This window comes from Spiroplasma endosymbiont of Labia minor (genome assembly GCF_964019845.1).
GTDB lineage: Bacteria > Bacillota_I > Bacilli_A > Mycoplasmatales > Mycoplasmataceae.
The window spans coordinates 634,387-749,729 of sequence record NZ_OZ026465.1 but is presented as its reverse complement, the minus strand read 5'-3'; the positions used below and the strand labels follow the sequence as shown (position 1 = coordinate 749,729).

Below are 115,343 nucleotides of genomic sequence, written 5' to 3'. Positions count from 1 at the left end.
AGATTTACATCTGTTCCAAATGTTGTTTGTAAATCAGCTGATGTTACATCTGTTTTAATTGTATCGTCTGCTTTAATTCTTGCAGAATTTAGCAAAGTTAATGCTTTTTCCTTACTTGTTTCAACAAATTTATCAAATGTTTCATTATCTTTGTAACTATTTTTCATTGCAGTTAATTCAGATGCTTGAATTTGCGCAATAGTTCTTCAAGTAATGTTTTGTTGATAACGAGACAATAAATTATTTTGTAAAACTTGTAGTGAATTGTTATCTGTTCCGTCAATAAATTTTTCTTGTCAGTATTTTCTATCCAAAGTGTTATGGTCATCTATTCCTGGATATTTATTTTTTAACATTTCATATCATTTATCGCTTCATTTTTTACCATTATCTTCTTTGTATTGGTCTTTTTCATTTTGAATTTCATAATCAATGTCAGATTTTAATTGATCTAAATCGTCTTTTAGATTTTGTTTTCAATTTGAATTAATATATCCGTTTTCTTCTGGCACATTTTCATTATCTATATTTAAGAGAAAACTAGCTGCCATTAATTTTAAAAATTGCAACATTAGTTTATTTCTGTTTTCTGGCCCCGAACTATTAATCATTTCTTTTAATGCATCTGTTGATGTTATTGACACAGTTGAACCATCTATAGTGACATTTGCCAAAATTGAAGAACCATCATCTGCATGTTTATCATAACTAGTTCCACAAGCTACAACACTAGTAGCTGATGATCCTAAAGTAAAAGCAGCTAGTACACTTAACAATTTTTTCATATAAACACTCCTTAAAATTAGTACTTTAACTCATTTATTATACTAGTAAAAGAAATAAAAAAGATATAAAACTAAAAAAATTTGAATTTAATATTGTACATTTATATTTATTTATAGATAGCACTAATTTTTGACATATAATAAATCTTAGAAGAGGTTGATAATAATGGCACATAAATTAGAAATAATAGATTTGTTTGTTTCAATTGATGATCAACAAATTTTAAATGGAATTTCTTTGACAGTGAATAGTGGTGAAACACATGCTTTAATGGGACCGAATGGTAATGGAAAATCAACATTGTTAATGACAATTATGGGTCATCCAAAATACACAATAAATAAGGGCAAAATTTTACTAGATGGACAAAATATTATCGAAATGAGTGTTGATGAAAGATCAAGAGCGGGTATTTTTTTGGCATTGCAAAATCCACAAATAATTCAAGGAGTATCAAATTTTGAATTTTTAAGATATGTTGTTGATGCTCATTCTAAAACTAAATTAAAATTAAATGAAATTTTTGCAAAAGTAAAAGATTCAGCTAAAGAATTAAATTTTGATTCATCAATTTTAAAAAGAAATGTTAATGATGGCTTCTCTGGCGGCGAAAAGAAAAAAAATGAAATTCTGCAATTAAAATTATTGCAACCGAAATTTGCACTAATAGATGAAATTGATTCTGGTTTAGATGTTGACGCTTTAAAAATTACATCGACAAATATTAATAAAATGCAAAATGAACAAAGAGGAATGATTTTGGTATCACATTATGATCGATTTTTTAATTATGTTAAACCTACTCATACGCATGTTTTGATTAAAGGTAAAATAGTTAAATCTGGTGGACCAGAATTAGTTACTAAAATTAATAATGAAGGTTATGAGTGAATTACAAATGGATAAATTAATTAATAATCACAATGTCACAATTTTAAAACATAATTCAAAACTAGAAATTTCATTGATTGATCAAGAAAAATATTTGGTTTTAATTAATGACAAATCCAAAGAAAAATATGATTTAGATTTTACGGTAAATAATAAATTTACTAAATTATTTATTGCAGATATTTCTTCATTAAATTTAAATTGTAATATTAAATTTAACTTTCTAAATGAATCTGCAAAAATTTATTTATATATGGCTTCTTTAACTGAACAAAAATTTTCAAAAAATTTTAAAATTCATGCATATCATGATAAAAAACAGACAATTTCAGATTTACATATTTATGGAGTTGCAAAAGATGAATCATCTATAAACGTGATTTGTAAATCAGAAATAAAAGAAGGTTCTATTGATTCAGAAACACACCAAGAAATAAGATTAACCATTTTGGATAAAACTTCAAAAGCATCATCTGATCCTATTTTAATAATTGATGAAAATGAAATTATGGCAAGTCATGCAAATGCAATTGGTATGCTAGATAGAGAACAGATATTTTATTTACAATCAAGAGGTTTATCGTATGATAACGCAAAAAATTTAATTATTAACGGTTTTTTTAAACCAATAATAGATGAGTTTAATAATTATAATGTACAAGAAAATATAATGACGAAATTAGAAAGAGTGTAGTGTTTTTGTATGGATTTAATTAAAAAACAATTTCCTTTCTTTGAAAATAATAAAGATGTAATATATCTTGATACAGCAGCAACTGCATTAAAACCAATGACAGTAATTAAATCAATGAACGATTTTTATTCTAATAATTCTGCTAATCCTCATTCACAAGATTATGGTAATGCTAGCTTAGCTAGTCAAAAAATATTGAATGTTAGAAAACAAGCGGCTAATTTATTAAATGCAAATAGTGAAAATGAAATTATTTTTACAGAAGGTACAACCTATTCTTTAAATCAAGTAGCGTTCGGGCTAATGCATTTGATAGATATAGATGATGAAATAATTATTACCAACGTGGAACATTCATCTAATTTTGCGCCTTGAGTAACAATTGCAGCCCAAAAACAAGCGAAATTAGTTTTTGCTCCAATAAATAATTATGGACAAATTATTATTGAAGATTTATCAAAAATTATTACATCTAAAACAAAAATTATTGTTTTTAATCATATGTCAAACGTTTTGGGTGCTACAAATGATATAAAATTAATTTCAACAATTGTAAAAAAGATAAATAAAAACATAATTATTTCAGTAGATGCAGCTCAATCTATCGCACATGAACAAATTGATGTTCAAAGTTATGATATAGATTTTCTATCATTTAGCGCACATAAATTTTATGGACCATTTGGTTGTGGCATTTTGTGAGGTAAATCCCAATTACTTAAAATATTAAAACCATTAAAAGTTGGTGGAGGTTCAATATATGGCTATGTTGAAAAAAACAACTTATGGGAAAATAATTTTTTAGATTTACCATTTAAATTGGAAGCTGGCACACCTAATATACCATCAATAATAGGTTTTGGAGAGGCTATTAATTTTGTCAATAACATTGGTATTAATAAAATAAAACAACATGAATTAGAATTAAAACAATATGCGCGTTTATTATTTAAAAATTTAAATAATAAAAAAATTAAATTTTTAAATTTAGAATTAGATTCACCAATTATAGATTTTTATGTTGAAGGAATAAATTCACAAGATATAGGAATATATTTGTGAAATGATTACAAAATTTGTGTTAGAACTGGTAAACATTGTGCAAAAATGCTGTCACAATTAATTAAAATTGAATCAACAATAAGAGTATCTTTTGGTGTTTATAATTCAAAAGCAGAAATAGATATTTTGAAAGAGGCATTAGAAAATTGTGAAAATTTTATAAATAGTATTTTAGTTTAAAATCAATTTAATGGAGGGGAAAATATTTTGATGATAGATAAAGATAATAAACCATATCTTAGGCAAATAATTATGGATCATTACACAAATCCAAATAATAAAGGGTTAATAGATGATGATAATTCAAAAATAGAAATTCAAAAATCAACAACATGTGCAGATGAAATCACTATTCAAATAAATGCAAATGAAAACAAAATTAAATTAATTAGATTTGAAGGTACTGCGTGTGCTGTTGCAACTTCAAGTTGTGATATTTTAATGGATCAATTAAAAGACAAATCGATTTTAGAGGCATTACACATTTTAGAAAATTATTATAATTTGATTACAAACAATAGTACTGTAAATGAAGAAATTTTAGATGAATTAATTGCTTTTAATGCTATATACAAGCAAGCAAACAGAATTAATTGTGCATTGCTAGCTGTCAATGGTATAAAAAATATATTAAAAACCTTTAATTAATTTTTTTAAGTCTGGAGTATATTTATGGCAAAAAAACTAAAACAAGAAAAAGATATTAATAAAATTTCAGAGTACAAATATGGTTTTAATGATGGCGAAATGTCAAATTGAATTATTCCTAAAGGATTAAATTCAGAAGTTGTAGACATTCTTTCAAAACATAAGAATGAGCCAGAATGAATGAAGAAGTTTAGGACAAAATCGTTAGCTAATTTTTTAGCTTTTTCGCAGCCTAAATTTGGACCAAACTTGGCAGACATAGATTTTCAAGATATTTTTTACTATACAGAGCCGTCAAATAAAATTGCAAATTCATGAGATGATGTCCCAGAAAACATCAAAAACACTTTTAATAAATTAGGATTACCACAAGCGGAAAAAGAATTTTTGTCTGGCGTAAATGCACAATGGGATTCAGTACCTATTTATGAACAAATGAAGCAAGAATTAACAGATCAGGGCGTTATTTTTACAGATTGCGATACAGCGCTAAAAAAATATCCTGAATTATTTAGTAAATATTTTTCAACTTTAGTTTCTAATAATGATAATAAATATGCTGCTCTAAATTCAGCAGTTTGATCTGGTGGTACGTTTATATATGTACCAAAAAATACAAAATTAGATCGACCATTGCAAGCTTATTTCAGAATTAATTATCAACAAGCTGGTCAATTTGAAAGAACTTTAATTATTTGTGATGATGATGCAGAATTACATTATATTGAGGGATGTACAGCACCAGTTTATTCAAAAAATAATTTGCATGCAGCAGTTGTTGAGATTTTTGTGGGTAAAAGAAGTAAAGTTCGTTATACGACTGTGCAAAATTGATCTGATAATGTAATTAATTTAGTAACCAAAAGAGCATTAGTTGATGATGATGGTTTAATGGAATGAATTGATGGCAATATTGGTTCAAAAATAAATATGAAATATCCATCTTGTATTTTAAAGGGTAAAAATAGTCAAGGAAATACAATATCTATAGCTGTAGCTAAAAAAGGTGTTTATCAAGACGCTGGTGCCAAAATGATTCACCTTGGTGAAAATTCCAAATCAAAAATAGTTTCAAAATCAATTACCTTGCAAGGCGGTACAGCAAATTATCGTGGTTTTGTTAAAATAGGTGAAAATGCAATAGATTCAAAAGCAAGAGTTGAATGTGATACATTAATTTTAGATAGACAATCTCATTCCGATACAATTCCAAAAAATGTTGTTTTAAATAACCAATCACAAATTGAACATGAAGCTACGGTTTCAAAAATATCAGATGAACAATTATTTTATTTGCAATCACGTGGTTTGACTCAACAACAAGCGCAAGAAATAATTGTTATGGGTTTTATTCAACCGTTTACAAAAGAAATACCACTAGAATATGCAATAGAGCTAAATCAACTTATCAAAATGGATATGGAAGGCTCTGTTGGTTAATTTATTTAATTTAAAGGAGGTTTTTTATGTTAAATAAACAATTTATTAGAAAACAATTTTTAAATAAAAGAAATGAATTATCGCCTGCTATGAGAAATGAATTATCAAATGTTATTGCCAAAAAAATTATCACAATGATAGATGATAATGATTTTGAAAATATAGGCATTTATAAAACAATTACATCTGAAGTGAATACCGAGGAAATAATTAATTGATGTAACGAAAATAAATTCAATTTATTTTTTCCTGTGATAAATGAAAATACAGATACAATTGAATTTAAATCGCAAAATGATGAATTGAAAGTTAATTTAGATTTAATAATTGTTCCTTTAGTTAGTTTTGATAAAGAACTTAACAGATTAGGAAGAGGCAAAGGCCATTTTGATAAATTTATAAATACTTTAAATTACAAAACGTTTTTAGTTGGTATTGCATATGATATACAAAAATATGAACATACTTTACCAATTGAAAAACATGATCAAAAATTGAATTTAATTATTACTGAATTAAACGATTATTATAAAACTGTTTAATTTTATATCAAAAATTACATGATGACTTCAATTCCGTTAATTTCATCTGGGAATTCTTCTAATAAGGCTTGTTCAATACCTTCTTTAAATGAAATATCAATTAGTCCACAATTGATACAATTACCTAATAATCTAATATAGACTATTTTTTCTTTAATACCAAGTGGTTCCATATCGCCACCGTCCATTTTTATTATGATACGCATTTCGTCTAGGAATGCTTTTATTTTTTTTGGAATTAAATCTAAAGCCAAAATTATTCACCATTCATTTCAAGTGTTAATATTCTAGCATAAATTAAATGCTTGATTTTTTTATTGTTTCAACAAAAAATTATTTTAATCATACCTTGACTTTTTTATTTTTTAAAATATTATTAATTGAAATAGGGGAATAAAATATGAGAAGATTATTAAACATTTTAGCAACAGTTTCTTTGGTTTCTGCTTCAGCTAGTATGGTTGTTACTTGTGGTAAAAATAACACTGTAGATGACGAGCAATCATTTATTAATTCATTAAGCAAGCCAGAACAAGACGCATATATTGCAACAAGTGATGTATCAAAAACACTTTTATTGCAAAGAGCTGAAAATTTGAATCTAAATACTACAGATTCGTTATCATCAACAACTGATGGTCCAAATGTTTTAGAACAATTTTTAAATAGTTCACAAGCATCAAAACATGAGTCGCAACAAGAAATGGCAAGTGATATGCCATCATGAACAGCTGAATTCAAATCAAAATTTGAAGAAAATAAATTGGACGATACAAAAACAGTTTTAGATTTTATAGATGATTCTAAAATTGGTTTTAAAGAATCAAAAAACGAAAATGGTAAAGTTGTAATACAAGATGCAAACGACGATACTAGCTTAAATTGAGCAGTTCCAGATAGTTTAACTTCAAAAGCAACATCTTTAGATGGAACTAGTTTTTGAGGTCCACAATTAAATAGAAAAACGCAAAAAAAATCAGACTTAAATAAAGATGATCTTACATTTTCTGAGCAGTTAAATTCATATATTAATGTAATGAAATCAAATACTTATCAAATTGGTTCAATTATTGAAGGAACTATTGATTTACAAAAAACTAAATTAATTTTAAGTATTATGTCTAATATATTCCCTGTACAAAAAACTTCTGGAATGATTAATCCAAGCGATCCTTCAAAAGGAGTAGGTGCTTTACAAAATTTTTGAGTAAAACCTAATATGTTTACAAAAGGTAAAACAGTTCTGGGTGATGAAGTTGGACTTGGAACGCAAATATATGAAAGAGCATGACAATATATTTGTAATAACTATGAAGAATTTTTACAACTAATGGGTCAAGATGCTATGGATTATTTGGTTGGAACAAAATCAGAAATAGAAAATGCTAAAACAGAAAATAATGAATATTATTTAATTAACAAAAGAACACAAGAACAATTAAATTTCAATGGGGAAGGTGTCGGATCGCCAAGTGATCCGCAAGGTACATATTTTACAAGTTCAATGTCAACTGGTCTTTATGGTAAACTAATTAATCAAATTGGTGCTTTATTGAGGGATGATAAACCAAATATAAAAAATGGATTTGTTGATTTAGGTGCTGGTCAAGAACATACTAATGGTGGTTATTTTAGAGCAATTGACCCAAAAGTGGTTCAAGTTTTACAGACAACACATGCAATGTATGATTTATCAAAAACATTAATGAAAGATAAATGAAATGATTTAAATAATGATGTTGTTATTCCTAGTTTAACTGGTTTATTTAATTTAGCTATTGCTGTTGGATTAAATAAAGATAAATCAGCTGAAATTTTAGATTTGAGTAATGAATTTTTAGGATGATATTTAAATTATGAAAATTCAGATGCATTAACAGATAACCCAACCAAATCAGAACTAAATGATAAATATAATGATGATCAATACAAACACACAATGGTAAATGATTTATTAACTGCAGAATCAAAAAATGATTTATGATTTGATGATGCAAATGAAGATTATCGAAATCAAGTTTATAAGGCTTTTGGATTTGATGGAAATAATATGATTGAAGGCGGATTTTTTTGAAAACTTTCTAAGGCTTTAGCTTTAGAAAAATATCAAGGAATTTTTGTAAATAGTTATTCAACAATTCCAGAAGATTGATTATATGGTCAATACTATGGAGACATTATGGGTAAAAATTGATATCCTAAAAATTGAAAAATAGAATATGAAAATGGTACAACAAAAATAAAAAGTGTTTCATATGAGCTTGTATATAGTGGCTTTGGTGATGATACTGTTACTAGATTCAGAGCAAGCGACGATGTAAACAATATGTCACAAAATGATGTCTGAACAAAATTAAACGCCAACTTATTAAGTGGAGATACTACTTTTAAAGATAATTATAACGGTTTAGGATTATTCAATCAATTAACAAATGTAGAACATTCATATAAAATTACATGAATAAATAAAGGTAATGCTTTCAATAATGACTTTTATTTAACTGATATTTCAGATGCGAAAGCATTAATTGACGGTAGTTTTAAAAACTTTAAATTATAAAAATGGTATTTTTTGATGAAACTATCTGTTTTGACTAAAAATTATTTAATTGGTATTTTTAAAGAAAAATTAAGATTATGAATAATTATAATCTTAATTTTTTTGAGCTTTTTAATTTCTCTAACTGGAGTTGCAATTACCAAAAATATTGATAATTCAAATAGTCGACTTGTCAATCAACAAATAAATTATGATTATCAATTTGATTATTCTGCAAGAACATCTGATAACAGTAAAAATAAAAAATCAATTACTCCGTGATTTTTGTTCGATAGCAAAACTCAATCAATTAAACTTGATGAAAATAATAGTTATCATTTGTCAACTATTTCTATGGGTGATTTAGAAGATGACGTTTTTTATACACTAGATAAAAGCGATTTTGAAATAATAAATAATACTTTTAAATTTAATTCAATATACGGAATTTATTCAAATATTAATTGAAATTCAGCTTATGTTAAAAATACGACACTAGAAAAATTAAAAACTCTAGCAGATATTGGAGATACAAAAGCAAGCAATTATTTAAGTTATTATTTAACTTTACTTTCTCAATTATCTTTTGAAAAATATATAGATAATTATTTTAATGAGTTAACTCATTATTGGCGAGATAAGGGATTATCTGGTGATGATTTAAAAAATAAAATCATAAATTTATCTACAAATAATGATTCAAATTATTCAAATCAAATTGATGCAACAAATATTTCTGGAAATGTTGATTATAATTTACCGTTAGTAAAAGTTACAATCAATAATGATGAAAAAATAGTAGATTATAATGACTTGTATGAAAATGGTTTAAAAGGTAATTTTGGGCAATTAGCTTTAATTGAAACATTAACTGATTCTGGCACAGCAACTTATGATATAGGTTATCTTTTGGGCAACCATTATGAAATTTTAACTGGCATTAATATGAGTGATATTTCACCTACAGCAGGTATAAGTTATAGTATAGATTCGTTATATAGTTCTAGTTGATTGTCTTCAGAATATGCAATTAATTTAACTTTATTTTCTACATATTATGAAATTATTGCTTATGTTAATAATTTTAATATGACATATAGAAATGAAATAATTTTTTTTGATTCACATAATAATGAAAAAGCAAAGTTTGTAGATAAAACTAAGATTAATACATTAGACGAAAATAATTTTGAAAATAATTCTGCCAACTTAATTTTTTATAAAAAGAGTTCAACATATTCAGAATACGATCAAAATAGTATTGTAATTGGATCATCCTATGCATATAAAAATCATTTAAGTGTAAATGATAATATAAACTTTCAAACAACGACAACACAAGTTAGTTGAAATATAAACGCAATTGGTACTGATGTTAATGATGTTTATCCATTAATATATGACTCTGATTATTTAACAAGTAGTAAAAATGAACTAATCATATATGCGACATATACTTTATTTTCAAATAAAACAATTATTGCAGACAATGATGTTAAGGAAAATTCAAGAGTATTATTAAATTATTTACCTCAAAATAAAAATGAAATGCAATCGGATTTAAATAATTTTAAAGAAAGTACCGCAACAGATTTTTTGCAAATAAATCAACCAATTAATGCCTGAAGAAATAATTTTTCTATAAATGAATACAATAATTCTCATATTTTGTTAGTTAGAAATTCATTAAATGAAGTTTCAAATTTATTTTCTTTAATTTTTTTAACTATGTTTATAATATTTTTTGTATTAGTTTTTGTTTCGTTATGAATATTATTGAGTTATGAAATAAAAAAAGATGCACAAAGAATTGGTATTTTAAAGGCAATGGGTTATAGGAACACCACTATGTCACTTTGTTATAGTTTGTATGTTTTGGCACCAACTTTAATTGCTGCAATTTTTGCATACCCATTAATGCTTGGCTTGCAAAAAATTTTAATTTATTTTGTTTCAACGTTTTTTAGCATACCTGCAGATATAATTTTTCTGCCGTGGCAAACGTTATTCTTAATTATTTCTATAATAATTTTCTTATTTGCAGAATCATTCTTTATGGTACTTTTTAAATTGAAAATTTCAGTACTTAATTTAATTTATAGTATTGAAAAAGATAAAGAAACTCGTATTGCCAAATTTGCAGATAAAGTTAATATTAAAAAATTTACAAGTAGATTAACTTTAAAATTATTTTTAATGTCTGCAAGTAAAATAATAGGTTTGAATATTTCTTTAACCATTGCTGCTTTAATTGGTACCTTAATTGTATTGATTCCATCAAGTGTTAACAAAATTAAAAATGATTATTGAAGCTCAAGTAATTATTCAAGTAGAATAAACTATCAAGAACCAATTTATAATCTACCATTTTCAAAATATAATATTTATGAATCAAATGGATTAATAAATAACAATAATGACTTAAACGAAGGCTATCCTCATCAAGGTGAATCGTTACTTCCGCAGTATTATTCAATTCATACCAATGATAATTCAATTGCCGAAATTAAAAATACTGCAGATGTAAATTTGAATGAAGTAGTTGATAAAGAACTTTATGGAAATACAACATATAATACAGCAATTGCAAATTTATTTGGTTTTAATTTCTTATCAATTTATAATAAATCTTTTAATATAGGAATGTTTCAAAATATTGTCAACACATTTACGGATTCATCAGGAGAAGATCATTCTGATTTAACAGCACTTGTAACAAATTTTTCGTGTCAAGTATTACCATCAACATTTAATGTTGAAATATTAGCAACAGATTGAAGGCAATGCGTGGTTGACACAGTAAGATCGCAATTACCAGCATCAATGATAAAATCATGAACAGATGTAAATACTCAAACTCAATTCTCTTTTGATTTCAATAGAACAAGTTATAATCAAAAAACAGATGAATTATTCACTAAATTTAAGTCAAATATTGGTCATTCAACTCAAATAGATACTTTTGGTATAAAAAATGATTCTAAAATGATAAAGGTTGATACAAAAAAATTATCATCAACTAACACAAATATTGTTAATGTTGCAATAACTCAAAAATTAGCTAAATTATTAAATCTTTCTTTGAATGATAATTTTAATGCAGAAATTGCAAATAAAGAAATGAGATATGTTACTAAGGGCACAAATGAAAATCAAAGTGATATTACAAGGCCTATAAAATCTGAGTGATGATTTTATAAAGAAAAAACAGATAGTGATGATTATAAATTAGTACCACTTGATGAAGTTGATTTAGCACATTTAACATACGGCAATATAGATCAAAATTATGGTCAATTGGATGGTTGATATAAAACAAGTACTGGTGAATATAAAAAATATAATTTAATACAAAATGTTAGATTATTATTACCAGGTGATAACAATAGCAATGAGGATGTAGATCCAAACAAATTTGCAAATTTTAACAATGGAGATCGAAATTTATTTAGTGATAATAATGTAGTTGAAGCACCTAAAACATATAGTTTTTTAAATGATGGTTTAAAATACTATGAAATAAGTCCATTTGATTGATGATATCAAATAGGTTCTGGTATTGAAAGTATTTATGATATTTTTTCATATGGAGGCACACCAAATTCTTGATACGATTCAGCTTTTAATCATGGCTTATTTAAAATAGAAAATTTAATCAAAAACGTTGATTATACTGTAAAACAAATTGTAGATATTTACGATGAAAATTTAATTCTTATGAATCAAGAAAATGCAAATTCAATTATGAATTATTCATATAAAGAAAATGAAATAAATAAATCGTGATTTAATGGAAAATTTTCTCAAGATACAGATGACCCAGATGTATTTGGAAGAATAGGGTTAAGTTCAACAAACGGTAGTTATAATTTGTCTAATTTTAATAATAATGTTATAAATCAATCTGCTAATTATTACTTACTTGGTGCACAAAAAAATTTGTTTAATGAAATATTTTATATTTCATTAATTATTTGTTTAATATTTTTAATTATTATTATTTTGGCTTCTGTTGTTTCAATATCGATGATTTCTAATTTGTTTATTTTGCAATATAGAAAAATGATTTCATTAATGAGAGTTATTGGCTACTCAGACAGAGAAATTAATCAAATTATTTTAAGATTATTATTGCCCAATGTTGGTATTTCGATATTTATTGGTGCTATTATTCCATCTATATTATTATTTATTGTTGAAAAAATATTATGAAATCTAAATATTATGTTACCAATAAGTTTTAGTTGATTTATACCGCTATTAATTGTAATAATAGGTATGTCAATTTTCTTTATAACTTATATTTTGGTGTATAAATTTACAGCAAAAATACCAATTCAAGAAGAAATTTTACTTCAATAAATAAAAATCACATTCTATAAGATAAATGTGATTTTTATTTATTTTGATATTTTTCAATCATTTGTTAAAATATGAAATAGAATTTTCAAAAAAGAAGGAATAATTGATGAAAAAATCAGCCTTAACATTTTTAATGGCAAATAAAAGCGATAATAAATTATTGGAAGTAATTTATGGTTTTTTTAATGATAATAAATCTCTTGATATAAAAAGAATTTCTGAATACTCTTATATGTCTGTATCATCAATTACAAGATTTTTTAAAAAAAATGGTTTTAGTGGTTTTAGTGAATTTAAAACAATTCTATTAAATGAAGATAATGTTCATGATAATCAGTTAAAAATTAGGGAATCATTAGAAAATGAGATAATGCTGCAACCAATTAAAGATACAGCAATTTTAAATCCAGATGAAGTATATAAAACGGTTTATAATTGTCTAATAAAATCAAAAGAAATTATTATAATATCACTTGGCGGAAATAATTCCGTTGGAATGGAATTAGAAACCAGACTTGAAAGAATGGGCTTTAAAACAAATTTCAAAACGGATATTCATACGTTGTGAATAAAATTAAATAATGTTGAGGATAATTCTATTTTATTTGCAATTTCATACTCTGGAGAATCACCAGAAATTATCAAATTTGCTAAAAAAGCAAAAGAAAAAAATATGACCATTATTGCTTTAACAAGAAATACAGAAAATAAACTTTCAAATATGGCTGATATCAAATTTATAGTAGATTCTTCAGAAAATTTAGTGAGAATTAATTCATTAAAATCAAGAATGAGCATGTTTTATATTGTTTTGAAATTAGCAATTTATATCTATTCAAAAGATCCTGAAAAATATAATAATAAATTTTTGGAAAATTTATATGTTTAATCAAATAGAAATAAAATCTATTTATGAAAATATTTTCATATTTTCATATTTTATTGAAAATATTTCCTAAGATTTAGATAATAACAATGTAGGAGGATAGAAATGTCAAAACAACATGACGTAGCGATTGCTATTAGAGATGTAATTGGTGAACAAAATATTATTTCGTATACCAATTGTATGACTAGGCTTAGAATAAAAGCTAAACCAAATTTTGATACAGCTGAATTGAAAAAAATTCCTGGTGTATTGGGTTTAGTTAGCGTAGATGATGAATTTCAAATTGTTCTTGGACCTGGTTTTGTTAATAAGGTGGCTTTAGAATTTTCAAAAATTGTTTCAGCAGAAAAAACAGAATTTGATGAAAAAAAAATGAAACTTGGGACAAAATCTTTAGCAGATATTGCGAAAGATGAAAAATCAAAAGTACGAGGAAAAAATAAATTTCAGTCTGTATTAACTAAAATATCAAAAGTATTTATGCCTTTAATACCAGCCTTTATTGGTGCAGGTTTATTATCTGGAATAGCAGGTATTATGGCTTCAACAGTTGATAATAATTTTTTAGGACATGAAACATTACAATCATGAAACAACATACTTACAATCATGCTTACAGTATTATCAAATGTATTTGTAATAGCTGTTGGTTGAGGATTAGGAAAAGAATTTGGGGGTAACCCAGGGATATCTGCTTTGATGGCAGCAATTTATTGTTCTTTTTTTGGATCAATAATAATAGGTATTTTTATTCCATTAGATGATGGAACATTTAGTCTATTAGGTATACATATAAAAAATATTAAAACAAATTGATTAACGGTGGGATTTGTCAATTTAGATAATGCTGGAGTTGCGAAACTCGGAGCACCACATGCAGGTTTAATTGGGGGAATTATATCTGCTGTAATAACAATTCAAATAGAAAAATTATTTAGAAGATTTATGCCAGGTGCAATAGATACTATTATTACACCAATTATCGTTATATTTATAATGATCTTTTTAAATTTACTTTTAATCATTCCAATTGCAGGATATATATTTACTGGAGTGACTTGATTATTTGTTCACGTGTATCAAAATCCATTTGGAGCAGCATTACTAGCTGGAATATTCTTGATAGCATTAGTATTCGGTGTGCATCAAGGTTTCTTACCAGTTTATTATGCATTAATTGATCAAACAGGAGTGAACGGACTGTTTCCAATTATGTGTATGGGTGGAGTTGCACAAGTTGGTGTGTCAATTATGCTGTGAATTTTAGCAGGTAAAGGTTCTATTCTTAGAAAACAAATTTCTGGTGCAATAATTCCTGGCTTTTTAGGAATTGGTGAACCATTAGTGTATGGAATTTCTCTACCGAGAATTAAACCATTTGTAGCTGCATGTTTTGCAGGTGCAATTGGTGGATTCTATATTGGAGCGATGAATGCTTGAGGACATATTGGTTTAGGGATGAATTCACCAACAGGTCCTGGAGGATTGACAGCAGCTATTATGATGACAACTATTGACGGCAATGTTGTAGCTGGAGTTTTAACTTACTTGTCTGCTGTATTGATAACTTATGTTGTAGGCGCTTTACTTTGTTGATTTGCCTATTCAAAAATTGCTTTGAATGGTTCAAAAGAAACTGTAAGAATTTATAAAGAAGAAAATTATTGTTCAATTGGACAAAAAATAGGTTATACATTATGTTTTATAACTGTCATAGGTTTATATATTTTCTGAATAGCAAAATATTATTCTTTATCAAAAGAACAAAAACATGAATTAAAAGCTTATAGAATTGAGTAATTAAAATATGGAAAGAATTAAATTAGCAAATATTTTAACAGAACAAAGAAATTCAAATTCAAGACATTTAGAACAAAAAACTGTTGAAGAAATATTAACAATTATCAACAATGATGACGCAACACTTGCTACTGCAATAAAAAAAGAGATACCAAAAATTTCAAAAGCCATAGAATTGATAGTTCCAAAAATTTTAAATCAAAACGGTCGCTTAATTTATCTTGGCGCTGGTTCTTCAGGCAGAATGGGTGTTTTAGATGCAAGTGAAATGCTACCAACATATGGTGTAAAAGATAAAATTATTGGTTTAATAGCTGGTGGGGACCAAGCTCTTAGACTGCCAATTGAAGGTGCAGAAGATAAAAAAGAATTTGCAATAGTAGATTTGAAAACTATTAATTTGAATCAAAATGATGTAGTTTTAGTTATTGGTGCATCAGGAAGAACACCATATTGTATTGGAGCTTTAGAATATGCAAAAGTAATTGGTGCATTGCCACTTGCTTTATGTATGACAAATAATGCAGAATTTGAAAAATATGCAGATATTACATTAAATGTTATTTCTGGACCAGAAATAGTTACAGGTTCAACTAGAATGAAAGCTGGTACTGCAACAAAAATGGTTTTAAATATGATTTCAACAACGATTATGATAAAAATGGGTAAAGTTTATGATAATTTAATGATTGATGTTAGAGCTTCAAACGAAAAATTAATATCAAGATGCGTAAACATTGTAAGTGAATTAGTAACAACAACAGATGAACAAAAAATAATAGATGCGCTAAAAAAAGCAGATTATAATTGTAAACTAGCAATTGTAATGCTTGAAAAAAATATTGATGTAAATCAAGCAAAAGATTTATTATTAAAAAATAATGATAATCTTGGAGAAACTTTAAAATAATGTGATCTGACTTAAGTAAGGCTCAAAAATTTACAATTTTGGCCTTACTTTTAGTGTCTTTATTGATATTTACAATTGGAGCAGCATTATTTTTTGTAGTAAAACCTCAATTAGTAGGTATAATTTTAATGATAATAGGTGCAGTCGGTGCTTTATCTGGAACAATTGTGTGAATTATTTTTAAAAATTTCTTTAAAAATAATAAAAAGGGAGATGCAGAAAAATGGGATTAGCAGCAATAATTCCTATTTTAATATTTGCATCTATATTAATATCATTTTTTGGATCTATAGCTGGAGTTGGAGGAGGAGTATTATTTATTCCTCTTTTATTGATGATTTTTCCAGAAAAATCATTTGAAGAATTAAAATTTGTATCTACTTTGTTAGTTTTTATTTCAGCGTTTATAAATGTATTAATAGAAATAATTAAAAAAAGAATCAATTGATGGTTAATGTTGGTTATTTTGATATTTTCTGTGCCATCAATATTATTTGGTAATTGACTAGCAACTTTGTTTGATCAAAATATAGCAAAATTAATTATTGCAGTATTATTATTTTTAGTGACTGTATTATTAATTATTGCTGAATACGTTATCAAACCCTTGCAATTGAAAAAAAGCGAAAATATAGATCAAACACAAACAGATAATGTAAATGCATCAAATTTAATTGAACAAAAAAAAAATAGTTGATTTATGTTAAAAATAAATGCAGATACAAAAGTTAATTTATTTTGGATAATTTTAATAACAATAGTTGGTGGAATAGTTACGTCTGTTACAGGTATGGGTGGTGGACCGATATTAATGCCAATGCTTTTATTAATTTGTTTATTATCAATGAAAGAGGCAGCTCCGATTTCACATATCATAATTGGTATCACATCAGCAGTTTCGTTAATTTTTCAATACAATATGTTTGACAATAAAGAATTAAATTTACATTTATCTCTACCTATGATTATGGGAGTTATTGCGGGAACAATAGCATGTATGTATGCAAAAAAATATATTACAAAAGAAATTTATATAAAATGAATATTAATTGTGTTAATTTGAGTATCAATAGGTAAAATTATTTTTGATTTGGCCTCAAATTGATAAAAAGTGCAAATAAATACAAAATTTTGTTAATATTTATACAAAATTTGTTAAAAAATAACTAAATTTGTATTAAAACTGTACTTTTTGTAAAATTAATTATATAATGTTTTTGTACATAACCAGAATTGGAGACACTAACATGTATAAACAAGGTGATAAAGTTAAAGTTAAAATTACGAGTACTGTTACATATGGAGCTTTTTGTGAAGTAGTTGACAGCGACCCGTTAGTAAGAGGATTAATTCATATTTCAGAAATTTCTTCATTGTATGTTAGCAATATTGAAGACTATTTTAAAGTTGGCGATGTTGTAGAATGTGAAGTTATATCATTTTTACCAGAAAAAAATCAATTGAATCTTTCATACAAAAAAATTCATGATGGAAAAAATGAAGCATCAACAAATGCACTGCCAGAAACTGGTACAGGTTTTAAAAATTTGAAAAAATCAACAGTTGACAAAGTTAAAAAAAATTAACTATAAAATTTTTACTTAAACTATTCTTGAATTCCGTTAAGCTTTAACAACTTAACGGTTTTTTTATTGTCTATAAATAGATTTATTCGTAGTATTTTTGAATTAAATTGGTTATAATTCTATTTGAAATGATTAATAATATAAATTTATATTAATTATTTATAAATAGGGGTGTTTTTTTATGATTAAAGTATTATTGGATTATGCTAAATTAAATAATTTAGCAACTTATATTAGTGATAAGGAAATAAAACAAATCGGGGAAATGATTTACAAAAAAACTGGCTTAGGTTCGGATTTTTTAGGTTGATTAGATTGAGCTGAAAATTATTTAAATGATAAAGAATATACGGAATTAAAATTAAAAGCAGAGCAAATTAAAAAACAAGTAGAAGTATGTTTAGTTATAGGAATTGGAGGTTCTTATTTGGGGGCAAGAGCTGCAGATAATATGATAAATGGTTTGCATAATAAAAATAATGTAGAAATGATATATATCGGTAATACGATGTCAGCAACTTATTTAGCGCAAATAAAAGATTATGTTAAAGATAAAAAATTTTCAATTATTAATATTTCAAAATCAGGAACTACAGTTGAACCTTCAATTTCATTTAGAATTTTTGAAGAACTGTTAATTAATCAAATTGGGCAAGAAAATGCAAAAGAATTGATTATTGCAATTACAGATAAATCAAAAGGAGCTTTATTCACATTGGCAAAATCAAAAGGTTATAAATCTTTTGTTATACCAGATAATATAGGTGGAAGATTTTCTGTTTTGACACCAGTTGGTTTATTGCCATTAGCAATTTCTGGTGTAAATACAGATCAAGTTTTGCTGGGAGCTATAAAAGCACAAAAAAAATTAGCAGATATCTCATTAAATAATGAGGCAATTAAATATGCAGTTGCAAGATACTTATTACATACTAAATATAATTTTAAAGTTGAAGCATTAGTTTCTTATGAAATGCAAATGCAATTAATGTGTGAATGATGAAAGCAATTATTTGGCGAATCAGAGGGTAAAGAAAATAAAGGATTATTACCATTTTCAATGATTTTTTCTACAGATTTACATTCTCTTGGACAATTTGTTCAAGAAGGAACAAAAAATATTTTGTTTGAAACAATTATAGATATTAAAAAACCAACATTAGATTTATTGATACCAAAAACTGTAGACAATTTAGATAATTTAAATTATTTGACAGATAAAACTATTAATGAAATCAACCATGTTGCATTAAAAGGCGTTTTACAAGCACATGCAGATTCCGCAAACATCCCAAATATCATTTTAGAATTTGAAAGTATGAATGATTTACAATTTGGTTATGCAGTATATTTTTTTGAATTAGCAGTGGCATATTCTGGATATTTACTTGGCATTAACCCATTCAACCAACCAGGTGTTGAAATTTACAAAAAAAATATGTTTAAACTTTTGGGTAAACCACAATAATTTTAAAGAAGGGCTGTTGAAAATGATAATTGATATTGAAAAATTAATTTATTTAAGCGAACAACAAAAAAAATTGGACAATTATATTGAAAATGATTTAAATATTGATAAAACACTTTTGCAAACAAAAAGACAAATTGCATTATTTGTAGAATTTGGTGAATTTTTAAATGAAGTTAGATCATTCAAATTTTGATCAAAAAAATTGCCATCTGAAAAAAATATTCAATTAGAAGAATATATTGATGGATTGCATTTTATTGTTTCTATTGGTAACAACATTCATTTTAATTTTTCAAATTTTAAATATGTAGAAATGACTTTTGAAGACAATTTTGATACAGCAACTTTAAAATTTTTAGAAATTTTTGTTTTGTTTACAAAGGATAATTCATTAACAAATTATCAAAATTTATTGAATTATTTCTTTGCTTTTGCAAATATATTGAAATATTCATGAAAAGAAATAATGAATGCATATGAATTAAAAAATCAAATAAATTATGAGCGTAAAAATAATAATTATTAATAGTTATAGTCAGTAAAAAAGAGAGAGGAAAATTTGTTTTGGGCAAAATGAATGATTATTTAAAAACAAAAGATGAATCATCAACGAATTCTTTCAAAGAAAGAATTCGAGAACTGAAAAAATTAATTAATGATCAAAAAGATGATGCTTCTGTGACAGATGAAAAAAATGAAGATCCAAATTTTGATCCAAAAAGGCCGATTTTAAAATTATATGATGATCCTCCAGAAACTGATGACAATACAAAAAATAAAGAGGATGAATATACTTCATCAAGTAAACTTGTTATGCCAGATAGAGATTCACCGTTTGCTTTGGGCAGAAGAACAGACATATTAAATCGTGCAAACATGATGAAAAGCAATTTCCATGAATTAGCAAATACTCAAAAAGTACGACGTTCTGATGAAATGATTAACGGCATATTAGATCCGATATTAATCAAAAAAATAGAAAAAGAGTTTAAATTTTTAATTGTTAAAAAAACAAATAAAGAGATTATTTTAAAATTTGAAAAATATGGATTTGAATTTATGCATAATATTATAGATGGTAGATATTGAGTTAATGCATTAAAATTTATAGAACCGTATGATACAAAACCAAACAAAATGAATTATCAACATGTTTGAATAGGACAATCATTTATCGCTTATGGTTTTCCAACTGCTCAACAAACTATAGAAAAAATGTATTCCATGATGACATCTGGTCAAACTGGACCATCGTTATTTAGAGATTTTTTAATAGGATATGATTTTAAGGCAAATAGAATTATTTCAGGGAAAAAAGCATATTTAATGGAACATGATGAATATATTAAATTTCAGAAATGATTTACAAAAAATAAAATTCACATTATGGTGAAAACAGATGGTGTTTATGATCAAGAAGATTTCCAACAAGAATATCGTGATCTTAAAGCTATTGGTAAATCGATGACTGCTTTGCAAATTATGAAGGGTAAAATGTTGCCGTTACCAAGAAAAGCATCTTTAATTGTGACAATACCCGTAAAAAACCCAAAATATAAGGGTAAAGATTGAGAAGATCCAACAAGTAAACTTTATAAAATAGGATTTTTATTCACTTAAGAAATGTGAGATTTTAAATGATTGAAAATAAAATATTATCTTCATTAAAAAATGAACAAGTAAAATACTGAACTTCATTAAAACAGATGAAAAATATTAAAAAATTTAAACAATTTATTATTGAAACAAATCATCTTGTAGATATTGCTTTAAAAAAAGGAATTGTTAAAACATTAATTGGTTCAAAAAGTGAACTAGAAAAATATAGTTTTCAAAATAAAATAGAAGTTTCTCAATCAATTATTGAAAAGATTTCTAATGTAAAAACTAGTCAATCTATTTTTGCAATATGTGATTTAATTACAGAAGTATTCGATCCACAAATTGAAAAAATTTTAATGATAGATGACATTCAAGACCCAGGAAATCTTGGAACATTGTTTAGAACTGCAAAAGCATTTGGATTTAATCAAATCGTGATGTCACCGAATACTGTGTCTGTTTATAATGATAAACTATTGCGCTCAACACAAGGGATAATTTTTGCATTAAATTTTTGTTATAGAGATATAGAATTAACAATTAATCAATTAATAGCATCTGGGTTTCAAATTTTATCAACATTTTTAGACGAACAAAGCATAAATTATTTGGAGTTTACACCAAATAAAAAGTTTTGTTTATTATTAGGAAATGAAGGCAATGGATTATCAGATGAATTACGTAAATTAACTGATATAAATGTAACCATAAAAACAAATGACGTTGAATCGCTAAATGTTGCAATAGCAGGTGCTATTTTAATGGCTAGATTTAATTAATTCATTTGTAATAACAAGTAGAAAAAAGGAAGAAAAAATATGGAAAAAATAAAAGCATATATTAATGGTAATTTTATAGATAATGGTTCTTGACTTGATATTGAAAATCCAAGTACACTTTCTATAGCTGGTCAAGTGACTGCGTTAACTCCAACAGATATCGATTTGGCCTTTGAATCCGCCAAAAAAGCACAAATAAATTGAGCAAAAACTCCAATTTTAAAAAGAATAAACGTTTTAAAAAGATTTAGAGATTTATTATTAAAAAACAAAGAATTTATTGCAGATTTGTTGGCTGCAGAAGTTGCAAAAAGTTATAAAGATGGTTTAACAGAAGTTGAAAGAACAGTAGAATTAATAGATTATACGTTCGAAGAAGCAAAAAGATTGTTTCCGCTTGCTCAAACTGGTGAAGAAATGGGGTTTGAAAATAAATTAGGCGTTTTTTATCGAATTCCAAAGGGTGTTGGTTTGGCTATTTCACCGTTTAATTATCCGATTAATTTAGCAGTTGCCAAAATAATTCCTGCATTAGTTAGTGGTAATGGACTTGTATTTAAACCAGCAACACAAGGTTCATTGGTAGGCGCATATATGGGTGTATTAATGCATGAAACTGAATTGCCAAAGGGCTTATTCAATGTTGTAACAGGTAGAGGTCGAGAAATTGGAGATTACTTAACAGCGCATAAATCAATAGATTTTATTTCATTTACAGGATCTGTTGCAGTTGGTAAAAAATTACAAAAAAACGCTTCTACTTCGGATTTGATTTTAGAATTGGGTGGCAAAGACCCAGCAATTGTCTTAGATGATTTAGATTTAGAAAATTATGCAAATCACATTGTAAGTGGAGCGTTCAATTATTCTGGTCAAAGATGTACGGCAATAAAACGCGTAATTACTACAAATAAAATTGCAGATAAATTAATTCCACTTTTAAAAGATAAAGTATCTAAATTATCTGTTGGTATACCTATGGAATCACCTATTATTACACCAATAATTGATTTAAAATCAACAGAATTTGTTCAATCATTAATTGATGATGCAAAAAATTTGGGTGCAACAATTGTTTGCGGAGATAAACGTGAAAAAAATTTGATGCAGCCAACTTTAATTGACAATGTAACAACAAAAATGAAATTAGCATGAGAAGAACCATTTGGACCAGTTTTGCCTGTTATTCGAATAGATGATTTAAAAGAGCAAATAAAAATTGCAAATGAATCAGAATTTGGTTTACAAGCTGCAGTTTTCGGACAAAATTTGTCAGAAACTTTACGTGTTGCAAAACAACTTGAAGCAGGTACAGTAAACATAAATAATAAAACTCAAAGAGGGCCAGATTCTTTTCCTTTTTTAGGAATAAAAAATTCTGGTGTTGGTGTTCAAGGTATTAGAGAATCTCTATTATCAATGACAAGATATCAAGGAATTATAATAAATTATTAATATTTTTTGCATTTTATAAGTTTTGTTGTTATTATATTGTTGTTTAAAGGGTAAATAAATTTAATATAAGGGTTGGTGTTTTAATGCGTAGTTTAAGAATTGTGGGTGGTGTTTTTTCACTGTTTGCAGGTATAATTACTATTTTATCTGTAATTATAATTGTAAAAACTGCTTTAGTTTTTCCTTCTGCTGAACTTTTGGATTCTTTTGTATTAAATAAATTTACAAACGCTGGTTTGTTGTATAAGATTATTAATATTTTAATGCTTATCTTTGCTTCAATTTTAATTATATTTTCTTTTGTTATGTACACAAAAAAATATAAATTAAGTTTGATTGTAATTTCAATGATTATTATTGTTTTAATTTTTGCTGTCAATATTTTAATGTATTTTGTTTATGATATGAGAAGTTATTATGTTGGTAGTGATGCTTATGAAAATTCTTTAATTTTACGTTCATTATCTATTTCTCTTGCATTTGTAACATTTGTGCTTTATTTATTAACAATAATTCTTGAAAATAACAAAAATAAAAATAATGTCAAAGAAAACACGCCAAATCAAATTCAATATGTTCAAACTTCAAATCATAATTTATTAAGAGAAAATGAAGACTCAGTTGATTTACATTCAAAATTAAATAGATTGAGAAGTTCATTAAATAAAAAAGCCAATGAATTTACAGATGATTCGGCAGAAATTTCTAGTGAATCTTCATCTTTAGAAGACTCTGAAAATATAAATTCTTCATCACAAGCAGAAACTATTGTTGTTGATAATGAAAAACAAGCTGTAAATGCTAATTCAAATATTGTAAAAGTGGTTGAAAAACCTCAATTTGATAATTCAATAAAAGACCCATATAAACAAACTATAATTCCGAGACGTTCAGGTGTATCAAATCATTTTGATCGCCCAATTGGTAATACCAAACAAACACAACCAAAAAAAGCCGAACACAAACGCCCAGAATTAATTGATTCTTATAAAAATAAAGTTTTTATTGAAGATTCAGATAGGATTTGAGATGCTTTAAAGCAACAAGAACGTCCAGGAATTAATGTTCCTTTACCTGATGCACAAGTTAACAATATTAATGATTCTGATGAATATAAACGTAATCAAGCAGAACAATTAAATGAAAATACAAATACAAATAATACTTCTATATCACCTAATAATAATGAAACACCTAATAATAATGAAAATACTGATTCGGAAGACTCTCAATTTTCAATTGATTGGGGAGAAGATTAATACTTTAAATAAAAAATAATTTTATTTAAGGTGAACCCCACTTTTGGGGTTCACCTTATTTAAATGTTCATTTTTTAATTGAATAAAATAAGATAATGCATATGTCAATAATAATGGGGTTGAATAAAATTTATAAAAAAATAAAATAGTTTAATTTTTTATATTTTATAGTATATAATGAAAGTGTCATTTTATAAAATATGAAATGGCATAATAAATATGCATAGCAAGTATTTTTTATTTTTTAACGTTGATAATTTTAAAAAGTTATAAGTTTTTGACAAGTCCAGAAGTGTTTGTATTATGCAAAGGAATTTGCTAATATTTAGAAAATTATTAAATTAAGTTTATTCTGATTATCTTGAACTGTTTTCAATAAAAATTTAATGTAAATAATAAAATTTATGTATTAATATTTATAAAAATGAATAAATGTAGTTATGAATTATACGTCATATTAAAAAAATGTTGTTTTAAATATTTTTTTAATATGAACCGTTCTTTTGGTAAATTATTTAAAGCAATTTAATGTTCCATACAAAAGAATGCATAGAAAATTTATAACAAAAAATTAGTTGAATACTTATAAAAATCATCAATTTTATTTTTGATATGTTATTTAAAAAATATAAAAAAGCAATCTAGTCTTTGTCTGTTTTTCTTGTTGTGTTTTAAATGCTGAGTTAATAAAATTCGGATCATTTAAATTAAAAATCTAAAGTTTATGCTTTAGATTTTTTAATTTTGTCTTTAAATATTTGCCTAAATGTTTGCATTTTTAGAATAATTAATCACATTTAAATGTAATTAGTATATTTTTTATAAATAATGTAAAAATAGTTGACAAATAGTAAGTTACTTGTTATTATCTCTAAGTCGCACTTTGAGCACGATGAATATTAGATTTTATTAAGTTATATAAATTTTTAAAAAAGCTTAAATTTTCTATTAAAACGCTTGTATTTATACTTCAAACAGTGTATATTCATTTGTGGCGCTCAAGTTGGCGTAACGATCTTTGAAAACTAAATAGAACAAACAACCAAAATCTTATCAATTTAACATAAAGTTAATTTTTGAGTTTAGGACAATAAAAAAGGAAATAGTCAGTATTAAATCATCATTAAATTTTAATGAGAGTTTGATCCTGGCTCAGGATGAACGCTGGCGGCATGCCTAATACATGCAAGTCGAACGGGGTGCTTTTGCACCCAGTGGCGAACGGGTGAGTAACACGTATCTAATCTACCTTCTTGAGGGGAATAACAGTTGGAAACGACTGCTAATACCGCATAACACTGCATTATGGCATCAGAAGCAGTTGAAAGGTGCGTTTGCACCGCAAGAAGATGAGGATGCGGCGCATTAGCTAGTAGGTAGGGTAAAAGCCTACCTAGGCAATGATGCGTAGCCGAACTGAGAGGTTGATCGGCCACATTGGGACTGAGATACGGCCCAGACTCCTACGGGAGGCAGCAGTAGGGAATTTTTCACAATGGACGAAAGTCTGATGAAGCAATGCCGCGTGAGTGATGACAGTCTTCGGATTGTAAAGCTCTGTTGTCAGGGAAGAATTACTAGAGGAGGAAATGCCTTTAGAGTGACGGTACCTGACCAGAAAGTCACGGCTAACTATGTGCCAGCAGCCGCGGTAATACATAGGTGACAAGCGTTATCCGGATTTATTGGGCGTATAGGGTGCGTAGGCGGCTAGGCAAGTTTGAGGTTAAAGACCGGGGCTCAACTCCGGTTCGCCTTGAAAACTGTTTAGCTAGAGTTCGGGAGAGGTAGATGGAATTCCATGTGTAGCGGTGAAATGCGTAGATATATGGAGGAACACCAGTGGCGTAGGCGATCTACTGGCACGATACTGACGCTGAGGCACGAAAGCGTGGGGAGCAAATAGGATTAGATACCCTAGTAGTCCACGCCGTAAACGTTGAGTACTAAGTGTCGCAATATAACGCGGTGCTGCAGCTAACGCATTAAGTACTCCGCCTGAGTAGTATGCTCGCAAGAGTGAAACTCAAAGGAATTGACGGGGACCCGCACAAGTGGTGGAGCATGTGGTTTAATTCGAAGCAACGCGAAGAACCTTACCAAGACTTGACATCCAGTGCAATGCTACAGAAATGTAGCGGAGGTTAACATTGAGACAGGTGGTGCATGGTTGTCGTCAGCTCGTGCCGTGAGGTGTTGGGTTAAGTCCCGCAACGAGCGCAACCCTTATCATTAGTTACTAACATTTAGTTGAGCACTCTAATGAGACTGCTAGTGTAAGCTAGAGGAAGGTGGGGATGACGTCAAATCATCATGCCCCTTATGTCTTGGGCTACACACGTGCTACAATGGCCGGTACAAACTGTTGCTATCCCGCGAGGGGGAGCTAATCAGAAAAAGCCGGTCTCAGTTCGGATTGAAGGCTGCAACTCGCCTTCATGAAGCCGGAATCACTAGTAATCGCGAATCAGCAATGTCGCGGTGAATACGTTCTCGGGTCTTGTACACACCGCCCGTCACACCATGAGAGTTGGTAATGCCAGAAGTGGGTTGTCTAACCGCAAGGGGGACGCTTACTAAGGTAGGATTAGCGATTAGGGTGAAGTCGTAACAAGGTATCCGTACGGGAACGTGCGGATGGATCACCTCCTTTCTATGGAGAAAGACAATAGCTGTTTTAATGATTTACAGCTAGACTATTTTCGTTCTATTTAGTTTTCAGAGATTGTTAGATTTAACAATCTCTGAAAAAAACTTGTTCTTTGAAAACTGAATATCTAGATGAAAATATAGGAAATAAATGTAAATTTATTTCCAACAATTCTTAATTTTTTAAATTATAGAATGACATCAATTTTGTTATTTCAATATTAATATAAAAAACTAAAATTGTCATCAAATTGCAAATTAGGTTTTTCTCTAAAAAGTATAGTAAGGGCATATAGTGAATGCCTTGGAAAATGGAGCCGAAGAAGGACGTGACTACCTGCGAAAAGCATCGGGGAGCTGGAAGTAAGCTTTGATCCGGTGATGTCCGAATGGGGAAACCCACTACGATTCATCTCGTAGTATCCACAATTGAATTCATAGATTGTGAGAAGGGAACCTTGGGAACTGAAACATCTTAGTACCAAGAGGAAAAGAAAACGAATGTGATTCTGTCAGTAGCGGCGAGCGAAAGCGGAACAGGCCAAACCGGTCTACGGGCCGGGGTTGTAGGACTCTTGTTAGAGTTACAAAGTTTGTGTGTAGCAGAATGTGTTGGGAAGCACAAGCATAGAGGGTGATACTCCCGTATGCGAAACATACAAACCTCGAAAGAGTATCCTGAGTACGGCGGGGCACGAGAAACCCTGTTGGAATCTACCCAGACCACTGGGTAAGCCTAAATACTACCATTTTACCGATAGTGAACCAGTACCGTGAGGGAAAGGTGAAAAGTACCCCGTGAGGGGAGTGAAATAGTTCCTGAAACTATATGCTTACAAGAAGTCAGAGCCCGTTAAGGGGTGATGGCGTGCTTTTTGTAGAAAGAGCCGGCGAGTTGCAATATCATGCAAGGTTAAGTGGAATACACGGAGCCGCAGTGAAAGCGAGCCTTAATAGGGCGTTTAGTATGGTGTTGCAGACACGAAACCGGGTGATCTAGCCATGAGCAGGTTGAAGTAGGGGTAAAACTCTATGGAGGACCGAACCAACGTTCGTTGAAAAGACCGTGGATGACTTGTGGCTAGCGGTGAAATTCCAATCGAACCCGGAGATAGCTAGTTCTCCCCGATATAGCTTTAAGGCTAGCGTCGAGGTTGAGTATTATGAATGTAGAGCACTGAATGTCTGATGGCCCCACCTAGGGGTACTGAATACAATTAAACTCCGAATGTCATAAATATATACTCGGCAGTCAGAACATGGGTGATAAGGTCCATGCTCGTGAGGGAAACAGCCCAGATCGTCAGTTAAGGTCCCTAAGTGTATACTAAGTGTGTAAGGATGTGGAATTGCACAGACAGCTAGGATGTTGGCTCAGAAGCAGCCATCATTTAAAGAGTGCGTAACAGCTCACTAGTCGAGTGATTCTGCGCCGAAAATGTACCGGGGCTTAAGTATACCACCGAAACTACGGATTGTACTTTTTGTACAGTGGTAGGGGAGCGTTCTAAGGGCAATGAAGTCAGACCGTAAGGACTGGTGGAGCGCTTAGAAGTGATTATGCCGGCATGAGTAACGTTTGGGAGTGAGAATCTCCCATGCCGTTTGACCAAGGTTTCCTGGGCAAGGTTCGTCCACCCAGGGTTAGTCGGGACCTAAGGCGAGGCCGAAAGGCGTAGTCGATGGACAACAGGTTGATATTCCTGTACCGATTATAGTGTGATGGAGTGACGGAGAAGGGTAGTGTGTGCCGGCTGTTGGATATGCCGGTCTAAGCATCGAGGCGGTAGTATTGGCAAATCCGTACTGCAACGCTAGAGTGTGATGGGGAGTGAACGGTTCGCCTAGTAACGAAGCGCATGATCTCATGCTTCCAAGAAAAGCTTCTAACTTAATCTATAATCGCCCGTACCTAGAACGAACACACGTGGTCAAGGAGAGAATCCTAAGGCAAGCGAGAAAACTATAGCTAAGGAACTCTGCAAAATAACCCCGTAAGTTCGCGAGAAGGGGCGCTCATTTCGGTGAGCCGCAGTGAAGAGGGAGGGGCAACTGTTTAGCAAAAACACAGCTCTCTGCAAAGTCGTAAGACGAAGTATAGGGGGTGACGCCTGCCCAGTGCTGGAAGGTTAAGAGGAGATGTTAGCTTCGGTGAAGCATTGAATTGAAGCCCCAGTGAACGGCGGCCGTAACTATAACGGTCCTAAGGTAGCGAAATTCCTTGTCAGGTAAGTTCTGACCCGCACGAAAGGCGTAATGATCCCTTCGCTGTCTCGGCTGTAGACTCGGTGAAATTTTAGTACCAGTGAAGATGCTGGTTACCCGCAACTAGACGGAAAGACCCCGTGGAGCTTTACTATAACTTGATATTGAATTTTGGTGTAACGTGTAGAGGATAGGTGGGAGACTATGAAGTGAGAACGCTAGTTCTTGTGGAGTCATCCTTGGAATACCACCCTCGTTACATTGAAGTTCTAACCTAGACCCGTTATCCGGGTCAGGGACAGTGTCTGGTGGGTAGTTTGACTGGGGCGGTCGCCTCCTAAAATGTAACGGAGGCGTTCAAAGGTACCCTCAGCATGGTTGGAAATCATGCAAAGAGCGCAAAGGTAGAAGGGTGCTTAACTGCGAGACTTACAAGTCGAACAGATGCGAAAGCAGGACTTAGTGATCCGGCGGTCCCGTGTGGAAGGGCCGTCGCTCAACGGATAAAAGTTACCCCGGGGATAACAGGCTGATCTCCCCCAAGAGTTCACATCGACGGGGAGGTTTGGCACCTCGATGTCGGCTCATCGCATCCTGGAGCTGAAGTTGGTTCCAAGGGTTGGGCTGTTCGCCCATTAAAGCGGTACGCGAGCTGGGTTCAGAACGTCGTGAGACAGTTTGGTCCCTATCTGTTGTGGGCGTAGGAAAATTGAGAAGAGCTGTTCCTAGTACGAGAGGACCGGAATGGACGCACCCCTGGTGCTCCTGTTGTCACGCCAGTGGCATAGCAGGGTAGCTATGTGCGGAAAGGATAATCGCTGAAGGCATCTAAGCGAGAAGCCTCCTTCAAGATGAGTTTTCCCATTCGAAAGAAGTAAGATCCCATGTAGACCACATGGTTGATAGGATGGGTGTGTAAGCACGGTGACGTGTTCAGCTAACCATTACTAATAGATCGAGAGTCTTTTTAGGCAAGAAAAACCTAAAACATAATTTGCAGTTTGTCTAATATTCAGTTTTCAGAGGATAAGAAACAATAAAGATGATTTATTGATTGTTATGTTCTGTGAAACATAATCTGGTGCTAATAGCATAGTGGTCACACCTGTTCCCATGCCGAACACAGAAGTTAAGCACTATTACGGTGAAAATACTCCTTTGGGGGAAGATAGCGCGGTGCCAGTTTAAAAAAAATAACCTTAGGGTTATTTTTTTTGTTTAAGTTAATATTGTAATTATTTTTATGGATAAATTTTTGTATATTAAATATATTTTTTATTTTAAATATTTATATAAATTCATTTTTTTAAATTAATTAGTATAGAATATTTTTGGATAACTTATATATTAAGAATAATTTTCCAATTTATAAATAAATTATTAAAGCAAAGTATTAATTGATATTTAGACTTTCTTTAAATTAGTAATAATTGATTAACTTAGAATATGCAATTTTTTATTATGATATTTTAATTAAACATTGACAGTATTACAAGTACATTAATTTTATTGTTAAAGTATGTATAAATGAATCTCAATAGTTATAGTAGAGGAAAAAATATGATTTTAATTGTTAACTCTGGAAGTAGTTCAATTAAATTTAAAATGTACGAAAACAAAAACGAACATTTAAATATTTTAGTTGAAGGAATAGCAGAAAGAATAAACGTAGACGGGATATTAAAAATTAAATTTAATAATCAAATATATGAATATAAAGATAAATTAAATGATCACTTATCAGCAGTAGATAGTATTTTGACAAAATTCGAAGAACTAAACATTATTGAAAACATTGATAATATTAAAGGTATCGGTTTTAGAATTGTTCATGGTGGAGAAAAAATCATCAAACCATGCATAATTACTAAAGAAGTTATTGAAATAATTAAAAGAAATATTAAATTAGCTCCATTGCATAACCCTGGTGCTTTAGCTGCAATCACTGCATTTAAACAAACAGTGCCAAAAGCTAAATTAATAGGATGTTTTGATACATCATTTCATACAACAATGCCAAAACATAATTTTCTATATGCAATACCTTATGAGTATTATGAAAAACTTGGTGCAAGAAAATATGGATTCCATGGTATAAGCTATGATTATATAACGTCAAAAGTTGCAAAAATTTTAGATAGAAATGAAAATAATTTAAATTTAATTATTTGCCATTTGGGTAATGGTGCAAGTATAGCGTGCGTAAAAAACGGAAAATCTTATGATACATCAATGGGATTAACTCCTTTAGCTGGATTAGTGATGGGAACAAGATGTGGCGATATTGATTCATCAATAATTGATTTTTTAATAAAAAATACTGAACAAACATTGGATGATGTTTTTAACGTTTTAAATAAAAAATCAGGCTTATTGGGTATAAGTGGTATTTCAAGTGACATGCGAGATATTTGTCAAGCAAAAAATGAAGGTAATGAAAGGGCAATTTTAGCTTTTAATATTTATGCACAAAAAATTGCAGATTATATAGTAAAATATGCAAATTTATTAGAAGGTGAAATTGATGCAATTATTTTTACAGCTGGTATTGGAGAAAATGCAGCAGATGTTAGAAAAGCTGTAATTGATTATATAAAAATTATGAAATTAGATATGGATGATAATTTAAATAATAAAAATTACTATGATTATCTAAAAATAAATAACGATGATTCTGAATATAAAATTTTTAAAATACGCACGGATGAAGAATTAATGATTTGCCAAGAAGTTCAAAAATTCATTACAAATGAGTAGAATCATTATTCTTACATTTTTCTAATAAACATCTCTTTTTAAATAAAATTATCATTTTTTTAAAAAAAATATAAAAATAGGAATAAAATGTTAGCGGAGGTGAAATCTATTGAATAAAAAACAATGAGATGATTTTGAAACTGGAATTTGAACAGAAGAAGTTGATGTTAGAAACTTCATTCAATTAAACTATAAGCCATATGATGGCAATGATTCATTCCTTTCAAAACCTACAGATGCTACAAATAAACTTTGAGAGCAAATTATGAATTTAACAAAAAAAGAAAGAGCTGCGGGTGGAGTATTAGACGTTGACTCGGATATACCATCAACTATAACTTCACACGGTGCGGCTTATATAGATAAAAATTTAGAAAAAGTTGTTGGTTTGCAAACTGATAAGCCATTTAAAAGAGCGCTTATGCCATGAGGTGGCATAACTATGGCTGTTCAAGCTAATGAATCTTATGGATTTACAGTATCAGAACGTGTAAAAAATATTTTTACAGATTATAGAAAATCGCATAACCAGGGAGTGTTTGATGCATATACAACAGATATGCGAAAAATTCGTCGCAGTCACATAGTTACTGGTTTACCAGATACTTATGGTCGTGGACGTATTATAGGTGACTATCGTCGATTGGCTTTGTATGGAACTAATTTTTTAATCACAGAAAAACAAAATGATGCCGCTTTAGTAGATGGAGAAATGACAGAAGCCAAAATTCGTTTACGAGAAGAAATTTCAGAGCAAATAAAAGCATTAAAACAAATTGAAAAAATGGCTGCCAGTTATGGCTTTGATGTAACAGAACCTGCCGCTAATGCACATGAGGCGTTCAATTTTACATATTTAGCTTATTTAGCTGCAATTAAACAAAATAATGGGGCTGCAGAATCTTTTGGGAGAACAGCTACATTTTTAGATATTTATATTGAGCGCGATATTAAAAAAGGAATATTAACAGAAGAACAAGCACAAGAATTGGTTGATCATTTAGTTATGAAACTAAGGATTGTTAAATTTGCTAGAACGCCTGCGTATAATGAAGTTTTTTCTGGTGATCCAGTATGAGCTACAGAATCGATTGGTGGAATGGGTCTTGATGGGCGCACACTTGTAACTAAAAATTGTTTTAGATATATACATACTTTAGCAAATATGGGTCCTTCACCTGAACCAAATTTAACAATTCTTTGATCTAAACAATTACCAGAATCATTTAAAGAATTTTGTTCTAAATATTCAATTTTATATTCATCAATGCAATATGAAAACGATGATATAATGCGTATAACTCATGGCGATGATTATGCTATTGCTTGTTGTGTTTCGCCAATGAAAGTTGGAAAACAAATGCAATTTTTCGGTGCAAGAACAAATTTAGCAAAAACATTGTTATATGCAATTAATGGTGGAATTGACGAATTATCTGGTGAACAGATATCGCCAAGATTTGAACCAGTAACTACAAAAGATGATGAACCATTGGATTTTGATGAAGTATATGCAAAATTTGATAATATGATGACTTGGGTTGCAGATAAATACGTTAACACGTTAAATGTCATTCATTACATGCATGATAAATATTATTATGAAAGTGCAGAAATGTGTTTTTATGACACTAATTTGCATAGATTTTTTGCAACTGGAATTGCTGGTTTATCTGTTGTTGCAGATTCATTATCTGCAATTAAATATGCAAAAGTTTATCCAATTAGAGATAAAAGAGGAATTATTACAAGTTATAAAACAGAAGGTGATTTTCCAAAATATGGAAATGATGATAACCGTGTTGATGATATAGCAAAAACATTAGTTAAAACATTTATGAACAAAATACGTAGTCATGAAACCTATCGAAATTCAGAAGCAACAATGTCTGTGTTAACAATTACATCAAATGTAGTTTATGGTAAATCAACTGGAGATACGCCAGATGGTAGAAAATATCCAGAAGCATTTGCACCAGGTGCCAATCCAATGCATGGACGTGACTGTTCTGGTGCAGTTGCATCATTAGCATCAGTATCAAAAATACCATTTAGGCATGCAGCAGATGGAATATCAAATACATTTTCAATTATTCCGAATGCCCTAGGAAAAGACGATAACTTAGTAATTTTAGGTGACTTTAAAGTTTCTGGAGAAATACCAGAAGAAGCAAAAATTAAAGAACATAAATAAAAGGAGGCATAATAATATGTCACAAGATGTTTCAAAACAACAAATTAATAATTTAAAAAATATGTTAGATGGATACATGAAAAATGGTGGACACCATTTAAATGTGAATGTTTTAAATAGAGAAACTTTGTTAGATGCACAAAAAAATCCAGATAATTATCCTCAATTAACTATTAGAGTTTCTGGATACGCTGTTAATTTTGTTAAATTAACAAAAGATCAACAAGATGAAGTTATTTCTAGAACTTTTCATTCATGTATGTAGTAAAAATAGAGTACTAATAATCAAAAGATTATTAGTTCTTTTATTTTTTTAAACAGTAATTATGAACGCATATTACAATAGTATTGAAACTTTTGGTGCTGTTGATGGTCCAGGAATTAGATTAGTTATATTTTTACAAGGTTGCTTTTTGCGATGTAAATATTGTCATAATCCGGAAACAATTGCATTTACGAAAGAAAAACAAATTTCGGTAAATGAAGTAATAAAATTATATGAAAAAAATAAAAATTTCTATGAAAGTGGTGGAATTACACTTTCTGGTGGTGAGCCAACTGCTCAAATTGAATTTTGCATTTCTTTATTTAAAAAATGCAAAGAGTTAAATATTAATACTTGTTTAGATACAGCTTTTAGTACATTTCATAATATTGATAAAGTAAAAGAGAAATGAATTGAACTTTTGAAATATACAGATATTGTTTTAGCTGATATAAAACATATTGATAATAAAAAACATCTGGACTTAACTGGTAAGCCAAATGAAGAAATACTAATGGCTGTAAAATTTTTAGATGAAAATGGAACAAAAATGTGAATAAGGCATGTTTTGGTTCCCGGTTATACAGATGATAAAGAAGATTTAATTCGATTAGGTCAATTTATTGGTACATTGAAAAATATGGAAAGATTTGAGATTTTACCATATCATAATATGATGATTCCAAAATATAGAAGATTAAATATGAAATTTTATTTAGATGGTGTTATACCACCAACAAAAGAGTATGCTAGTAAATGTAAAGATATTGTAGACTCTGGAATGAAAAGTGTATTGAAAATAATGAATTAAAATTATTATGTCTTTATTGAAATGAAAGGAAAAAAATGGAAAATACGGAAAAAATATTTGAGTTAGCTAGAGAAGCATATCAAGAATTTTTAACTTTAGATCAAAAAATGGTTAATAAAATTTTTAAAGCCGCAGCTTTAGCCGCAAATGAAAATAGAATAGAACTGGCAAAAATGGCTATTGTAGAAACTCATATGGGAATAGTTGAAGATAAAATTTTAAAAAACCATTTTGCAAGTGAATTTATTTATAACAAATATAAAGATTTGCAAACTGTAGGAACTTTTTATAAAAATGAAGCGTTGGGAATTCAAAAAATATACGAACCAATTGGAATAATTGGCGCCGTAATACCGACAACAAATCCAACATCAACAGCAATTTTTAAATGTTTGTTGGCTTTAAAAACAAGAAATGCAATAATTATTTCACCACATCCTGGTGCAAAAAATTGTACAATTGCTGCTGCAAAAATTGTTTTGGATGCTGCTGTTAAAGCAGGAGCACCAAAAAATATTATTGCTTGAGTTGAGGAACCTTCACTTGATGCAACAAATTATGTAATGAAGAATGCAGATATTATTTTGGCCACGGGTGGTCCTGGTATGGTCAAAGCTGCGTATTCATCTGGAGTTCCAGCAATTGGAGTTGGTGCTGGTAATGCACCAGCAATAATTGATGACTCAGCTAATTTAGACATTGCTACATCATCTATTATTCAATCAAATACATTTGATAATGGTGTTGTGTGTGCAACAGAAAATTCAGTTATAATTTTAGAGTCTGTCTATGACAAAACAATTAAATTATTTGAATCAAAAAATGCATATGTTGTCAAAAATGAAGAAGAAAAAAATAAATTTAGAAAAAAAATGTTTAAGGAAGGCAAATATGGTTTATTAGATCCTCAACTTGTAGGTCAAACTGCATTAAGAATTGCCGAACTTGTTGGTATAGAAATTCCAAAAACAACTAATTTTATTTTAGTTGAAACTGAAAAAACAACATACGATGAACCGTTGGCACATGAGAAATTATCAACATATGTAGCTGTGTATAAAGCAAAAGATTTTGATCATGCTATTTCCATGTCAAGAGATTTACTAAAAATGGGACCAGGTCATACTGCCTCACTATGAGTAAATCCAGATAAAGAAAAACAAAAAATAGAAAAATTTAAATCATTAAATCCTGGTAGATTAGTTGTTAATTCGCCAAGTTCACTTGGTGCAATTGGTGATATGTATAATTTTGGTTTGGAACCAAGTCTTACTTTAGGTTGTGGAACATATGGCGGAAATTCATTTTCGCAAAATGTAGGTCCATTAAACTTATTAAATATAAAAACTTTAGTAGAAAGAAGGGAAAATATGCAGTGATTACGTCTACCAGAAAGAATTTATCATAAATATGGTTCATTGGAATTTGCATTTGATGATTTAAAAGAGTGAGAAATAAAAAAAGCTGTTATTGTAACAGACAAAGTAATTAATCAATTATATGGTAAAAGAATTACAGATCAATTAGATAGATTGAAAATTGAATATATGCTATTTGATGGTGTTGAACCAAATCCAATGTTATCAACAACTGAAAAAGGTGCGGAAGAAATCAAAAAATATAAGCCTGATTTAGTTATTGGCTTTGGTGGTGGTTCATCAATGGATGCTGCCAAATTAATGTGATTGATGTATGAAAATGGTGAAGAAAAACTAGATTTTAAAGATTTAGCAGTAACATTTGCAGATATTAGAAAAAGAATTGTTAAATATCCAGCAACAGGCAGAAAAGCAAAAATGATTGCTATTCCAACAACATCAGGTACTGGATCTGAGGTAACACCATTTTCTGTAATTACAGATGATGAAACTCATACAAAATATCCATTAGCAGATTATTCTCTAACACCAAATATGGCTATTATAGATCCAGAATTAACGATGTCAGTTCCAAAAATGGCTACCAATGCACCAGCATTAGATGCACTTACACATTGTTTTGAAGCTTATGTTTCTGTAATGTCTACAGAGTATACAGATGGTTATGCAGTTCAGGGTGCAAAAAATATTTTACATTATTTACCTGCAGCATATCATAATGGAAAAGAAGATAAAGAAGCTAGAAGTAAAGTTATGAACGGAGCCACATTTGCAGGTATGGCATTTGCTAATGCATTTTTAGGTATTGTTCATTCGTTATCACACAAAGTTGGTGGACATCATGGTGTAGTTCATGGAGCTGCCAATGCCATAATTTTACCTTATGTTATTAGATATAATGCGGCATGTGTTATTGAAGGTGGAAAACAAGCTTATTTCTCACAATATACAACGCAAAATTCAATGGAAAAATATGCTAATATGGCAAAAGAATTAGGTTTAAAAGGTAAAAATAACGAAGAACTTGTTGATTCATTAATTGAAGCAGTCCAAAAATTAACAAGTGAAGTTGAACTACATCCTTCATTTAAATCGTATGGTGTTGATGAAAAAAAATTCTTTGACAGTTTAGATAAAATGTCAGAAGAGGCTTTCGATGACCAATGTACTGGTGCAAATCCACGTTATCCATTAATTGAGGATATTAAAGAAATTTATACAAATGCTTATTTTGGAAAACCAATTGAAAAATTTGCAAAATAATATCTAGTGTATAAATATAAAAATATCATTAATTTGTTTTATGTTAAATATATATAAATAACTTTAATATAAAATTCATAAATGTAAATAGGCAAAAAATAAAGAGCATATCAAGTAATGATATGCTCTTTATTTTTGACATGTAAATTATTTACAAATTATAAATTTAAAGTAGACAAACTTATTTAAAAAATAAATTCAAGACATAAAAATATAAATAATTGCTGAATTTTAGTGTATTTTTAAAATATATAGTAAAATCAATTGAGAATTAATATTATTTATAGTTGGAGAAAATATACCTATATTTGTTTATTTTATTATTTTTATATAACAGTATTATTAAATGATATCAAAGATTTTGATGAAGTAAATAAATAGTATGAATTATTTTTTGAAAAAACAAAACCTATCCGTACAACATTTCAAGTTGCAGCTTTACCAAAATAAGCACAAATTGAAATAGAGGCTATTGCAAGTATTTAAAAATTAAAATGACATTTAAAGTAATAGTTATTATTTTTTATGTCATTTCTATTTTCAAATATTATATAAAAATATATTTTTTAATTTATATATTGTAATAGTTTATTGGCATAAAAAATTAATATAATAAAAAATATTTTTTTGACATATTATTGTAAATTAGTAAAATAAATTTATAATAATACAAGATGTCATGCCTATTATGTAAGCGATTTTATTAAGGGGGACAATGTTATGAGTAAAAATAAATATATTGATTTCATGGAGCCACCCAGAGATTGAAAGGATGATGGGAATATTCATTCATTTTTTGCTTTTTTTAATGATAGAAAGATAAAAAATGAGATTTTAATTCCTGTTTTTCAAAGAAATTATTCTTGAAATGATGAAGAGGTTTCAGATTTTACTATACCATTTAAGAAATATTTTGATGCCTTCTTTAAGAGACAAAGTAGAGATATATCATATATTAATAAAAAACGATATGATTTTTTAATTCCTATAAATAATGAAAATACTTTTTTGGGATCTATGTATATTGCACCTAATTTAGATAATGATTAAACTTTATTAATAGATGGTCAGCAAAGAATTACTACTTTTTTTATTTTTTTGTTGTTTCAATGAAAAAAATTTTCAATGAAAAAGCATGAAATTGAATTAGCGATAAAATCAATTTCTGATGAGAGTTATAAAGAAAATTTATTAGAGTTATTTGATTTTTATAATATAAATATCAAAACTTTAATTTTTAAGGACAGAAATCAAACTAACCTGATAGTAGAAAATATTCGTTTTAAAACAGAAAACATTAACGATTATAAGATTTGAGAGTGATTATTAAAAATACTAAACAAAAAATCTATTGATGGTCTAGAACTAGATGATTCAATGAATTTTGTAGATTCAATCAAAAAATTAAAAATTTTAGTAAAAAGTGGAAAGTCAACTCTAAAATTGTAAACATTGGACTCAAATTTATTTAAATGTTTTAAAAATGCAGAGTTTTTCTTTAATGAAATTATAGATGAGATAGAAAATAATAATTGATATAATATAGAATATCTGAAAAAAATTAAAAATTCTGATATAACATTTTTGATTTGTTCTTTTTTGTTCGTTTTTGATTTTTCAAGAAGAATGAATTTTGGTATTTTTCAAATAGATGATATCAAATACATTGTAGAAACCTTTCAAAATATCAATTCAAGAGGTAAGCAATTATCTGCGTTTGACTACTTAAAAAATGAAATATATCAATTAATAAAAGATGATGAAAGTTGCAAATCAAAATTTTCAGTATTGATTGAAGAGATAGAAAATTTAATTGTAAAAACATATGGAAGCGTTGAATCTGCCGATTATTTGTTAGATATATTCAAAAGTATGTATTTAAATACGCTTGAAATTGGTAATGTTAAGGAAGTCAATAAAAGTAACGTTGTAAAATATTATATACACAACTTGTTAAAGAAAAAGTTTTTAAATAATCCAATTACTTTATTAGAACATATTAAAAAGTACTTAGAAAATTATTTAGAAATTTTTCCAAAATCTTATTTTTCTGAATCTGTTTCCAAATTAGATAATGATTATTTAGAAACATTAAATGTATACAAAATGATTAAATCTGCAAATATATCAATTTTAAAAGTAATGCTTGTTGGAATGAAAACTTGTATAGATATTAAAAATGATGGTAAAAATGTTATGGAAATTAATCAACTATCTTTGTTTATTAAAAGATTATCGTATGTTTATATTATTAATTTGAATTTATATAATAAGAGACCAAATTGACATGATAACAAATTGAGAGAAATAATGCATTCTTTTTCTTCGAAATTAAAAATAGATAAAATTAGAATAGAGATAGAAAAAAATCATTTAAATTTAAGTGATGATTATAAAGATTTTTTAGATGTTCTTTTTGAGAAAAAACATTTCAACAAGTTTATAAATAAATTTGTTGAAGTAATTTTAAAACATGTTGATAATGACGAGGAAGAAATACTATTTTTTTCAGATAACTGTATTTCTAAATTTATACTGCAAGATTTCTATTTTTCACAATTGAATGAGGAAAGAGACACATTTCTTAATACAGAATATAATTTAGAGCATTTAATCCCACAAAAAAATAAAGATACAACATTGGAAGAAAAATATAATAAATATGAATTGAAAAAAATCATTTATAGTATTGGCAACATGATTTTACTACCACCAAAATCAAATACTAAAATTAGTAATAAAAATATTAAAGAAAAATTAAAAATTATTTTTGGAGATAAATATAATGTTTCTGTTTTAACAAGTATAGAAGAAAAAGTGTTTGCTAATCAATCAATAAAAGAACTATACAATAAAATTCTAATTAATGAAAATAATAATGATTTAAGCGATTTATCATTTGACAAAAATGAAGTAGATAAACGTGAAAAAATTATTTTAGGAAAATTAATATCATATTCCAAATTCTGAAGTTAAGATTTCTCATTTTATATATTAATGACAAATTAGTAATGTTTATTAATAAAAAAATACATTAATTAGTAAAATTTATAATTAATGTATTTTTTTGGTTAGAGTCATATTTTTCTACTAATAAAAATTTATTAACATATTTTATAATCTCTTTCCCAAGTATTTCAATAATTTTAACAATCAATGCATTACCCATTACAAAATATCGCATTCTTTCTAATTTTATAGATTTTGTTCAATTGTCGGGGAAATAATTTAATCTTTCTGCTTCAACTGGTGTAATAAAACGATAGTTATTATTTTTTATAATGTGACTTGATCTATTTATAGTTCCTTCACTTGTTAACATAGTCCTTGAAGCCTTATTTTTTAAATCAAATAAATTCATTTTTCCTTCAGAATAGTAGTATAGTTCGCCATTTGGTTTATGACGCTCAATTTTTTTAGGTCCTTTTAAATATTCAAATTTATTTTTTTGTTCTTTGGTTAATTTGTATTTTATATCTGGATTTATTTCTAGAATGTCCTCCAAACATTCAAAACCACCGTTATAAGTGGCAATAAAATTAGTTTGATATACTACTCCATTTAGCATGTATCCTCTATTTTTAAATTTGCCTTTATTATAATTTTTTGTAATATCGTATTCATCTTTAAAATATTTAGATAATTCAATTGTATCATTGTCGTTTGTGTTTTCAATTGGGAATGCTTCAGTAAATATTGATTGTTTGAAATTGAAATTTTTTAGATTAACTTCAGTGTTTGCATTATTAAATTCTGTACGTTTTGTTGCAAAAATGAAGACTCTTTTTCGTCGCTGAACCATGCCATAATCCGCACCATTAATAACTTGCCATTCAACATCATAACCAAGTTTATGTAAATTTAATAAAATTATAGCAAAATCTCTGCCTCTTTGATTTGAAGGTGATTTTAATAGTCTATCTACATTTTCAAGCAATATCATTTTAGGTTTTTTATGTTTTAAAATTCAGCTTATTTCTCATCATAATACACCTTTTTTTCCTTCAATTCCCTTAGCGTTTGTTGACGCAACAGAATAGTCTTGACATGGAAATCCACCTACAAGTAAATCTGCATTTTTTGGTACTTCATTTTTAGCTTGAGCAATATCATAATTTGTAGTATTTTCTGAACCGAAATTATTAATGTAACAATCAAATGCATATTGACTTTTTTTGTTTGGTTCTCATTGATTAACAAATATTGTCTTAAAAATTTTTTTATTTGCTCTTTCTAATCCAAGTCTAAAACCACCAACTCCTGCAAATAGTTCAACAATATTAATTTCTTTCATTTTTATTCCTCCATAGCATTTATAATATTAACATAGGTATTTTAAGATATGAAGAAATTAGAAGTTATTGCAAAATTATTAGAAATGGGAAAGAAATCAATTGATAAAAAAATTATTGATTTCTTGCCTAATGAATCTACTATTGATTTGATGAATAAAAAGAATAAAGGATTAATTGGTAATTCAATTCAGGAACATGTTTTTGGTGTAGAAGTTAATAATAAATCGGAAGCCGATTTTTTAGATAAATATGGTGTAAAGGTTGAATTAAAGGTTGTCCCATTAAGAAAAAATATGCATGATAAATTTTTAGTAAAAGAACGAATGGTTTTAAACAAGATTAACTATAACGATTTGGTTAAGGAGGATTTTAAAACAAGTAAGTTTCTAGATAAAAACTCATTAATATTGGTAGTTCATTATTTTCATGATCCTAATTTAGAATGATTTAATAATAAAATTATTGATTGTTATTTAATAGATCTAGTAAATATTCCAGAATCTGTAATAATAGAAGGCGATTGAAAATTAATTAAAAATAAAGTAGTTAATGGGAATGCGCACCTAATTTCTGAAGCAGATACAAATATTTTAGCGGCTTGTGTTAAGGGAGCAAAATCAGTCGAAACATCAATTCAACCGTTCAATGATAAAAAAGCCAAGCCAAGAGCATTTTCATTTAAGCAAGCGTTTATCCAGCGACTATTTAATAATAGTTATAATATAAAAAAATCTAAAAAACATAAACTTAACTCTTGTTCACATAACCCATATTCATCATTTAGTTTTAATCAAGTAACAAAAATTTTATACAACTACGTTGGTTTAAATTTGAGTGCATTTAATAAAAATAATTCTTTTGCTAAAAATAAATATAAGATTGCGTTTAATACATTTTTATCACAAAATAATGAATCCTTATTTTGCTTTTTAAAAACAGCAGACATTAAAATTGTAGTAAAAACATTAACTGAAAAGGGAAATATTAAAGAAGAAATAAATACAAATATAGATTTAATTTTTGAAGATATTATTGAAAATGATTTTGAGGATAGTATTGTGTATCAAGAATTAATTTTAAAAAAAATTATCGTTATTGGAGTAAATAGAAATTATGATATTAAGAAAATTTATTGATTTAAATTTTCGGATAGAACAATTAAAAATGCGATGACAGTTTATCGTGATACTTCAGATAAATTACAACTTTATTTATTGAAAAATAAATTTGATGAAAAGATAAAATTTATTTCATCTTCAAAACAAGATTTGACAATTCATATTAGGCCACATGCAAAGAATAGTAACTATACAGCTAAGTTGTACGACAAGAAAACAAATATTACGAAACAAGAATTTTGAATAAATAAAAAAGAAATGAATGAATTCATAAATGATGACAATATTTTTTTGGATTAGTATTTTATACATTAGATAGCATATATAATTTAAGAAAGCGATTAAAATTAACTTATCAATCTATATTTTTTGCTAATAAAATTATATAATATAGATAGAACTAGTAATGTGGTGTTTAAATTATGCTAAAAGTGTTAAAGAGTTATGCGAAAACATTTATTAAGTCATGAGTTGAAACATTAGGAATACTAATCTTTGTAATTACGTTGTCTGCTATAGTAATTGGTATGATGGCGACACCCTATCAGTTATCTTCAAAATCTAAAGTATATGAAAGAAATTCGTATAATCCAGAAACATATATTCAAGGAACAACAAAAAGACTTGAAGAAGATTTTGTTTTTAATTATTTTTTTGCAGGCGAAGATTATAAGGGAATAGTAAAATCAGATGATAATTGTGATGCAGGAAATAGTAATCAGTGTTATGAGGTTTTAGATCAACCAGAAGCATTAAAGGGTAGTAATGTAGGCTTTGATGTGTGGCTTTCTAAAACTACACAAGCATATATTGCAAAAACAGTTTTTGGTAAAACAGATGGTATCTTACCTGATATAAATTCTTCTGTATATACAAATGAAACTAAAGCTTCAATATATTCTATAGTTTTGAATATGTTAAAAGCTTATAGAAATGGGGCAGCAATTAATTCAGGTATTGCAGATAGTCAAGGACATGCAGTTGGTGCTAAAAAAGCTTTCTCGGATAATGTAAACACATATTTTGATAATGATGAAATACTAGTAAAATATGAACATGATATTTTATTTTGAATAATTGAAAATGTAGCTGCAAATAAAAATAATCATTTTTATTATGGTAAAAACAATGCTGCTCAATATTCTATTACGTATAACGATTCTTTATCTGTATCTAAATCTGATTCTTCTTCTTTAACACCATCATTGACAATGGATTTGAGTCAAGCATTACAAAATGAAGACAACACATCAATTGATGGTAAATGAGTAAACCCTTTAACAATTATTGAGGGTAAAAATGTAGCATCAGGTTCTGATGCTCAAATAGTTTTATCAACAAAGTATGGAAAAGATAATAATTTAAAGTTAAATGACACGATAGATTTGCCAATAGCTTTAAATCAAGCAACTAATACTGTTATTTCAAAAACTTTTACAATTGTTGGTTTTGGATCAAGATATGATACATTAACACCATCATCAAATTTTACTTTTACAATGGATATTAAAAACTATGCTTATGGTTTTGTTGATAAAAAAGTCATGCAAGATGCTAGAGAAATTTTTTGAAACAATTCGCAAACAAACGTTTATTTTACGCACGACATTTACGTTAATAAAACTAAAAATTATCAATCGGGTTCCATTAAAGATATGTTTGGTATAGATTATTCAAGATCACGTTCAATATTTAAAGAAGGAAACCATATTTTTGTATCATTTGGAGAATTATATTCAAATTCCACTTTATCACAAATTAAAGTGCAAGTTATTATTTTTACTGTTTTAGGTATTGTTATCTTAGTTTTGGCTTTTGTTTTTATTAACTTTGTTATTAAAAAAGAACTGAATGAAACTAGAAACCAACTTGGTATTTTTAAAGCTTTTGGTTATACAATTGGTGAATTATCATGAATCTTTGCTTTGAAAACTTTTATAACTATTTTAATCGGATTAATTTTGGGCTATTTTGCATCAGTTCCAATGCAATTATATGTTGCAAAAACTTTTGAAATGCAAGTGACATTTAGTTATGATGCTATTTATTTAAATTGAATATTTATGTCTATAATTTTAATTATTATTCCAATAATATTTTTACTCGTATCTTATGGATTAACTTTATTATATTTAAAAGAACCAGCTTTGAGTTTAATTTATCAAACAACAAAAGCATTAAAGCGTATACCAAAACAGGGTTTTATCTCAAGATCATTATCGAAAAAAAATAAAGGTTTTTCATATCGCCTATTACAAGCATTTACTGCAAGATCAAAAGGCAAATTTGCAATGGTAATATCTTTATTTATTTTTTCATCGCTATTATTTTTAGTACAGTTATCTGCACAAACGTTGTTGCAAAATACAGCAAACCAAGGTTTTCAAATTTTTGCAAAAAATCTAGATCATATTTATGAATGGAATAATCTACCAAATGTTGATTTTAGATTAAAAGAAAATTCTCAAGATGTAAATGATTCTGAATTGTACATTAAAGAACAAAGTAAATGAGATACAAGGCAAATTGGTGCACCAATTGACTATTCAAATTCTACATCGTATGAAAATGCAATTGATAAAAATGGTAGTTCTAAAGTTAGATATGTTATTCATAATTCACTAAAAGCAATTGCAGAAGGAGCGTTTGAACATCCAGAAGCATATATTGCTTGAGATGCAATAAATAATAAACCAAGTACTGAAATGTTGCCTGCATATTCTGTTTTGTTTTATTCAATGGGACTGCAGGCAAATACATTAGATGATGATAAATTTTTTAATCCAGATAAGTTGGATTTTTCAAAGTCAACAGATTTACCAAATTGGGCTGCAGCAATATTTGGTAATTCAAATACAACAAATATAAAACCAGCAGTACCATTATCATCAGATCCTAATTTAAATGATAATATAAGTGTTTTTAATCTAACAGATGAAATTACAAATTCGTTAAATGGAATTGATGGTAAAACAACACTATATATTACAGATTTTGCGAGAATTTTAGCTTTGCAAATGATTCAACAACGTGTACAGAACTATGTTACAAATTTATATAATGAAAATAATAATATAGCTATTGAACAAATTATAAGTAATGTAGAATCACATAAAAATGATTTATTCAATTACAATGCAAATGATGCAAAAAATTGACGTATGGATTCTGATTTATTTAATTTCAGTAGTCAAAATAATATGTTATTAAAAGATAACTTTAGACAAACATTTGGTTTGTCTTTTGACTCTATGCCACAAAGTGCAATGCAAATCATTACAACAGCAATGATGGTTGATGATAATGCAAATCCAATAATTACTTCAAATCAATTATATTATGATTCAAGGCAAGAAACATATGCATATCAAGTTGACTTATTACCTGCAGACAATAGAGTAACTGAAGCTTTGGACTTGCAATTATTTGACCAAACCAAATTTGGTAACATAAATAAAGGAATCAATTTTTCTGGTATTTCCCAAAAAACAATTGATGATTTACACATAAAAAATACAGATAACAGTTTAAATGTTATTGTATCTTATCGTACAGCAAAACAAAATAATTTAGCTTTAAATTCCGAATTTGTAATGAAATCTGATGCAACCATAAAAAGACCAATGCTATTTAAAGTTACTGCAATTAATTATAATGATACTTTTACAAACAATATTTTTGGTGATTATTCAGCATATATGACACAAGTTGCCTCAACTGAATTAAATGATTATATGAAAATAGAAGCTAATGTAGACAAACAAGGTTTGAATGTTTATGATGCACCTTTATTTAATAAAATTTTTTCACAACGTACATTATATAAAGGCGATATTAATTTGGATAAAATTACAGAATCATTAATGAACTTAAGATTTGTAGATAATTCCGTTTCGTTAACTATTAATCATGAACATTACATTTTTGGTTCCATTTTTAATGGTTTAATTCCGGGATTGATTATTGATCCAAATAAAGTAGATAAATCATTTGCACTATTGACAAATCCATCATTATCATCGCTTGGTGGGCAAACTTCTGTTTCACCAATGAATATGTTGTCTGTGGTTGCAAATAATGCCATGTCAAGAATCACAACAACAATGATTATATTTATGATTTTGGATGCATTTTTATTATTGGTAATTCTAGTTGTGGTCATGAATATAATTGTTGATGAGGCATCGCGTATTATTTTAACAATGAAAGCTTTAGGTTATCGTGATGCCCAAATAAACTGAATTGTGATGGGAAATTATATAATATGATCGATTGTTGGCTTCTTTATTGCATACTTTTTATCATTAATAGTATGGAAGGTATTAATAGATTTTATTTGAACTAAATGAAGCATATTATTAACTTTACCTATTGATGCAAAAACACCAATAATTTCTTTCATTGTACTAGCTATAATTATGGTTATTGGTTGATTGGCTGCAAACAGGCAAGTTCGCTCAAAACCACTAACTCAAATTACTAATTTTTAGTATAATTGTTTAAGTTAAAGAGGTGATTTTTGATTATGTATATTTCAAAGAAGTGATTGGATCATCATTTTCTTTCAAATGGTTTTACAATAAAACAATATGAAGATGCTTTTGATAAATTAGGTTGAAAAATTGTTGATAAATATGATCAAACCTCTATGTTCAATAATTTATTTATTGGTAAAATTGGAAATGTCTCAAAAATTGATAATTCAGATGATAGTTTTGTTTTTGTCGATTTAGGTGATGAGTTAGTTGATCCATTTGTTTCAAATTACAAAAATTGAATTGATGGTGGTTTTGTTTTAGTTGCCAAAGATAAAGCAGTTTTACCAACTGGTGAAATTGTTAAAAATCAAATAATAGATAATAGGGCATCTGTTGGAAAAATTTTGTCTTTAAAGGATTTAAATTTTAAAAATTTAACTGAGTTAGAAAAAGAAAATGTCTTTAATATATTTTCACATGAATATTTAGTTGAAAAAATTGGTTTACCAAATGGTGTAAGTGAATTATGATTAGATGATTTAATCTGAAATTTGGCAATTCCGCATAATCGCGATGATTTAACAATAGGGTTTAATGTCTTAAAAACGATTGCAAAAGTTCTTGAAGAAAAAAATGGAATTGATCTGAAAAATTTAAGAGCAAAGCAATTAGTTAATAATCATTCTGTTGGTTTAAAATTAAGAAATACAGCAATTACAGGTTTGGATTTATTGGGTTATAATTTTGTTGAAGCTAAAAGTTATGTTGTTTATGATGATTCTGATTTAAATCTAAATTTATTTTCCAAACAAGAAATTTTGTTGAGATATTTAAATTTTAAAATAGAAGATAACATTTTTGCAAATTTAAGCAATCTTATTTTTTATGAAACAGGTGTAAAAACTGTCTTCATTGATGAAGATTTTTTGCAAAATGGTGTCAATATTTCAACAACAAGTGAAGAAATCATTATCTCAAAACATAATGAGGATGTCGTTTTTTCTTCTATTGATGGCTATAATTCAAATTATAAACCATCACATCGAACTAAAAATTATGTCGTCATATATTATGTCCAAGCTACAACTAAAAATAAAAATTATAAAAAGTATGAAGCAGTAAAACAAAATTCAGATTTAATTAATCAAGCTTTTGAACGTGTTGTTTTTTGATTAGATCACTATGGTATTTTGGCAACTACCAATAAACCTGAAATCATGGTAAATAATTTATTTAAAATTGAATTAAAAACTTCATCTGCTAAATTAAATGATAAATTTGGTAAGTATTTAAAAGCCAAAGATTTAAATAATTTATTATCTGATTTAGGTTTTGATTTTAATCAAAATAGTGAAGAAATAGATGTTAAAATTTCTGAATACAGACAAGATATTAAAACTGAAAAAGATTTAATAAATGAAATTCGAGATTGATTATCATTAAAAAATAAGAAAAATTAGGAGTATTAAAAAATGACAGAAAACTATTTCAAGAAAAATCCAAAAAATAAATTTAATGAAAATTTTATTTTCAATGATGAACAAAAACAGAATTTAATTGATAAAAATCCTTTGATTAATGATGTTATAAAAGTTAATTTTAATGGTCAAATAAATTATAATGAACAATTGGAAACAATAAGTGTAATTGGTGTGCTTGATTTTGAATTATTAGCTATTGATGCTATGAATGGAGCAGGATTTGTTTACAAAGATTCAATTGACTGAGAAAACACTTATACTTTTTCAGAAGATATAGCAGTATCTATGGATGCAGATATAATATTGAGCAACGATTTTGATTTGGCATTTTATGCATTAGAAGAAATTCAATTATCATTGCCAATTAGCATTTTCTCTAAAGCACAAGATAAACCAATAACAAATTTTGGAAATGATTGAAAATTATATTCAGAAGAAGAATATGAGAAAGAAAAAGATAATACAAATGATCAAAGATGAGATAAATTACAAAAATTAAAATAATTCCTAAAAAAGTGTTTTTTATAGTTTTAGTATGCTATAATCTCAGAGTTGACACGAATTTTATGTACGTGTAATTTATATTATAAGTTAATGTAGGGGGTGTAGAAAATGGCAGTTCCATTTCGTAAGACTAGTAAAGCAGTAAAAAGAAAACGACGTAGTCATTTAGCACTAGTTGCGGGTGCGCTAGTTGCTTGTCAAAACTGTGGTACAATGATAAAATCACACAGAGTATGTAGAGAATGTGGTTATTATAAAAACAAAGAAGTAGTAAAAGTTGAAGATTAGTATTTTAAGTTTCATGTAGTTTATGTATGGAACTTTTTTTTATAAATATGAATAATTTATTTTTTAGTATGAGTATAACTTTTTATTTTATGTGTTTTAAAAATAAAATAAAATTTTAATAATTTTAACTATAATGTATAGTTTATGATAATATTTTTTGGAGTTGATAAAATTATAGCTCTTTTTATATGAAAGAAAGGAATATTATGAGAAAATTATTAACAACATTAGCGACAATGATAATAGCAGTTTCATCTTTAAGTGAAGTTGTATCTTGTTACAATTCAAATAACGTAGAACAAAAAAAACCAATTACAGAAGAAAATTTAGCAAACTTTTTTAAACAAAATAATACTTATGAATATACAGGTGAATATTTTTTTAAAGATCAATCAGAACAAAGTAAAAAAGAAAATTCAAACTTTTCTTCTATCTCTAATTTTTATTTTGATAAATTAATTAGTAATTCATTTTCTACAAAATTTAATAATAAATTTAATTATAATTTGCATGATTATAATTTTTCCATATGAGAAGGTGATCCTAGCTGACTTATTGAAGGAATACAAATAAATACTTTAAGTAAATTTATATTTAATTTATCTATATACAATACTTTAACAAAAAAATTAATATTTGAAGCTAAAAATTTAATTTTTAATTTTTTAGAAACATCTCAATATAATGATTATGATTGATTTATGAATAACATAGATTTTTGAAAAGGTGATGGACGAGTTATATTTTCTAATTCAATTGCCTATTTTTCAGGATATAATCATATGATAATTGAACCTGTTGCAATTTATGATACAAATGAAGAAAAAAATAAATATTTACAGAATAATGATTTATTTGTACTAGATGACATTTCTAGGCAATACACAGATTTTTTTTCATCTGATAATGATTGATATTGATTATATGAAGATAAAAAAATGAATATTTCCGCAACAAAATATGAATATTTAGGTGATATACCAGATAAAGACGCAGAATATGGTGTTAGATCAAAAACTTCATTAAAATTTATTTCATTAAGTGATAGTACACTTTCAACTGAAGAATCAGTTGATTTGTGAATGAAATATTAACAGATGAATATTTTTAAAACCAAAAAGCAATATCTATTTTTTGCGTTGTTTGCACTTTAGGGGTTGGAATTTTTGTTGCATCAATTTCTAGTGTCATTGTACAAGCAAAATCACATGAAAATTTATATTATCAATTTGATGGACAAAAATTTTCATCAAATGAAGAATTAATGGAGTATGTCAAAAACAATATAACAACCAAAGCATATAAAAATCAGTATGATTATTTTTTATACAATAAAAATACGTATGATGTTAAAAATTCATATAGTACAATAACAAAAGATATGTTATCTTCAACACCAATTTTACAATATCAAACATACAGAAATCCCTATGATTATATAATTGATAGTTCAAATCAAGTATCAAGTCAAGTTTTAACTGGCAAAAATGATGTTTTAAAAACAGTTTATCAAGGAAAAGACAATAATGCTTATCTTGATAAAACAGCTGCTATCAAATCATATGAAGATTATAAAAAAGTTTATAAACTAGGAAATATAATTGATGATTCATCAGATTCAGTTGAATTTAACAATAAATTTGAAGTAACACAATATTTAGAAAATGTGATAGGTAAAAATTTAAGTGATAAAAACACAACAACATGTTACTAAATGGCTGGTACTTGTTTAACAAAAGATCAAATCAAAGATTGAATCAAATCAACCTCAGACACGAAATATGTTTATAATGGTTATCATTGATCAAAAATTGGTAAAGTTGATAATATCTCAGATATGCAACTATTGCAAAAAGATGAAAACTAAAATATAATAAAATATAAACCAGCCAAAAATGCTTATTGACTAAATTATGATTCAAAAGGATTGATAGAATAACCTTTTTTTGAACACATTTTCAACACTAATTTTATCAATGCTAAAATTAGTAATGTGTATGAAAGAAGTTTATCCTATAATAATTTTTTATTATGTTTATTTTGAAATAAAATAAAATTTTAATAATTTAAAATTTAAATACATAATTTATGATAATATTTTTTTGGAGTTGATAAAATTATTGCTCCTTTGTATGAGAAAGGAATATTATGAAAAAATTATTGACAATATTAACGACAATGACAACAGCAATTTCGCCTATTAGTGAAGTTGTGTCATGCTACAATTCTAATAGTGAAGAACAAAAAAAACCAATTACAGAAGAAAATTTAGAGAGTTTTTTTAAGCAAAATAATACCTATGAATACACAGGTGAATATTTTTTTAAAGATGAATCAAAGCAAAGTAAAAAAGAAAATTCAAATTTTTTGGATACATCTGAGTTTTATTTTGATAAATTAATTAGTAATTCATTTTTTACAAAATTTAATCAAGAATTTAATTATATTTTACATAATTATAGTTTTATTATACGAGAAGGTAATCCTAGTTGACTTATTGAAGGAATTCAATTAAATACTTTAAGTAAATTTATTTTTGATATATCCATATATAGTATCTCAACAAAGAAATTGGTATTTACAGCCAAAAATTTAATTTTTAATTTTTTGGAAACATCTCAATATAATGATTATGATTGATTTATAAATAACATAGATTTTTGAAAAGGTGATGGAAGAACTGTATTTTCTGATAAACCAAATTATTCTGAAGACTATAAACATATGATGCTTGAACCATTAGCACTTTATAAAACAGACGAAGAAAAAAATAAATATACGCAAAATGACAACCCGTTTGTATTAGATGACATTTCAAAAAGCTATACAAAATATTTTTCATTTGATAGTGAACCATATTGATTATATGAAGATAAAAAAATGAATATTACTGCAACAAAATATGAATATTTAGGTGATAGACCAGATATGGATGCAGAACACGGTTTGAGATCGAAAACTTCATTAAAATTTACTTCATTAAGTGACAGCGCACTTTCAACTGAAGAATCAGTTGATTTGTGGATGGAATATTTTCAAACAAATTAATAATGAATATTTTTAAAACCAAAAAAGCAATATCTATTTTTTGTGTTGTTTGTACTTTAGGGGTTGGGATTTCTGTTGCAGCAATTTCTAGTGTCATTGTACAAGCAAAATCACATGAAAATTTATATTATCAATTTGATGGGCAAAAATTTTCATCAAATGAAGAATTAATGGAGTATGTAAAAAACAATATAACAACCAAAGCATATAAAAATCAGTATGATTATTTTTTATACAATAAAAATACATATGATGTTAAAAATTCATATAGTGCAATAACAAAAGATATGTTATCTTCAACACCGATTGTGCAATATCAAACATACAGAAATCCATATGATTATCTAATAGATAGTTCCAATCAAGTATCAAATCAAGTTTTAACTGGCAAAAATGATGTTTTAAAAACAGTTTATCAAGGAAAAGACAATAATGCTTATCTTGATAAAACAGCTGCTATCAAATCATATGAAGATTATAAAAAAGTTTATAAACTAGGAAATATAATTGATGATTCATCAGATTCAGTTGAATTTAACAATAAATTTGAAGTAACACAATATTTAGAAAATGTGATAGGTAAAAATTTAACAGATAAAAACACAACAACATGTTACCAAATGGCTGGTACTTGTTTAACAAAAGATCAAATCAAAGATTGAATCAAATCAACCTCAGACACAGAATATGATTATAATGGTTATCGTTGATCAAAAATTGGTAAAGTTGATAATATTTCAGATATGCAACTTTTACAAAAAGATGAAAATGAAAATATAATAAAATATAAGCCGGCCAAAAATGCTTATTGACTTAATTATGATTCAAAAGGATTGATTGGTACTTTTTCTGGTACACAATATTTAGAAACAGATTTTGCACCCGATGCATTAATGAATAAATTGCGAAATGAAGGTGATGATGGATGAAAAAAAGTATCATCAGATTCAATGAATTTATTACTCAGCAAACTTGTAATTGTATCAAGTATGATTAATTATATTTTAAATCAACAAACTTCAGTTGAAGATAAAAGCTGAAATATAGAAACAGATTTTTTTGATCCAGAATCTAATGATGAGAAAAGTTTTGAAGATAAATTTAAATTAGCAAATGATTGATTGTATAAAAAAGCACAAGGCTTAAATTACGAAAATTTAAGCATTAAATTAAACTCAATCTCAGGTATGAGTAAATGAAATAAATCTTTAGTGTTTGCTCAAGCGGTATATAACTATACTTTGACTTGTAATCATTCAGGTAATGAATCAGCTGCATTAGATCTTTTAGACTTTTTAAAAGAATTAATTCGTAATTTAATAGTTAAAAATTCGGGAATGTTTACAGATCAAATTAATGCTATATTTGATAGAACTAAACCAACTCTTGTTGAGAGTGAAGATGTTTTATCATTAACAGATATTATCCATTTATTTTTAAATCCATCTAAATTCTTATATGAATCGCCTTCAAAAGCCAATGGACTAACAGATATTATAGAATCAATTCAAAAAATGGGTGATACTATTTTTGATAACTGAAATAAAATAGCTGAATTGTTTAAACAAGGTGGTGATGTTAAAGATAAAGCTATCAAACTAGCTTTAACATCATATGAAACTTTTTTAGTTGATGGCGAAACTAAATATTTAATTAATGGTCAAATGGTTGATGCAAATACTGCCTATAAAAAAATAGAAAAATATATTAAACAAAATCTAACTTTTTCAGCTGATGGTTCTAGTGCAGAATTAGCAGAAAACGTAAAACCTGTTGGAGATGTTGCATCATTTGCAACTAAATTTATTGCTGGATTTCAACTGGCAAAATCAATTTGAGATTTAGGTAATACATTATCATTTTTATCATTTACAACTTATGAAAATGATTTTGGTAACGGCCAAAAAATAACTTACCGAACTACAGAGGCTAAATTACCTATTTTTAATACACCTTTATGAAATGAAAAATTTGAAGATAGAATTAATGCAATTAAAGTTATAGACAATACAACAACAACGAGTGATGCAAGTCAAACAGATGATATGTGAATTGTCTTGGGCAGCTTATTTAATGGTAAAGAAGCAGCTCAAAAATATCTAAAAGAATATATTGTAGCTCATCCAACAGATTTTGTATCTACAAGAGCATATTATATAAATGTTATGGGAACAAATGAGCATGAAGAATTACCAATTAATAAGGAAGAACCATTTGATGCAATTAGAAAAATGGATGAATTTATTGAATATATTTTTGATAAGTATTTTTTAACAAACACAATCCAACTTTACTTTGATGGTATTAATGAATTTTTTGAAAGTCCTATTGATGCAAAACAAAGTATGGAAACAAAAATTACTAATAATGAATTTGTTATTAAATATAAACTAATTGATAATGAAGGCATTGTTAAATATTTTGATTCAGCACAAGATGCAATTGATGCTGATGATAATTATATTGAAAATAACATCCTACAATCAAAAGTAATTTTGTCGTCAGATTTAATTAAAACTATTCGTTACGATGATTTAAAAGAGCAATTAGGTGTTAAAAATTCAGTATATGGAGTTTTATTTAATGGTTTACAGCATTATTTTATAACTTATGCGGATGCACTATATTATGTTTATCGTAATTCAGATGTAACATTCCATTCAGATACAATAGTTTCTTATTATGTTTATTTTCATAATCACATATTTAATAGTGAGAGTGATTTTTATAAATGAGTAAAAGAAAATACTATTACAGTAAATAGTAAAGGTGAAGAGGTAGTGAACTAATGGCTTTTAAAACAATTTTATTGTCTTTTGGATTATTGTCTGCAACTGCAAATTCAGGAACTGCTATTTTAGATGCTAATATTGCAGATAACTCAATGCGGAACGTTTTATTTGATTCTATTAAAAATTCATCATCTATAGTTGAACAAAAAACTCAATGAACCTATGATGGTCAAGAATTTTATTCAAATAATGATTTAGATAACTATATTGCATCAACAAGTAAAATAGAAACACTTGAAACTTCTTCAAATCCTGGAAAGATAATTTCTGACTATCAATATCATATTTTAGATAATGATAAAATTTACGATACTAATATGCAAAATTATCAGTTAATTTATCGTGATGCTTTTGGTAATGTGTCATTAACAAAGCAATCTGCTTTAGATACGTATACTAATGCGGGTTTAGTTAAACCACAATACAGTTATGATTCTGTCAATTGATGAGATTCACCACAAGAAGCTAAAGACGGTTTCATTTATAAAGGTGGTTTAAGAAAATCATTATACTATTATATTAATGGAAAATATTACAACGTTTTTTCTAAAACGGATCAAGCCAATTTGTTGTCAACTTTAACACAAGGTTATTATATTGATGCTAATGTATTTTCTGCAAATACAGAAATTTATGGTACAAAAGATAGTTTACGTCAAAAAATTCAAGCAAACTTTGAAAATACTTGAACAAGTGCTAATACAGAAAATAAGCTAAATTACGCTAACTTTTTGAAATATGAAACTGATCATAAAGTTTATTTAACTCCAGCTAACAAAAAATTAATTAAAGTAAGAAATTTGACAGATAATACAGAGGTTGTTTATGATTCAAGCCAAACTGTAATTTTGGATGATGTAGATAATTCATATAATATTGCAGAATTTTCAAAAGAAAATACTGGTTGAGAAAAAAATAAGCAGTGTGATGATCCTGCATGTACAATATCAAAATTTTATTACACAAAAAATTTTAAAATAAATAAAAAAGACTATCAATTAGTTTATTTGCCAAAGGGTGATTCTTTTTTTGGTAATGATTCAGATTTTGATTGAGTCAATTTAACTGCCAATGAAACTTTTAATTCTACTTTATCATTGTATGATAACCCATTAGATCAAGAAAATAAAATTCAAATTTACAAATGAGAAGATATACCTTTAAATATTTCAGGTCCAGCTGAAATTCCAACTCAATATGTTAGAGAGGCATATAATATTTGATTTAATATTTTTTATGATCAAAAATTTACTAATTTAGATAAAGTTGATGAAAATAATATCAAATGCAATGATTATGGCGTTCATGAAGACATTTTATACGATGTAAATGGTTCACAAGGATACACATATTCAACAAGCGAAAGCAAAAAATATTATGATGGCACTTTAAAAAGCCAAATTTTAAGTGGAGAAACAAGTAAAAACGAAAATGGTGAAGTAACATATAAATTGCGTGAAGATTTTTATGCAACAAAAGAGGAACTAGACAATTATTTATATTTGGAAGGAATTGTAGACACAAGATTAATGTATACCTATCTTGATGTGCAAGATATTTCATCGGTTGATGGTCTAGCTTTAGCACCAACAGAAGCAGAGGCCAGACAAAAAGAATTTGAATATGAATCGGGTATTTTAAAAAAACAATTCTTTGCATATGATGTTTTTGGTCATAAGATAATTTCTGGTGAAAGTGCTGAGGATGCCGTTAATCAATTACAAAAAACTATTAATTTATCTGGAAAATACATTAATAAAAGAGAAATTGAATCATGACATAATGCTAGTCATTCTTATGATGATTTAATTGAAGACGGTATTTATAATGTTTATCGTATTTTCAGTGAAACAAAAGCAGAACAAGGTTTAGACCCTTATATTTATTTTGATAGTTATTATTATGCTTTAGAAGCATTGAAATCAGATATTGGTAATTTGTCTGCAATTCAAAAAAATACAGTTGATGTTCATACATATGTATATGTAAGTAAAAATAAAACTCGTACTTATTCGTTTATTGATGATAAAGATATTTGAAAAATTGTAGATGATATTTTAAATAATGAATAATAGTTTTGATGATGTAAAAAAACCAAAAACATTAATTGCAATTAGATTTTTGTCATTTTTACTAATAACAATATCTATATTAATGGGGTCTATATTTATAAATAGAAAAAATATATCAATAAATTTAAACTTATTATTTATTCTTGCGATTTTTGCATTTTTTATAATACTCTATTATGCATATAAATTAATTGTAAAAAAGAAATTAAATGTAGAAAGTGATTTACCGATTTTTATTAACAAAATAATTAAAGTATTTTTAATGACTGTGTTTACCATTTTATTTATTAAATCTTTTGGCACAGCTGGGTTTTGAATCTTGATGTTTAGCTTTTTAAAACCAAGTATTACGGTTGGATTAGTATTTATTTTTGCAATACTGATTCAATTTATTATTCAAGATACACTTATATCAACTATTTTTGCAGTTCCAATTTTATTATTTTCATTTAATTTTTTTGAAAATAATGTAGTTTATATTGATTTAGGTAGTATTGTAAGTGGATTAATTATTGGTAACATTTTAGTTAAATGTTCAAATATTAATAATCAAATAAAGTATAAAGATTTTGCAATATTTAAAAGAACCCTATTTGATACTCTAAAAATTATATTGCTTGCAATAATCATCGGATTAGTTTTATATTTTATTTTAGGTAAAAATGATGATGCCTTTTTAGATAATACATTGGATATTTCAAACACTAAATTATTTATCAATTTAATACCTTTATTAATTTTTATTCTGATGTTTATTTTTCAGATAAACTCATTGATAATTTTACCAATTGTTATTTTCATACAGTCTATTACGGGATTAACTCAAAATTTGTTTTTAGCAGAAAATAATTATAATATTTTTTCTTTATTATTATTTAATCAATTTAGACTTGATGATGATTTATGAATGAATTATTTTAATAGTATTTGCCAATCATTTGAATGCTTTTTTGTTCTTTTAATTATTGTATGGTTCAAAAAAGTTTATCAAAACATAATTTCTAATGTACAACTAAATAATTCGTGAAGTGAATTTTCAACTCAACATGACTATAAATACAAACGTTATTTTATGATGAATTTATTATCTGATCTGATAAATTATAAAAATTCATTTAAAAAAATTTTGTCATCTGAATCTTATTTAAATAAAGAATTAGTTGACACAATAAGTGTTTTTAATTGTTTTTATTTAGTTATTTCATTTTTTCTAACTTTTAGTTTTGAAAATATTTGAATAGTGCAATGAGTAAATAATGGTGTCTTATCTTCATCAACAATTAGTATCTATTTTATGCTAATTAAGGGAACATGATGTGGATGATCAACAATTTTTATATGCTTAATTTTAATTATATTTCCAATAATTCAAGACTTTTATTTTGGAAATTGATTTGGTAAATTATTTAATAATTTTAAAATATTTCAAAAAAATTCTAGGTTATTATTTAAAAAAACAAAGAAAACAAAGAAAAAACATTATAAATAAAAACAATTTATAAGTAATTTAATAAAAGAATTAAAAATTGATATTTATTTAAAAAAACACACATAAAAAAGTCAAGAAAATATATCTATTACTAGATATATTTATTTTGACTTTTTTGTTTTATTTTGTAATTGAAAATAATGCATTATTTTCGGGGGCAAAATGGGAAAATATTTTTTTAGGCAAATTATTCTTTGATTTTATTTGCTAAAATAATAATCAAAATTATTGATATTTCATATAAACGGTGTATAATGTTTATTAGTGGGAGAAAGTGGGTGAAAATGATTATGTCAATAAGATTTATGGGAACTTATAAACATAATTTAGATGATAAATTAAGATTAACTGTGCCATCTAAATTTCGAGCTAAATTAGCTGAGACTGTAATCATTAACGCCAGTTACTCAAATCACCTAGAATTAAGAACTGATGAAAGTTTTGATTATTGATTAGGCGAGCTTGAAAATTATTCAAAATTTGATGGCAAAATAAATGACTTAATCTCTTCAATTGGTGCTTCATCATTAGATTTAGAGATAGATTCTGCAGGAAGAATTAAGCTTTCACAAGAACAACTAGATAAAGTCAATATTAAAAAAGAAGTTGTCTTTATTGGTGCGTTTGACCATATTGAACTTTGAGATCCTCAAATTCGTTTAGAATATGAAAAAAATATTATCTCAATTGAAAATGCACGTCAGGCATTGGATAGTGCAAAAAGCAAATAGAATCATGAAATTTTATGATTTCATATTAGAAAAGGACAAATAAATATGAATGAACATTTCTCGGTTCTATTGCAAGAAAGTATTAACTCATTAAATATTAAAGCAGATGGAATTTATGTTGATACCACATTGGGCCGTGGTGGACATTCATCTGAGATATTAAAAAAAATATCAAATGGCATGCTTTATGCAATTGACCAAGATGAACAAGCAATTAAACTCTCAAGAGCAAAATTAAATAAAATTAATTCAAATTATAAATTAATTTGAGGTAATTTTAGACAATTAAAATTTCTATTAGCATTGGAAGGAATTTTCAAAGTAGATGGTATTTTAATGGATTTAGGAATTTCATCTCCACAATTGGATCAAGCAAATCGAGGCTTTTCATATCGTTTTGATGGGCCATTAGATATGCGCATGGATCAAAAACAAACTCTAACAGCTAGTATAATTGTTAATACATATCCTGTTGATAAAATTATAAGAATTTTTCGACAATATGGAGAAGAAAAATTTTCTTTACAAATTGCAAGACAAATTGAAAAATATAGAAAAACTAATGAAATTAATACAACATTAAAATTAGTGGAAATTATCAAAAAATCGCTTCCACAAAAAATATTAAAACAATCAAAACATCCTGCCAAAAAAATTTTTCAGGCTTTAAGAATTTATGTCAATGATGAATTATCGGCATTAAAAGATGGTCTTCAACAGGCTGCAGAACTTTTAAATACAAACGGTAGGTTAGTTGTAATAACTTTTCATTCATTGGAAGAAAAAATTGTTAAAGATTTTTTTCGTTCACTGACAATTTCTGAATTAGACAAAATCGAACGTAATTTACCAATAAGATTAAATGTAAAACATGATTTCAAGTTAATCACAAAACGTGGAATCTTACCAACAAATGAGGAAGTACAAAAAAATAATCGTTCGCATAGTGCGAAATTATGAATTTTAGAAAGGACTTAGTAATTTATGCGTACAGAAAAATATGCATCTTTAGAAATAACAAAAACTGAAATACGTTTTGAAGTAGTTAAATATCGTTATTTAAATATCGTAAACGGGCAATCCAAAAAAACTATAAAAGTTATTTATAAATATAGAGAAAAAGGTCTTTTCTTGACAGATGATGGTGTAGTTGCCGATCCAAAGTTAATAGGTAGACATCTTCGTAATGCAATTGATAAATACGAAAGAGAACACTCAACAAAAATTGAAAATGTTGCGCTTGTGTTGCCAACAAATAAAATTAAAATTTTAGAATCATCATTATCTAGAATACTTACATTACCCGGTTCAAATTCGCCTGTTAAAATAACACAAAATTTAATAAATGAAATTAATAATGATTTTTCAAAATCAAATTTTAATAAAAATGAATCAGTTGTATTAATTAGACCGACTAGATTTGTTATAGATGATAATATTATCAAAGGTGTTAAGCCTTTAAATAAATTTGCACATAAATTAACCATCAATGCCAATGTTTATTTTCTTCCAACAGAATTAGTAAATTCACATTATTCGGTACTGAAATTAGCAAAAGTTAATTTATTAAATATGATAATTAGTCCATTTGCACTTGCAAATGTCGCTATTCAACATAGTGATTTTAAAAATAGTGTAAATGTTTTAGTCAATTGGGATTATGATTGTGTTTCATTATCTTTCTTTGCAAGAGAGACATTGACTTATTATCGTCAATTAAAAATAGGCTTAAATAAAATGATTACTAATATTGCAAAAAAAATGAATGCGAAACCTCAAGTGATAGAGGGATATTTATTTAATTTAACAGATTTTAAATATGACGATATGGATAATTCATTAATTTATAGAAAATATGATAAGATTTCCAAACAAACAAAAGAATATTCTGTCGAGCAAATTAAAGCAATAATTTTAGAAGAAATAAATGAAATTATTGATAAAATGGATTTCTATATAGAAAATGATTTAAAGACAAAAACAAATTCAGAAATCACAATTTATCATGTAGGTAAAATTACAAATATTTCAGGATTTACATCGTTATTGAGAAGATCGAATATATCTAAGCAAAAAGTTTATTTTTCACAAATTATTGGAGCAAATGAGATTTGAACAATTGCATTAACTGGAGCGGCTATAATAAATCACAAAATTAATAAGGGATTAGCTAATCCTAAATATTCAGAATGAGATAGTAATATTTTAGAGTCAAATGTTAATCAACAAAATGCAATGAATAATAACAACGGAATGCAACAACAAAGAATGCCGGAACACAAAATTAATCAAATGCAACCAAATTATCAACAACAACAAATGATGATACAAAATCAAAATTCGCAACCGGAATTTATGCCTTCAAATGGAAGTATTAGACCGGGTGCACACCATAACAATTTAAAAGGATTAGATCCAAACAAGCCAATTTATCAACAATTACATAATCAACAAAACAAAAAATTTTAATTTAGCAAATGCACAAAAGTATTCAAAAATATATTATGTGTGTATAATATTAAAGAATAATTTGTGTTTTTTATTTTAAATACAAAATGAATTAAGGAAGGAATATATTATGGCTCAATATGACAATAAATTTTCACAAACAGCAAGAATCAAAGTTATTGGTATTGGTGGCGGGGGATGTAATGCTGTAAATAGAATGGTTCAAGAATCTGTTCAAGGTGTTGAATTTATTATCGCAAATACAGATGCACAAGTTTTAGCTGCATCTCCTGTATCAAATAAAATAATTTTAGGTGAGCAAGTATCAAAAGGTTTAGGAGCTGGTGCTAACCCAGAAATTGGTAGACAAGCTGCAATTGAAAGTGAACCATCAATTAAAGATCATTTAAAAGATAGTGATTTAATATTTATTGCAGCTGGAATGGGTGGAGGAACCGGAACTGGAGCCGCACCAGAAATTGCAAGAATTGCACAAGAAACAGGAGCTTTAGTTGTCGCTATAGTAACTAAACCATTTAGATTTGAAGGTAGAATGAGAAATTCTTATGCAATTCAGGGAGTGGCTGAGTTAAAAAAACACGTTGACTCTTTGATTGTCATTTCAAATGACCGCTTATTGGAAATTATTGGAAATATTCCAATTCAAGATTCATTTAAAGAGGCAGATAACGTTTTAAAACAAGGTGTTCAAACAATTACAGATTTAATTGCTGTACCTGCATTAGTTAATTTAGATTTTGCAGATGTTAGAACTGTTTTAAAAGGAAGAGGAAATGCTTTGTTTGGAATCGGAATCGGTTCTGGACCAGATAAAGCAATTGAAGCTGCAAACAAAGCTATTACATCATCATTATTGGAAACATCAATTCGTGGCGCAAAATCAGCTATTGTTAACGTTACAGGTGGATTAAATATGTCATTAAATGATGCACATGATGCTGTAGATATAATAGAACAAGCAGCAGGAGATGAATTGAATGTTATCTTTGGTGCAGCTGTTAATGAACATTTAAATGATGAATTAATTGTCACAGTTATTGCAACTGGTTTTGATGATGCAGTTGTGGATGATGATTATCAACCAGAACAATCAATTCAATATGAAGAACCAAATAATACCGAGCCAGAATATTCATATTCTTCACGTAGAATGCAACCACAACAACCATCACGTTATGATAATCAAAATGACAATAATGAAATGAAAGTTGTTAAACCAACTGCCAATGTACAAGAACAACAAGATGATGACGATGATGGAGATTTTCCAACATTTTTAAGAAAAACGTGATAAAATGGGACTTTTTAGTAAAAAGAAATCTTTTGTAGTACCTGTTACTACACATTTAGAAAATGAAGCTGAAAAAACACAAGAATTTACAATTGGATCTGCAGATACTTTTGATGCATCATCGCATAAAACACATTTTTTACCTGAAAATTTCAAAGGTCTTCAAGAAATTGCAGATACTTTAATTAGATTTAGAAAAATTACTGTTAATTTGGAATCATTAGAACTTGGAGAAAGAAAATCACTTATTCTATTTCTTTCTGGAGTCATGTATGCCCATGGTGGTACTTATAGTAAATTAAAAAAAGATATGTATCAATTTAATATTCCAGTGAAATTTTATTAATTGAACATTATAAATAAAGTTATAACATAAATTATTTAATGGTTGTAATTTTATTTATAATGTTTTTTTAGTGACAAATTATGCTAATTTTATAATTTTTTTAGATATTATATTATTGAAATAGTTGTAGAAATGAGTGATTTTATGATTAATGTAATTGTCAAAATGATGATTAAACAATTTCAAAAACATTTTACAACTAGTATTAAAATAGCTGATAATTCTTTTTTAGCTGTTAATTGAATTCAAACTTTTAATGAAATGATTAATTTTCAAACAGGTCATAATAAAATTTCAGTTCCAGAAGATTTAGTTTTAGAAAATGTCACTTTCAAAACTAGTGATAATTTAAATTTGGTTGGAATAATTTATGTTGCAAATCAAAATGTTAAAAAATGGATAATAACAACACACGGTTATTCTTCATCAAAATTACCAGCATTTTATCATGCTTACTTTCTTGCGGAACTGGGTTACAACATTTTGGCATTTGATTTTAGAAATCATGGAGATTCTGATGGTTTAATTACTAGTTTTGGTTTTTCAGAGGTGAATGATTTAATAAGTGCCAGTGAATTTTTAATTTCGCAATACAATGCAATTGAAATTAATTATATTGGCTCATCTATGGGTGCATTCACAATTAATTATTTAAATGCAACTTCTTTTGAATTATTGAAAAACTATAATACTAAATGAATTATTTCTGATTCATCATACAATTCTGCAATATCGGTGATAGAAAATTTAATACTCAATAGATTTTCTAAAATTAATACCACACTTTTAGAAACGATTATGAATGAAATCATTTCAGTGTTTAAAAATGATTATAATGTAGATTTATTTAAATTAAATTTTACAAATGAATATAAAAACAAATCAGTGCCAACATTATTTATTCATGCAAAAGATGATGCAGTTGTGAGTTTTCAGGATTGTGTAAATATGTATGAACATAAAGAAAAAATAGATCAATTAAATATAAACGAAATAAAACTTTTTGAACAAGCAGGACATGTAAGATCGCAAATAGTACATTATGATGAATTTGTTTTGTGCGTTAAAAATTTTATAAGTAAATACAACAATTAGCAATATAAGTTTAAATATAAAGTATAATACAAGAGGAGTGATAAGAATATGGATTATGGAACTAAAATCAAAGACGATTTATTTGATGATTCAAATATTATTTTAGAACAAGCAAAAAATTTGAGTGAAGAAAAAGAAACAGAACTAACAAAAGATGAAGAAATTTCAATTAAAAGAGATGTCAAAATTTTAGAATTAGAAGAAGAAATTGTTCATTTAAAAGCTGAGCTTAAATTATTTGAAGGTCAAAAGAATTATTTAAGTGAAGGTGTTCAAAAAACAAAAGAAGCATTTGAAGTTGCAAGACATAACGCAGAAAAAATTGTAATGAAAGCAGTAGATTTTTCTTTTTTAATGAGAAACAAAATTGTTACATTATTAAAAGAAATTGAAAATGCAAAAACAAAAAATCAAACAATTTTAACTTTAATTGAAGATTTTATTCAAAAAAATTCAAAAATATTTCGTTTCACCGATGATGAACAAGCAAAAGTTGCAGAATTGATCACAAATCAAATTGTTAAAGCAATAAAATAAGCAACTCTATAATGAAGTTATTCTTTATAAATAAATTAAATATAATGTAGATAAAAAATACGCAAAAGTTGCGTATTTTTTAAGGAGAAAATATAATGGCAGATTACAAAGAGACCTTATTAATTGGTAAAACAGATTTTGAAATGAGAGCAGGTTTGAGCGAAAAAGAACCTAAAATTGAACAATTTTGAATTGAAAAAGATATTTATAATAAAAAGCAAAAATTAAATGATGGCAAACCACTATTTATTTTACACGATGGACCACCATATGCAAATGGTTCAATTCATGTTGGCCATGCTTTAAATAAAACATTGAAAGATTTTATAATTAGATACAAAAATTCAACTGGTTATAAAGCGCCATTTATTTTAGGGTGAGATACTCACGGCTTGCCAATTGAAAATGCAATTGTAAAATCAGGAGTTGACAGAAAAACAACAAATAAAGTTGAATTTAGAAAATTAGCTGAAAAATATGCACTTGAACAAATTGAGATTCAAACCAAAGGTTTTACAAGATTAGGTGTATTTACAGATTATAATAAAAAATATGTGACTCTAACAAAAGATTATGTAATAAATGAAATGAAATTATTTGCAAAAATGTTTGAGAAAAAATTAGTTTATCGAGATTTAAAACCAATTTATTGATCGCCATCATCAGAATCAGCTTTAGCTGAAGCTGAAATTGAATATAAAGATGTCATGACAACATCAATATATGTAAAAATGGAAATTGTTGAAGATTATAACACGGTAAAAAAAGGTGATTTTGCAGTTGTTTGAACAACAACTCCATGAACTATTCCTGCAAATCAATTAATAGCTGTTGGAGAAAATATTAATTATTTACGTGTTAAAAATAATGAGAATAATGAAGTATATATTATCGCTGAAAATTTATTAAATGATGTTTTTGACAAAATAAATGTTAATAATTATCAAATACTTGCAACTTTTAAAGGAAAAGATATTACATCTGCTTTATATAAACATCCATTGTATGAAAATATTTCAAAAATCGTCTTAGGTCATCACGTTAGAGATGATGGTGGAACTGGATTAGTTCACACCGCAACAGGTTTTGGAGAAGATGACTATATTATTGGTAAAAATAATAATATTAATGTCTTTGCACCATTAAATGATCGTGGTATTTTTACAGAGGAAATAAATGACCCGGATTTAATTGGTCAGTTTTATGAAAAAACTAATGATATTGTTATAAAAAAATTGGAAGATAAAAATAACTTATTATTTAAATATTCTTTTAGCCATTCATATCCGCATGATTGAAGAACTAAAAAACCTGTTATTTATCGCGCAACAAAGCAATGATTTGTTAATATTGAAAAAGTAAAAACACAAATATTTGATGAATTACAAAAAATATCGACAAATCCAAAATGAGGTAAACAAAGAATTACTCAATCTTTGACAGATAGAAAAGAATGAGTAATCTCACGTCAACGATTATGAGGAGTACCAATTATTGCTTTTTATGATGAAAATAAAGAATTAATTTTATCAAATGAATTAATGAATCATGCTATTGAAATTCTTGCAAAAGATGACTCTAATTCATGATTTGAAAATGATGCTGATTATTTTTTACCACCAGAATTCAAAAACAAAAAAATAACAAAAGAAAAAGATATTTTAGATGTGTGATTTGATTCTGGATCATCAGCTATCTATATGGAAGAAACTTATCCTGAATTTAAAAGACCGTTTGATTTATATCTTGAGGGAAATGATCAATATCGAGGTTGATTTAATTCAAGTATGATTAATTCTGTAATTTTTGATGGTAAAAGTCCTTATAAAAAATTAATTGTAGCTGGAATGACAAATGATGCAACAGGTAAAAAAATGTCAAAATCTCTCGGAAACGGTATTGACCCACTAAAAATTGCAGACGAATTAGGAAGCGATATTTTACGCTTATGAGTTGCATCGGTAGATTATACAGATGATCAACGTATTGGTGGTGAAATCCTAAAACAAATAGCTGAAACATATAGAAAAATCAGAAACACCATGAGATTCATATTAGCAAATTTAGATGATTTTGATTGTGAAAATGATTATCAAAGTAATTTGCAAGATGTTGACAAGTTTGTTTTACACAATTTATCTGATGTAAAAAATAAAGTAATGAATTCATATGATTCATACAATTTCAATAATGTTTTTAATTTAATTAACAACTATGTAATTGTAGATTTGTCATCATTTTATTTAGACTTTATCAAAGATATTTTATATGTTGATGCAAAAGATGATGTAAGAAGAAGACAAGTTCAAAGCGTGTTATTTGAAATTTTATGAGGTTTAATTGATATGTTAAGACCTATTTTAGTACATACAACAGAAGAAGTTTATTCAAGTTTGAAAATGAACCATAAAGTTGAATCAATTCATTTATTGGATACAAAAAAACAAGATTTCCTTCAAAATGAACAATTTGTTCTTAAATGAGAGAAATTAATTAAATTAAGAAATGACATTAATTTTGCAATAGAACAAGCACGTAACGAAAAAATAGTTAAAAAATCATTTGAAGTTGAAATAGACATTAACTTAAAAAAAGATTATGAATTTTTAGAAAATATAAATGATTTAGCACAAATAGCTATTGTATCAAAAATAAATTTTGAAAAAACAATTGAAAATGGAATTGAGAGAGAAACTTCAATTTTAAAAGTAAAACATCGTGAAGGATTAAAATGCGAACGTTGTTGAGGAATTTTTGACACACTTGCAACAGATGATTTATGTCAAAGATGTAATAAAGTAGTAAATAAAATATAAGGCAGGTAAAAAATAAATGAAGCAGCAATTTAAATTAATATGTGATAAAGTATTGTTTTTTTTAAGAAATTATAATTTTGATTGAAAATTTAAATTGATTTGCTGTTTGCCATTATTTATTTTTTTAGTTGCTTTTGATTGAATTACAAAATCTGTTATTCAAACATCAATGTCTTATGGAGAAACAAAAGATTTTATTCCTGGATTTTTAAATTTAAAATATATTCTAAATCCGGGTTCAGCATACGGAATGAATTCAGATAATCCGGCGTTGGCAATATCTTTAGCTTCTGTAATTACATTTCTTTTAATTTTTGTTTTAATTTTCGTTAATTCTAAAACATGAATTATAGGAATAACATTTTTATTTGCAGGCTCATTTGCAAACTTATTGGCTAGAGCTTGAGCACCATCAACTCCTGATGGAATACATGGTGGTGTTGTTGATTTTTTAGTTTGAGATATAAAATGATTTGGTTCTGTTCCAAACTATATTTTTAATATCGCAGATGTATGGGTTAATATCGCAATAGCTTATTTGATAATTCGCTTGATTGTGACATTGATTTTACTTTTAATTAACTTTATAAAAATTAAAAAGGGATTATTGATTCAAGATGAAGATGGCAAATGAATATCATCAAATAAGGATAAAAAAATACCAAATAATGATTCTAAAATAAATGATTCAAATAAAAAATCGGAGAACAAAGAAAATGAATAACAAAATAATTGTTTTAACAGTTATTGAAAATGGCAGAGCGGATAAAATTATTTCGGAATTAATAAAGCCATTTTATGATGCTTCAAGAACACAAATTCAAAAATGAATTAGCAAAAAAGCAATCAAAATTAATAATGAGATTTTACAAAACAATAAAATGAAATTAAAAATAGATGATGAAATTCAAATAGAAATTTTAGAACCAACAGAATATGAAATAACACCAGAAAAATTGAATATTGAAATCATTTATGAAGATCAACATTTATTAATTTTAAATAAACCAAATAATTTGGTTGTACATCCTGGAGCTGGAAATTGAGAACATACATTAGTACATGGATTGATGCATCAAATTAAGGATTTATCACAAATTGGTGATAAAATTAGACCTGGAATTGTCCATAGATTGGACAAACAAACTGAAGGCTTAATGATTGTGGCTAAAACAGAAGCTGCACATAAAAAATTAGTAACAATGTTTGCAAATAATGAAGTTCATAAAGATTATTATGCTTTAGTTCATGGAGTAATTTACGAAAATGAAGGTATTATAAATGCACCGATTGGTAGACATTCTGGTGACAGAAAAAAAATGACTGTTACTGATAAAAATTCAAAAAGGGCTGTTACAAATTTTCATGTTTTAGAAAGATTTGAAGATGCAACATTAATTAGTTGCAATATTGAAACCGGACGCACTCATCAAATTAGAGTACATATGAAATTCATAAATCATCCAGTAATTGGTGATCCACTCTACGGTTTTATCTCTGATCGCAAAGACAAAAATGGTCAATGTTTGCAAGCTTATAAATTAGAATTCAATCATCCAATAACAAATGAACGTTTATTATTTGAAATTAAATTAAGTACTAAAATAAGTGATAGAATAAATATGTTAAAAGTAAAGGTGAAATAATATGCAATTAGAATATGAGCAAATTCGTTTAAGTTTAGTGAATTACTTTGTTAAACATGAACATTTTAAAGCTTATTCAAATCATAAAACGCACGAAACATCATATTTATTATCACGAAATAGTATGACATTTAATGCAATATATATTGGTCGTTATGATGCGGATTTTTCTGTAGATAATGAATTTGATGAATTATTAAAAAGTTTAAAAAAAACACCAAGAGAAAAAATTAAATGTTTATACATTTTCATTACAGATGAAATTATTAATTCAGACAAAAATGAAGATAATATTAAATATATTTATGGTAATAATTTAAACTTGATAGAACAGTTAGAAACTTATTTTCCAAAAGCAAATAGTATAATTTTTGAACCAGAAGAATTTAAAAATAAAAAAGATTCTCTATCAACAGGAATTGATGCTTCAATAACAGAAATCAATGATGATAATATTGAACAATTACAAGAAGAATTAAATAATCCAGATTCTAAAGTTGTCAAAGATTTGGATAATTTTGTAAAAAATTTAAAACAAAAAACATCAGTTATGGGTGTTTTGATGATAATACTTTTTGCGGGCCTTCCAATTGCAACTATTTTTTTGGCACAATTTAGATTTACTTTTTTAGATTCTAGTTATGTTAGTTCAACTACTTTTCAAGTATTTTTTGGTGCATTAAATGGTCCATTGATGAGAAATGCAAATCAATGATGACGAATTTTTACATGAGGTTTTGTTGCAATCAATAATGATATAATTTTTGGCATAGTTTTAATGGCTGCGTTAGGTTGATTAATATTTTTAACAGCAAGAATGTATGCAACAACCACTTCTTGATGAAATGTTTTAATTACTGTTTTTGGTTCTTATATTATCGGTGGATTTTTTACAGGTGTTGTTTTTCCAGAAACAACCTTCACAGCTTCACCATTAATAATTGCGACAATAACTTCGGCTTTATTTTTTGGTACATCAAAGAAAACCATTATTAATATTTATGCAAGAAAAGCTGCGGGTTGACCATTTTTTATCTTGCTTGTATGACCAATATTTTCTGGCAATATGTCTGTTTATTTTATAATATTTTTAGGTTTTGTATCAGGATATGTCTTTACGTTAATATTGAGTGCTATTTCAACAAAAGATAAAGATTGATTTATCGCTTTTCCATCTGTAATGCTTGGGGCATTTGTTATAACACCGGTTGTTTTAATTTTTATTCCAACTTTTACAATTGCAATGTCAACTGATGTTTTACAATCTTTAGGCTTTTATGCGTATTATAATTTAATGTCTGTAGATCAGGCAACTCACATTGCAAATGAATTATTGAAGTGAAATGTTATATTTGATATTATCCCTGGTGATCATTTAAATATTATTACTATGTAGGTATAAAAGTATGCAAAAAAGAAAAAATTATATTTCATGAGAAACCTATTTTATGGCCATTGCCGAACTAAATGCAATGCGTTCAAAAGACCCAAATACTCAAGTTGGCTGTGTTGTTGTTAATGATTTAAATCAAATTTTATCATCAGGATATAATGGCTTACCAAGAGGACTAGATGATGATGAATATCCATGAGGCAATAATTCAGAAAACTGAATGGAAACTAAATATCCATATGTTGTCCATGCAGAATTAAATGCAATTGTTTCTTCAAGAACAAATTTAAATAATACAACGATATATACAACTTTATTTCCTTGCAACGAGTGTACAAAAGCAATTATTCAAGCTGGTATTAAAAAAATAGTTTATGCATGTGATAAATATGCAACAACAGAAAATACTATGGCATCAAAAAAAATGTTTGGTGATGTCAATATTGAATATGTTAAAGTTGAACCTGTAAATATTAAATTGTCATAAATTTTAATTGTAAAGTGTAAAATAGATTTGGAGGTGACATAAATATGGCATTAGATAAAAATAATTATGTGGAAGTATTAAATTGAGATCTTGACTATATTAGAGAACAATTAGATAATGGAAAAACTATTTTAGCAGCAGTTGAAGCCGGTCCAATTGTCCAAGAATCTTTAAAAAATGGTTATTCAAATTATATAAAAGCAAAAATTGAATTAAAAGAAATGAATGAAAATTTGAAAGCAGTTTGCGCATGTGACAATCCTGCAAATGCATTAATTTGACTTTGAAGAGATTAATTAAATAGGTTATAAATGAAATTAAGCACATCCAAAAAAGGTGTGCTTAATTTTTTATTATATTTTAAAATGTATTTTTATGAATTGTTCTTGAATATTTACTGGGAATTGTAACTTATATTTTTTAACTAACTGTTTTACATTATTATTTGCGCCAAATGGAAGAGTGATATTAAATTCTGCTTCTAATTTTTGCATTTGATTTAATAATTCGGCTCTAGCCAATATTGATGCAACAGCAACAGCTATTACTTTAACTTCTGCTTTTGGTAAGAAAAACGTATTTTTGATAGGATCTGCATGAGCATTTCGTAAAAATTTATAATAATTACCTTTAGAAGTGAATTCATCAATAACTATTTTTTTATCTATTAAATTTGGGTAATTATGAAGAAATTTTTGCAGACATTTATTATGTATTAGCGCTTTTAATGCATGAGCATTTTTATAAAGCACTTGCAATTCATTATAAATCAGATTTTGCATAACTTGAATTCTAAAAGGGATTATTTCTCTTAGTTTTTCTGCTAAAACAACAACCGTAACATCTGATAATTTTTTTGAATCTGTAACTTCAGCGAAAAGATTTGGATAATCTGCAATATGTTCACTTGAAACATATGCGCAAGCTGAAACCAATGGACCAAAATAATCGCCAACTCCAGTTTCATCACATCCGATTACATCTGTTGTTGGTATTTTTTCAACTTCAAAATCAAAATATTTTATCAAAAATCATTCAATATTTGAACCTTGTATTAAAACGGTATTGTTTTTATATAATGTCACTTTTCCACCATTAAAATTAAAACTCATAATATTGTCATTAATATTAAAATCTTTACGAATGTTATTAATTATTTTTTTATCTACATTTTTAAATGACTGAGAAACCATAGGATATTTAAATTCCTTTCTAAAATGTTTCCATTTATATGATTATTTTATTATAATTATTACGAAATGGGGCAAAAACAAATGTTAATTAATATCGGACCATGATGAATATTTGACACAATTGCTTTGTTAATAATAATTATTTTTATGATTATTGGTATGTCAAAAGGTACATATGTTGTTATGTATTTTTTAGGCATTAATTTAGTTGTTTTTTTGTTTAATTTGTTTATGGTTCCGTTTGTCGTTCAGGCAATATCAACACCAGTGATGAAAATTATTAATGATAATTTTGATATTGACAATTTAACAAAAACGTTTAGTAGTTACATGTCTGGTTTTTTAAATCAATTGATGTCAATATTATTTCCAACAGAAGCACCAAATATTTCAATAGATGCTCCATCATTTAGTCATAAAATAGTTTCAGTGCTTGTTTCTTCAATAATTTCTTTGTCTTTACAAATAGTGTTATTGTTTATTTTTAATATTGTGGGAATAATTATTTATTTTACATTTTTGAAAAGAAAATTAAGTAAAGCTCGTATTAATAGACATACAGATGTACTATTTGGTGCTATTTTAGGTTTTATTTGAGGCATAATGTGAACTTTTGGTATGTCATCTGTTGTTGCCTTACCGGTTTTTAAAACAGATACCCAAGATATAGTTAATCAAGATTTGGGTTCTGTAGATTTTAGTGATCCAGAATCTGTTAATCGTTTTAGAGATATTATTTTATATGGTAATAGATATAAACAAAAAGCTGTAACTGGTAAGATGTCTAAAATAGTACCTAAAATGGGTCTAAATTATACTGCTGAATGTTTTTCAAAATATTTATTATTGCCAATGGCGGCGATGCCAGCAGAAGGTTGAACTGGTGATGTATCAAAAATACCCCAAGAAATTTTAACAACTTTAAATAATACAATTTTAAAAGGATACACTTCAAATAATTATTTTGATATTTCTGCAAGATCATGCGCAGACTATGGTATGTCAGATACACAGTCATTACAAAGAGCAATATTAGAATCAATAATTTTAATGGGTGGTTTAAATATTTCAGATTCAAGTTTTTCAAATGGAATAGCTCCAACAAAATCACTTCAAGGTGTCGGTTCATTTACGATATTAAAAGAACAATTAGATAATTATAGACAAAACAAAAGAATGGGCAAAAAAGATTTTGAAGGTTTTTATGCAGCAAATAATAGCATAGACAATAATGAATTTTTAAGAGCTGCAAATATTTTAGAAAATTCTGATGAAGAAACTTTAAATCAAAATTATATAATTGATATATTAAAAAATCCTGATTTATTATATAACTGAATGAAAAATATATATTATTTGAATCAATATGATTTAATTAATGGAACATTGTCTTTTTTACCAGATATGTATAGTTCGTTAGTTTTAATTTCGGGATGAGAAATTGTTCCTGGAGCAAATGTCTCTATTTATACAAGTACAGATAGAACTGATGGTCAAAACAATGTTGTATTACATTATTTCAATGATAATTGACAGCAAATGGTTGATTATACAGTTTAATAGAATAGGTAAAATATATATGATTGGTATAGATATTGTAAAAATAAAAAGAATTAGCTTAAAAGAATCATTTTTGATAAAATTTTTATCTCAAAATGAACTTCAAATATTGAATGATTTTTCTTCAAAACAAAGAAAAATGCAATTTGTAGCAGGCAGATGAGCTGCAAAAGAAGCGATAATTAAAGTAATAGATATACCAACAAATTTTAATAAAATAGATATTGGTTATGAAAATGAACGTCCAGTAATTTTAACTTCTGAATATAAAAATATAGAAATTAGTATAAGTCACGATAAAGAATACGCAATTGCAGTTGCGATGATGAGGTAAGAATATGAAGCAGTATTTAGAGTTATTAAAATATGTTTCTGAAAATGGAATCAAACGAGATGATAGAACAAAAACAGGTACTATTTCTGTTTTTGGTACACAAACAAGATATGATTTAAAAAATGGTTTTCCACTTGTTACGACAAAAAAAATTTATTGAAAAGGAATAGTTCATGAATTATTATGATTTATTGCGGGTGATACAAATATTAAATATTTAGTTGATAATAAAGTTAATATTTGAAATGAATGGCCATATGAAACTTTTAAAAAATCATCATCATATAATGGAGAAACATTAGAACAATTCATAGAAAAAATTCAGTTAGATGATGCTTTTGCAGCAAAATTTGGTGAATTAGGGCCTGTCTATGGTAAACAATGACGTAATTTTGATGGTGTTGATCAATTTATGGAATTATTAAATCAAATTAAAACAAACCCAAATTCAAGAAGATTAATATTGTCGGCTTGAAATCCAAAAGAAATTCCCAAAATGGCTTTACCACCTTGTCATACTTTATTTCAATTTTATGTGCAAAATGATTATTTAAATTTGCAATTATATCAAAGATCTGGAGATCTATTTTTAGGTGTACCATTTAATATTGCCTCATATTCTTTGCTATTGGAATTAGTTGCAAAAGAATGTAATTTAAAAGCAGGAGAATTTATTCATGCAATTGGCGATGCACATATTTATTTGAACCACCTAGAACAAGTTAAATTGCAATTGACAAGAACGCCACATAAATTACCACAAGTCAAAATTAATAATTTTAAATCTATTTTTGAAGTTAAAGCAAGTGATGTTGAATTAATAGATTATGAGCATGATCCATTAATCAAAGGTTTGGTATCTGTATAATTATGGTTAATTTAATATGAGCTCAAACAAAAAGTGGTGTCATTGGTAAAAACAATAATTTGCCATGAAAAATAAAAGCAGAAATGAATCATTTTAGAGAAACTACAATGTACAATGATATCTTAATGGGTTCAAAAACATTTGACTCAATAAAAAAACCACTTTTAAATAGACAAAATTATGTTTTGACAAGAAATACAAATAAATATGAAAATTATCAATTTGATAATTTGCACTTTATTAATAATTTGAATACTTTTTTAAAGCCATACTTTAATAATGTGAATAAAAATATTTATGTTATAGGTGGTAAAGCAATTTTTGATTTAGCAATAAAATTTGCAGATAAATTAATAATTAGTATAATAAATAAAGATTATGATGGTGATATATATATATCACCAATTAATTTGGAAAAATTTAAATTGATTAAAACAAATAAGTATGAAGATTTTTTAGTTAATTATTATGAAAGGATTTAAATAATATGTTAGAAAAAGAAAACCAAACTAATATTACCAATGACAGCGATTCAGCAGAAGAAAAAAATGTTGTAGAAATAACTGTAAATGATAATAATGCGGAAAAATTTGTTGAAGCAAAAGAAAAAACTAAATTGAATGGATGAAGAGTTTTTTGAACTTGACCTAGATTATTGTTTGCGTTAAGAAAAGCCAAGAAAATGTCAAAAAAAATGACTGTTGATCCAAATTTTTATTCAGAAGAATATAGATATAATTGAATAAAAAAAATTGCCAAATATTGTCTATTTTTAACAAATATCAAAATAGAAGTCATAGATATTGAAAATTGATTAGATAGAGGAGTTGTTCTTGCACCAAATCATGAATCAAATTTTGACCCAGTTTTTTTATTTGCCATAAATAATTTTCAAAAACAACAACCATTAGCTTTTATTGCAAAACAAGAATTATGAAAATCAAAACTATTTTCACGATTTATTAAATTAGTTGATGCTATTCCATTAGATAGAGAATCATCAAGATCTGCACTGGATGCTTTCAAAGCAGGTAAGGAATTAATCACTGAATATAAACGCAGTTTAGTAGTTTTTCCATCTGGTACTAGAACAGGTTCAAATGAACTTGGTGAATGACAAGGGGCTGCTTTGAAAGTTGCTCAAATGGCGTATGCACCAGTAATACCAGTGACAATTATAGACTCGTATAAAACTTTTAGTCATAAAGGTAGATTAACTGTTCGAGTTATCTTTGGAAAACCATTTATGCCAGAAAAACATATGTCAATTAAAGCTGATATGTTAACACAAAATGTTAAAAAAGAAGTTCAAAAAAATATGGATAAATATCTAAATATGGACCCAAAAACTGTTAAAAAAGTGGTTGAAAAACCTAAACCAAAAAAGAAGAAAGGTTTAATATATTAATCTAAGTCAAATAACGAATGAGGAAAATGATGAATTTTTTAGAAATAATTGAAAAGAAAAAACATAATAAACCATTAACTAAACAAGAAATAGATTGAATAATTGAAAATTTTACATCAGGTAAATTGATGGATTATCAAATGTCTGCTTTGACAATGGCAATTTATTTTAATGGTATGAATGATGAGGAAATTGCAAATTTAACAGGTAGTATGCTAAAATCAGGGAAGACCTTTGATGTATCGAATATAAATGGTTTTAAAGTTGACAAACATTCTACCGGTGGTGTTGGTGATAAAACATCACTAATTTTTGCACCACTAGTGGCTTCGTTTGGTTTAAAAGTTGCTAAAATGTCTGGACGCGGACTTGGTCAAACAGGTGGTACAATAGACAAATTAGAATCTTTTCCTGCATGAAAATCAGAAATATCAGAAGAACAATTTGACCAAATTGTTGATAAAGTTGGTATTTCTATAATTGGACAATCAGATGAAATTGTACCTGCAGATAAAAAGCTTTACGCTTTAAGAGATGTTACAGGAACAGTTGATTCATTACCATTAATTGTCTCATCTATAATGTCAAAAAAATTAGCTATCAATGACGATGGTATTGTTTTAGACATTAAAGTGGGTTCTGGTGCTTTTATAAAAAACGTTGAAGATGCTAGAAAATTAGCAAGAACAATGATTTCAATCGGAAAAGCTCATAATCGTAAAGTTTCAGCCATGTTAACAGATATGAACAAACCATTAGGTAAAGCCATTGGTAATGCATTAGAAATAAAAGAAGTCATAGATACATTAAATGGTCATGGACCAAATGATTTAGTAGAATTATGCACCACAGCAGCTGGTGAATCACTTGTTCAGGCAGGATTATTTAATTCAATTGCAGAAGCCAAAAAAGAAGTACTAAAAAAATTGGATGGATCGACATTAATATATTTGAAAAATTTCGTTGAAGCACAAAATGGTGATTGATCTGTTTTTGATGATTATGAGGAAAATTTTTCATGCAAAAATAAAATAGAAATCAAAGCCCAAAAAAATGGTTATTTGGAATTTAAAAATACAGATAAATTGGGTTATTTAGCTATGTATTTAGGTGCAGGTAGGGAAGTAAAAACAGACTTAATTGATCATGCTGCAGGAATTTATCTTGAAAAACAAGCAGGAGATGAAATTGTTGTTGATGATTTAATTATGACTTTATATACAAACAAAAATATTGAAGAAAAGTGAACAGAAATGGCGCATGAAACATTTTCTGTAACGGATAAAAAAAATAATGAACCTATTATAATAGATTTGTTAAATTAATTGGCTAAAATTTTTGTAAAACTGTAAAAAGGAGATTTACTTTATGGCATTAAAATCAATTGATGATATAATTTTGTTTTTAAATGATACTAAGCCTGAAATAAATTCTTCTTTTGTAAAAGGAACTATAGGTTTACAAGAAACAAAAACAATTAAAGACAAATATGATTATATTAAAAGAAATTATAATAAAAGTGATTATGACAAAGTAACCTTAGAATGATGAGAAAAATTTACGCAAGAAAAAATTCCAACAGCAGATGATGTTGAAATTGCAATATATACAAAAAAAGGTAAGTTTGATAAAAAATGAATAATTTTATTTCACGATTTTAAAAAATCACATGTTGATTCTTATTTTGATGCTTTAAAATTTATTCTACTAGGTTATTCAGTAGCATTAGTTGACTTTAGAAATCATGGTGAATCACAATCAACGCCTGTTACTTTAGGATGACTTGAAATTTTTGATGTGATTTCAGTTATTGATTATGTTTCTGCAGTTTTTGAAGCAGAAGAAATTGGACTATTTGGTAAGGGACTTGGTGGATTTATAGTTTGCAGAACTATAGATGTTTATGGTGATCAATTAATAAAACAAGGATTAAAATGAACAATTATTGAATCTGCACCGTCATCAAGTAATACAATTGTTTTTCCATTATTGCATTCTGTTTTTAGTGAAAAAAGATTTATTACCTATAGCTATGAATTACAAAACTTATATATGAGAAAATATAATGCGCAAATTTTAAATATTCAAGCTTTTACAAAATCTTGTAAAATACCAACAATGTTTTTAACTGTGAAAAATGATAGTGTTATAAATAGTCATGAATCACAGTATCTTTACAATCAAAAAGGTAATCTCAATGTAGATAAAAATGTTTTATACACAGAAGGTAGTCATGAGTTTAATTGGCTTGATAATTGAACTAAATATTGAAATCAAATTATTGAATGACTTCAATATTTGAAATTATACTAATAAAAATAATTTTAATACATAAATTTATGTATTAAATATAGATAGGAAAAATATGAAATTAACAGATGAATTAATATTAATTAAAGATAAACCAGCAAGAAACAGAATTGTTATGCCACCAATGGATACATTAATGGCATCAGATGGATTTGCAAATGATTTTCATATTCAACATTATGGTGCGAGAGCATATGGTGGTGTTGGGACAATTATTGTAGAATCAACAGCAGTTTCAAAAGAAGGGCGTATTCGTGAAAATGATTTAGGAATTTGAAAAGATGAACATATAGAAAATCTAACTAAAGTTGCCAAAATAATTAAAAAAGGTGGCGCAATTGCTGGTATACAATTAAACCATGCTGGTTCGAAAGCAGATTTAGACACGGAAACAATTGGACTTACTAAATATTTTGATTATATGAATCAAGATAAATTAAAAATTGCAAGTATACAAGATTTAAAAATAATAAAAGATAAATTTATAGCAGCAGCTTTTAGAGCAAAACAGGCCAATTTTGATTTTGTTGAAATACACGCAGCGCATGGTTATTTATTATCAGAATTAATTTCTCCAAAATTAAATGATGTTATAGTTAGTGATGATATTTTAGTTAGAACACAACTAATTATTGATATAATTGATGAAATTAATGAGAAAGTAAAAATTCCAGTAGGAATAAGAGTTTCATTTACAGATCACACACCTGGTGGGATGGAATTAACAGCATATAAACCATTTGTTAAGACTTTAGAAAATAAATTAATTTATTTTCACGTATCTAGTGGTGAAACACTTGCGCGTGTCAGAATGTCAGATATAATTGCAGATTTAGGCCATAAATTATTTCGCTTACCAATTGCAACTGAAGTTAAAAAATGAACAAAAACACCACTTATAACTGTTGGTAATTTTGGTTCATTAGATGATGTCAACAAGGCGATGAATGCAAACATTGATGCAGTAGCTATGGGAAGAGTATTAATATACAATCCGAATCATGTAGTTAATAATTTATTAACAGTAGATGAGTTAGATAAAACTAAATATCATTGAAATGATAATTTATGATTTAGTTATCAACATTATAAAGCAATAATTACTAAAAAATAAAAGGAGTATTTATATGAAATTAGATGAAAAACAAATAAAAGAAACGGGACTTTTTGATCTAGGACAAAATGTGAAAACCACAAGTCTTAATGAAAATTTTAATGATGATGTCTGATTAAATATGATACTTGCAGATAAACAACCATTAGATACACAAATTGTAAATGTCACATTTGCAAATAAATCAAGAAGCAACTGACATTATCATTCATCTGCACAAATTTTGATTGCCGTTGCAGGCGAAGGCTTATATTGTGAAGAAAATAAAAAACCTCAAATTCTTCAAAAAGAAATGGTAATTAATATTCCACCAAAACAAAACATTGACATGGAGCTGTTGATGACAGCTATTTTACGCAATTAGTATTAACACCAGGTGAGACATTTTGATTAAACTCTGTTTCAGATGATGAATATAATTCATTTAAATTAAAATAAATAATTTTAGTCAGTGTATTTATCAAAATACACTGATTTTTATTTATTCATAAATAGTCAATTGGTGAATATATTCATGTTAAAATTAATTTGCTAGTATTTTTTAGCTATTTGAAAGGTATTTTTACTAAAAAAATATTGCATATTTTTTTAGTAATTTTTTTACTGTTACCAACAATTTTCAAACAAATTTATTGCAGATAAATTTAATTTTTTATATTAATAAAAATATTAAAAATGAATTAATATTAAAATCAGCAATTGAAAAATCACTATTTTTTAAAAATAATAAAGTGTACATAAATATAAATCGATTAAAACAGTATAACTTAAATGATGATATTTTTTCTATACTTAAATCAGATTATTTCAAAAATAAATTAAATGAAATATTTAATTTAAACTTAATAACATTTAGTAATAATATTTTTTATATAGTTAAACCTAATGAATTTAATTCTTTTTCTGAAAAAAATTCGTTTGGTAATTTTTGAAAAGTGGAACATTGATATTGATTTGGTTGATGAAGGTTACATTTTGATGAACAGGCAACCAAAAATATTGCAAGCATTTTAGATTTTTCATCAAATTCTACCGATGTTGGGCAAGCAATTGGAAATATGTTTCCTAAAATAGGAATTACTTTAACAATTTTTGGTATTTTTTGTGTTGCAAACTCTTTCATATTCAGTTTAGTCGATAAAGGAAATGGAGTTTGAATTGGTTTCTGAACATTAATTCCAGATGTAGGATGAGGTGCAAATTAATGAAAGAAAGAACCAAAATTAACAGAATTTTGTTTACAATAATGATTACATTAAATTTTCATTTATTTTTTATTATATTTTTAAGTTCCATATTTTCATTTCTCAACAAATTTGATGATACATCTACACTTATCAAATTAATTGGTATTGTTGTTTCGCTGTTGTTATTAATTGCATCAATATGTAATATAATAGAAATTAAATATAATGATATTAATAAATTTTTTATATTTTTCGGTTATTGATTTTTACCACTATCAATTCCGTATTTGATTACAAGTAAAATTATTGATGAAAATTATCAACAGGTAGAAAAAAATAATTATACATTTCTAGTAATAATTTCAATTATTAATTTAGTTTTTTCATCTATAGGTATTATGGTTTTGTTTTCGATGTTATTTTTAAAAACAAATGAATTAGATGTTGACGTAGATATGTTTCTATTTTTTTAGTATTTCCATTATTGATAATTATAGGAACAATTACAAATTTAATTAATTATAAAAAACAAATTAAGGTTTTAAATATTTTTGCCTGAATTGGTTTAACTTTAAATTGATCCTATTTATTTTGAAATATAATAAATAAAAAATAATTTTAGTATACTTAAAATTGGTTATATAGGTTAAAGGAGAAAAATAATTTATGGGAAAAATAATTATTAATGAAGATTTTGAAATTTATTTCCTGATGTAGAAATAGGAATTATCATAGCAAAAGAAATAAATAATCAAAAAACAGATGAAATTAAATATCAAAATATGTTGAATTTGGCACAAAAAAATGCACTAAAATTTTTAGCAGATGAAGAATTTACAAGTAATGAAATTATTAAAACTTGAAGGGAAGCTTTCACAAAATTTAAGACAAAAAAAGTGCTAGATTGTCAATTGAAGCATTATTAAAAAGAGCAAAAAACAATCATCAATTAACACCAATAAATCCATTGGTTGATATATATAATTACATTTCTTTGAATTTTGGTTTTCCATGTGGAGGAGAAGATATAGATCAAATAAGTGGCGATATGCTATTGATAAAAGCAACTGGATTTGAAGATTTTATTACATATGGATCAGATATTTCAGAACCACCATATGAAGGAGAACTTGTTTACAAAGATAATTTAGGAGTTATTTGTCATTGCTTAAATTGAAGAGAAGGGAAAAGAACAATTTTAACAGAAAAAACAACTAGTGCAATTCTTTGCATTGAAAACATTCAAACAGATTGTAAAAATGATTTATTAATTGCTATTGAAACTTTAGCAAATCAAATTAAAAATGAACTTGGTGGTGAAGTTTCTTTTAAAATATTAAATAAGACAAATTTTGAAGCATTTTTTTAGTAAAATATAAAAAGAATATATATTCTTAAGATGAAATTAAATTTTCTGAGGTTTGCATATGAAAAATAAAACCAAAACTTGTAAAATACTGTTTACATCAATTATTACGTTAAATTTGCATTTTCTTTTAATGCTTGTTTTAGCTTTATTTATTGCACTTTTTAATAGTTACTATTTAAAAAATGTTCTAATTTGATGAATTGGTTTTGCAATTGCAATAATTTTATTGTTGGCAGTTATTTCTAATATTTTAGAAATAACTCAAAATAAGATTAAAAAAATATTTGTGTTTATTGGTTATTGATTTTTTCCATTATCAATACCATATTTAGTTTTGGATAAAGATGATGAAAATAATGATTAAATAAAAAATGAACAAGTAGATAATGAAAAATCAAATTATGCTTTTTTATTATCAATTTTAATTATAAATTTATTGTTTGCTTGTTTTGGTTTATTTGTGTTATTCACTCTTTCTGCTTTGGGGCTTTTTGGATTTAGCTTTGGTTTAAATACTGTTGTATATTTTTTGTTACTGCCGATATTACTAATTATTGGTACAATTTCAAATTTAATAAGTTATAAAAATCCAAATAGAACTTCTAAATTTTTAGCATGATTTGGTTTAACTTTAAATTGAGCGTATTTATTATGAAAAATAATTGAATAATTTTTTGAGTTAATTAATACCGATTGTGAGATTTTTATTTGAATAAAACTAATTGTCATAACATATGTTTTCTGTAAAAAACGAATATAAAATTAGTTTCGATTTTATAAGTTTTCTTAAAAAATAGAGAAAACCAACAACCATGAATAATGGTCAATGTTTATGGGCATTAGTTTAATTAGCCGATATATGTTATAATAATAATGTAGTAAAATGAAGTGATACTACATTATTTTGTAAAGGAATATATTTATAATGAAAAAATTATTGAATTTAATGGCAATTTTTGGATTGACTAATTTTGGTGTTTCTTCAGTTATGTCTTGTGGTGTTGTGGGTATTACAGATATTACAGGAACGGTTGAAAAAATTATTGAATCAAATTTAGGAGTTTCAATTTTAGTTATTGATGAACTTAAAAACAAAACTATAATTGCCGGTTCATCAGATAACTCAATTTACAAATTAACAGATGAAGGTAAAATTGACACATCTGTTGGTACAGATGGAAATGGTAAAATAGAAGATCAAACTTTTGATGGAGCTATTGAAACAATTACACAACTTGCAAGTGGAATTATTTTAGCCGGAACTAGCAAAGGTTCAATTTATCAATTAACAGATGAAGGTAAAATTGATATATCTGTTGGTGATGGAACTGGTAAGTTAGAAAATAAAACATTACACGGCTATATAGAAGCAATTATACAATTAGATAACGGAATTGTTTTGGCTGGTACAAATTTTGGTCAAAGTGGCTCAATTTATCAACTAACAGCTGAAGGTAAAATTGATACATCTGTTGGTGATGGAACTGGCATTATTGAAACAAACTTTGATAAATCTGGTTTAGAATCAATTGCTGAACTTTCAAATGGTATTGTTTTAGCTGGTACAAATGATAGATCAATTTATAAACTAACAGCTGAGGGTAAAATTGACACATCAGTTGGTAATGGCACAGGCAAATTAGATGATCAGTCATTCATTGGTTGAATTAATATAATAACTGAAGTTTCAAATGGTGCAATACTTGCTGGAACAAATGATGGTAGTTCAATTTACAGACTAAACAGAGATGGTACTGTTAATAAATCATTTGGCGATGGTACAGGTAGAATTGTTGACGGTACTTTAGATGGCAATGCTGCTTGAATTACACAACTTTCAAATCAAACAATTCTTTTAGGTACAAATGAAGGTTCAATTTATAAATTATACAATTAACAATTATCTAGTTTTATATAATAAATGTGATCTATTAGATCACATTTTTATTTTTGCGAGATAATAATTAATTTTGTAATCATATGTTATAAAATATACGCGTACTTTAGTTATAAAAAGTGACTATAATGAACAAATCAAAGGAGAAATATATTCTATATGTTATATGGTATTTTCGCAGTAGTTACAGTACTTGTTATTTTAGCTATTGTTATATTAATTTTACAATTAAAAAAGAAAGCAGATAACTCAACAGATACAACTACTAAATCTGATTTAAATTCGCTAAAAATGGAATTAACCCAAAACAGTTCCAATGTCAAAAATGATGTAATTAATCAGTTATTAACTTTAAGAACGGAAAGTAATGAAAAAATAAATTCGGTTGAAACTCAAGTAAAAGATTATATTACAACACAGTTAAATGATACACAAAATAAATTTAACCTATCATCAAATGAAATTAGAAATAAAATAGACGATGTATCACAAAAAACAGTATTTATTGATAACATTAAGCATAAATTAGATAAATTAGATAATTTATTGTCACAAAATAATAAAGCTGGAAAAGCAGGAGAATATACTTTAGAAAGAATGATGGCAAATATTGCTGGTAATTTTAAAGGTAAAAATTTATTGTTTGAAACGCAATACACAATGCAAAAAACAATAGATAGCAAATCATTGCGACCAGATTTATTTATTAAAGGTAATGGTGATAAATTTATCAATATTCCAATTGATGCTAAAATGCCATTTAAGGAATATTTAAAATTAATAGAAATCAATGAAGAAAATAATCCAGATGATTATAAAAATCATAAAAAAGCCTTTGAAACTGATGTAAAAAAACGAATAGATGAAACAGCAAAATATGTTAGTGCAGAAGATAATGTTGTGTATTCAATTATGTTTGTTCCATCAGAAAGCATTTTTTCTTTCATCATTGGACAAACAGATTTAATAGATATGGCTTTTAAAAAGAAAGTTATTATTGCGGGACCAACTACATTAATTACAATAATAGAATCAATCGATAAATACATGTCATTGTTTGATAATATCAATAATTATGAAAAAAAAGTTGAAATTTTAGATAAAACCATTAAATATTTAGATAATTTTAATGTGGAATTATTTAATTTAGAAACTAAATTTATTGCTTTATATAATCAATTTAAAGAAATCAATACAAAAGAAAAAAGCTTAAAAAAACAATACGATAAATTATTAAAAGAAAATGAGGATTAATTTTATAATAACGAAATTTAAATTATTTGTGTTAAACACTGTAAAAATGAGTAATTTTATAGTATACTTATAGTATCTGAATGAGATAATTAGTAAATAGCCCCATTTAAATTTGTTTAGCCCTATCAAATAAATGATTTTATTTATTTTAATTCTTAGATAATATTTTACTTGTTCAGATCCATGCGAAAGAACCCTGCCCGGGTTCTTTTTATATGTAAATATGTTGTAAAATAAACATTGAAAGTGAGAGAGCAATAAAATGAAATATAATAATTTAACAAATCATATCAATATAGATGCTAATAATCATTACTATATTGCTCAATTTGATAAACATAAAATACCACAATCAATTGATAATAAAATAAGTGAATATATAGATAAAAACAATATTATCATGCTTCCAACTGTGACAACAATTTTAGATCTTGATTCACCGTATTTTAAAAATTATGTGCCAAAGAAAAATTTGGAAATTGCAATAAATAGGGGAATACAAGTACATGAATTAGTGGATGAAGCCATAAAAAAACGTAATGGTCCAAAAATTAATACTCCAAATAATGAAGATGTTGATAAATTTCATATGCAATTGGTGAAGAGAATAATATCTGAATTAAATGCTATTTTATATACCTATAAAATATCTGAAATCTATTCAGAACAATCATATTTTTACTCAACACATATTGGTACGTATTTAGGAACAACAGATATATTATTAAAAACACAAACAGATGGATGAATTCTTATTGATTTAAAAACTTCTAGAACTAATCATATTGAAAGATATACAAAACAATTAAATTTGTATAAAACAATGATAGAAGAGGCAAATTCAAATATTAAAATTACAAAATTAATGGTAATAAATCCAAGAACTGAAATTACGATAATAAATATTAATATTATGAATCAAAAACAAATTAATCAATTAATTAGTTTATCAAATCGGATAATTGATAATTAATTTATTTCAAATAAAAAAAAGCATTAGAATTCAATGCCTTTTCTTGCTAAAAGTTTTTTTGTATTATAATAATGTTTTTCTGCACTAACTATTGAAATTAAATCAGCATATTTAAAAAATTCATAATCTATACTATGTCCAGAAAACATCAATTCAGTATTTTTGTGATCTAATTGTAATAATTTAATTAGCTTATTTTTTGATATTAATTTTGCATCATAGCAACCAAATAATTCATCTATGAGAATTAAATCATATTGATTTGATGAAATTAAATTTATTAATACATTGATACCGTTTTCCACTTCTTTTTTTAGCGTTTTTAATTCTTCTTCATTAATTTGATTTGTGAATTTTGTTGATGAATTGTAAAAATCAAATAAATCAATTTCTGATTTAAATTTATTTTTGATAATATTTATTTCACCTGTTGGTCAATTTTTTAGAAATCTTACATAGGCAACTTTTAAATTATTACCAACTGCTCTCAATAATGAACCATTTAAGATTGAAGTTTTCCCTCTACCATCACCAAGATAAAAATGAGTTTGTGCGTTTATCATTTTTTTATGCAACTAGTTTTTAATGTACGTTAAAACTTCATCAATATGTTTTACAGGTTCAACATTTCTGAATTCTTTAACAACATTTCCACTATTATCAATAATAAAAGTAGATCTAATCGTTGCATTTTCTATATTTTCACCATTTGAATCTGTTCTAGTTCCTAAAACATTAAATTCTTTATGAATTTTATCGTTTTTATCTGATAAAAGAGGGTATTTTAATTCATATTCACATGAAAAATCATAATTTTTTGTAATTTCATCTCTTGAAATTCCTGCAACTGTATAATTTAAAGTATTAAATTCATTGATATGTTTATTGTATGCTGCAACTTCTAGAGAACATCCAGATGTAAAAGCTTTTGGATAAAAAAATAATACTAAACCTTTTTTGTTTTTTAATAATTCAGCTCAAGAAATAGTTTCATTTCTGTCTGTTTTAAATGTTTCATTTAAATTAATTTTCATATTTTCACCTCGTAATTATTATATTATTTTTTGTATTTTAAATAAAATATTAATGAAATATCTTAGAACAAATTTTTAGGTAATAATTAAAATAGGTTGTATTTTATTTTTAAATGTGTTTAAATAAGTATACAGGGAAGTGATTTTTTACTGTGTATAAATTGTAATGATTTTAAAATAAGAATATAAGACAAAATAAGAAAGGAAAACTAAACACATTTTTAATGTGTTTAGTTTAATTTGTGCATGTTATGCGAAAAATCTTATTACTACTATTTTCAACAAGTTTTAGTGCAACAAGTGTGCCAATAGTTACAGATGCAATACAACAATATAAAATTGATAATGGACATATTGTTGATGATAAATATAGTTTAAATTCTTTTCATTTAGAAAAATTTAATTCGATATTGTCAAAAAGTATGTCAGAGGATGAAAAAATTCAAAAAATTGTTCATGATGGAATTAACGGCTTGTATGATCCAGAATTTCAATCAGATTATGGTTATTTTGTAACTTCTCTGAATGAATTACCAGATACATTTGATATTAAACACAATACTTGTGATTTATCAGATAATAAAGCACAGGATTGTTCATTATCTGTCTATGCAAAATCAACAAATCCAATGTTTTCTGGTTTTGTAGATTTAAATGTAGATATTAAATATGAAATGAATGTTGATTGAACTGCCATTGATAATTTAGTTCTTCCTTTATCAATTAGTATTGATAAAGAAGATCCATCAATTAGTGATATCAAAAATAACGAATCAACAATTTATAAAGAAATTATCTCGCAAATAGAAATAATCAAAGATGATAATGTTTTAATTGATGCATTTAATGCCTTAAGTTGACAAATTACATATCCAGATCGCATTATTTCTGATGGTAATGGTATTTATAAAGTTAACAGCGTTGCTTTTAAAGCAAAAGGGAATGAAGAATATAAAGATGCAGCTTTTAATGTTAATGTAGTTGTGTATGTAAATAGAAATAATGTTGAATATGATTTTGACTACGATACAATGTTAACTTCTGCATCTAACTGATCAACACCAAACGAAGAAACTTCTACAAGTGGTTTTAAAAAAATAGCAGATATTTCTAAATTGACAGAAAATCATGCAAATAGTTCTATTTATGATATCTTTAGCAAATTAAAAATAAATTTTAAACAAGATAATAAATTAAAATTTTGAAATTTTGATGGTGTGTTAAATTATGAAATAGATTCTAAAATTTTAGAAATGACAGATGTTAAAAAATCAATTGATGGTAATGAAAAAGTGATAATAAATATTGCATCTGGATCTGGTCGTTCAGGTTTAGCATATTGAGAAACACAAGTATCTGTAATTTTTAAAGTTGAAAATAATGTATTATACGCAAATCTAGAAAATAGGGTCAAAATTAAAATAATTAGTAGTAAATCACATTCAGCAAAATTAGAGTATGGGATATTAAATTTTGAGTTTGTAAGATAAAATTTAATTGAAAAAGGAACTATTTTATTAGTTCTTTTTTATTGGTATAATTATAAAAATAAGAAAAGAGGACTGATTAAATGTACACATCAAAATAGTTATTTTGTGAATAATTAATTTTGCTATCTTCAAAAAGAGGAGATGGTTATGTGATACAAATCAGTAATTTAAAACTTTCTTATGCTGATCAATTTATTTTTGAAATTAAAAATTTGAATATAATGAATGAGAAAACAGTTATAGGAATTATTGGCAATAATGGAACTGGTAAAACTAGTTTTGCCAAAATAATAGCAGGTTTAGAAAATTCATATACAGGTATTTTTAAAAATACCTTTACAACATTTTATCTAGAACAAAATTATTTTAGAAGTAATGATGTTAAATTAAGTGGTGGTGAATTTTGCAAACAACAAATAATAGAAATTTTTCAAAAGCAATGCGAATTATTAATTTTAGATGAAGTAACAGTTCATTTAGATTATGATAATAGAAAATTTTTAATGAATTCAATAAGAAAATTTAAGGGAATTATATTATTAATTTCACATGATCCAAATTTAATTGAAGAAACTGCAACTGAAATATTAGAAATAGAAGACAACAAAATTAATTTATTCAAAATGAACTACAATGCATATTTATTTGAAAATGAAAATTTAACTAAGCAAAAACAGCTTTCACTTTTTCATTACAAACAGCAAAAAGAAAAATTAGAAATGAATATAAAAATGCAAAAAATTAACTCACAGAATTCAGATCGAAAACCAACTAGAATGAGTGAATCAGATGCAAGATTAATTAGTAGTTATAATTATCAAGGTAAAAAAAATGTTGACAAAAATTTGAAATCATTAAAAACAAAATTAAATAAACTAGTAACTGAAAAACCTATTTATGAATTCAACAAAAAAATATCTTTTACATATGGTCCCATTTTAAAACAAAAAAATATTATTTATTTAGAAGAATATAATTTTAAGATTTCAAATAATGATAAAGTATTTATCTGTGGCAATAATGGTATAGGGAAAACCACTTTATTGAATAAAATATATCAAAAATTAGAAAAAGAATATAAAACAGATATTTCTATAGGTTATTTAAAACAAAATATGGATGATTTTTATTTAAACTATACTGTAGTTGAGTATTTAAAAGAAATGTCAACAGATAATATAAGCAATATAAGAGGTTTGCTTTCGCAATTTAAGTATTCAGAAACAACATTTCATAAAAAACTAGTAAATTTATCAGAAGGTGAAAAAATTCAATTGCATATATGTATTTTACTTACCAAAAAAACAAATGTTTTGTTATTGGATGAACCGACAAATTATTTGGATATCAAAAGTATTGAAATGTTTGAAGAAGCAATTAAGCAATATGATGGAACAACTATAATTATTAGTCATGATCAGAATTTTATAAAAAAAATAGGTGGTAAAATTCTGTATTTAAAAGAGCCAAATTAATGGTTCTTTTTTGTTTAAAATATTTAAATTTATTGATTAAATTCTTATTTTTTATTAAATATACTATATAATATTTAAGGTTTTCAGTAGTAAATTATTGAAATAATATAGTTTATTAAATAACGTATAAATTATATTTGCTGACTTAGCTCAGTTGGTAGAGCAATTGACTAGTAATCAATAGGTCGGGAGTTCGAGTCTCTTAGTCAGCACCATTTATTAATATATTATTTTATAATGGTGGGGTAGCGAAGTGGCTAAACGCGACCGGCTGTAACCCGGTTCCTAACGGTTCGGGGGTTCGAATCCCTCCCCCACCACCATTTGAATATAAAAAATTCCAAACAAATGTTTGGAATTTTTTATAAATTAATATATTTTAAAAAAATAATTCTATTTTTAATTTTCAAATGTAAAGAGTGAAAATTATTTTGTTTGTAGTTGTCTGATATTATTAATCTGTTGTTGCAATATGTCATAAATAACACAAATAATTGAATTTGGACTCATATTTTAAAAAAGTGATTTATTTAAAAATAATCATTTATAAATAAATTATTAAATATTGAAAAAAGAAACACTAAATTTATCAAATCAATAGATACATTTAATTACAAAAAAATTATCAATATCGTTTAAATTTAACAATTTCTGAAATTTTTAATAATATTGTTATGTAATTGTATGGTTTTGATTTTCAAGAGCAAATAAGATTAAAGAAATGTTCTGATGAATTAATAAAAAGGGATGTAAATGTAATAATTAGTAATAATGATACAAATGAAATAAGAAAATTATATAGTAACGATGATAATTACTTAATTTTAGAAGCGAAAGTTCTAAAATTAATAGTGGTAAAGGTTGCGTCAAGAATAAAAACTAATGAAGTTATAATAATTAGTAAAAAACATGTATCTGACTTAAATATAATATATGCACCTAAAACACCAATTCAGGCAGATGCAATTGACAGTACAATTACTAAAATACTTACTGATTTGATAGAAGAAAAGATAATTAGCATGTCTGAACTAAAAAAAGATTATTTGAAGAATTATGATGATAGACAAGTTGATTATTATATAAATGCTTTAAGATTACTAGATTTAATTGACGTTTACAAAAAACTGATATAAATGAAAGAAGTATAAAAGCAAGTAAGTAATATATAGAATTACAGAAAAAAATAAATTTAATAAAGTAAAATTTAAAAAACATGTATATGAAGTATTTGAAATTTTTGGCTTTATTCAGAGAGATACAGAAAAAATTATTGAATTATTGCAGGCCTTTGGATTTTCAACTTCCACAAGTGAAAGACGAGTTAAATCAATACATAAATGACTAGAAACAATAGATCAATATTAATAAGAATATTTTATTAATTCATAATAATAGTTTTACCTCTACAAAAGTTAACAAAATATTTAATAGTAAACATAAAAAATAAATTGATTTTTATTCACGCAATTTGATTAAAAACAGTAAGTGTAAGATTTGACATCAATAATTTGATTATTTATCTTGAAAATGATAGTTGATATATTTAAATCAATTTTTATTTAATTATTATATGTAAAATAAAAATATTTTAATGATTCATTAATTCACAAATTTATTTTATGATTTATCAATTTAATATAATTTGTTCAAATTAATAAAAAAACAAAAATAATTTATTTAAGACTAATGTTACAAATTATATATAAAATAAAATTAATGTATAAAATTTATTTATTTATATTGCAAAATTAAACAAAAAATACTAGAAATCTAATAAAATTCATGTTAATATTGTCTAGGTCATATTTGACACAATATTAATAAATTGGGCTATAGCCAAGCGGTAAGGCAAGGGACTTTGACTCCCTCATGCGCCGGTTCGAATCCTGCTAGCCCAGCCATATTGTCTCGTTAGCTCAGCCGGTAGAGCAACTGGCTTTTAACCAGTGGGTCGCAAGTTCGAATCTTGCACGGGACACCATTTTTTATATTGGATTTTTTATCCCCAGGTGGCGGAATCGGTAGACGCACTGGACTTAAAATCCAGCGGGCTTTATCGCCCGTGCCGGTTCAAGTCCGGCTCTGGGGACCATTTTAAAATTTAATTAATCTTTAAAAAACGCTTTAAAAAGCGTTTTTTTGTTATATCAAGATAAAGTAAATATTTTGCCATGAAATAAAAAAATTTAATTATTGATAATTGCATTTAAAATAAAAGAAAAGAGATAAAATTATTCTAATTAAGAAGGCGATATTTTGAAAGATAAAAGAAGAACTGAAATTTTACAAATTGTAAATAAAAAAGGTTTTGTAAAAAGTATAGATTTAGCTAGACAATTTAAAACAACAATTCAAACAATTATTAATGATATTAATTCATTAGAAATAGATAATTTAGTTGTTAAAGTGTATGGTGGTGTTAAATCAAAGAAAATCATTAATAATGAATTAACAAATGAAGAAAAAATGACAATTAATGTTGAAGCTAAAAAAACAATTGCAAAATTAGCTGCAAATAAAATAGTTGATGGCGATCTAATTTTTATCGATACCGGAACAACAACACTAAAATTGTGTCAATATTTAATAGATAAAGATGTGACTATTGTAACAAATGGTTATTTGATTGCTAGAGAATTAATTGAAATGGGTAAAAACTTCATAATTTTAGGTGGTGAAATTAGACCGGGTACAGGTGCAATTATAGGTTCAATAAGTATAGAAATGTTGGAAAAATTTAAATTTGATAAATCCTTTATTGGAATTAATGCTTATGATAGTGAAAAAATTTATACCACAAATTTGGACGAGGCAATATTTAAACAACATGTAATAAATAATTCAAAAAAGAATTATGTTCTTGCAGACTCATCTAAAAAAGATAATGTTTCTTATGTTGTAATAGATAAATTAACTAAAGTTGAAATTATTAGTGAAAATTAATTTTTAAACTTATTTAAACTTTTTTAAAAATACTTAAATGTTTTAAATTTTTTGAGTTATCATAAATACAAGTGAACGACTTTTCTAGTTGTTTCACGTTATTTATAATTTTAGAAAAATTTAGTTTTTTAAAATTTTTAGAAAGGTAAAAATGTCAAAAAATTTAAGAGAATTAAAACAAGATAAATTTATTGATCAAATTTTAATTCAAATTGGCGGAATTATGAACATTAAAGATGTTTATCATTGTGCTACGCGTATGCGCTTAACTTTAAATAACAATAATCTTATAAATATAAATGACTTAAAAAAAATAATTGGCATTCAAGGTGCACTTTGATCTAATGGTGAATTGCAAATAATCGTTGGCGCACAAGTTTCAACAATAACAGAATTGTTAAAAGAAAGAATGTCAGAATCACATAATAACAGTGAAATTATCAATGCAAATACAGATGAATTAATATCATTTGCAATTAATGCAGATAAAAATCAAATTGATAAAAAAATACCATTATGAAAACGATTTTTTAAAACAATATCTGCAATATTTGGGCCAATGATTCCATTTTTAATTGGTGTTGGTTTAATTATGGCATTACAACAAATCTTAATCCAAATTGGCTTAATTGTTGATGCAACAGATACTGTGAAAAATTCAAATCCAGATATTTTTTCTCAAGTAGTTTCTGTCATATCATCAACTGGTTTTAAATTTATGGGTGTAATTGCTATGTGATCAACTGTCAGATATTTAGGTGGTAAACAACAAATTGCACTTGCATTAGGATTGATTATGATTGCGCCATCAATAATTTTACAAATTCCAGCTGATGGAATTAAAATGTTTAATATTGGTTCAATAGAAATTCGTTTTAAACCTTTTTATTCAACAATTCTAGTTTTTATTGTGATTGGTATTATTTTAGTTCATGCACAAAAACTTATGGATAAACATTTTAATAGTGTGGCTAACTTTTTATTAAATCCATTTTTGTCTTTATTTTTAGGAGGATTACTAGCTTTCTTTATTTTAGGACCAATTATGGGTATTTTAGAAAATTGAATATTAAGTGCCTTTAATTGATTTATGAAAATTCCTTTTGGAATAGGAACTTTAATTGTTGGTTTATCTTGACAACCTTTAGTTGTTTTTGGAATTCATAATATTCTATTTTTAGCCGCTACCATGGATTTATCGGTAAATAATAATCCATCCTTATTTTTAGCTGCAGCATTTGCAGCTGCATGAGGACAATTAGGTGCTTCAATTGGAGTTGCCTTACGAAGTAAAAAAATAGTAGATAGATCTGCTGCAACTGCTGCAGCATTGCCTGGTATTATTTCAGGACCTACAGAATCTGTAATTTATGGAATTACATTACCAAGAATGGTTCCATTTATTACAGGCATTATTGCTGGCGCAATTGGTGGATGAATGGTTGGTTTAATGGACTTACGTTTAGACACACTTGCAGCTTTGGGTGGGGCAATTGGATTTATCGCATATCATGGTGATCACTTATGAAAAGCACTTGTCATTGATTTGGCAACATTTGCTTTGGGTATTATAATTACTTATTTCTTTTATAAAGAAACAAAAACAGAACAAGAATTAGCAAAAAAATCATTAAAATCATTAAATAATCAAGAATTTTTAAAATTAGATATCGATTTTGAAGCTCAGGGTTTATTAAAATTAATCAATAAATCAAAAATTAAATTCTGAGATAAAAATATTAAAAAAGAAATTAAAAATTATATTTTAAAACATAAAGATAGTTTAATTACTTTAAATGAAAAATTAAAAGATAAATTTGATAGTGAAAAATTTGAGTTGAATATTATAGCTTCACAATTGAAAGAAATTAAAACACCAAGACAAGAACAAATAAAATTAATTTATATTGAATTGCAAAAACAAATTAATGAATTAAAATCTATTTCATCAAAAACTAATTTGTTTTTGAAAAATAAAGTTAGACTAGAAAATATTCAATTTAAATTGGATAAAATAGATGAGAAACGAAATGATAAGCAAATGATGTTAGTTCAAAAAGCTCAAAAATTAATTAATAGCGGCAATGATAGAAACATTGCAAAGGGAAATGAATTAATTTTGAAATCGAAATTAGTAAGTCAAAAAACACTTAATAAAATTCATGAATTAAATGAAAAACTCAAAAAATATAGTGCAGAGGTCGATTTGGAAAATTCAAAATTGACACAAATACTTGAAGTTTTTTATCAACAAATTGCAAAATCAATAGATGAGATTGCAAGCATAAAAAATGAAGATTTAAGTGGAGTGAAAAAAATGTTTGAAGATGATATTTTTCATACAGTTATTAGAGAAAAACAACAAATTAATATTTAATAAAAATAAATAGTAAAAGGGGAATGACTATTTTTTGATAGTCAAATAAATAATGACAAAAAAAATCTATGTACTGACTCTTTCACCAGCTTTAGATTATATTTTAAAATTTGACGATTTTAAAAAGGGAAAAACGAACAGACCAATTACAACAGATATATATGCAGCAGGTAAGGGGATTCATGTTTCAATGATGCTAAATGTACTAAATCAAGACAATGAATCGATAATTTTTATAAATGGTTTAATGGAATCATTTTTCTTGAATGATTTAAATAAAAGCAAAATAAATTATAAAAAATTTAATTCGGCTCAAAATATAAGAATTAATTTAAAAATTATTGATGATTCTCAAACAGAAGCTAGTGCGAAAGCTCCAGCAATAATTAGTACAGAAATTGATAAATTAAAATGATATTTAGATGAAGTTTTAACAAAAAATGATGTCTTAATAATTAGTGGAAGTTCACCAGATAATTTAGGAAATTATATTTATAAAGAACTTGGTGCAATTGCAAATAAAAATACTGCTTTATTAGTTATAGATTCATTTGGAGTATTATTATTAAATAGTTTAACTGAAAAGCCTTTTTTGATTAAGCCAAATCTTGAAGAGTTAGAAACTACTTTAAATGTAAAGATTAATAATGATGAAGACTTAATTTCAGCTGCAAATAAACTAATTCAACTTGGTACACAAAATGTCTTAGTTTCAAAAGGAAATAAAGGAGCAATTTTAATTACTAAGGATAAAGTTTTTTCAGCTTCAATTCCAAAAACGATCTTTAAATTGAATAACGCTGCTGGTGCTGGTGATAGCATGCTTGCTGGTTTTATTCAAAAATTTATTGAAACAAATGATTTTGAAAAATCATTTAAAACTTCAATTTTGTGTGGTAGTGCAACTGCTTATTCAGAAAGAATTGCTGATGCAAAAATGATTGAAATGATTAATAAATTTGAAAATACAATTAATATTAAGATAATTGATAAATAGACATAATGATAATAAAATTTGATAAATACTATGAATTACAAAATAAAATGGCACATTGAACAAGCGCCATTTTATTTTGTAAAATTATTTTTATTAAGATGTACTTTTTTTGTTATCTTCTCTTGGGTTTCAATCATCATGAACAAACATATTTGAAATAGTTGTAAATCAATCGTCTATTAATTGATCATCATTATTTCCTGTTGTTGATTCATCTTCCATTCCGTTTGTAACACCAGCAAGTTTTCCATTTCGAATAATAACAAATAATGGTGTAGATTCAATAGCTGATTTAAAATCTAAAGAATCATAAAAACTATCATTATCGCCATATCTAAAATCATCTATTATTTTTTGTCTAGCTATCATTCCATCAACTAGTCAATCAACTAAGTTGCTAGCTCATTTTTCACTTCAAATAGTTGAATAATTATCTGATTGAAAATAATGAAACAATAAATTACCTTTTAATTCTTGACTGTAATTTGAATTATAATCATCACTAATTGTTTTGCTTTCTGCAAGTTCTTCATAATCTTGTTGAGTATTATATCATTGGCTAATTATTGTGTTTGAATTTGCATCAATTCTTGTATTTATATTTTTTTCAAATTGATCTAAATCACGATTGGCAAAAACTTTATCAAATACTTGACAATGAGGGCAATCTTTTGCACCAACATAAAGTATAAATGATTGCTCTTGATTAATTCATTTTTCAAAATCTTTGAAATTAGTATTTGATGAACAAGAGACAACACTAACAGTTGTTGGTGTTGTTAAAGTTATTGTTGCAAGTAAAGTTAGCATTTTTTTCATTTAAGTAAAAATCCTCCTTGAAATTCAATTAATCTTAATTATTTTACACAAAAAAATGAAAAAATAGGAGATATTTATAATATTTTTGATATTATAAATATGCGTGTTTTGGTTGAAAAATACTAAAAGTCTATACAAAACATAAAGGAGTTTGAGAGAGTTATGCCAAGAGAAGGTGTCATTTTACGTTGTACAATTTGTAAAAATGAAAACTATATTGCAAAAAATGATAAACGTAAAGAAAAAATTGAAGTAAATAAATATTGTAAAAAATGTAATGATCACACATTACATAAACAAAAAAAATAATTCATTTTTTAAATAAACCACAAACAAATTGCTTGTTTATGGTTTTTTATTTTCAAATTCAAAATCTGCCATTATAAATTGTGTTATATTATAAAAGTACGAAAGAGAGAATATGATTTTTATGTCTAGAAAAGAACAAATGCAAGAAATTTTGTCAAATAATAACATCGATGCTATGTTATTGTATTCAACAGAAAATAGATATTGATATTCACGTTTTCCATCTAGTTTAGGTTATTTATTAATAACTAAAGAAAAAACTTATTTGTTTTTGGATGGTAGGTATATAACAGCTGCCAGAACATTGGTTGATTTGCAAAATGTGGATGAATTAATTGAATTTGGCAGTGGAGATAAATCATTATGAAAACAATTCAATGAAAAATTGCAAAAACATAATGTCAAATCATTAGGTTATGAATCAGATTGACTAGTTGTTAATCATGTTGAACAATTAAAAAAACAAATTATGGCTAATTTAATTGCTATTAATTTAGAGACAATTAGAATGATTAAAGATGATTGAGAAATTGCAAATATTAAAAAAGCTTGTGATATTACAAATGAAGTGTTTAAAGAGGTTTTATTATGAATAAAGCCTGGTATTGATGAAAAAGAATTGGCGAGATTTGTTTCAGATTCTTTTTTAAAACATGGAGCGCAGAAATTATCGTTTGATACAATTGTAGCATCAGGTGAAAATGGAGCAAAACCACATGCAGTGCCAACAGATAAAAAAATAGTTGCTGGTGAATTAATTACTTTAGATATGGGTTGTTTTTATAAAGGATATGCATCTGATCAAACAAGAACCTTTGCCATTTTAAACGTTAACAATCAAAAATTGCTGGAAATTTACGACATAGTTTATCAAGCTCAACAAAAAGGTATAGATGCAATTAAACCGGGAATTGCTGGAAAAGAAATACATCAAATTTGCGTTGATTATATTGCAAAACAAGGTTATGGTGAATATTTCACACATGGTACAGGCCACGGTTTAGGTTTACAAATTCATGAAGAACCATACAATAATAGTGTTGATACTAAGTTGTTGCAAACTGGTATGGTTGTTACTGTAGAACCTGGTATATATATTCCTGGTATTGGCGGAGTTAGAATTGAAGATGATATTTTGGTTACAAAAACAGGCCATGAATTCTTAACAACAGCTATAAGAACTTTGCAAATTGTTAAATAAAAATTTTATAAGGAAGATTTAAATGGAAATTCCAAATCATATAGCAATTATTTTAGATGGCAATGGTAGATGGGCTAAAAAACAAAATAAAGCAAGAACTTATGGTCACAAAATCGGAATGCAAAATATTGATGAAATTGCCAAAGAAGCCTCTAATCAAGGTATTAAATATCTAAGTGTATTTACATTTTCAACCGAAAATTGAAATCGATCAAGTGATGAAATTAATTTTTTAATGACTATGCCAGAAATTATGTTTAATGAAAATCGTATTGAGTTTTACAAAAGAAATAATATTAAAATTATTTGAATTGGCAGAAAAAATATAATGCCAAGAGAAACAATTTCATTTTTAGAAAAGGCAATGTTTGAAACTAAAAATTGTGATGGCATGATTTTGACAATACTTATGGATTATGGTAGTCAATGAGAAATAGACACGGCTTTAAAAGTAAATAGCATAAAATCTTATGAAGAATTACGAGCTAAAATGTCAACCAATTTTTTACCAAATGTAGATTTATTAATAAGAACTGGTCAAGAAAAAAGATTATCAAATTTTTTGTTGCTGCAATCATCTTATGCAGAATTATTATTTTTAGATGTGTTTTGACCTGAATTTACTAACCAGAATTTAATTGATTCAATAGAAGACTATAGTAAACGCAATAGAAGGTTTGGAGGTGTTATTAATGAAAAAAACTAAAAATGATTCATTACAAACAAATGAAAATGAAGATTTCAATAATAATATTCAAAATACTCTTGAAAATAATGATTCTGACTCCAATGTTGGTAGAAATAGATTTAAAATAAAAGAAGTTCAACACACATTAAAAGTTAGAACATTATCAGCTGTGGTTTTATTGATTTTATTATTTTCGTATGTTGCATCTGGCGCAATTTATACAGATGGTATTGTCCAAAATTTAAAAACACCGTTATTAGAAATTGCTGCATATGTATCAATTGTTATGTCAATGTTTTTAGTTTCAATATCAACATATGAATTAAATCATAGTTTTGATTTTAGAAAACCTTGAATTCAAGTATTATCTATTGTTATTGCAAATATTTGATTTTTATTCCCAACTTCTTTAGCTATGTCTAGTTATCATCCTTATAATTATCTTGAATTAGATAAATGATTTCAATGATGAATGCCAGTAATTTTAGCAATTGTAATTTTAGCGATTTATTTATTAATTGCATGATATGTTAATAAACAAAAAATTATTGATGGATTTTTTTTAGTTGTCTTAGTTTTTGTCATTGTCTTTGCTTATAAAGGATTTTCAAACACTGAACTGGAACTTGTCATACCAAATAATAGTTCTAGTCCATATGATGCAAGACATTGAAAATATGGATTTAATACAATTTTATGAGCATGATTAATAATAATTTTTACAGATACATTTGCTTATTTTGGAGGAATGACTTTTGGTAAACATAAAATGGCTCCGGTTGTTTCACCTAAAAAAACTTGAGAGGGAACAATAATTGGTGTTACCACATCAACTATTGCTGGATCATTATTTGCAATTCTACTTTTAGTATTTCCGTTACCAAACGATGCACTTTCTCATACTCCGTGATCAGTACCAATAAAAGCTTTTAGATCAAATTCTGGTGTTGTTGCAACTTGTTTAATTTATGTTGTATTCTCACAAATTTTTGCAGTCGTAGGAGTTTTGGGTGATTTATTATTTTCTTTAATTAAACGTTATAAAAAACTTAAAGATTATTCTAATTTAATTCCTGGACATGGAGGAGTTTTAGATAGAATGGATTCCTTTACATTAGTTTTTTTTGCAATGTTTTTTATTGAACTGGTAATTAAATAATGAAAAAAAAGGTGATCATTTTTGGTGCATCAGGTTCTATTGGAACGCAATGTATTGAAATATTAAATCAATTTGAAACTGAATTTGAAATTATTGCTGTCAGTGTTTTTGAAAATCAAGAATTTTTAAAAAACTTTTTGGACACTAATAATGATATTAAATTTGCTTTTACAAATAAAAATTTTGTCTATGAAAATAATTTTTCAAATATAAAATTTTGAAATGAAAACATTATTAAAAATATTCCACAAGAAATAGAATTTGATTTGGCTATTAATGCAATTTCTGGTTTTGCCGGTTTTGAAATTAGTCTATGAATTTTAAATAAAAATAAAACTTTATTGCTTGCAAATAAAGAATCACTTGTTGTGGGTGGACATTTAATAAAAGAACTTTTAAAACAAAATAAAGAAGCAAGATTATATCCAATTGACTCGGAGCATGCAGCAATTTGACAATGTTTAGATAAAGAAAATAAAATTGAAAAAATTCTTTTAACAGCTTCTGGTGGAAATTTTATTGACAAAACAATTGATCAATTAAATGAAATAAATTATGAGGATGCATTTAAACATCCGAATTGAAAAATGGGCGCAGAAATTACAATAAATTCTTCAACTATGTTTAATAAGGCATTAGAAATTATAGAAGCATATCATTTGTTTAACACAACAGATATAGATGTTTTAATTCATAAGCAATCTATTATTCATTCAATGGTCCAATTTTCTGATAAATCAATAATAGCTCAATTATCAAAACCGGATATGAAACAAGTTATAAATTATTTTTTACATTATCCAAAACGTAAAAATTATAATCAAGCTAGTCAATTGGATTTTGACAAATTAATTAATCTTACATTACAAAATATAGATGTTAAAAGATTTAAACCAATTTCATTTGCAAAACAATGTCTAACTGAAAATAATTCTTCTGCAATTAGTTTGAATGCAGCGAACGAAATAGCTGTTCAAGCATTTATTGACAAAAAAATTTTATTTAAAGATATTACAAATATTGTTGAAAAAATTTTTTTATTAACAAAACCAAAAAAAATTACAGACTTTAAATCAATTTTAGAATTTGATTTATTGATAAGAGAGCAAACAAAGAAAATAATTATTGATAAGGAGTGATAATTTTATGAGTGCTGGAATGATTGTTTTAGCTTTTTTTATTGGAGTTATTTTACTTTTTATTTTAATCACATTACATGAACTTGGACATTTCGTTATTGCAAAAATTTCTAAAGCATATGTTTATGAATTTGCAATTGGATTTGGCCCTAGAATAATTACTTGAAAAGGAAAGGAAACTTGAGTTTCAATTAGAATTTTTCCATTAGGTGGTTTTTGTTCTATCGCATCAGATAAAGTTGATCCTCCATTAGGACGAGAAGAGGAAGATGAAAAAATTCCAAGTGAAAGAAAAATGGATTACATTGCAAGATGAAAAAAAACATTTTTTATAATTGGTGGACCTTTAATTAATTTTTTTGTAGCTTTATTTTTAATCACAACTATTTTTTCAATTACAAAACACAAAACTGATGACATGTCATTTTTTGGTGCAACATATGGGCAAAATCAAATTGTTTACAATTTGATTGATGATACAATTAAAAATTCAAACCCAAATTCAACAGACCAAATTAATCAACAATACGTTATTTGAGGTTGAGAAGTAATTCAAACAATTTATAACAGTCAAGCGACAAAAGATGAACAACAAAGTAATGCAAATAAAATTGATAGGGGGGGTGTTCGTCAAGACAGCGAAAAAGTTTTATGAAATAATATTGAAACAAATAATGAAGATGTTTTTGCCTTGAATGATAATTTCGAAATGATTAATAAAATTTCATCAACTAAAGCAGCAACTTATGAAAAAACTGTTTACAATTTTATAAATAATTTAGGTTTTAAATTAGAAGAACAAGATTCAAATATTTATAATACTCAAATAAGATTTATGATTAAACATATAAATAAATACGATGGTATTGTCGATAGTGAATATGATTATCAAAATAAAAAAAGAGACTTCTTCATTACAGAATGATCTTCATATTATGATCCAAATGAAGTACAAACAAATTATAAAACAGAATTTAGAGAAAACAATTCTGTTGGAATAGCTGCGCCAACAAGATATTTTAGTTCCTCACTAAATGCATATGGTTATGGCTGAAAAGATACTTTCATGCAATCTGTTTCAATTTTGAAATCTTTTGGATTAGTTTTCACTGGAAAATTTAATATGCTTGCAGGACCAGTTGGAGTTGCCTCTCAAACAGCAATGAAAATTCAATCTGCAGAAAAATTCTTTTTATATGTAGCTGAAATTTCAGCAAATTTATTTATTCTTAATATGATTTTTATTCCACCACTAGATGGCTACAGATTTATTGAAAATATTATTGAAATGATAATAAGAAAAGAATTACCACATAAAGTTAAAATTGTTTTATATTCTGCTGGTGCAATATTGTTTGCATTAGTCTTTATTGGTGTAACAATTAAAGATTTATTTTTATAAGGAGAGAAATTAATGGATGAATTATTGAAAGTAGTATTTAAAAATTATGATCTATCGCTTACACCTGATGAAGAAAAATATTTTCATTTTGCAACAATTGCAGAACCTTATTTTTCTAAAACAAAAAATAAACTTGTCTTTATATTTAATGTTAAAAATTTTTTGCCAATTGAATTAATTGGAAAATTGGAAAATTCATTTAAATCAAATTCAAAAATTCCAGCTTCAATAAAAATTAATGTTGAAAATAACAATAATCTAACTGAAGATATCTTATGAAATTTTATGATTTATATTAAAGAAAAAAAAGCTGAAGTTAAAGATGGTTTTGTACAATTATTAAATAGAAATTCTTTTGTATATGATGAAAATAATAAATTAATATTAATTAGTACAAAAAATAAAACCGTTAATGATTTTTTAGAAAAACATAGAGAATATTATTCAAAAAAATTTATTAAATATGGTTTTAAAGATTTGCATATGAAAATTATTTTGAATGATCATAATTCAAATGATTTGTTGGAAAATTATATAGAAGATTTAAAAGAACTTGAAAAGAAAAATTCGAATCTTATGAAAAATAAATCTTTTACAATTGAAAAAAAAGATAGCAATTCACAGGCAGCATTTTCTAGACCACAAAAAAAAAGTAATTTAGGATTCAAAAAAAAATTAGAAACAGAACCACCAACTTATAAAAATTTAGATGATTTAGAAAATAACGTTCCAAACATTATTATCCATGCGCAAGTATTAAAAAAAGAAGCAAAAATTTCAAAAGCAGGAAGATATTATGTTAATTTAGTTTTGACAGATAATGTATCTTCTATCTTTGCAAATTTTTTTGCAAAAAATGAAGAGCCAACTTTATTTAATGATTTTAATGATGAACAAATGCAAAGTGATTTTTATTTGAAACACAAAGATGATTTAGTTAAAGTTGGAGATTGATTAGCTTTTTCTGGAGACATGCGCTATTCTGATTTTAGACGCGAAAATGTTTTTTATATTTCTAATTTTATAAAAATAGATGAAAAAGTTGAAACACATAATCGTTTTGATAATGCAAAAGAAAAAAGAGTTGAATTACATACGCACACAAAAATGTCAACACTAGATGGTGTAAGTAGTGCAAAAGATTATATAGAAACAATTGCAAATTGAGGTCATAAAGCAATAGCAATAACTGATCATTTAAATGTACAAGCTTTTCCGGAAGCATATGAGTCTTTGAAAAAAGTAAATTCAAAACTTGATGAAGATAAAAAAATTAAATTAATATATGGCTCGCATTTAAATTTATTAAATGACGAAATTTGATATGTTAAAAATTCTTTATCAGAAAAAATAGATGAATCAAGATTTGTTGTTTTCGATTTAGAAACAACAGGATTATCTCCAGAAGAAGATGAAATAATAGAATTTGGAGCTGTTGTTGTAGATTATAAAACAGGTATTAAAGAAAGACACGATATCTTAATAAAACCAAAACAAAGTCTAAGTAGATTCACAACAGAATTAACAAATATAACAAATGAAATGTTGAGTGACAAAAAAAGCATTGAAGAAGAATTTGCAAATATTTACAATATTATTAGTAATGGAATTTTGGTAGCTCATAACGCAAATTTTGATATAGGGTTTTTACAATCATATTGTAGAAAACTTGGTTATCCACCACTTGAAAATGGAATGTTAGATACTCTAACTTTATCACGTGTTATTTTACCAGAACTAAAAGCGCATCGACTTGGTGTTGTTGCAAAAAAATTAGGTATTTTTTATGATGATTCAATTGCTCACCGTGGTGATTATGACGCTGAAATTTTAATGAATGTATTAGAACATTTATTGCAACATATAAGAAAAACAAATACAGTTAAAACTTTTGATGATTTAAATAATTTAGCACCAAAAGATATGCATGATAACCTTAATTTTAAACGTAATAAGGGTCATCATATCACTGTGTTGTCTAAAAACCAAAAAGGTTTAAAAGAACTTTATGAATTAATTTCAGTTTCACATGTTGAAGATTTTTTTAATTCACCAAAAATTCTAAAATCACACTTACTAGAAAAATACACATCTGGAAATTTAATACTAGGTGCAAGTTGTCTTGATTCAGAAATTTTTGATCAAGTTATGACGGGATCATATGAGACTGTTAAAAATAATTTAAAAAATTATGATTACATTGAATTGCAACCACTTAGCGCATGTCAGCATTTATGACAGCGTTCAGATGTAACAAAAGAGAGATTTCAATTTTTTGTAAAAAAATTAATTGCACTTGCAAAAGAGGAAAATGTAAAAGTAGTTGCATCATCTGATGCACATTACACTGAACCATCGTTGGCAAAAATAAGAGAAGTGTATATTAATACAAAAGGACTTGGCGGAGTTCCTCATCCATTATTTGATTATCGTGGGCGAATAAAAGATTATCCAGAAAATTATTTACGTACAACAGAAGAAATGTTAGAAGAATTTTCATGATTAGATGACGAAAAATTAATTAAAGAAATTGTTATTGAAAATTCAAATTATATTGCTGATCAAATTGATAAAGACATAATTCCAATTAAATCAGGTTCATATCGACCAATTATTGAAAATGTAGATGAATTGCTTCGTGATGAATGCTATAAAAATGCACACAAAATATATGGTGATGTTTTACCACAAATTGTAGAAAAAAGATTAGAAAAAGAATTAGATTCAATTATTAAACATGGTTTTGCAGTTGTTTATTGAATATCGCATAAATTAGTTGAACGTTCATTAAATGAAGGTTATTTAGTTGGTTCCCGAGGTTCTGTTGGTTCATCTTTTGTGGCAACAACTGCAAAAATTACGGAAGTCAACCCATTAAAAGCACATTATATTTGTGATCAATGTAAATATTCAAATTTTGATACTCCACATGGATTTAAATGTGGGTATGATTTACCAGAAAAAAATTGTCCAAATTGTAATGCATTATTGCGAGGTGATGGACATGATATTCCCTTTGAAACTTTTTTAGGTTTTGATGGCGATAAAGTCCCAGATATAGATTTAAACTTTTCTAGTGAATATCAACCAAAAGCGCATAATTTTACTAAAGAAATGTTTGGTGAACATAATGTTTTTAGAGCTGGAACAATTTCTACAGTGGCAGATAAAACTGCCTATGGTTATGTAAAAGGATATTTTGAAAAAAAATATGGAATTGACAATTTACCACGATCTGTTGAAATAGAACGAATTGCTGATTTGGCAACAGGAGTTAAAAGAACAACAGGACAACATCCGGGTGGAATAATTATTTTACCAAAAGAATATTCTATTGAGGATTTCACTCCAGTAAATTATCCAGCAGATGATAGTTCATCTACATGATTAACTACACATTTTGATTTTCATTCTATACATGATAATTTATTGAAAATGGATATTTTAGGTCATGTTGATCCAACTGCACTTAGAATGTTAAAAGATCTTACAGGTGTTGATCCAATCAAAATTTCAATATCAGATAAAAAAGTATATTCATTATTTTCATCACCACTTGAATTAGGAATAGAACCAAATCAAATTCAAAATGAACAAACAGGAGTAATAGGTATTCCGGAATTTGGTACACAATTTGTTAGAGGGATGTTAAAAGAAACTAAACCAAAAAATTTTGCAGACCTTGTTCAAATTTCTGGTCTATCGCATGGGACAGACGTTTGATTAAATAATGCTCAAAAACTTATTCGTGAAGGAACTGCAAATATTTCTACTGTAATTGGTTGTCGTGATGATATTATGGTTTATTTAATTTCAATGAATTTGCCATCAAAAGAAGCATTTAATATTATGGAATCTGTTCGTAAAGGAAAAGGTTTGACTACTGAAAATATTAAATTATTAAAAGACCATGATGTACCACAATGATACATTGATTCTTGTTTAAAAATTAAATATATGTTTCCAAAAGCACATGCTACCGCATACGTTTTAATGGCATATCGAATTGCTTGATACAAAGTTTATTATCCAGCAGAATATTATGCAACATTTTTTTCAACTAGAATAGATGCAATGGATTTAATCAAAATTTGTGCAGGATTTGATGCTATTAAATTACATATGCAAGAAATAGAAACTAAAATAGCACAAAATAATCCTGTGACACCAAAAGAAAAATCACTAATTACAACATATGAAGTTGCCTTAGAAATGTATGCACGTGGAATTAAAATGGAAAATATTGATTTTAATTTATCTGCAGCTTTGAATTATACTGTTAAATTAAATGAAGATGGTATAAAATCAATAATTCCTCCCTTTGGTTCAATTGATTCACTGGGTGAAGCTTTGGCAAATTCAATTGTTAAGGCAAGACAAGAAAAACCAATATCATCAATAAATGATTTAAAAAATAGAACACAAGTGACTCAAACACAAATGAAATTATTTGAACAAATGGGTGTTTTAAGTGCATTATCAAATGATGAACAATTAACATTTAATTTTTAAAGATTATGCAGTTGCTATGCATAATCTTTTTATATTATTGTTGGATTAAATGTTAATATATTAGTGAAATAAAGGGATTTAAAAGATGAACAAAGACATGATTTTACTTCGTACAGTTGAAGTTGCTGCAATTGCAGCTTATAAATTTATTGGTAAAAAAGACAAAAACTTAGTTGACCAAGCAGCTGTTGAAGCGATGAATTTAATGTTGGAAAATGAAAAAGATTTTAAACTTAAAGTTATTAACGGTGAAGGCGAATTAGATCATGCGCCAATGTTATATGTTGGGCAAATTTTGGGTGATGTAACAAATAATGATTCTCCAGTTTTTGATATGTCAGTAGATCCAGTGGAGGGTACAGCGCCAGCCGCAAAAAATTATGCAGGATCAATTACAACTATTGCAATTTCAAAAGAAAATACTATGGCTAAACTTCCAGAAATGTATATGGAAAAATTATTTATCTCTCAAGAATTAATTAGTTTAAATTTTTTTAGTGATTCATTAATTGATAATGTTATCAACTGACAAAAAATGTTAAATCGTAAAGATTTAAAATGTATTATTTTAGATAAGCCCAGACATGAAGAAATTATTAGACAATTATATGAACTTGGAGTAATTGTAAGAACTATTCAAGATGGTGATGTTTTAGCAGCAATTGATGTTGTTAATGGTGACGCAGATTTTGTGTATGGTATCGGTGGTGCTCCAGAAGGAATTTTAATGTCTTCTTTAGCCATTGCAGCAGGTGCAAAAATGAAATGATCATTAATACCATATGCAAAAATTTGACCAAATGAAACAGAAACAAAAGAGAGAACAAAAATTGAACAAGTAGAACTTGCAAAAACAAAATTTAGTTTCGGCAATTACTATGAAGACTTTGATTTGGTAGCTGATTTGAGAACAAGATTTTTTGCAGCTGGATTAACTGCGGGTGGTTCTTTAAAACCAGTTGTATATAATCGTGGAATTTATTATGTTAATGCATTTATGGCTTCTCATGGTGTTATTCGTAATATTTTTTCTCAATATAATAAAGAAAATATTTCAAATTTAAAACCAGCCATAAAATATTTACTAGAAAAATATGAAAGGTAATGAAAAGTAATTTATGTCACTTCAAAAATATGAAAATGAAATTATTAAAATAATCACTCCTATAATAAATGATTTTGATTTGAAATTATACGAGCTAAATTTTAATTATGAATTTGAACAAGAGGTAATTCAAATTTTATTAATAACAAATGATGTCAAAATTTCAATTGATTTTGATACCATAGCAACCATTTCAGAAAATATTTCAACTGCTATGGAATCATCATCAATAGCAGAACATTATTTACTTGAGGTATCATCTGCAGGTATTGAAAGACAAATTAAATTAAAAGAGGAGCTAATTTCCGCAGTTAATAATTACTTATTTTTAAAATTAGGCAAAGAAAAAGAACATCTCGTAGAATTTTATGGTGTATTGAATAAATATGATGAATCAACAGATGAATTTATTTTTAAAATAAATTTGAAGGGTAGGATTAAAACTTTAGCATTGAACTGAGAATTAATTAAGTTTGTGAGATATGCAGTTAAATTTTAAAATTACATATAGAAAAGATGAAAAAATAGTCAGAAAAAATATATGACAATTATCGTTCTAATTTACAATTACATAAAGCATTTTGTATGATAAATTTATTGTGCTAAATGGATATAATTAAAAAAATACCATTATAAAACAATAAAAATATTATTTAATTGATTTTTTAATATTATTTGGTAAACTATATGTTGTAAAAGGAAGGGGAGTTCTCCTTCCTTTATTATTGGAGGAATTGAAAGTGGTAAATGGTGCAGAATTATTAAGTGCAATTTATACAATTGTAGAAGAAAAAAAAATTGACAAGGAAATTATTTTAGAAGGAATTAGAGAAGGTTTCCAAAAAGCATATGAACGTTATTTTGATCCAGAAGCTTTAGTTGATGTTGAAATTGATGAAAAATTAGGAACAATCAAAGTTTTTAAAAATTTAACTGTTGTTCAAAAAATTCAAGATGAATATTTAGAAATTGGTTTGAATGAGGCTAAAAAAACTTATGGTGAAAATGTTACTATTGGTGATACTTTAAAACAAGAAGTAGATTTTGATGAACAATACTCTCGCTTGGCTGTAATTCAAGTTGGTAACATAATTAAACAAAAAATTAGAGAAGCTGAAAAAGCCAAAATCTTTGATGAATTTCAAAATAAAGTTGGTGAAATACTTGTTGGAACTGTTGTTGATATTACAGATACTGCTTATTTATTAGAAACAGATGGTGCAATTGCATCGTTATGATTTAAAAGAGTAATTGATAGTGAAAGATTTAATATTGGTGAAAAAATAGAATATTATGTTATTGAATTATCAAAAGATAATAAATTTGCTCAAATTTCAGCATCAAGAACAGATCCACAATTTTTAGTAAGGCAATTTGAAAGACAAGTACCAGAAGTTCAAAATGGTGAAGTTATTATTAAAAAAGTCTCAAGAGATCCAGGTAAACGTGCAAAAGTGGCTGTTTTATCATTAGATCCATATTTGGACCCTGTTGGGGCGATGATTGGTTCACAAGGAAATCGAGTTAAAGCAGTTTCTGAAAAAGTTCATGGTGAAAAAATTGACTTAGTTAGATGAGATGAAAATATGGGCACATTCTTACAAAATGCAATGTCACCTGTATTTGTTTGTTCTTTTGAATTTAATGAAGAATATACTGTTGCAAATGTTGTTGTCCCAGATTCACAATTTTCGTTAGCAATTGGTAAATTTGGTTCGGCAGCTAAATTAGTTGCTAATTTATTAGATATTAAATTAAATGTTACTTCATTATCAAATGCAATTGCAAATAATCAAGAAGTTCACTGAAATGGAAATATTTCAAAAGAAAATGCAACTGATCAAGATTATTTAGATTCAATGAGAAATAAAAAAACTACTGTAATGCCAAATATTAATATTAATTTTGATGAACCATTGGTATCAAGAAAATATCAAAGCAAACCTGTTAAAAAACCAATGTATAAAGAACAATTTGATGATGCTGTAGATACAGCTGATTTTGAAGGAACTCTTGATTTAGAAGATATTGAAGCAAATAGAGCAGCATTTGATGCTTTTGCAGCAGCAGATGATGAAACAATTGATGCTGCAGATTATGATGACTATGATGACTTGTATGATAATTAAAAATTAGGATGTGATTTAAATGAATAAAATTCAGAAAACCGTCACTTTGAGAAAAGATATTGCTTCTGGAGAAATGACTCACAAAAAAGAATTGATTAGAATTGTCAAACAAAACGACGGCACTATTTTTATAGATCAAACAAAAAAAGCAAATGGTCGTGGTGCATATTTAAAAGCCAATTTAGATGCTTTAGCTAAAATTAAAAAGACTAATGCCCTAGAAAAAGCTTTAAAAACAAAAATCTTAGATGAGGTTTATCAAGCAATTGAATTAGAAATTAAGGAAAATTGAGATTAAATGAATGATAAACATAAGCAATTTTTATTAGCGCTTGGACTTGCAAATCGTGGCGGTAAATTAATTGTAGGCAATAGATTAATTGAAGAGATAAAAAAAAATAAAGTCAAATTAGTGATTGTTTGTAATGATATTGGGCAAGCACAATGAAAAAAAATATTTGATAAAACAAGCACATATCATGTTAAAGTAATAAAAGATGTGTTAACTGGCAATCAATTGCAAACTGCTTTGGGTATTAATTACATTAAGGCAATAGGTATCTTAGATACTAATATGGTTAAGTTAATTGAAGATGCATATGCAAAAATAATTGTGTAATTTCTTTATCTAATTTAATTATTAATGTTGTATTTTGAACATAAGAAGGAAGTGAAATTATGCCAAAAAACAATAATAATTCATCAACAAAAGATAATAAAAAAAATCAAGCATCAAAAAATCAACTCCAAAGACAATCACAAAAGAAACAATCTCAAACATTGAAATCTAAATTTAATGAAAAAAAAGATACTGGAATTGTTGAGGGTGTCTTTATTTATACAGAACCATTAACAATAGGTGATTTTGCTTTAAAAATTGGTAAAACCTCAGCAGAAATAGTTAAAATTTTCTTTAAACGAGGTTTAATGGTCAATCAAAACGCAATGTTGACAGAAGAACAAATGGGTGAATTGGCTCTAGAATTTGGTTATGACTTTAAAAAAGAAGAAGTTGTTTCTAAAGAAAACTTTTTCAATTCATTTAAACATGATGATAATCCGGAAGATTTAAAAGTTAAACCACCTGTGGTAACTATAATGGGGCATGTTGACCATGGTAAAACAACCTTATTAGATTCAATTAGAAATACACATGTTGTGGATGGTGAATTTGGTGGTATAACACAACATATAGGTGCGTATCAAGTTAATTTGGATGGTAAAAAAATTACTTTCATTGATACTCCAGGACATGAAGCTTTTACAGAAATGAGAGCTCGTGGTTCAGAAGTTACAGATATCGTTATTTTGGTTGTAGCAGCAGATGATGGCATCATGCCACAAACAGAAGAGGCAATTGACCATGCAAAAGCTGCCAATGTTCCAATTATTGTTTTTGTAAATAAAATTGATAAACCAGGTTCAGATCCAGATAAAGTTAAAACAGAATTAATGCGTTTTAATATTGTTGCAGAAGAATTTGGTGGTGATATTCCATTTGTTGAGGGTTCTGCAAAACAAAAAATGGGAATAAACTCTTTATTAGAAACAATATATTTAATTGCAGAAATCAATAAATTATGTGCAAATCCAAATAGATATGCAAATGGTACAGTAATCGAAGCTCATTTAGATAAAAATAAGGGACCGGTTGCTACTGTACTTGTGCAAGGTGGAACTTTAAAAATTAAAGATATTGTTGTTGCTGGTGGAACTTATGGCACAATTAAGGATATGCAAAATGAACGTGGTGCAAAAGTAAAAGAAGTTATCCCTTCAGAACCAGTACAAATTATTGGTTTAAATGATGTCCCACGTGCAGGAGATAAATTTATTGCGATACCAGAAGAAAAAATAGCAAGACAAATTGCCCAAGCGCAAGCCGAAAAACTTGCAATTGAAGAAAGATCAAAAAGAAATACTTTATCTTTAGATGCTATTAAAGCTAAAATTGAAGAAGGTTCTTTGAAAACTTTAGGAATAATTATAAAAGCAGATACTCAAGGTACAGCAGAAGCTGTACGTAGTTCATTGCAAAAAATTAATATTGATGGTGTTCGTTTAGATATTATTAGAGCAACGGTTGGGGCAATTTCGGCATCAGATGTCACTTTGGCTACGGCTTCAAAATCAATTGTTTATGGTTTTAATGTAAGACCAACAGCACAAGTACGTCAAAAAGCCGAAGATGATGGTGTTGACATAAGACTACATACTATTATTTACAAAATGATCGAAGAATTAGAACAAGCAGCAAAAGGATTATTAGACCCAGTTTTTGAAGAACAAATTCTTGGTGAATTACAAGTACGTCAAATTTTTAAACATTCAGCTGTTGGAACTATTGCCGGATGTCATGTGACAAATGGTACTATTCCAAGAGGCAGTAAAGTTAGAATTATTCGTGATGGTGTTGTCATTTATACTGGTGAATTATCATCATTAAAACATGTTAAAGATGATGTAAAAGAAGTTAAAGT

General features: G+C 26.7%; 95 protein-coding genes, 5 tRNA genes, 3 rRNA genes and 1 pseudogene (2 of these 104 only partly in view). 96 read left to right on the top strand and 8 right to left on the bottom strand.

The genetic code is table 4. The features are described 5' to 3' along the window. Window positions 1–785 carry the beginning of a hypothetical protein gene (locus AACK85_RS03800; protein ID WP_338969437.1) on the bottom strand. Its footprint begins 1,384 nt before the window's first position, so the window shows 785 of its 2,169 coding nt (coding positions 1–785); its start codon is at window positions 783–785; the stop codon falls past the left edge of the window. A 166-nt stretch (window positions 786–951) separates the two neighbouring features. Here AACK85_RS03800 and sufC point away from each other — a divergent pair, with 166 nt between their 5' ends. Genes sufC through AACK85_RS03770 form a run of 6 tightly spaced genes read left to right on the top strand, consistent with a single transcriptional unit; the run spans window position 952 to window position 6,063 of the window. Then, window positions 952–1,692: a Fe-S cluster assembly ATPase SufC gene (gene sufC, locus AACK85_RS03795; protein WP_338969436.1), complete on the top strand. Its 741-nt coding sequence runs from the start codon at window positions 952–954 to the stop codon at window positions 1,690–1,692. After that, window positions 1,685–2,371: a SufB/SufD family protein gene (locus tag AACK85_RS03790; protein ID WP_338969435.1), complete on the top strand. Its 687-nt coding sequence runs from the start codon at window positions 1,685–1,687 to the stop codon at window positions 2,369–2,371. The genes sufC and AACK85_RS03790 overlap by 8 nt, the downstream gene beginning before the upstream one ends. 9 nt (window positions 2,372–2,380) lie before the next feature. Continuing rightward, window positions 2,381–3,613, top strand: a complete 1,233-nt coding sequence (locus AACK85_RS03785; protein ID WP_338969434.1) for an aminotransferase class V-fold PLP-dependent enzyme — start codon at window positions 2,381–2,383, stop codon at window positions 3,611–3,613. A gap of 30 nt (window positions 3,614–3,643) precedes the next feature. Further along, complete coding sequence (sufU, locus tag AACK85_RS03780; RefSeq protein ID WP_338969433.1) at window positions 3,644–4,081, top strand: Fe-S cluster assembly sulfur transfer protein SufU; 438 nt, start codon at window positions 3,644–3,646, stop codon at window positions 4,079–4,081. Between the two features lie 24 nt (window positions 4,082–4,105). Further along, the gene (gene sufB, locus AACK85_RS03775) at window positions 4,106–5,521 is read left to right on the top strand and encodes a Fe-S cluster assembly protein SufB (protein ID WP_338969432.1); all 1,416 of its coding nucleotides are present in this window, start codon (window positions 4,106–4,108) and stop codon (window positions 5,519–5,521) included. Window positions 5,522–5,547: 26 nt separating this feature from the next. Then, complete coding sequence (locus AACK85_RS03770; protein WP_338969431.1) at window positions 5,548–6,063, top strand: 5-formyltetrahydrofolate cyclo-ligase; 516 nt, start codon at window positions 5,548–5,550, stop codon at window positions 6,061–6,063. A 14-nt stretch (window positions 6,064–6,077) separates the two neighbouring features. On the opposite strand, the gene AACK85_RS03765 is transcribed toward AACK85_RS03770, so the two are convergent. Then, complete coding sequence (locus AACK85_RS03765; protein WP_338969430.1) at window positions 6,078–6,317, bottom strand: NifU family protein; 240 nt, start codon at window positions 6,315–6,317, stop codon at window positions 6,078–6,080. A gap of 146 nt (window positions 6,318–6,463) precedes the next feature. Here AACK85_RS03765 and AACK85_RS03760 point away from each other — a divergent pair, with 146 nt between their 5' ends. The 25 genes from AACK85_RS03760 to AACK85_RS03640 all read left to right on the top strand — a co-directional run bounded on the left by AACK85_RS03760 (window position 6,464) and on the right by AACK85_RS03640 (window position 41,214). After that, window positions 6,464–8,623, top strand: coding sequence for a hypothetical protein (locus tag AACK85_RS03760; protein WP_338969429.1), 2,160 nt, complete (start codon window positions 6,464–6,466; stop codon window positions 8,621–8,623). A gap of 15 nt (window positions 8,624–8,638) precedes the next feature. After that, on the top strand, window positions 8,639–12,964 hold the full coding sequence (locus AACK85_RS03755; RefSeq protein ID WP_338969428.1) for an ABC transporter permease: 4,326 nt from the start codon (window positions 8,639–8,641) through the stop codon (window positions 12,962–12,964). Between the two features lie 106 nt (window positions 12,965–13,070). After that, a complete protein-coding gene (locus AACK85_RS03750) occupies window positions 13,071–13,853 on the top strand; it encodes a MurR/RpiR family transcriptional regulator (protein ID WP_338969427.1) in 783 nt (260 codons plus the stop codon). A gap of 102 nt (window positions 13,854–13,955) precedes the next feature. Next, window positions 13,956–15,653, top strand: a complete 1,698-nt coding sequence (locus tag AACK85_RS03745) for a PTS transporter subunit EIIC (RefSeq protein ID WP_338969426.1) — start codon at window positions 13,956–13,958, stop codon at window positions 15,651–15,653. Between the two features lie 7 nt (window positions 15,654–15,660). Next, the gene (gene murQ / locus AACK85_RS03740) at window positions 15,661–16,563 is read left to right on the top strand and encodes an N-acetylmuramic acid 6-phosphate etherase (RefSeq protein ID WP_338969425.1); all 903 of its coding nucleotides are present in this window, start codon (window positions 15,661–15,663) and stop codon (window positions 16,561–16,563) included. Further along, on the top strand, window positions 16,563–16,796 hold the full coding sequence (locus AACK85_RS03735) for a hypothetical protein (protein WP_338969424.1): 234 nt from the start codon (window positions 16,563–16,565) through the stop codon (window positions 16,794–16,796). The genes murQ and AACK85_RS03735 overlap by 1 nt, the downstream gene beginning before the upstream one ends. Further along, window positions 16,787–17,671, top strand: coding sequence for a sulfite exporter TauE/SafE family protein (locus AACK85_RS03730; RefSeq protein WP_338969423.1), 885 nt, complete (start codon window positions 16,787–16,789; stop codon window positions 17,669–17,671). Before AACK85_RS03735 ends, AACK85_RS03730 begins: the two co-directional genes overlap by 10 nt. Window positions 17,672–17,810: 139 nt before the next feature. Beyond that, window positions 17,811–18,149, top strand: coding sequence for a S1 RNA-binding domain-containing protein (locus AACK85_RS03725; protein ID WP_338969422.1), 339 nt, complete (start codon window positions 17,811–17,813; stop codon window positions 18,147–18,149). A 181-nt stretch (window positions 18,150–18,330) separates the two neighbouring features. Continuing rightward, the gene (locus AACK85_RS03720) at window positions 18,331–19,617 is read left to right on the top strand and encodes a glucose-6-phosphate isomerase (RefSeq protein WP_338969421.1); all 1,287 of its coding nucleotides are present in this window, start codon (window positions 18,331–18,333) and stop codon (window positions 19,615–19,617) included. Between the two features lie 22 nt (window positions 19,618–19,639). Beyond that, window positions 19,640–20,146 carry a dUTP diphosphatase gene (locus AACK85_RS03715; protein WP_338969420.1) on the top strand — a complete coding sequence of 169 codons (507 nt, stop codon included), beginning with the start codon at window positions 19,640–19,642 and terminating at the stop codon, window positions 20,144–20,146. Window positions 20,147–20,184: 38 nt separating this feature from the next. Continuing rightward, window positions 20,185–21,240 (top strand): hypothetical protein, encoded by a 1,056-nt coding sequence (locus AACK85_RS03710; RefSeq protein ID WP_338969419.1) that lies wholly within the window; start codon window positions 20,185–20,187, stop codon window positions 21,238–21,240. A gap of 17 nt (window positions 21,241–21,257) precedes the next feature. Next, entirely contained in the window at window positions 21,258–22,001 is a 744-nt protein-coding gene (locus AACK85_RS03705; protein ID WP_338969418.1) for an RNA methyltransferase, read from the top strand. 39 nt (window positions 22,002–22,040) lie between these two features. After that, window positions 22,041–23,456: an NADP-dependent glyceraldehyde-3-phosphate dehydrogenase gene (locus AACK85_RS03700; protein ID WP_338969417.1), complete on the top strand. Its 1,416-nt coding sequence runs from the start codon at window positions 22,041–22,043 to the stop codon at window positions 23,454–23,456. Window positions 23,457–23,539: 83 nt separating this feature from the next. Beyond that, entirely contained in the window at window positions 23,540–24,715 is a 1,176-nt protein-coding gene (locus tag AACK85_RS03695; protein ID WP_338969416.1) for a hypothetical protein, read from the top strand. Between the two features lie 1,129 nt (window positions 24,716–25,844). Beyond that, window positions 25,845–27,368, top strand: a 16S ribosomal RNA gene (locus tag AACK85_RS03690). A 267-nt stretch (window positions 27,369–27,635) separates the two neighbouring features. Next, window positions 27,636–30,541: ribosomal RNA gene (locus AACK85_RS03685) — 23S ribosomal RNA — on the top strand. A gap of 105 nt (window positions 30,542–30,646) precedes the next feature. Beyond that, window positions 30,647–30,754 (top strand): 5S ribosomal RNA (rrf, locus tag AACK85_RS03680). Together the 16S, 23S and 5S rRNA genes form the textbook arrangement of a ribosomal RNA operon. Before the next feature lie 375 nt (window positions 30,755–31,129). Then, on the top strand, window positions 31,130–32,326 hold the full coding sequence (locus AACK85_RS03675) for an acetate kinase (protein WP_338969415.1): 1,197 nt from the start codon (window positions 31,130–31,132) through the stop codon (window positions 32,324–32,326). 109 nt (window positions 32,327–32,435) lie between these two features. Then, entirely contained in the window at window positions 32,436–34,520 is a 2,085-nt protein-coding gene (gene pflB, locus AACK85_RS03670) for a formate C-acetyltransferase (RefSeq protein WP_338969414.1), read from the top strand. 16 nt (window positions 34,521–34,536) lie between these two features. Continuing rightward, a complete protein-coding gene (locus tag AACK85_RS03665) occupies window positions 34,537–34,785 on the top strand; it encodes a glycine radical domain-containing protein (protein WP_338969413.1) in 249 nt (82 codons plus the stop codon). 61 nt (window positions 34,786–34,846) lie between these two features. Further along, entirely contained in the window at window positions 34,847–35,596 is a 750-nt protein-coding gene (gene pflA / locus AACK85_RS03660) for a pyruvate formate-lyase-activating protein (RefSeq protein ID WP_338969412.1), read from the top strand. Window positions 35,597–35,631: 35 nt separating this feature from the next. Continuing rightward, a complete protein-coding gene (gene adhE, locus AACK85_RS03655; RefSeq protein WP_338969411.1) occupies window positions 35,632–38,238 on the top strand; it encodes a bifunctional acetaldehyde-CoA/alcohol dehydrogenase in 2,607 nt (868 codons plus the stop codon). A 720-nt stretch (window positions 38,239–38,958) separates the two neighbouring features. Then, window positions 38,959–39,288 (top strand): hypothetical protein, encoded by a 330-nt coding sequence (locus AACK85_RS03650; protein ID WP_338969410.1) that lies wholly within the window; start codon window positions 38,959–38,961, stop codon window positions 39,286–39,288. 75 nt (window positions 39,289–39,363) lie between these two features. After that, window positions 39,364–39,687, top strand: a complete 324-nt coding sequence (locus AACK85_RS03645; protein WP_338969409.1) for a hypothetical protein — start codon at window positions 39,364–39,366, stop codon at window positions 39,685–39,687. A gap of 3 nt (window positions 39,688–39,690) precedes the next feature. Beyond that, window positions 39,691–41,214, top strand: a complete 1,524-nt coding sequence (locus tag AACK85_RS03640) for a GmrSD restriction endonuclease domain-containing protein (RefSeq protein ID WP_338969408.1) — start codon at window positions 39,691–39,693, stop codon at window positions 41,212–41,214. Between the two features lie 58 nt (window positions 41,215–41,272). On the opposite strand, the gene dcm is transcribed toward AACK85_RS03640, so the two are convergent. Continuing rightward, window positions 41,273–42,532: a DNA (cytosine-5-)-methyltransferase gene (gene dcm / locus AACK85_RS03635; RefSeq protein ID WP_338969407.1), complete on the bottom strand. Its 1,260-nt coding sequence runs from the start codon at window positions 42,530–42,532 to the stop codon at window positions 41,273–41,275. A 48-nt stretch (window positions 42,533–42,580) separates the two neighbouring features. Between dcm and AACK85_RS03630 the strand changes: the two genes are divergently transcribed. The 25 genes from AACK85_RS03630 to AACK85_RS03510 all read left to right on the top strand — a co-directional run bounded on the left by AACK85_RS03630 (window position 42,581) and on the right by AACK85_RS03510 (window position 72,910). Beyond that, the gene (locus AACK85_RS03630) at window positions 42,581–43,951 is read left to right on the top strand and encodes a MutH/Sau3AI family endonuclease (protein ID WP_338969406.1); all 1,371 of its coding nucleotides are present in this window, start codon (window positions 42,581–42,583) and stop codon (window positions 43,949–43,951) included. Between the two features lie 122 nt (window positions 43,952–44,073). Next, window positions 44,074–48,141, top strand: coding sequence for an ABC transporter permease (locus AACK85_RS03625; protein WP_338969405.1), 4,068 nt, complete (start codon window positions 44,074–44,076; stop codon window positions 48,139–48,141). A gap of 35 nt (window positions 48,142–48,176) precedes the next feature. Beyond that, complete coding sequence (locus tag AACK85_RS03620) at window positions 48,177–49,589, top strand: hypothetical protein (protein WP_338969404.1); 1,413 nt, start codon at window positions 48,177–48,179, stop codon at window positions 49,587–49,589. Between the two features lie 12 nt (window positions 49,590–49,601). Then, window positions 49,602–50,114 (top strand): hypothetical protein, encoded by a 513-nt coding sequence (locus AACK85_RS03615; RefSeq protein WP_338969403.1) that lies wholly within the window; start codon window positions 49,602–49,604, stop codon window positions 50,112–50,114. A 108-nt stretch (window positions 50,115–50,222) separates the two neighbouring features. Next, the gene (gene rpmF, locus AACK85_RS03610; protein WP_338969402.1) at window positions 50,223–50,402 is read left to right on the top strand and encodes a 50S ribosomal protein L32; all 180 of its coding nucleotides are present in this window, start codon (window positions 50,223–50,225) and stop codon (window positions 50,400–50,402) included. Window positions 50,403–50,608: 206 nt separating this feature from the next. After that, window positions 50,609–51,496 (top strand): hypothetical protein, encoded by an 888-nt coding sequence (locus AACK85_RS03605; RefSeq protein ID WP_338969401.1) that lies wholly within the window; start codon window positions 50,609–50,611, stop codon window positions 51,494–51,496. A 170-nt stretch (window positions 51,497–51,666) separates the two neighbouring features. Next, entirely contained in the window at window positions 51,667–52,116 is a 450-nt protein-coding gene (locus AACK85_RS03600) for a hypothetical protein (RefSeq protein ID WP_338969400.1), read from the top strand. Continuing rightward, window positions 52,117–52,269, top strand: a complete 153-nt coding sequence (locus tag AACK85_RS03595) for a hypothetical protein (protein WP_338969399.1) — start codon at window positions 52,117–52,119, stop codon at window positions 52,267–52,269. It abuts the gene before it with no gap. Window positions 52,270–52,550: 281 nt separating this feature from the next. Further along, window positions 52,551–53,450: a hypothetical protein gene (locus AACK85_RS03590; protein WP_338969398.1), complete on the top strand. Its 900-nt coding sequence runs from the start codon at window positions 52,551–52,553 to the stop codon at window positions 53,448–53,450. Beyond that, on the top strand, window positions 53,423–56,239 hold the full coding sequence (locus AACK85_RS03585) for a hypothetical protein (RefSeq protein ID WP_338969397.1): 2,817 nt from the start codon (window positions 53,423–53,425) through the stop codon (window positions 56,237–56,239). The genes AACK85_RS03590 and AACK85_RS03585 overlap by 28 nt, the downstream gene beginning before the upstream one ends. Beyond that, a complete protein-coding gene (locus AACK85_RS03580; RefSeq protein ID WP_338969396.1) occupies window positions 56,239–58,314 on the top strand; it encodes a hypothetical protein in 2,076 nt (691 codons plus the stop codon). The genes AACK85_RS03585 and AACK85_RS03580 overlap by 1 nt, the downstream gene beginning before the upstream one ends. Beyond that, window positions 58,307–59,803 (top strand): hypothetical protein, encoded by a 1,497-nt coding sequence (locus tag AACK85_RS03575; RefSeq protein WP_338969395.1) that lies wholly within the window; start codon window positions 58,307–58,309, stop codon window positions 59,801–59,803. The genes AACK85_RS03580 and AACK85_RS03575 overlap by 8 nt, the downstream gene beginning before the upstream one ends. 290 nt (window positions 59,804–60,093) lie before the next feature. Beyond that, window positions 60,094–60,534: a hypothetical protein gene (locus AACK85_RS03570; protein ID WP_338969394.1), complete on the top strand. Its 441-nt coding sequence runs from the start codon at window positions 60,094–60,096 to the stop codon at window positions 60,532–60,534. A 45-nt stretch (window positions 60,535–60,579) separates the two neighbouring features. Beyond that, window positions 60,580–61,512, top strand: coding sequence for a 16S rRNA (cytosine(1402)-N(4))-methyltransferase RsmH (rsmH, locus tag AACK85_RS03565; RefSeq protein WP_338969393.1), 933 nt, complete (start codon window positions 60,580–60,582; stop codon window positions 61,510–61,512). Window positions 61,513–61,518: 6 nt separating this feature from the next. Continuing rightward, window positions 61,519–63,003, top strand: a complete 1,485-nt coding sequence (locus AACK85_RS03560; protein ID WP_338969392.1) for a hypothetical protein — start codon at window positions 61,519–61,521, stop codon at window positions 63,001–63,003. 109 nt (window positions 63,004–63,112) lie between these two features. Beyond that, window positions 63,113–64,297, top strand: coding sequence for a cell division protein FtsZ (gene ftsZ, locus AACK85_RS03555; protein ID WP_338969391.1), 1,185 nt, complete (start codon window positions 63,113–63,115; stop codon window positions 64,295–64,297). Between the two features lies 1 nt (window position 64,298). Further along, a complete protein-coding gene (locus AACK85_RS03550; RefSeq protein ID WP_338969390.1) occupies window positions 64,299–64,640 on the top strand; it encodes a cell division protein SepF in 342 nt (113 codons plus the stop codon). A gap of 144 nt (window positions 64,641–64,784) precedes the next feature. Further along, entirely contained in the window at window positions 64,785–65,735 is a 951-nt protein-coding gene (locus AACK85_RS03545) for an alpha/beta hydrolase (protein WP_338969389.1), read from the top strand. Between the two features lie 48 nt (window positions 65,736–65,783). Beyond that, the gene (locus AACK85_RS03540; protein WP_338969388.1) at window positions 65,784–66,272 is read left to right on the top strand and encodes a hypothetical protein; all 489 of its coding nucleotides are present in this window, start codon (window positions 65,784–65,786) and stop codon (window positions 66,270–66,272) included. Window positions 66,273–66,364: 92 nt separating this feature from the next. Then, window positions 66,365–69,088: an isoleucine--tRNA ligase gene (gene ileS / locus AACK85_RS03535; protein WP_422397546.1), complete on the top strand. Its 2,724-nt coding sequence runs from the start codon at window positions 66,365–66,367 to the stop codon at window positions 69,086–69,088. A 16-nt stretch (window positions 69,089–69,104) separates the two neighbouring features. Next, window positions 69,105–69,812: a signal peptidase II gene (locus AACK85_RS03530; protein ID WP_338969386.1), complete on the top strand. Its 708-nt coding sequence runs from the start codon at window positions 69,105–69,107 to the stop codon at window positions 69,810–69,812. Further along, the gene (locus AACK85_RS03525) at window positions 69,805–70,734 is read left to right on the top strand and encodes an RluA family pseudouridine synthase (protein WP_338969385.1); all 930 of its coding nucleotides are present in this window, start codon (window positions 69,805–69,807) and stop codon (window positions 70,732–70,734) included. The genes AACK85_RS03530 and AACK85_RS03525 overlap by 8 nt, the downstream gene beginning before the upstream one ends. 1 nt (window position 70,735) lies before the next feature. Then, window positions 70,736–72,130 carry a hypothetical protein gene (locus AACK85_RS03520; protein ID WP_338969384.1) on the top strand — a complete coding sequence of 465 codons (1,395 nt, stop codon included), beginning with the start codon at window positions 70,736–70,738 and terminating at the stop codon, window positions 72,128–72,130. 10 nt (window positions 72,131–72,140) lie between these two features. Continuing rightward, on the top strand, window positions 72,141–72,614 hold the full coding sequence (locus AACK85_RS03515) for a dCMP deaminase family protein (protein ID WP_338969383.1): 474 nt from the start codon (window positions 72,141–72,143) through the stop codon (window positions 72,612–72,614). A gap of 44 nt (window positions 72,615–72,658) precedes the next feature. Further along, on the top strand, window positions 72,659–72,910 hold the full coding sequence (locus tag AACK85_RS03510; protein ID WP_338969382.1) for a hypothetical protein: 252 nt from the start codon (window positions 72,659–72,661) through the stop codon (window positions 72,908–72,910). A gap of 57 nt (window positions 72,911–72,967) precedes the next feature. Here the strand turns inward: AACK85_RS03510 and rnhC are convergent, their stop codons facing one another. After that, window positions 72,968–73,807 (bottom strand): ribonuclease HIII, encoded by an 840-nt coding sequence (gene rnhC / locus AACK85_RS03505; RefSeq protein WP_338969381.1) that lies wholly within the window; start codon window positions 73,805–73,807, stop codon window positions 72,968–72,970. 81 nt (window positions 73,808–73,888) lie between these two features. Here rnhC and AACK85_RS03500 point away from each other — a divergent pair, with 81 nt between their 5' ends. The 13 genes and pseudogenes from AACK85_RS03500 to AACK85_RS03440 all read left to right on the top strand — a co-directional run bounded on the left by AACK85_RS03500 (window position 73,889) and on the right by AACK85_RS03440 (window position 84,321). Next, on the top strand, window positions 73,889–75,367 hold the full coding sequence (locus tag AACK85_RS03500) for a hypothetical protein (RefSeq protein ID WP_338969380.1): 1,479 nt from the start codon (window positions 73,889–73,891) through the stop codon (window positions 75,365–75,367). Between the two features lie 19 nt (window positions 75,368–75,386). Next, the gene (locus tag AACK85_RS03495) at window positions 75,387–75,701 is read left to right on the top strand and encodes a holo-ACP synthase (protein ID WP_338969379.1); all 315 of its coding nucleotides are present in this window, start codon (window positions 75,387–75,389) and stop codon (window positions 75,699–75,701) included. A gap of 4 nt (window positions 75,702–75,705) precedes the next feature. Next, complete coding sequence (locus tag AACK85_RS03490) at window positions 75,706–76,569, top strand: thymidylate synthase (RefSeq protein ID WP_338969378.1); 864 nt, start codon at window positions 75,706–75,708, stop codon at window positions 76,567–76,569. A gap of 2 nt (window positions 76,570–76,571) precedes the next feature. Next, window positions 76,572–77,051: a dihydrofolate reductase gene (locus AACK85_RS03485; protein ID WP_338969377.1), complete on the top strand. Its 480-nt coding sequence runs from the start codon at window positions 76,572–76,574 to the stop codon at window positions 77,049–77,051. Between the two features lie 5 nt (window positions 77,052–77,056). Next, window positions 77,057–77,977, top strand: coding sequence for a lysophospholipid acyltransferase family protein (locus AACK85_RS03480; RefSeq protein WP_338969376.1), 921 nt, complete (start codon window positions 77,057–77,059; stop codon window positions 77,975–77,977). Window positions 77,978–78,003: 26 nt separating this feature from the next. After that, window positions 78,004–79,302 carry a thymidine phosphorylase gene (locus tag AACK85_RS03475; RefSeq protein WP_422397523.1) on the top strand — a complete coding sequence of 433 codons (1,299 nt, stop codon included), beginning with the start codon at window positions 78,004–78,006 and terminating at the stop codon, window positions 79,300–79,302. A 43-nt stretch (window positions 79,303–79,345) separates the two neighbouring features. Continuing rightward, complete coding sequence (locus AACK85_RS03470; protein ID WP_338969374.1) at window positions 79,346–80,290, top strand: hypothetical protein; 945 nt, start codon at window positions 79,346–79,348, stop codon at window positions 80,288–80,290. 52 nt (window positions 80,291–80,342) lie between these two features. Next, entirely contained in the window at window positions 80,343–81,401 is a 1,059-nt protein-coding gene (locus AACK85_RS03465) for a hypothetical protein (protein ID WP_338969373.1), read from the top strand. Between the two features lie 13 nt (window positions 81,402–81,414). Beyond that, window positions 81,415–81,765 carry a hypothetical protein gene (locus tag AACK85_RS03460; protein WP_338969372.1) on the top strand — a complete coding sequence of 117 codons (351 nt, stop codon included), beginning with the start codon at window positions 81,415–81,417 and terminating at the stop codon, window positions 81,763–81,765. Between the two features lie 268 nt (window positions 81,766–82,033). Beyond that, window positions 82,034–82,606, top strand: a complete 573-nt coding sequence (locus AACK85_RS03455; protein WP_338969371.1) for a hypothetical protein — start codon at window positions 82,034–82,036, stop codon at window positions 82,604–82,606. After that, window positions 82,606–83,061: a hypothetical protein gene (locus AACK85_RS03450; protein ID WP_338969370.1), complete on the top strand. Its 456-nt coding sequence runs from the start codon at window positions 82,606–82,608 to the stop codon at window positions 83,059–83,061. The genes AACK85_RS03455 and AACK85_RS03450 overlap by 1 nt, the downstream gene beginning before the upstream one ends. Before the next feature lie 228 nt (window positions 83,062–83,289). Then, window positions 83,290–83,957 (top strand): annotated as a pseudogene (locus tag AACK85_RS03445) (B3/4 domain-containing protein). A gap of 58 nt (window positions 83,958–84,015) precedes the next feature. Next, window positions 84,016–84,321, top strand: coding sequence for a hypothetical protein (locus AACK85_RS03440; protein WP_338969368.1), 306 nt, complete (start codon window positions 84,016–84,018; stop codon window positions 84,319–84,321). 215 nt (window positions 84,322–84,536) lie between these two features. On the opposite strand, the gene AACK85_RS03435 is transcribed toward AACK85_RS03440, so the two are convergent. Then, window positions 84,537–84,686: a hypothetical protein gene (locus AACK85_RS03435; RefSeq protein ID WP_338969367.1), complete on the bottom strand. Its 150-nt coding sequence runs from the start codon at window positions 84,684–84,686 to the stop codon at window positions 84,537–84,539. Between the two features lie 196 nt (window positions 84,687–84,882). On the opposite strand from AACK85_RS03435, the gene AACK85_RS03430 reads away from it, so the two are divergent. The 3 genes from AACK85_RS03430 (at window position 84,883) to AACK85_RS03420 (ending at window position 88,081) form a co-directional block, all read left to right on the top strand. Beyond that, window positions 84,883–85,854: a hypothetical protein gene (locus AACK85_RS03430; RefSeq protein WP_338969366.1), complete on the top strand. Its 972-nt coding sequence runs from the start codon at window positions 84,883–84,885 to the stop codon at window positions 85,852–85,854. A 159-nt stretch (window positions 85,855–86,013) separates the two neighbouring features. Beyond that, entirely contained in the window at window positions 86,014–87,108 is a 1,095-nt protein-coding gene (rmuC, locus tag AACK85_RS03425; RefSeq protein WP_338969365.1) for a DNA recombination protein RmuC, read from the top strand. A gap of 262 nt (window positions 87,109–87,370) precedes the next feature. Next, window positions 87,371–88,081, top strand: a complete 711-nt coding sequence (locus tag AACK85_RS03420; RefSeq protein ID WP_338969364.1) for a hypothetical protein — start codon at window positions 87,371–87,373, stop codon at window positions 88,079–88,081. Window positions 88,082–88,104: 23 nt separating this feature from the next. On the opposite strand, the gene AACK85_RS03415 is transcribed toward AACK85_RS03420, so the two are convergent. Together AACK85_RS03415 and AACK85_RS03410 are read right to left on the bottom strand one after the other, a co-directional pair. Continuing rightward, window positions 88,105–88,644: a cob(I)yrinic acid a,c-diamide adenosyltransferase gene (locus tag AACK85_RS03415; RefSeq protein ID WP_338969363.1), complete on the bottom strand. Its 540-nt coding sequence runs from the start codon at window positions 88,642–88,644 to the stop codon at window positions 88,105–88,107. A gap of 12 nt (window positions 88,645–88,656) precedes the next feature. Continuing rightward, on the bottom strand, window positions 88,657–89,115 hold the full coding sequence (locus AACK85_RS03410; RefSeq protein ID WP_338969362.1) for a peroxiredoxin: 459 nt from the start codon (window positions 89,113–89,115) through the stop codon (window positions 88,657–88,659). A gap of 251 nt (window positions 89,116–89,366) precedes the next feature. Between AACK85_RS03410 and AACK85_RS03405 the strand changes: the two genes are divergently transcribed. From AACK85_RS03405 to AACK85_RS03355, 11 genes are all read left to right on the top strand, one after another. Further along, window positions 89,367–90,605 carry a hypothetical protein gene (locus AACK85_RS03405; RefSeq protein WP_338969361.1) on the top strand — a complete coding sequence of 413 codons (1,239 nt, stop codon included), beginning with the start codon at window positions 89,367–89,369 and terminating at the stop codon, window positions 90,603–90,605. A 149-nt stretch (window positions 90,606–90,754) separates the two neighbouring features. Then, window positions 90,755–92,080 (top strand): ATP-binding cassette domain-containing protein, encoded by a 1,326-nt coding sequence (locus AACK85_RS03400; RefSeq protein ID WP_338969360.1) that lies wholly within the window; start codon window positions 90,755–90,757, stop codon window positions 92,078–92,080. A 139-nt stretch (window positions 92,081–92,219) separates the two neighbouring features. Continuing rightward, window positions 92,220–92,295: transfer RNA gene (locus AACK85_RS03395), tRNA-Thr, on the top strand. Between the two features lie 24 nt (window positions 92,296–92,319). Next, a tRNA-Tyr gene (locus AACK85_RS03390) sits at window positions 92,320–92,403 on the top strand. 357 nt (window positions 92,404–92,760) lie between these two features. Further along, complete coding sequence (locus AACK85_RS03385) at window positions 92,761–93,216, top strand: hypothetical protein (RefSeq protein WP_338969359.1); 456 nt, start codon at window positions 92,761–92,763, stop codon at window positions 93,214–93,216. A gap of 693 nt (window positions 93,217–93,909) precedes the next feature. Next, window positions 93,910–93,984, top strand: a tRNA-Gln gene (locus tag AACK85_RS03380). 4 nt (window positions 93,985–93,988) lie between these two features. Next, window positions 93,989–94,064 (top strand) — tRNA-Lys (locus AACK85_RS03375). 22 nt (window positions 94,065–94,086) lie between these two features. Next, window positions 94,087–94,175, top strand: a tRNA-Leu gene (locus AACK85_RS03370). 164 nt (window positions 94,176–94,339) lie between these two features. After that, a complete protein-coding gene (locus AACK85_RS03365) occupies window positions 94,340–95,026 on the top strand; it encodes a DeoR/GlpR family DNA-binding transcription regulator (RefSeq protein ID WP_338969358.1) in 687 nt (228 codons plus the stop codon). Window positions 95,027–95,177: 151 nt separating this feature from the next. Further along, the gene (locus AACK85_RS03360) at window positions 95,178–97,403 is read left to right on the top strand and encodes a PTS transporter subunit EIIC (RefSeq protein WP_338969357.1); all 2,226 of its coding nucleotides are present in this window, start codon (window positions 95,178–95,180) and stop codon (window positions 97,401–97,403) included. Between the two features lie 52 nt (window positions 97,404–97,455). Next, on the top strand, window positions 97,456–98,400 hold the full coding sequence (locus tag AACK85_RS03355; RefSeq protein ID WP_338969356.1) for a 1-phosphofructokinase family hexose kinase: 945 nt from the start codon (window positions 97,456–97,458) through the stop codon (window positions 98,398–98,400). Window positions 98,401–98,493: 93 nt separating this feature from the next. Here the strand turns inward: AACK85_RS03355 and AACK85_RS03350 are convergent, their stop codons facing one another. Then, entirely contained in the window at window positions 98,494–99,219 is a 726-nt protein-coding gene (locus AACK85_RS03350; RefSeq protein ID WP_338969355.1) for a lipoprotein, read from the bottom strand. Window positions 99,220–99,381: 162 nt separating this feature from the next. Between AACK85_RS03350 and rpmG the strand changes: the two genes are divergently transcribed. From rpmG to infB, 13 genes are all read left to right on the top strand, one after another. Beyond that, entirely contained in the window at window positions 99,382–99,528 is a 147-nt protein-coding gene (rpmG, locus tag AACK85_RS03345; RefSeq protein WP_338969354.1) for a 50S ribosomal protein L33, read from the top strand. A gap of 121 nt (window positions 99,529–99,649) precedes the next feature. Next, window positions 99,650–100,729, top strand: a complete 1,080-nt coding sequence (locus AACK85_RS03340) for a Xaa-Pro peptidase family protein (protein WP_338969353.1) — start codon at window positions 99,650–99,652, stop codon at window positions 100,727–100,729. Between the two features lie 22 nt (window positions 100,730–100,751). Beyond that, on the top strand, window positions 100,752–101,435 hold the full coding sequence (uppS, locus tag AACK85_RS03335; RefSeq protein WP_338969351.1) for a polyprenyl diphosphate synthase: 684 nt from the start codon (window positions 100,752–100,754) through the stop codon (window positions 101,433–101,435). Then, window positions 101,422–102,576, top strand: a complete 1,155-nt coding sequence (locus AACK85_RS03330) for a phosphatidate cytidylyltransferase (protein WP_338969350.1) — start codon at window positions 101,422–101,424, stop codon at window positions 102,574–102,576. The genes uppS and AACK85_RS03330 overlap by 14 nt, the downstream gene beginning before the upstream one ends. Beyond that, complete coding sequence (dxr, locus tag AACK85_RS03325; RefSeq protein ID WP_338969349.1) at window positions 102,576–103,718, top strand: 1-deoxy-D-xylulose-5-phosphate reductoisomerase; 1,143 nt, start codon at window positions 102,576–102,578, stop codon at window positions 103,716–103,718. The genes AACK85_RS03330 and dxr overlap by 1 nt, the downstream gene beginning before the upstream one ends. Window positions 103,719–103,722: 4 nt before the next feature. Further along, window positions 103,723–105,117, top strand: a complete 1,395-nt coding sequence (locus AACK85_RS03320) for a site-2 protease family protein (protein ID WP_338969348.1) — start codon at window positions 103,723–103,725, stop codon at window positions 105,115–105,117. 12 nt (window positions 105,118–105,129) lie between these two features. Then, entirely contained in the window at window positions 105,130–109,629 is a 4,500-nt protein-coding gene (locus AACK85_RS03315; protein WP_338969347.1) for a PolC-type DNA polymerase III, read from the top strand. A gap of 85 nt (window positions 109,630–109,714) precedes the next feature. Next, window positions 109,715–110,734 carry a fructose-bisphosphatase class II gene (locus AACK85_RS03310; RefSeq protein ID WP_338969346.1) on the top strand — a complete coding sequence of 340 codons (1,020 nt, stop codon included), beginning with the start codon at window positions 109,715–109,717 and terminating at the stop codon, window positions 110,732–110,734. A gap of 13 nt (window positions 110,735–110,747) precedes the next feature. After that, window positions 110,748–111,233: a ribosome assembly cofactor RimP gene (locus AACK85_RS03305; protein WP_338969345.1), complete on the top strand. Its 486-nt coding sequence runs from the start codon at window positions 110,748–110,750 to the stop codon at window positions 111,231–111,233. 241 nt (window positions 111,234–111,474) lie between these two features. After that, complete coding sequence (gene nusA, locus AACK85_RS03300) at window positions 111,475–112,863, top strand: transcription termination factor NusA (RefSeq protein WP_338969344.1); 1,389 nt, start codon at window positions 111,475–111,477, stop codon at window positions 112,861–112,863. A gap of 19 nt (window positions 112,864–112,882) precedes the next feature. Further along, the gene (gene rnpM, locus AACK85_RS03295) at window positions 112,883–113,161 is read left to right on the top strand and encodes an RNase P modulator RnpM (protein WP_338969343.1); all 279 of its coding nucleotides are present in this window, start codon (window positions 112,883–112,885) and stop codon (window positions 113,159–113,161) included. Then, complete coding sequence (locus AACK85_RS03290) at window positions 113,162–113,482, top strand: 50S ribosomal protein L7ae-like protein (protein ID WP_338969342.1); 321 nt, start codon at window positions 113,162–113,164, stop codon at window positions 113,480–113,482. Window positions 113,483–113,541: 59 nt separating this feature from the next. Then, window positions 113,542–115,343, top strand: the 5' portion of a protein-coding gene (gene infB / locus AACK85_RS03285; protein ID WP_338969341.1) for a translation initiation factor IF-2. The gene runs 91 nt beyond the window's last position; only the first 1,802 of its 1,893 coding nucleotides appear in the window; its start codon is at window positions 113,542–113,544; its stop codon lies beyond the right edge, outside the window.